This window comes from Paenibacillus sabuli (assembly GCF_014705605.1).
Lineage (GTDB): Bacteria > Bacillota > Bacilli > Paenibacillales > Paenibacillaceae > Paenibacillus_D > Paenibacillus_D sabuli.
This window is the reverse complement of sequence record NZ_JACXIZ010000014.1, coordinates 57672-171983: the sequence shown is the minus strand read 5'-3', so window position 1 is coordinate 171983 and position 114312 is coordinate 57672. Positions and strand designations below refer to the sequence as shown.

The following is a 114312-nucleotide window of genomic DNA, read 5'->3' as shown; positions in this document are numbered from 1 at the left end:
TCCGCCTGGAGCAGGACTTTGGGTTATATGCCGCCTGTTTGGCGTTTGGCTGCATCTGGGCGTCCGATATCGGCGCTTATTTCGTCGGCAAGCGCGTCGGCAAGCGTCCGCTATGGCCTGCGATCAGCCCCAACAAGACGGTCGAAGGAGCCTTGGGCGGAGTGGCGCTAGCTCTGGTGGTGAGCGTGCTGTTGGGGACCGCGCTGCCGCTGCCGCTGCCCTTCTGGCAGCTGCTGCTGATCGGTTTCGTATGCGCGGTGGCCGGGCAGTTCGGCGACTTGATTCAATCCGCCTACAAGCGTGTGCGCGGGGTTAAGGATACGGGTCGGCTCTTGCCGGGACACGGCGGCGTACTGGACCGCTGCGACAGTTGGCTGATTGTGTTTCCGCTGCTTCAGCTCACCGGATTGCTGCAACATTTTACATAATGCGGTTCCATACATAATGCCGCTCCGAGGGCGGCAATCAGGATCGAGGGATGATGCAACGTGAAAAAAATAGCAGTGCTAGGCTCAACGGGCTCGATCGGCACCCAGACTCTGGATGTGATCGAGCATGCGCCCGAGCACTATGCGGTCACCGCGCTGGCGGCCGGCGGCAACGTCGGTCTGCTCGTGGAACAAGCCATGCGCCATCGCCCTCGGCTCGTCTGTCTGGGCACGCGCGAGGCGGCGCAGGAAGCGGCCCGATTGCTGCCGGGTCACATCCGCGTCGTACACGGCGAAGAAGGCCTGATTGAAGCAGCCGCGGCGACGGAGGCGGACCTGGTCGTGACGGCGCTGGTCGGGAGTATCGGTCTGCGCTCCACGCTGGCGGCGATCGATGCAGGCAAGACGATCGGGCTGGCCAATAAGGAAACGCTGGTCACGGCCGGGCATCTCGTCATGGCACGCGCAAAAGCCCGCAATTGTACGATCTTGCCGATTGACAGCGAGCATTCGGCCATCTTCCAATGTTTGGCGGGCGCGCCCGCGCACGAGGTGAACAAGCTCGTGCTGACCGCATCGGGCGGGTCCTTCCGGGATCGCAGCCGCGAGCAGCTGCGTGACGTGACGGTCAAGGAGGCGCTCCAGCATCCGAACTGGGCAATGGGCGCCAAAATTACGATCGATTCGGCGACAATGGTCAATAAAGGGCTGGAGGTCATTGAGGCCCATTGGCTGTTCGACATGCCCTATGATCGGATCGAGGTGCTGATCCACCCGCAGAGCATCATTCATTCGATGGTCGAGTTCGTGGACTACAGCTGTGTGGCGCAGCTCGGCAATCCGGACATGCGCGTGCCGATCGGGTATGCGCTGGCCTATCCGGGCCGGAGGCCGACGCCGACCTCGCCGCTGCGGCTGGCGGAGCTCGGCACACTCGATTTTCGCGAGATGGATTACGAGCGGTACCGTTGCCTGGCGCTTGCCTTCGCCTGCGGCCGTCAGGGCGGCACGGCGACGACGGTGTTCAATGCGGCCAACGAGGTAGCGGTTGCGCGCTTTCTGGCCGGCGAGCTCGCCTTTCTGGATATCGAGCGGGTGTTGGAGACGGTGCTGGAGCGTCACGTTCCGGTGGCGACGCCGGATCTGGCGACCATCGAAGAGGCCGATGCCTGGGCGCGGAACGCGGCCGGAGGACTGTGATCGCACCTTGCGCCGTTGCGGCTTCGGGCAAGCCGGGGGTTCTCTTGTAACGGCAGGCGGAATAATGATAATCTAAAGTACAGGCCGTTACGAACAGGGGGCAGGTCGAGTTGGAGATGGTTCAGAACGTCTTGTTGACAGTTCTAGTCTTTTTTGTAATTGTGTCCATCCATGAATGGGGACATTTCTATTTTGCCAAGCGGGCGGGCATTTTGGTGCGCGAGTTCGCCATCGGCTTCGGGCCGAAGCTGTTTTCCGTCAAGAAGGGCGAGACCCGCTATACGCTGCGTCTCATTCCGGCCGGCGGCTTCGTGCGGATGGCCGGCGAGGATCCGGAGATTGTCGACGTGCAGAAGGGGCAGACTGTCGGCGTCCGGCTCGACGGCACGAAGGTGACGAGGCTCTACCTGGACCGGCTCGACGAGCGCAGCAATATCGTGCGCGGCGAGGTACAGACGATCGATCTGGAGCGCGACCTTGAGCTGACGCTGGAGATTGACGGCGAGGTCGAGCCTTATACAGTCGATCCGCAAGCGCTAATGATTGCCAAGGGCCGCGAGACCCAGATCGCCCCGCTCGACCGTCAATTCGGCAGCAAGTCCGTTGGCAAGCGGGCGATGGCGATTTTTGCCGGGCCGATGATGAATTTCATCTTGGCTTTTGTGCTATTCGCACTGTACATTCAATTGACGGGTGTGCCGGTGGACAATCCCGACAAGGTGATGATCGGCGACATCATCGAGGGGAGGCCTGCGGCCCAAGCCAATCTCGAGGTCGGCGACGAAATCAAATCCATCAACGGCATCGCCGTCGGCGGCGACGTGGACGGCATGATCGAATTGATCGGTAGCTCCGCCGACGAGCCGATGGATTGGGTCGTCGTGCGCGAGGGGCAGGAGATTCGGCTGCAGATTACGCCGGAGCTCGAGGAGGCGTCAGGCTTGGGAAAGGTAGGCATAGCACCGACCTATCAGCTGCGCTCCGCCGGTTTTTGGGAGACCTTCAAGTTTGCCGGCAACGCCATGAAAAATATGACGATTAACATATTCGAAGGCTTTAAAATGCTGATTTTGGGCCAATTCTCGCTCGACGATCTGGGAGGCCCGGTGCGAACGGCGGAGGTCACGAGTCAGATTGCAAGCGAGGGCATCGCCCAACTGATCTCGTGGACGGCGATCCTCAGCTTGTACTTGGGGATCTTCAATTTGCTGCCGATTCCGGCACTGGACGGAAGCCGGCTCGTTTTCCTCGGCGTAGAGGGGCTGCGCGGCCGTCCGATCGATCCGAATCGGGAGAGCATGGTGCATTTCATCGGGTTCGCAATGCTTATGCTATTGATGCTTGCGGTCACCTACAACGACATACTACGACTGGTTAGAGGGTAATCAAGGAGGGGCTCATGGCTAAAGACAAGCAGTTCGTATCGGAAATTACGCCGCAGGGCGAGGATTTCTCACGCTGGTATATCGATGTGATCAAAAAAGCGGAGCTGATGGATTATTCGCCGGTGCGCGGATGCATCGTCTTCCGTCCCGAGGGCTTCGAGCTGTGGGAAAACATTCAGGATGAGCTCGACCGCCGGTTCAAGGAAACCGGTCACCGCAATGCGTACTTTCCGCTCTTTATTCCCGAGAGCTTCTTCCAGAAGGAGAAGGACCACGTCGAAGGCTTCAACCCGGAGCTGCCCTGGGTGACGGAGGCCGCCGGCGAGCAGTTGGAGGAGCGGCTGGCCATTCGGCCGACCTCGGAGACGATGATCGGTCATATGTATGCCAAGTGGATCCAGTCGTATCGCGACCTGCCGGTCAAAATCAACCAGTGGGCCAATGTCGTGCGCTGGGAAAAGCGAACGCTGCCGTTCTTGCGGACGAGCGAGTTCCTCTGGCAGGAGGGGCATACCGCGCACGAGACGGAGGAAGAGGCGCGCGAGGAAACGATGCAGATGCTCGAAATTTATCGCGACTTCGTGGAGAATTTCCTGGCGATGCCGGTCATCGTCGGGCAAAAGACGCCGTCCGAAAAATTCGCGGGGGCGGTCGATACGTTCTCGATCGAGGCGATGATGAAGGACGGCCGCGCCGTGCAGGCGGGCACCTCGCATTATTTGGGGACGAATTTTGCAGTGGCCTTCGACATCAAATTCCTGGATCGCGAGAACAATTTGCAGCATGCGCATACGACCTCCTGGGGCGTCAGCACGCGCCTGATCGGCGCGCTCATCATGGTGCACGGCGACGATCGCGGCCTGGCGCTGCCGCCGAAGGTGGCGCCGACGCAGGTTGTCATGATTCCGATCGGGCCGCCCAAGACGCGCGAGCAGGTCATCGCCCGCGTCGACGAGCTGTACGCCGAGCTCAAAAAAGCCGGCATCCGCGTACGCGTGGACGATCGTGCCGACCTGAGCCCGGGCTGGAAATTCAACGAATACGAGATGCGCGGCGTGCCGATTCGGCTCGAGCTCGGCCCTCGCGACATGGAGAACGGCGCCGCCGTGCTCGTCTCGCGCAGCTCGGGCGAGAAGCGCGTCGTGCAGCAGAGCGGCATCGTGGATGAAGTGACGCGGCTGCTGGACGAAATTCAGCGCGAGATGTACGACAAGGCACTGCGGTTCCGTGAAGAGCATTCCAAGTCGGTCGACACGCTGGACGAGCTCAAGGCGCAACAAGAGGCGAGCCGCGGATTCGTCGAGGCGGGCTGGTGCGGCTCGGAGGCATGCGAGCGGCAGGTGAAGGAAGAGACCGGGGCGACGAGCCGCAACATTCCGTTCCAGCCGGAACACGAGAAGTCGACCTGTCTCGTCTGCGGCGCCGAGGCCAAGCACACCGTCGTGTTCGCACGGGCATACTGATTCGCGCCGCCGGCAGGCGGCAAGCCGAACCTGGGGAGGGGAAGCCACTGTGAACGAAGCAAACAACCGCGGCCGCTTCCGGCTTCTGCTGGAGCAGGCGCAGCTGCCGGAGGAATTTGGCGCCGCGTATTACGCCGATGCCGAGATCGAGCGGGTCATCGTTAGCGGCGGCAACCGGAGATGGACGTTTTGCATACGCAAAACGTCCTTGGCGCCTTTGGAGGCGCATGTGCGGTTAACGGGGACCGTGCGGGACCAATTCGCTCATATTGCCGACTGCGCGTTCGTATTCGTGCATGACGAGACCGTCGCGGCTGCGGAGCTGGTGCATGCCTACTGGCCGATGTTTGTTGAGTGGGCGCAGCGCGAGATGGCCTCGGTCAACGGCTGGCTCGGCAAGGCCGTGCTGGAGCGCGACGGGGCCGGCTTGACGCTGACGCTGAGCAGCAGCGCCGCTCTGGAAATGGCCAGGAAGAAGCGGATCGCCGAGGCGGCGTCCGACTATTTTGAGCGCCATTTCCGCGCCGGTTGCAGCATTCGGCTGTTGGCCGGGGAAACGCAGCCGGAGGAGCAGGAGGCGTTCAACCAGCGGCTCGTCCAGGAGGAGCGCGAGATCATCGAGCAGATGATGGCCAGTGCCGTCAGCGAGGCGCCGCCCGAGGAAGAGGGGCAGCAGCAGCTCGTGATCGGCTACGATATCCGCGAACAGCCGACCCCGCTCGAGCAGATCATCGAGGAAGAAAAGAAAATAACGGTGCAGGGCACCGTATTCGGACTCGAAGTGAAGGAGCTGCGCAACGGCAGCACGCTGTTCACCTTCTACGTGACGGACTTCACCGATTCGATGGCGATGAAGCTGTTCGCCAAGACGAAGGAGGACGTCAAGCTATACGGGCTGCTGGCCAATGGCAAGTGGATCAAGGCCCGCGGCCGCGTCGAATACGACCGCTTCATGCAAGAGCCCGAGCTGGTCATGATGCCAAACGATCTGCACGAGGTCCGCGCGCCGAAGGAGCGCACCGACGAAGCGGAGAACAAGCGCGTCGAATTCCATCTGCATACGACGATGAGCACGATGGACGCCGTGACGTCGATCGACGCCTACATAAAAACCGCGGCCAAATGGGGGCACACGGCACTGGCGGTCACCGATCACAGCAATGTGCAGTGCTACCCGGACGCGTACAAGCACGCCCAAAAAAACGGCATTAAGCTGCTGTACGGCGTCGAGGCCAATGTGATCAACGACGCTGTGCCGATGGTGCTGAACCCGCGCGAGCAAGCGCTGGCGGATGCCGAATACGTCGTGTTCGACATCGAGACGACCGGCCTCTCGGTCATCAACAACAAAATCATCGAGCTGGCCGGGGTCAAAATGGTGAACGGGCAGGAGACTGAGCGCTTCTCCACGCTGATCGATCCGCATGAAAAAATTCCGTACCACATTCAGCAGCTCACCAATATTACCGACGATATGGTCGCGGGCGCCCCCGAGCTCGGGCCGAAGCTGCAGGAATTCGTCGCATTCGTGGGCAACGCGGTACTGGTGGCGCATAATGCCCGCTTCGATATCGGATTCATCCAGGCGGCGTGCAAGGCGCACGACATGCCGGAGGTCGACAATCCGGTGCTCGACACGCTGGAGCTGGCGCGCTTCCTTCACCCGTCGATGAAAAATCACCGGCTCAACACGCTTGCCGACCGCTACAAAATCAGTCTTGACAATCATCACCGCGCTGTCGACGATTCGCTCGCGCTCGGCGGGGTGCTATACGGATTGATCAAGGATGCGGCGGAGCGCCACATTACCGGTCTCCATCAGCTCAACGACTACACCGGGCTTGATCTTTCCAATGCGCGACCGTTTCATTGCGGGGTCTATGCGCTTGACGCGACCGGTAAAAAAAATCTGTTCAAGCTCATTTCCCTCTCGCATACGGCCCATTTCAAGCGCGTCGCCCGTATGCCCAAGAGCAAGCTGACGGAAATGCGGGAAGGGCTGTTGATCGTCTCCGGCTGCGAGAAGGGCGAATTTTTTGAAACCGTGCTGAACAAGTCGGAGGAAGAGGCGGAAGAGGTGGCCCGGTTCTACGATGTGCTGGAGGTGCAGCCGCTGACCTTCTACATGCATCTGGTGGAGAAGGGGCTGGTCGGCAGCCGCGCCGAGCTGGAACAGGCGCTGCGGCGCGTCGTGCGTATCGGCGACAAGCTCGGCAAGCCGGTCATCGCCACCGGCAATGTCCATTATCTGAACGAGCGCGACAAAATCTATCGCGACATTACAATCCAGGGCATTACGGGGTTCAGCCCGCTGAAGGATATGACCAAGCCCGACGCCCACTTCCGCACGACCGAGGAAATGCTCAAGGAGATGGCGTTCCTCGGCGAGGACAAGGCCTACGAGATCGTCGTCACGAATACGAACGCGCTCGCCGAGCGGTTCGAGCCGTTCGAGATGTTCCCCGACAAGCTGTTCACGCCGAATATGGAGGGGGCGGACGAGGAGATTCGCGAGACCTGCTATGCGACGGCGCGCAGCATGTATGGCGAGCCGATTCCCGACGTCGTCGTGCAGCGGCTGGAGAAGGAGCTCGTGCCGATCATCAAGTTCGGCTTCTCGGCGAACTATCTGATCTCCGAGCGGCTCGTCAAAAAATCAAACGAGGACGGGTACCTCGTCGGCTCGCGGGGCTCGGTCGGCTCCTCGGTCGTGGCGACCTTCCTGGGCATCTCCGAGGTCAATCCGCTGCCGGCGCACTACTTGTGCAAGGATCCCGACTGCAAGTACAGCGAATGGTTCCTCGACGGCAGCGTCAAGAGCGGCTTCGACCTGCCTGACAAGGCATGCCCCGAGTGCGGGCGCATGATGAAAGGCGAGGGGCAGGACATTCCGTTCGAGACCTTCCTCGGCTTCAAGGGGGACAAAGTGCCGGATATCGACTTGAACTTCTCCGGCGAATACCAGCCCCACGCGCACAACTATACGAAGGTGCTGTTCGGCGAAAAAAGCGTGTTCCGTGCCGGCACGATCGGGACGGTAGCGGAGAAGACGGCCTACGGCTTCGCCAAAAAGTACGAGGAGCAGCAGGGCAAAAAGTGGCGCGGCGCCGAGCTGAACCGGCTGGCCAGCGGTTGCACCGGCGTCAAGCGAAGCACGGGACAGCATCCGGGCGGTATCGTCGTCGTGCCGGATTACATTGAGGTCGAGGATGTGACGCCGGTGCAATTTCCGGCCGACGATACGAGCGCGGAATGGAAAACGACGCATTTCGACTATCACGCCTTCGAGACCAATCTGCTCAAGCTCGACATTCTCGGACACGACGATCCGACGATGATGCGGATGCTGCAGGACCTGACCGGGGTCGATCCGACATCGATTCCGATGAACGATCCGAAGGTGATGAGCCTGTTCAATTCCACGGATGCGCTCGGCGTCACGCCGGAGCAGATTCGAACGCCTGTCGCCACTTACGGGGTGCCGGAGATGGGCACCAAGTTCGTGCGTCAAATGCTGGACGAAACGCAGCCTTCGACCTTTGCCGATCTGCTGCAGATCTCGGGGCTCTCGCACGGCACCGGCGTCTGGCTCGGCAATGCCCAGGAGCTCATCAAAAACAATACGTGCACGATCAAAACGGTCATCGGGTGCCGCGACGATATCATGCTGTACCTGATCTACAAGGCCGGCATGGATGCCGGACTCGCCTTCAAGATTACCGAGAGCGTGCGCAAGGGCAGGGGACTCACGCCGGAGTGGATCGAGGAGATGAAAGCTTGCAAGGTGCCGCAATGGTACATCGACTCCTGCCTGCGCATCGAGTACATGTTTCCGAAGGCGCATGCCGCGGCGTATGTCATCTCGGCGGTGCGGACGGCGTTTTTCAAGCTGTATTATCCGATCGCCTATTACGCCACGTACTTCACGGTGCGGGCGGAGGACTTCGATCTGGAGCTGCTCTGTCAGGGCTACGACGCGATCAAGCGCAAGCTGGTCGAGATCGAGGCCAAGGGCTTCCAGGCGCTGCCGAAGGAAAAGGCAATGGTGTCCATTCTGGAAATGGCGCTGGAGATGACCGCACGCGGCTTCTCCTTCAAACCGATCGATCTGTTCAAATCCGACGCGCTGCGCTTCACCATCGAAGGCGATTCGCTGATCCCGCCGTTCGCGGCAATCGGCGGCATCGGCGACAACGCCGCCCGCAACATTGCGGCGGCGAAGGAAGAGGGCGAATTCCTGTCGATCGAGGACTTCCAGCAAAAATCCAAGGCCAGCAAAACCGTCGTCGAGCTGCTGACGGAGATGGGCTGCTTCCGCGGTCTCCCTGAGACAAATCAGTTGTCGCTGTTCTAGGCAGAGCCCCGCCGTCTTGTCACTTTCGCAGGGTTATGGTATAATTTTTCTGGCAATCCTGATGATAAAGTATTCCGCAGAAGAGTGGGGCAACCCACTCTTTACCTTTTGCCCAAATATAAGCATAGAAATTGCAATCAACCACGTGGGAGGTCGCTAGTTTGAGTACAACGGCTATCAATAGCGCCGTCGAGCAACTGGTTCGTCCTTACCTCGACGACAACGGCTTCGAGCTGGTGGACATCGAGTTTGTCAAGGAGGGGAGCAACTGGTTCTTGCGGGTTTACGTCGACAAGGACGGCGGCATCGACATCGACGAATGCGGCAAAATCAGCGAGTTTTTGAGCGAAGCGCTCGATCGCAACGATCCGATCGACAAGGCTTACTTCCTCGAGGTGTCTTCTCCCGGCGCCGAACGCCCGCTCAAGAAAGCGGATGATCTGCGCAAGGCTGTGGGAAAGCATGTCTTCGTGACGACGTACGAGGCGCTTGACGGCTTGAAGGAGTTTGAGGGACAGTTGCAGACTTTCGACGGCGAGCAACTGGTTATCGCGATCGGCAAAAAACGCCACACCATTCCGTACGCCAAGGTTGCGAGCGCACGGCTGGCTATTGTTTTCTAATTGTCCAAAGGAGGAACTCATTTCAAATGAGCACGGATTTTATTGAAGCGTTGTCGGAAATCGAACGGGATAAAGGGATAGCCAAGGATGTGTTGATCGAAGCCATCGAAGCTGCGCTCATTTCCAGCTACAAGCGCAATTTCAACACCGCGCAAAACGTTCGCGTCGACATTAACCGGTTTACCGGCGTCATCAAGGTATATGCGCGCAAAACGGTCGTCGAGGAAGTACTGGATCCCCGGATGGAAATTTCCGTGGAGGCCTCGCGTGAAATCAATCCGCATTATCAGCTCGACGACATTGCCGAAATTGAAGTGACGCCCCGCGACTTCGGACGTATCGCGGCGCAGACCGCCAAGCAGGTGGTCACGCAGCGCATTCGCGAGGCGGAACGCGGGTTGATCTACAATGCCTTCATCGACAAGGAAGAGGACATTGTCAACGGCTTCGTGCAGCGTCAGGATACGCGCAATCTGTTTGTAGATTTGGGCAAAGTGGAAGCGGTGCTGCCTCTGACCGAGCTGATGCCGACCGACAAGTTCAAGCATCTGGACCGGGTGAAAAGCTTCATTACGAAGGTGGAGAACACGACCAAGGGTCCGCAAATCATCCTCTCGCGCACGCATCCCGGCTTGTTGAAGCGGCTCTTCGAGCTGGAGGTTCCGGAAATCTATGACGGCGTCGTCGAAATTCGCTCCGTAGCGCGCGAGGCGGGCTTCCGCTCCAAAATCGCGGTCCATTCGCGCAACGAGGAGGTCGATCCGGTCGGCTCCTGCGTCGGTCCCAAGGGCATGCGGGTGCAGACGATCGTGACCGAGCTCAAGGGTGAGAAAATCGATATCGTACGCTGGTCGGACAATGTCGAGGAGTACGTCGCCAATGCGCTCAGTCCGTCCAAGGTGCTCGAGGTCATCGTGTTCGAGCAGGAGAAGATGGCGCGCGTCATCGTGCCGGATTATCAGCTGTCGCTGGCCATCGGCATCAAGGGGCAGAATGCGCGGCTCGCGGCGAAGCTGACCGGCTGGAAAATCGACATCAAGAGCGAGACGCAGGCGGAGGAGGAATACGGCCGTCCGCGGACGCAATCCGATACGATGCCGCAGGATTCGGTCTCCATCGATTGATCTTGTCGGAACGCTTCAAAGGGGAGAACGAGTATGAGACCGAGAAAAATTCCGCTGCGCAAATGCGTAGCCTGCCAGGAAATGATGCCTAAAAAGGAACTGATTCGCATCGTGCGCACGCCGGAGGGCGAAACGTTGATCGATCTGACCGGAAAAAAGCCCGGCCGCGGCGCTTATCTGTGCGGCAAGGTGGAATGCTTCCGGCTCGCCCGCAAAGCTCGCGCGCTCGACCGGGCGCTCAAGGCGACGGTCGATGCGGACCTATACGACCGTTTGGAGCAGGATTTTGTAAAAGTGCAGGACCAATTTGAAGCCGCCAAGGAGCTGAACGCCCGTGAACCATAAAGTGCTGTCCAATCTCGGGATGGCCATGCGGGCCGGCAAGCTGGCGACCGGGGAGGAGATCGTACATCGCTGCATACGCGACGGCAAAGCCAAGCTGGTGCTGATCGCGACGGACACCGCGCCCGGCACGCGCAAGAAGGTGCTGGACAAATGCGCGACTTACGGCGTAGATTACGCCGTGGCGCTGGATCGCGTATCCATCGGCCAGGCGATCGGCAAAGCCGAACGCGTCTTGGTAGCCGTCACGGACCAAGGCTTCGCAGCGATGATCCAAAAGCAATTGAGTCAACTACCGGAGGTGGAGAATATTGACTAAACAGGACAACAAGGATAAACTGCGCGTCTATGAATATGCAAAATCGCTCAATATGAGCAGCAAAGAGATCATTACGATTCTGAAACGGCTGGATATTCCGGTCAACAACCATATGAGCGTCATGGAAAACGATATGGTCGGCCGTGTGGAAGGCTTCTTCCGCGACATCAAATCGAACGCGGCGGCCAAGCGGGCGCAAGAATCGGGCGCTACCGTATCGGCCGCGCAAGCGCCTGGCAAACCGAAGACGCAGGGCGGGCCGGGACTGAGCCGGACGCAGACAGGCACCAAACAAAATCAAAATGATCGGCAGGAGAATATGAACTCGACTCAAAACAGATCTAACCAACAGCGGCAATCGGGTCAGGGCGGCGACAGACAGCGCTCGGGCGGTCAAGGACAAGGACAAGGACAAGGACAGCAAGGCGGCGCGCGCGGTCAGCGTCCGGCAGGGCAAGGCGGCCAGGGCGGCCAGGGCGGCGGACGCCAGCAGCAAGGGCAAGGCGGCGGCGGAGGACGTACCGGCGCGCCGCGTCCGGCAGGCAATGCCGGCGGTTCGGGCGGCTCGGGCGGCGGTCAAGGCGGCGGCGCGCGCGGCGGCGGCCAGCGCTTCGACAATGCCAAGCCGGCGGGACAAAACCGAGGCGGGGCTACGTCGGGCGGCGGACGCGGCGGCCAAGGTGGTCAAGGCGGCCAAGGCGGACGCGGCAGCAATAATCGGCGCGGACCCGGCGGCCAAGGCGGCGGCAACCGGCGCTTCGATGACAACCGCGGCGGTCGCGGCGGTCGCGGCAAAAATAACCGCGGACGCGGCAACCAGCAGCAGGAGCGTCGGGAAAAAATCGACAATACGCCGAAGAAGATCATCGTACGCGGTACGATGACCGTCGGCGATCTGGCCAAGCTGCTCCACAAGGACGCCTCGGAGGTCATCAAAAAGCTGATGTTCCTCGGCGTCATGGCCACGATCAACCAGGAGCTTGATCTCGATGCGATCCAGCTCGTATCCTCGGACTACGGCGTAGAGGTGGAGCTCAAGATTCCGGTCGAGGAGGACGCCTTCGAAACGTTCGAGGAAACCGACGACGAAGCCGACCTCGAGCCGCGTCCGCCGGTCGTGACGATCATGGGTCACGTCGACCACGGCAAAACGACGCTGCTCGATGCGATCCGGCACACGGACGTCACCGGCGGCGAAGCCGGGGGCATCACGCAGCATATCGGCGCCTATCAGGTTGACGTAAACGGCAAAAAAATTACGTTCCTGGATACGCCGGGTCACGAGGCGTTCACGACGATGCGCGCGCGCGGCGCCCAGGTGACGGATATTACAATCCTGGTCGTGGCGGCCGACGACGGCGTCATGCCGCAGACGGTCGAAGCGATCAACCACGCCAAAGCGGCCGGCGTGCCGATCATCGTGGCCGTCAACAAAATCGACAAGCCCGGCGCCGACCCGGATAAGATTAAGCAGGCGCTCACCGAATACGAGCTCGTGCCCGAGGAATGGGGCGGCGATACGATCTTCGTCAACCTGTCGGCCAAGGAGCGCATCAATCTCGAGGGACTGCTGGAGATGGTGCTGCTCGTAGCCGAGGTGAACGACTACAAGGCCAACCCGAACAAGCGCGCTCGCGCGACGGTCATCGAGGCCGAGCTGGACAAAGGCAAAGGCCCGATCGCGCGCGTGCTCGTCCAGCATGGCACGCTCAAGGTCGGCGATGCGTTCGTCGCCGGCAACTGCTTCGGCCGCGTGCGGGCAATGGTCAACGACAAGGGACGCAGACTGAAGGAAGCCGGGCCGTCCACGCCGATCGAGATTACCGGTCTGGCCGAGGTGCCGCTCGCGGGCGATCCGTTCCTGGCGTTCGAAGACGAGCGCAAGGCGCGCGCCATTGCAGAGCGGCGCGCGATCAAGCACCGCCAGTCGGAGCTCGGCACGAACTCCCGTGTTACGCTGGACGATCTGTACCAGCACATCAAAGACGGCGAGATCAAGGATCTGTACGTCATTATCAAGGCCGACGTCCAAGGCTCCTTCGAGGCGCTCAAGGGATCGCTGGAAAAAATCGAAATCGAGGGCGTGCGCGTCAAGATCATTCATAGCGGCGTCGGCGCGATTACGGAATCGGACATCATCCTCGCCACGGCGTCGAATGCGATCGTGATCGGCTTCAACGTCCGTCCGGAGCCGCAGGCCAAGATCGCCGCCGATCAGGAGAATGTCGACATTCGACTGCATCGCGTCATCTACAACGTCATCGACGAGATCGAGCAGGCGATGAAAGGAATGCTCGACCCGGTATACAAAGAGAGCGTCGTCGGCCATGCCGAAGTGCGCAATCTGTTCAAGGTCAGCAAGGTCGGCACGATTGCTGGCTGCATGGTGACCTCGGGCAAAATGCTGCGTGCCGCCGAGGCGCGCGTCGTACGCGAAGGCATCGTCGTATACGAGGGCAAGCTCGATTCGCTCAAACGCTTCAAGGACGACGCGAAGGAAGTCGCGCAAGGCTACGAGTGCGGCATCACGCTTGAGCGCTTTAACGATTTGAAAGAAGGCGACGTCATCGAAGCCTTTGTGATGGAAAAGGTAGAGAGGTGAGCGCAGCATGGCAAAAATTCGGGTCGGACGCGTCGGGGAACAGATTAAAAAAGAGCTCAGTCTAATTATTCAGACCGAGCTCAAGGACCCGCGCATCGGCTTCATCACCGTGACCGGAGTGGACGTGACCAGCGATCTTTCGCAGGCCAAGGTCTATCTGAGCGTGCTCGGCAGCGATGAGCAGAAGGAAGAGACGCTCAAGGCGCTGGCGCGCGGCGCCGGCTTTATCCGCTCCGAACTGGGCAAGCGGATCCGGCTGCGCCATACGCCGGAGCTGCTGTTCAAATTCGACAGCAGCATCGAGTACGGCAGCCGCATCGAATCGCTGCTGGAGGAGATCAACAAGGGAGACGGCAGAGCATGAGCGGCGCCGTCGCGGGTTATCGCGAGCAACTGGACGCGGCACTGCGCTTCCTGCGGGAGGGAGACGACTATCTCGTCGTCTCCCATGTCCAGCCGGACGGCGATGCGATCAGCTCGACGGTCATTATCGGCTGGCTGCTCGGCAAGCTCGGCAAGCGCTACGTGCTGGCCAACGAGGACGAGGTGCCGGGAAGGCTTCGCTTCCTGCCGCTGACCGGCAGCATCGTACAACTTCCGGACACTGACCACGCACGCCGCTACGCGCGCGTGGTCAGTGTCGATTGTGCGGACTTTCGCCGCATCGGCACGGTCAGTCAGTCGTTCGCGGACGGCGTGCAGCTGCTCAATATCGATCACCATCCGACCAATGACCAGTTCGGCGCGGTCAATGTCGTGCGCACCAACGCCGCGGCGACCGCCGAAATCCTGTATGATCTGATTGCGCATGCCGGACTTGCACTCGATATGCAGGTGGCGGAGCCGCTCTATGTCGGGCTCTTGACCGACACCGGCGGCTTCCGGTATGCCAACACGAGCGCGCATGTGCTGCGCATTGCCGCGGAGCTGATCGGCCACGGAGTGAGCGGCAGCGCGATCGCCGAGCGGATGCTGGAGATGATGACGATGCCGCAGCTGCAGCTGCTGCAGCGCGGCTTGTCCCGCCTGCAATTCACGGCGGGCGGACGCATCGGCTGGCTCTATATCGAGCATTCGGACCTGGCGCAGACCGGCGCGGCCGGCGAGGATCTCGAAGGACTGGTCAACTATGCCCGCAACGTAGAGGGCGTGGAGGTCGGCATTTTGTTCAAGGGCGCGGCCGACGGCGGCATCAAGGTGAGCATGCGTTCCGCCGGGAAGGTGGATGTCGCCGCGATCGCACAGCGATTCGGCGGAGGCGGTCACACGCGCGCTGCCGGCTGCCGGCTCGAGTGTTCGTTGACGGAGGCCAGCGCCCGGGTCCTCGCAGCGATCAGCGAGGTGCTGCCCTCGTGATGGACGGAATCCTGGCCGTATGGAAGCCGGCAGGCTGGACCTCGCATGATGTGGTGGCCCGCGCCAGGCGACTGCTGGGCACGAAGCGCATCGGTCATGCCGGCACGCTCGATCCCGCAGTGACCGGGGTGCTGCCGCTTGGCGTGGGGCGCGCCACGAGACTGGTGGAATATATGCAATCGCTGCCCAAGACATATGAGGCCGAGCTGCAGTTTGGCGTGGCCACCGACACGGAGGATCTGACGGGCACTGTGCTGGAACAGCTCGACCGCGTGGAGCTGGACGAGCGTCAGATCCGGCAGACGCTCGTCCGCTTTGTCGGCGACATCCGCCAGACGCCGCCGATGTATTCCGCGGTGCGCGTCCAGGGCAAGCGGCTGTACGAGCTGGCGCGCGCGGGTCAGGAGGTTGAGCGCCCCGAGCGGACCGTGACGATCCATGCGCTCGAGCTGCTGCGTCTTGAGTTGTCCGGGGACAGTCCGCGCATCGCCTTCTCGGCCACCTGTTCGAAGGGCACCTACATCCGTACGCTGTGTGTGGACATCGGGCGCGCGCTCGGCGTGCCGGCGGCGATGGCCAAGCTGGTCCGGACGGTGTCTGCGGGGCTGACGCAGGCGGACTGCGTGACGCTGGAGGAGCTGGAGCGACGCGCGCAGGAGCAGACCGCCGCGGACTGCCTGCTGCCGCCGGACCGCGCGGTTGCCCATTTGCCCCGACTGACGGTGCCGGCCGACGAGGCACGAGCGGCTATGCAGGGCAAGAAATTGCCGCTGCGCATGGACGATCCAGATACCGCAGGAGAACAGCTTTTGCGGCTATATGGCCTTGGCGGCCGTTTTCTCGGCATTTTTCAGAGCAACCCGCAGGAGGGCATCATCCGGCCGGTGAAGGTATTTGCGCAGGCCGAGTCTTGACTAAAGAAATGCAGGTGTAGCAGCAGTGGAAATGATCACCTTACATTATCCGTTATCCGAATCGGAGCGGAGCGAAGTCGGACAAACGCTCGCGATCGGCCATTTTGACGGCGTGCACAAAGGCCATCGCACGGTCATCTCGCGTGCCGTGCGTTACGCGCGGGAGCATGATTTGCTGGGCTCGGTCATGACCTTTGATCCGCATCCCAAGGCAGTGCTCGGACAAGGCGACCAGTATGTCGCTTGCTTGACGCCGCTAGCGGACAAGCTGGAGCAATTTGCCGAGCTGGGCGTCGACCGTGCGTACGTGTTTCGCTTCGACCGCAGCTTCGCGCAGGTGTCGCCCGAGCAATTCGTCGACGATGCCCTGCGGCCGCTTGCTATCCGCAAGGCGTTCGTCGGCTTCGATTTTGCCTTTGGTCATCGCGGCCGCGGCACGCCCGAGCTGCTCCGGCAGCTCGGGGAGCCCTTCATGGAGGTGGAGGTGGCCGAGGCGTATCATCTCAACGGACAGAAGGTGAGCAGCACGCTCGTACGCGAAAACATCGCCAGCGGGGCAATGGAGCAAGCTACCTTACTGCTGGGACGGCCGTATCGGCTGCGCGGCATTGTCGCGCACGGCGCCGGTCGCGGACGGACGATTGGCTTTCCGACTGCCAATGTGGAACTCGGCGGACCGTATGCGCTGCCGCGTCACGGCGTGTATGCGGTGGTCGCCCATTACGAGGGCCTGCGGCTCCACGGTGTGATGAACGTCGGCGTCAAGCCGACATTCGAGGACGGCACCGTCAAGCCGACGCTGGAGGCGCATTTGTTTGATTTCAGCGGCGATTTGTACGGCCGCGAGCTGCAGCTGGATGTGATGCAGTTTTTGCGGCCGGAGCGCAAGTTCGATTCCGTCGATGCCTTGGTGGCGCAGATCCGGGCGGATGCCGAGCAGGCCCGCGAGCTGCTTGCAGCGGCGGAAACGCGCCGGGGCTGAGCCGGCGGGCGTACCCTGCGTTCAAATTATAGAAAGTATATGATCTCGTATATCCTTGTCTAAATTTCGCGGAACGAAACTGACTGGCGCCGGCAAATTACGGCGGCAGCCGTTTCGCCTTGGGCATTTACTTTGCAAGTGCAGATGTGCTATACTAAATCTCGTTGCGGCGACGCGTCGCAACATGGAACCGTGGCTTGGTTGCTCGCCCTCACCAGCGGCGACGAGGCTACCGGCGATTCAAGGACAGGAGGTGACAGAGGATGGCAGTAACACAAGAGCGCAAGAACGAGCTGATCGACCAGCACAAGACGCACGAGGGAGATACCGGCTCGCCGGAAGTGCAGGTGGCGATCCTGACGGAGAACATCATCAACTTGACGCAGCATTTGCGGGAGCACAAGAAGGACCACCATTCCCGCCGCGGTCTGCTCAAGATGGTAGGCCAGCGCCGCAAGCTGCTCGCTTACCTGAAGAACAAGGACGTAAAGCGCTACAGCGCATTGATCGAAAAACTCGGCCTGCGCCGATAACATGCGAGAGAGAAGCAACCTGGTTGTCCAGCCGTCCGGCGCGTCCGGACTCGACTGTGGCAGCGGGTTGTTTTTTGTAGCGGTGCCGGCCGCGGCAGGAGATCGGCCGCCCTCGTCGAATGAATTAAAGTCGAATGAATTAAAAAGAAAGACAGGAGGGATAACATGAACCATCAGGTAGAAATGGAGCTGGGGGGGCGCAAGCTGGTCCTGGAGACCGGCCGCTTGGCCAAGCAGGCCAACGGTGCGGTAACGGTGCGCTACGGCGAGACCGTCGTACTGTGTACTGTAACGGCGTCCAAGCAGCCGAAGGACCTCGACTTTTTCCCGTTGACGGTCAATTATGAGGAGCGCTTGTACGCGGTCGGCAAAATCCCGGGCGGCTTCATCAAGCGGGAAGGACGTCCGAGCGAAAAGGCGATCCTCGCCAGCCGTCTCACCGACCGTCCGATTCGCCCGCTGTTCCCGGAGGGCTTCCGCAACGATGTGCAAATCATGAACATCGTCATGAGCGTCGATCAGAACTGCACGCCTGAGATCGCGGCAATGATCGGAACCTCGGCGGCGCTCTCGATCTCGGATGTGCCCTTCGACGGCCCGATCGGCGGTGTCATCGTCGGCCGCATCGACGGCCAGTATGTCATCAATCCGACGGTCGACCAGGAAGCGAAAAGCGACATTCATGTCGTCGTTGCTGGCACGAAGGACGCGATCATGATGGTCGAGGCCGAGGCCAACGAAGTGTCGGAAGCGGTCATGCTCGAAGCGATCATGTTCGGACATGAGGAGATTCGCAAAATTGTCGCCACCCAGCAGGAACTGGTCGCGCAAGCCGGCAAACCGAAGATGGAGGTCAAGCTGCACGCGCTTCAGCCGGATGTCGTCACTGCGGTGAAGGATTATACGCTGACGCGAATGGTCGAGGCCATTCAAGTCCAGGAAAAGCATGCGCGTCAGCAAGCTATCGACGAGGCGGAGGCCGACGCGATTGCGCATTTCGAGGCACGCTATGCCGAGACGCCCGAGCTCATGGGCGAAGTCAAGGAAGCGCTGCACGACATCGTCAAAGACGAGGTGCGCCGCTTGATTACGGTGGACAAGGTGCGTCCGGACGGACGGGGGCTGAGCGAGATTCGCCCGATCGAATGCGACGTCGCGCTGCTGCCGCGTACGCATGGCTCGGGATTGTTCACGCGCGGTCAGACGCAGGCGCTCAGCATTTGCACCCTCGGCGCGCTTGGCGATGTGCAGATTCTGGACGGCATCGACTTGACGGAGACGAAGCGGTTCATGCATCACTATAATTTCCCGCCCTTCAGCGTCGGCGAGGCAAGACCGCTGCGTGCGCCGGGACGGCGCGAGATCGGGCACGGCGCGCTGGGCGAGCGTGCGCTCTCCAAGGTCATTCCGTCGGAGACGGACTTCCCGTACACGATCCGCCTCGTATCCGAGGTGCTCGAATCCAACGGCTCCTCGTCGCAGGCGAGCATCTGCGCCAGCACGCTGGCGATGATGGACGCGGGCGTGCCGATCAAGGCGCCGGTGGCAGGCGTGGCAATGGGTCTGATCAAGGAAGGCGAGCATTTCTCGATCCTCACCGATATCCAGGGGCTCGAAGATCATCTCGGCGACATGGACTTCAAGGTAGCCGGAACGGCGGAAGGCGTAACGGCGATCCAGATGGACATCAAAATTGCCGGCATCGACCGCGCGATTTTGACGCAGGCGCTGGAGCAGGCTCGCGAAGGACGAATGGTCATTCTCGGCAAAATGCTTGACGTGCTGCAGCAGCCACGCACGAGCCTGTCGCAATATGCGCCGAAAATTCTCATCATGCGCATCAATCCCGAAAAAATCCGCGACGTCATTGGCGCCGGCGGCAAGATTATCAACAAGATCATCGAGGAAACCGGAGTCAAAATCGACATTGAGCAGGACGGCAGCGTGTTCATCGCCTCCTCCAACGAAGAAATGAACCAGAAGGCAAAGCAGATTATCGAAGGCATCGTGAAGGAAGTGGTCGTCGGCGAAGTGTACGAGGGCAAGGTCAAGCGGGTTGAAAAGTTCGGCGCATTCGTCGAAATTCTGCCCGGCAAGGAAGGCCTCGTTCACATCTCGCAGCTCGCTGCCGAGCGCGTGGGCAAAACCGAGGACGTCGTCAAAATCGGCGATGTCATCACGGTCAAAGTCACGGAAATCGACGGACAGGGCCGCGTCAATCTGTCGCGCAAGGCCGTACTGGCCGCTCAGCTGTCCGGCAACTAAGACGTCTCTCCAATTGCATAGCTTCATCACAAAGAGCCAGATCCTGTCTGTCTCTTTTTGTTTGGGTACATAAACCCGCGCGTCCGCTCATAAGCTGTTACAAAAGCTTGCGGACAAGGGGGGGAGCGCGTGAACCGGAAAAAAGCGCTGGCGGCGCTGCTGGGAGCGGCGCTCGTACTGGCGGTGTACGAGCTGCACGACGGCACGGCGGCGCTCGTCGAGGCGCTCAAGCGCAAGGTTCCGCAAGAGCAGGCCATGCGCGCAGAAGCCTCGGCCGCTTCGCTGTACGAGCAAATCCAGGCGGAAGCCGGCAAACGAAGGGTCGCGCCGATCGACGCCCGGGTCGACCGTGTCTGGAAGGCAATTCCCGGCTACAACGGTCTGGAAGTCGATATCGAACGGACCTACCGGCTGGCCGCGCAGCGTCCGCCGCAGGAGCCGATTACTTATCTGTACCGCGAGATCCCGGCCAAAATCACGCTGGAGTCGCTCGGCGCCTACCCGGTCTACCGCGGCAATCCCGCCAAGCCGATGGTAGGCCTGATGATCAACGTGGCCTGGGGCAACGCCTACGTGGAGCCGATGCTTCAGGTGCTGCGAGACGAAGGGGTGCGGGCGACGTTTTTTTTCGACGGGTCGTGGCTTGCCAAAAATCCAGAGCTGGGCAAGCGTATTCAGGCGGGCGGACACGAGTTGTCCAATCACGCCTATACGCACCCGGCCATGAGCCGGCTGGACAGGAGTTCGGCGCGCAGCCAGATTACCCGCACCGAGGATGTGCTCAAGCAGACCTTCGGGGAAACGAACAATCGCTGGTTCGCGCCGCCCTCCGGCGATTACAATCAGCAGACGGTCGAGGTGGCGCGCGAGTCGGGCCTGCAGACGGTGCTGTGGACGCTGGATACCGTCGATTGGCAAAATCCGTCCGCTGTCTCCGTCGTCGAAAAAATTGAGCGCCGCGTCGAAGCGGGCACGCTCATCCTGATGCATCCGACGAAGGCATCCAGCGGCGCGCTGCGGGGCATGATCGCGGCGATTCGGGAAAAAGGCCTCGCGCCCGGCAGTGTCGGCGAGACGCTGTCGCCGGAACGAATCGATCCGGTTGAGGGGAAGCTCCAATTCTGATATAGTGGAAGCATTGATTTAAGGAGGGGACCCGGTGAAGAAGTACAACTTGGCAAACGGACTGCGCGTCGTGATCGAAAAAATACCGACCTGCAGATCGGTTTCCTTTGGAATATGGGTAAAGACCGGCTCGCGCAACGAGACGCCGGAAAACAACGGCATCTCGCATTTTATCGAGCATATGTTGTTCAAGGGCACGAAGCGGCGCAGCGCGCGCGACATTGCGGATCTGTTCGACGGCATCGGCGGCAATGTCAACGCGTTTACGTCCAAGGAGTATACCTGTTACTTTGCGAAGGTGCTCGACACGCATTTGCCGATTGCGGCCGAAGCGCTCGCCGATATGTTTTTTGAATCGCAGCTGGATGCGGAAGAGCTGGCCAAAGAAAAAAACGTCATCCTCGAGGAAATCGCGATGTACGACGATACGCCGGATGACAAGGTGCACGACGAAGCCTCGAAAGCGGCGTTCGGCGACCATTCGCTGGCATACTCGATCCTCGGCCTGGAGGAGCGGCTGGCCGAGATGGACAGCGAGCGGCTCCGCGCTTACATGCGCGAGCAGTACCGCATCGACAATACTGTGATCAGCGTAGCCGGCAACGTGGAGGATCAGGCGGTGCTGGAGCTGCTGGAGCGTCATTTCGGCGGCTTCGCCAACCAGGGAGCCTCGAGACCGCTCGTCGCGCCGACCTTCCGCGGCGATTATGTGTTCCATGCCAAAAAGACGGAACAAAACCATATCTGTCTGTCGTTCCCGGGCTATTCCATCTCCGATGCCAAGCTGTACGCCATGATTCTGCTGAACAATGCGCTCGGCGGGGGCATGAGCTCGCGCTTGTTCCAGGAGATTCGCGAGAAACGGGGCCTGGCGTATTCGGTCTATTCCTATCATACCTCCTATGCCGACACCGGGCTGTTCACCATCTATGCTGGCACGGCGCCGAAGCAGACGAAGGAAGTGATGGACCTGACGCTGGAGATGCTGACCGAGCTCTCGGGCGGCGGACTGTCCGAGGCCGAGCTCTCGCGCGGCAAGGAGCAGCTCAAGGGCAGCCTGATTCTCAGTCTGGAGAGCACGAGCAGTCGGATGAACCGGATCGGCAAAAACGAGCTCATGCTGGGCCGGCACTACACCCTCGACGAGATGCTGCAACGGATCGAGAACGTCACGATGCACGATATCGACGAGGTGATCGCGCATGTGCTCGGCGCGCCGTTCGCGATCTCCATGGTCGGATCGGATGACAAGGATGCCGCGATGGCAGGGAGGAATACCATTGAATCACGTACACATTAAACGGCTGCCCGGTAACGAGGACTTGCCGCTGCCGATGCGCATGTCGGAGGGCGCGAGCGGCTATGACGTGCATGCGGCGCTCGCGGAGGAGCTGACGCTGCAGCCCGGGGCGCGGGCGCTGGTGCCCGGCGGCTTCGCGCTGGCGATGCCGCAAGGCCTGGAGGCGCAGGTGCGGCCGCGTAGCGGACTCGCCTACAAGCACGGCGTCACCTGCCTGAATACCCCCGGCACGATCGATGCGGATTATCGGGGCGAGGTGAAGGTGCTGCTGATCAATCTCGGCCAGGAGCCGTTCGTCATCCGGCGCGGCGAACGGATCGCGCAGCTCGTCTTCCAGCATGTGCCATCGATTGCGCTGGAGGAGGTCGGCGAGCTGCCGGATACCGTCAGGGGCGCGGGCGGCTTCGGCCACACCGGCAAGTAACAGCCTGACATCAGTCAGCGAGCGATTTTATATGGAATTCGGGCCGAACCGGACGCTGCATGCAGCGTCCGGTTTTTTCTTGTCGACGTGTGAAGCCGCTCGCCTGGCCCTTCGCCCTGTCACCCCGGACTGGGCACGCGCATAAGATGCAGTATCACTCAAGTGTGCAGAAGGGAGAGTACCTTGATGCTCACAGGCATGCAAGTGCTGCTGCTCGGAGGGGACGCGCGCCAGCTCGAAGTTGCGCGCAAGCTTTCCGAGCTCGATGCGTCGGTTGAGATGGCAGGCTTTGACCAGCTGGACGAAGCGCCCGAGGGCGCTGTGCGGGTAGCGTTCGCAGACGCTCGTTTTGCCGAGGCGGACGCGCTCGTCCTGCCGGTCCCGGGCTGTGACGAGGAGGGCCGCGTGAGCGCGGCGTTCAGCGAGGCCGAGCTGACGTTTACGGAACGGGAGGCCGCCCTGCTGCCGCGGCATTGCGTCGTGTATGTCGGGATGGCGCGCTCTTATTTGCGCGAGCTGTGCAGCGCCCGGGGGCTGGGCCTGGTCGAGCTGCTGGAGCTTGACGATGTGGCAATCTACAATTCGATTCCGACAGCCGAAGGCGCGCTGATGATGGCGATTCAGAACACCGACACGACGATTCACGGCTCGCGCTGCGCCGTGCTCGGCATGGGGCGAACGGGGCTGACGCTGGCGCGGGTGCTGCAGGGACTCGGAGCGTCGGTCAGTGCCGGCGTACGCCGGGAAGCGCATTTTGCCAGAGCGGCGGAGATGGGGATCAGCCCTTTCTACATCAGGGATTTGGCGCAGCAGGCGGGGAACATTGACTTGCTTTTTAACACAATACCGACTATGATAGTCACAGCGCAAATTATAGCAAAATTGCCCGCGCACGCCGTCATTATCGACCTCGCCTCCAAGCCCGGTGGAACGGATTTCCGGTATGCGGAGAAGCGGGGAATGACGGCGCTGCTCGCTCCCGGTCTCCCCGGAATCGTCGCTCCCAAAACCGCTGGACGCATCATTGCGGACTGCTTGAGTCGGCTATTGCTGGAGCAAAGCTTGAAACGGGGGGATGGCAGGTGAAGCTGCAGGGCAAAACGGTCGGTTATGCTTTATCCGGATCACATTGCACGTTTGCGGAGGTCATGCCGCAAATCAAACGCTTTGTCGACGCAGGCGCGAAGGTCGTGCCGATCGTGACCCAGTCGATCATGACGACGGACACGAGATTCGGCACGTCGGAGCAATGGCAGCGTCAATTAAAAGACTTAACGGGAAACGAGCTCATATCCACGATCGTGCAGGCCGAGCCGCTAGGGCCCTCGAAGCTGATCGATGTGCTCGTCATTGCACCGTGCACCGGAAACACGACAAGCAAGCTGGCCAACGCAATGACCGACAGCGCTGTGCTGATGGCGGCGAAGGCGCAGATGCGCAACCGGCGGCCGGTTGTACTGGCGATTTCGACCAATGACGGACTAGGGCTGAACGCTTCCAATATCGCAAAGCTGCTCGTAACAAGGGACATTTTTTTTGTTCCGTTCGGTCAGGATAATCCGGCGGACAAACCGAATTCGCTCGTGGCCAGAATGGATTTGGCGCTGGAGACGTGCGAAGCCGCGCTCGAAGGGCGGCAATTGCAGCCGATGCTGATCGCACGTACGGACTAAAGGGCTACCCGCGTTAGGAGCGTTCGGTCGACTATCGGAAGAGGAGAGCGACAGATGACGAACCAAAAAATGTTTAACGTTGCCGTAGTAGGGGCGACAGGCGCAGTAGGGGAACAAATATTGAAGCTTCTCGAACAGCGGGATTTTCCGGTGGCTGAATTGAAGCTGCTGTCGTCCGCACGCTCGGCCGGCAAGACCCTTATGTTCAAGGGACGCGAAATTACGGTGCAGGAAGCGACGCCGGAAAGCTTCGCAGGGGTGGAAATTGCCTTGTTCAGCGCGGGCGGCGGCGTCAGCAAGGCGCTCGCACCGCAAGCTGCGGCGCAAGGCGTGATCTGTATCGACAATACGAACGCCTTCCGCATGGATCCGGAAACGCCGCTGATCGTGCCGGAGGTCAATCTCGACAAGCTGAGCGATCATAAAGGCATCATCGCCAATCCGAACTGCTCGACGATTCAAATGGTCGCGGCGCTGAAGCCGCTGCGGGATCGCTACGGTCTGGCGCGCGTGATCGTCTCGACCTATCAAGCGGTATCCGGCGCAGGCCAATCGGCGATCGAAGAGCTGCAGACGCAATCCCGTCAAGTGCTGGACGGCGAGCCGGCCGAGGCGAAGCTGCTGCCGGTCGGTTCGCTGCCGGTCAAGCATCAGATTGCCTTCAACGCCGTGCCGCAAATCGATGTGTTCCAGGACAACGGGTATACGCTGGAAGAGATGAAAATGATTCGCGAAACGAAAAAAATTCTGGACGACGAATCGATTGATGTTACCGCGACTTGCGTACGGATTCCTGTCGTCTACGGTCATTCGGAATCGGTCTATGTCGAGCTCAAGAGCGACTATGAGCTCGAGGAGGTCAAGCAGTTGCTCAGCGACGCTCCTGGCATCGTCGTGCAGGACGACCCGGAAGCCCAGCTGTATCCGCTCGCGACCGAAGCTGCAGGCAAGCCGGACGTATTCGTGGGCCGCATCCGCCGGGATCTCGGACATACGCGCGGCTTGAATCTGTGGATCGTCTCCGACAATCTGCTCAAAGGCGCGGCCTGGAATGCCGTGCAAATCGCCGAACACATCGCCCTCACGCAGGAGTAACGCGCAAGGCCGTCTTGTCAAGCGAAAACCGGGTTGTCGTCCTGTCGGAGGTCAGCCATGCGTATCTTGGTCCAAAAATTCGGAGGCACTTCATTATCGGGCCGCGAGGCGCGCGCGCATGTCGTCGGCCATATCGCGCGCGAGCGGCAGGCGGGAGCCCGACTGGCGGTCGTCGTCTCGGCGATGGGCCGGGGAGGCGATCCGTACGCGACCGACACGTTGCTCGGGTTGCCGGGTGACGCAGTCTCATTTTTGCCGCTGCGCGAGCGGGATCTGTTATTGGCCTGCGGCGAGGTGATTTCCGCGGCTGTGCTCTGCGCCGCCCTGCTCCAGCAGGGCGTGCCCGCGGTGGTGCTCAACGGCGGTCAGGCCGGAATTGCAACGGACGGGATGTTCGGCAACGCGCGCATTATGCGGGTCGATCCAGAGCCCGTCCTTCGCCATTTGGAGGAAGAACAGGTTGTGATCGTCACAGGCTTCCAAGGCGTCGACAAGCAAGGCGAGACGACGACCTTGGGACGCGGCGGGTCGGACACGACGGCTACGGCCCTTGGAGCCGCATTGCAGGCGCAGCGGGTCGATATTTATACGGACGTGGACGGGATTCTTACGGCGGACCCGCGCATTGTGCCGAATGCGCGCCCGCTCGTGTTGGTGAGCTATGGTGAAATTTGCAACATGGCGCGGCAAGGCGCCAAGGTCATTCATCCCCGGGCTGTCGAAATTGCGCAACAAGCGGGGATCCCGCTGCGCGTACGTTCGACCTTTTCGGACAATGAAGGGACGTTGGTGACCCATCGCGCCTCCGGAGTGCCGCTCGAGGGGGTCGTGGACCGGCCGGTTACCGGCATCGCACATGTGGCCGGAGTCACCCAGTTGTCGGTGCAAGCGCAGGACGGGAACAACGATGTGCAGTTGCAGGTGTTCCAGGCGATGGCCGGTGCCCAGATTAGCGTGGATTTCATCAACGTCACCCCGTCAGGCGTTGTCTATACGGTGTTCGACGCCGATGCGCCCAAGGCGCAGCAAATTCTGCGCGCACTGGGCTATGTGCCGCAGGCGGTCGGCGGCTGCGCGAAAGTATCGGTTATCGGGGGCGGCATGAACGGCGTGCCGGGCATTATGGCCCGTATCGTCGAAGCGCTAGCTGAGCAAGACATCACAATTTTGCAATCCGCCGATTCCAACAGCACCATTTGGGTACTGGTTCGCGAGCCCGATATGCAGGGCGCACTGCGTGCGCTGCATGCCAAGTTTCAGCTCGACAAAATATGAACGGGCGACAATATTTCTAGGAGGAGTCATAATGGATTTTGGAAGACTGGTGACCGCAATGGTAACCCCCTTTGATGCAGGCGGTAAGATTGACTGGGAGGCCGCCGAGCGGCTGATCGACTATTTAATTGAGGAGCAGCTAAGCGACAGCCTGGTTATTGCAGGCACGACCGGCGAATCGCCTACGCTCTCGGATGCCGAAAAGCTGGAGCTGTTCCGTTTTGCCGTGAAGCAAGCAAAGGGACGTTGCAAAATTATTGCGGGCACGGGCAGCAACAATACGGCCCATTCCATCCATTTGACACATGAAGCCGAGGGAACAGGCGTCGATGCCATTCTGCTCGTGGCTCCTTATTATAGTCGGCCCAGTCAAGAGGGGCTGTATCAGCACCTCAAGCTGACCGCGGAAGCGACCAAGCTGCCGATCATGCTCTATAATGTACCATCGCGAACGAGTGTGAATATCAGTTCGCAGACGACGCTGCGCCTGGCCGATCTGCCCAATGTCGTTGCGACAAAAGATTGCGGCTCGCTGGATCAATTGACGGAAATTATTCGCGACGCGCCGGAAGGCTTCGACGTGTACAGCGGCGACGATAGCGATACGCTCCCGATTATGTCAATCGGCGGCCGCGGCGTCGTCAGTGTGGCGAGTCACATCGTCGGCAAGCAAATGAAGCAAATGATCGAAGCATTCGTGTCCGGCCGCCTCCAGGAAGCAAGTCGCATGCATTGCGACCTGAGCGTGGTAATCAAGAGCCTGTTCGATTGCCCGCACCCGGTTCCGAATCCGGTCCCGGTCAAGCACGCGCTTGCCTTGTGCGGCGTCCCCGTCGGCGGCGTAAGGCTCCCTTTGGTCGGCTTGACGGACAGCGAAGCCGCCTATCTGGCATCGCGTCTGACCTCGCTGAACGGCTGAGCCCGGTGTATTCGTCGGCAGTGCATAAATGATAACGGAAACCCGGCGCTTCGCGCCGGGTTTTTAAAATATAAGAAATTATAAGTTCAGGCTTATAAACGGCCGCTATATTCTCGGAACGGATTTGCGCAGCCAAAGGACGGCGGTAGCCGGTTCGCCTTGTTTATTTTCTGCCAAAATACCAGGATTTGAAGTGTTTTTGTTCTACGTAGGTCTTTTCCGCAAAAAAGGTGTCATTAGACTGACTTGTGTTTTGATCTTTCGATCATGTATAATAATAGCAAGTGACTGGGTGCGGCAAGCAATTTGAAAATTGAATAACGTTAAGGATCGACGTTGTACAATAACTAGGAGGTATAGATTCACTTGTCAAAGAAGAACAACCAGGATAAGCTAACTGTCTTTGCATTGGGCGGACTAGGGGAAATTGGTAAGAACATGTATGTGGTCCAGCATGCAAACGACATCGTCGTCGTCGATTCGGGATTGAAATTTCCGGAAGAGGACATGCTCGGAATCGATATCGTCATTCCGGATATCTCGTATTTGACGGAAAATCGAGACAAGGTGAGAGGCATTCTCATCACGCACGGACACGAGGATCATATTGGCGGATTGCCGTATGTGCTGCGTCATCTGAACGTACCGGTATACGCAACCAAGCTGACCCTTGGTCTCATTGAGGGCAAGTTGAAGGAAGCCGGACTGCTGGGCGAGACGAAGCGCATATTGATTAACGCTGAATCCGAAGTGCAACTCGGTTCAATCAAAGCCAGCTTTTTCAAAACGAATCACAGTATTCCCGATTCGGTCGGGGTGTGCCTCGATACGCCGGAAGGCATTGTGGTGCATACCGGGGACTTCAAGTTCGACCATACGCCTGTTAACGATCAATACGCCGACCTGCAGCAGATCGCTCAGATTGGCAGCCGAGGCGTACTCGTGCTGCTGTCCGATAGCACGAACGCCGAACGTCCGGGATTTACCCCGTCCGAGAGCAATATCGGCGGCGAGTTTGAGGATATTTTCCGCAAAGCGACGCAACGCGTAATTGTCGCGACTTTTGCTTCCAACGTGCATCGCATTCAGCAAGTCATCAATGCTGCGATGACAACCCGTCGCAAAATCGCCGTCATCGGCCGCAGCATGGTCAATGTGGTCAATATCGCATCGGAACTGGGCTATCTGAACATTCCGGAAGGCATGCTCATCGAGCCCGATGAAGTGAACAAAATGGCCGCAGATCGCGTCGTGGTTCTGTCTACCGGCAGCCAGGGCGAGCCGATGTCCGCCTTGACGCGAATGGCGCGTTCTACGCATCGCAAGGTGGATATTTTACCGGGAGATACGGTGATTATTGCCGCGACGCCTATCCCCGGCAACGAAAAGTATGTCGGCCGCACCGTCGACGAATTGTTCCGTCTGGGCGCCAACGTGATTTACGGTCCGGGATCCGTATCCGGCGTTCACGTTTCCGGTCATGGCAGCCAAGAGGAACTCAAGCTGATGCTTAATTTGATTAAACCCAAATATTTCGTGCCGATTCACGGCGAGTATCGGATGCTGCGCCAGCATGGAAAGCTGGGCGAAGCGATTGGCGTCGAAAAGGAAAATATTTTCCTGATGGACAACGGCGATACGGTTGAATTCCAAGGCGGCAACGCTCGCAAAGGCAACAAGGTGCAGGCCGGCAACGTCCTCATCGACGGCCTTGGCGTCGGCGATGTCGGCAACATTGTCCTTCGTGACCGCAAGCTGCTTTCCCAAGACGGCATTTTGGTGGTCGTCGTGACGCTAGGCAAACAGGACGGCAAGATTTTGTCCGGACCTGACATTATTTCGCGCGGCTTTGTGTACGTGCGGGAGTCGGAAGGTCTGCTGGAAGAGGCCAACCGCATCGTCACTTCGACGCTGCACAAGCTGATGAACGACAAGGTCAACGAATGGGCGTCGTTGAAGACGAATGTAAAAGACGCGCTCGGCCGTTTCTTGTACGAGCAGACGCGCCGCCGTCCGATGATTTTGCCGATTATTATGGAAGTTTAAGCACCTTACCCTTTTAAGGACTCTGGAGACAGAGTCCTTTTTTGCGCATAATTTGCCGTGCAATAGCCGGATACTACGGTGAATGCGAAGAGAAGCAGGAAGGGGCTGTAGCGCATGACAGGCAATTTATTCAGCAACCAGGAGCAACCGATGCCGCAGGTCGAGGAACCCAAAAAAGCCGATGCCGTGGTGAACACGATTCAACAGCTGGGTCAAACGACGGCGCCGGTGCTGGAATCGAATTTGTTCTGTATGACCATCATTGGCCAAATCGAGGGACATATGGTGTTGCCGCCGCAAAACAAAACGACCAAATACGAGCATCTTATCCCGCAACTGGTTGCGGCGGAACAGAATTCGAAGATTGAGGGCGTATTAATTGTACTCAACACGGTCGGCGGGGATGTCGAAGCCGGCCTTGCGATTGCGGAAATGATCTCCTCCGTGTCCAAGCCTACGGTGACGCTTGTGCTTGGCGGAGGGCACTCCATCGGCGTGCCGATCGCGGTGGCAGGGGATCATTCCTTCATAGCCGAGACCGCGACCATGACGATTCATCCTGTCCGTCTGAACGGGCTGGTGATCAACGTGCCGCAATCGTTCGAATACCTGGACAAGATGCAGGAACGCGTCGTCCGTTTTGTCACTTCGCACTCTGGGATCAGCGAGCAAGTATTTAAAGCGCTTATGTTTAAGACGGGGGAACTGACTCGCGATATCGGCACTACCGTCATCGGACCGGATGCGGTGGCAAACGGGTTGATCGATGCCGTAGGAGGCATCGGGGACGCGATCGCGGAGTTGAATCGTCGCATCGACCAATACCGGCTCGGCCAAGCGGGGGGGCGCATTCAATAATGCTGTACACGACCATGCCGCTGGAACAGGTGCTTGACGGTCTGGAGAACCAGCAGGATCGATCCATTATGATTTCGCAAGGCGGGATCACGATGCAGGTGGAGCCGCTGGCCCCGGGAGTCGGACGAATCGTGCGCTTGATCGAAGCCGGATTGAACGATTATTTGCGCCCCGAATTGACGCCGGGCAGTCCGATTCTGTTTGCCGCGCCTTCAGAGGGCGGCTTGCGCTCTGTTTTGCCTTGAGCGCCTTGATTGATAGGAACATTTGTCCTTCTATGGTATAATGTTTTACCAAAGAGGTGACAGGATTGGCAAAGCGAAAACGAAAAAAGAAATCGGTCGCGACAAGCTTAAAATATGAAGTGTATGGTATTCTGCTGATTACCATTTCGGTCATCGCGCTCTCGGGCGAAGCGACGGTCGGACGTGCATTATCCAAGCTGTTCGGCTTAATACTGGGCAAGTTTTATTTTGTGCTGGCGCTGGTCGGAATTGCAGTCGGATTGGCGGTCATGGTCAAGCGAGCTTGGCCGCGCAACTGGTCCAACCGCAAGTCCGGCCTTGTGCTGCTCGTATGCGCGCTGACGTTGATGAGCGCGATTGCCGAGATCGATCTGAAGCTTGGGGCGATGGACGAGCTCGAGGTGTCATCCCGCACCATTCTACTGCAGCTGGGGACCGATATCCGCAGCGAGCTGCTCGGTACGGAATCGACGAGCTCGGGCATGATGGCCAAGGCGATCAGCGGTGGCTATTTGGGTGCGCTCCAATATTCTGTTTTGTATATGCTGTTCGGCCTTGTCGGTTCGAAATTTATTTTGATTGTCATGTTTGCAATTGCCCTTATGCTGATTACCGGCAAATCTTATGTCGAGCTCGGCAGAACGCTTCGAAAACGGGGCACCCGGATGCTGGTGCTGCTCCGTCATAAGCTGGCCAGCTCGCGCAAGCCGGTTGCCTCCGCCGTTAAATCGGCCTCTTCATCGGGTTCCGCCGGCAAGAGCGGGAACGCGCTCGACAAGGAGGATCATCAGGATTTCGATTACGACGACGTATCGGACCAGGATGCGGAGCCTGCCGCCGCACCCCAAAAGCCGCATTTTTTTGCTTGGCTGCAAGAAAAGACGAAACGCGCGAACGGTCGCGATCCTGCCGTCGCGCCCAATTCCGAGCAGGAAGCGCAGGACGAGCACCTGGAATCATCGGTCTATTACGGCGAGCCTGAGCCAAGCGGGGAAAATGCCCTTTACGATCGTCAAGATGAACCGGCAGATCCCTCGGCGGGGACGGCGTATAGCGAAGAGCTGTCCGCTTGGCCTGAGAACGGGGGCGCCAGCGGCCTGTCGGACGAGACGCCGGAGCAGGCGTACGACGAGCAAATGGGCGCAGGTGAACCGTCCTCGCTCGTACGCGAGGAGCCGCGCGATCCCGCGTCGGATTCGCCGGCGCTGGAGAGCGGCGAGCCGTCCGGACTTGATGACGTTCAAGCTGGGACGCCCGATCAAGCCCCTTTACCGAAGCCTTACCGCCTTCCTTCGCTGGCGCTGCTCGCCAAGCCGCAGGGAGGCGGCAGGAGCGGCGGGACCGACGCGGCGGACGCGCGCCGCAAGCTGGAGGCCACGCTTGAAAGCTTTGGCGTACGCGCCAAGGTGCTGGATGTGGTGCAGGGGCCTGCCGTCACCCGTTATGAGGTGCAGCCGGCTTCGGGCGTCAAAGTAAGCCGAATCGTCGGCCTGACCGACGATATTGCGCTTGCCTTGGCGGCCAAGGACATCCGGATGGAAGCGCCAATTCCCGGCAAGTCGGCCATCGGGATCGAGGTGCCCAATATCGAGGTGTCGATGGTGACGATGCGGGAGGTGATGGAGACGACGGCATTTCAGCATGCCCCCTCCAAGCTTTCGATTGCATTCGGACGCGACATTTCGGGTCAACCGATCGTAGGCAATCTTGCGCGGATGCCGCATTTATTGGTCGCCGGCGCTACCGGGTCGGGCAAGTCGGTGTGCATCAACGGCATCATTACGAGTGTGCTGTACAAAGCGACGCCGGAAGAGGTTCGTTTCCTGATGATCGATCCGAAAATGGTAGAGCTCAATGTGTACAACGGCATCCCGCATCTGCTGGCGCCAGTGGTGACGGATCCGCGCCGTGCATCGCTTGCGCTGAAAAAAATCGTCGTGGAAATGGAAAAACGCTACGAGCTTTTCTCTAAATCCGGCACGCGGAATATCGAAGGCTATAACGGCTTGATGAAGGATAACCCGGCCGCCGTTCTTCCCTACATCGTCGTCATTGTCGACGAGCTCGCCGACCTGATGATGGTCGCCGCCGGCGACGTCGAGGATGCGATTACGAGGCTGGCGCAGATGGCGCGGGCTGCCGGCATTCATCTGATCATTGCGACGCAGCGTCCTTCGGTCGACGTCATTACCGGCGTGATCAAAGCGAACATTCCGTCGCGGATTGCGTTTGGCGTATCCTCCCAAGTCGATTCGCGCACTATTCTGGACATGGTCGGAGCCGAGAAGCTGCTCGGGCGCGGGGACATGCTGTTCCTCCCGGTCGGCATGTCCAAGCCGATCCGTGTGCAGGGCGCATTTTTGTCCGATCAGGAAGTCGAATCGGTCGTGGAATTCACTCGCAGCCAAGCCGACGCCGACTACAAGGAAGATCTGGTGCCCGAGGTCGACGATATGGCCGCCGCGCCGCAGGACGACGTCGACGAGTTGTTCGATCAGGCGGTGCAGATCGTACTGGAGGCGAAGCAGGCGTCCGTGTCACTCTTGCAGCGGCGTATGCGTGTCGGTTATACGCGAGCGGCGAGGCTGATCGATCAGATGGAAGCCAGATCAATCGTCGGGCCGTACGAGGGCAGCAAGCCGCGTGAAGTGTTGACGACGCTGGAGCAGTATCAGGCCGGCAAGATTCCGTCTTGACGGTCGTATGGATCGCTCAGGAAGCGCAGGGCTTAAATGCATAGAAGCTTCGTTCGAATCTCATACTAGGTTCAGCACCATCCGCGAGGAGCGGGCGACTAAGCAAGAGAAGGGCTGAGACCACAGCATGAGAATTCGATTAGTCATCGTGACAGCGATCATCGTAAGTGTGCTGTTTGGCGGATTTTCGCTCAAGCAGACGTGGAACGACGCCGCTGAGCCAACGTTCAGCAAAGCAACCTTGACCGAGGGCGCTTCCGGTCAGGATGTATACGAGCTGCAAGGCCGACTGAAATTTTTGGGCTATTACGGCGGTGGCATCGACGGTCAATTCGGACGTCAGACGAAAAACGCCGTCACCTGGTTCCAGTGGAAGTTCGGACTGAAGTCCGACGGCATAGTGGGGGCCAAAACAAAGCTGAAGCTTTGGGAGGCGACGAAAAATTGGAAGCCTTCCGCAGGCGCAGGGTCCGGCGGCGCGGGCTCCGGCGGCAGCGCCGGCTCCGGCGGCGGCAACGGCAATCTGGCCAAGTCCAATCGGCTCGGATTGTCCGAAAACGATCTGAAGCTGATGGCCAACGCCGTATATGGAGAAGCGCGCGGCGAACCTTACGAGGGTCAGGTGGCCGTAGCGGCTGTTATTATCAACCGTGTGAAATCGGAAAGCTTCCCGAACACCGTGTCGGGCGTCATTTTCGAACCGCTTGCCTTTACCGCGGTTGCAGACGGCCAGATTTGGCTGGAGCCGAACGAAACGGCGCGCAAAGCGGTACAGGATGCGCTTGGCGGCTGGGACCCGTCCGGCGGCTGTCTCTATTATTTTAATCCGGAGACCGCCACCTCGAAATGGATCTGGACGCGCCCGCAGGTGAAAACGATCGGCAAGCACATTTTTTGCATGTGATGCATCCATCAAGCAACCCGGGCAGCTCGCTGTTTGTCGCGGGTTGCTTCTTCCTTTTCCGATGGGTTAGAATGGTATAGGAATGAATTAGCAGGAATAGAATGGCGATAAACGAAGCGACGGAAGGAGCTATCGCAAGTGACCTTTGAACGAGGCGAAGTGGGCAGAATCAGGCTTCACGTGTGGCCGACCAAACGCTTTAAAACGTTTGCCGTATCCCTATATGCCGGTATCCCGCTGGATGAAAATACGGTGACTGCCACCGCGCTGACACCGTTCGTTTTGCGCCGCGGCACCGCTCGCACGCCAGAAACGATCGCGTTTCGCGAACGTTTGGATGAGATGTACGGCGCGGGCTTCGGATTTGATGTATACAAGCGTGGAGACGCGCAAATCGTGCAATTTCGTCTTGATGTCATTCACGACCAGTTCGTTTCTTCGCAGGCGTCCTTGCTCTCGGCAGCGCTGGAGCTGTTGGGCGAAGTAACGACCGATCCCGCGCGCGACAAGCGCGGCTATTTTTTGGACAAATACGTCGATGCCGAAAAAAACACCCTCCAAAAAAAGCTGGAAGCGATCATCAACGACAAAATGCGCTATGCCGCCGAACGGTGCCTGGAGGAAATGTGCAAAGACGAGCCATACCGGCTTCATCCGTTAGGACAGCGAAAGGATTTGGACGCGCTGGATTCGGCGAGCCTGTATGCGGCTTATCGCAAGTGGCTCGGCGAAGCGTGCTTTGATTTGTATGTCGTGGGCGATACGACGCTGGAGCAAGTCCAAGCGCTTGCGGCAAAAGCTTTTGGCGCAGGAGAGGGTCAGCCCGGTCGCTATGCCTTTCCGCAGCTCGAGTCGGCCGGCAAAGCGCCTAAATCAATCGTGGAAGAAATGGATGTCGCGCAAGGCAAGTTGAACATGGGGCTGCGAACCCATACGCACTACGCCGACGATGATTATCCAGCGATGCTGATGTACAACGGCATCCTCGGCGGATATGCGCACTCCAAACTGTTTTTGAATGTCCGGGAAAAAGCATCGCTTGCGTACTATGCCGCTTCTCGCCTGGATGGACATAAGGGGCTGTGCACCATTCAATCCGGCATTGAATTTCAAAATTACGACCAAGCCTCGGCTATCATTCAGCAGCAGTTGGAAGCGATGCGCCAAGGCAATCTCTCCGAGCTGGAGGTCGCCCAGACCAAAGCGATGCTCACCGGACAATTGCGCGAATCCCAGGATTCCGCCTTTGAGACGATTGCATTTGACTTTAATACCGTGCTTTCCGGACGGAACCGAACCGCAGAGGCGCTCATCGCCGAGATCGAAGCGGTCAGTCCATCGGATATCGTGCAAGCGGCAAGCAAGGTAGAGCTCGATACGATATACTTCTTGCGAAACCGGAAGGAGGCGCAGGGCGGCCATGCAAAAGCTTGATTACCCGCGCATTAAGGAAACGCTCTACCATGAGACACTCCCGAACGGGCTGCAGGTCTATCTGCTGCCTAAGCCCGGCTTCCAAAAAACATACGCGACCTTCACGACCAAGTTCGGATCCGTGGACAATTGGTTCGTGGCAGACGGCAGTAAAGAGGTCAAAGCGCTCGACGGCATCGCGCATTTTTTGGAGCATAAAATGTTCGAAGAGCCCAGCGGCGATATTTTTGCGACGTTTGCCTCTCAGGGCGCGGCGGCTAATGCGTTTACGAGCTTTGACCGCACAGCCTACTTATTTTCGGCTACGGGCCAGCTTGAAGAGAATGTCACCACCTTGCTTGATTTTGTCCAGCATCCTTACTTTACCGATGCGAACGTGGACAAGGAAAAAGGCATTATCGAGCAGGAAATCAACATGTACAAGGACAATCCCGATTGGCGGGTCTATACCAATCTTATCGGCGCCATGTACCAAAAAAATTCGGTTCGCATTGATATTGCGGGATCGGTTGAATCGATTCGCGCCATTACAAAAGAAGACCTGTACACGTGCTACGAAACGTTTTACCATCCGTCCAACATGCTCTTGTTTGTAGTCGGCGGCTTCGACCACAAGCAGTTGGCCGAGCTGGTTCGGAGCAATCAGCAAAGCAAGACGTTTGCCCCGCAGACGACGCTCGAGCTGAAGCGCGAGGAAGAGCCTGCTGCGGTGGGTGAGGCGAAAGTGGAAGCAATCCTGCCCGTTTCGTTGCCCAAGTGCTTGTTTGGCTATAAAGACAAACAGGCAGTGAAAGACAGCATGCAATTGCAGCGCAGGGACGTGGTAACGAAGCTGCTGCTCGATACGCTGCTTGGTCCGAGCTCGCGCCTGTACCAGGAGCTTTACGATGAGCGCCTCATTTCAGACGGCTTCGGATACGAATTTAATTCCAGTTTGCACTATGGCTTTTCCATTATTGGCGGCGATACGCGCGACCCGGACGAACTGCTGCGGCGCGTCACCGCCGCTCTTGAACAGCATGCGCGTGACGGATTGGACCAACAGGCCTTTGAGCGCACGCGGCGCAAGCGTATCGGCAGTTATTTGCGGCTGCTCAACTCGCCCGAGGCCATTGCCAATGAGTTTACGCGGCATAAGTTTCGCGGCGGCGATTTGTTTGAACAGTTGCAGCTGCTGGAGCAGGTATCGATTGCGGAAGCCGAAGAGAGGGCGCGTCTTCATTTTGATCCGCAACAGCTCGCAATCTCGATTGTCAGCAAAGGAAGCGACGCATGAAGCCGCTGAACGAAATGAATGTGCTCGTCACCGGTGCGAGCCGCGGCATCGGTGCTGCAATCGCGATGCGGTTCGCTTCGGAAGGCATGAACATTGCCATTCATTATCTGGAGCAGCACGAAGCGGCGAACGAAACGGCTCGGCTGTGCTTGCGGGCCGGCTCGCCCACTGTTATCACCGTCAGTGCGGACCTTCGCTCGAGCGAGCAGCTTAAGCGAATGAAGGAGAAGCTTCAGCAATCGGGCATGCTGCCGGATATCGTGGTCAATAATGCCGGCATTGCCCATTTCGGACTGCTTTCGGACGTCACCGAAGCTGTTTGGGACGATGTAATGGCGGTTAATCTAAAGGGTATGTTTCTATGTTCGCAGCTTTTTTTGCCGGAAATGCTGGCTCGCAAATATGGCCGTATCATTAATGTCTCGTCCGTGTGGGGCCTCTCGGGCGCTTCATGCGAGGTGTTGTATTCCACTACAAAGGGCGGCATGAACGCTTTTACAAAGGCGCTGGCAAAAGAGCTGGCCCCCTCGGGCATTACGGTGAACGCGGTAGCGCCGGGAGCGGTGGATACGACAATGAACGCACAGCTCGCCGACGAGGAGGTAACGGCGTTGGCGGAATCCATCCCGGCCGGCCGGCTCGCGCATCCGGATGAAATTGCTTCGCTGGTTTATTTTTTGGCCTTGCCCGAGTCGAGCTATATCACGGGGCAGATCATCAGCCCCAACGGGGGTTGGCTGACCTGAGCTTTTTGAATAATCTCGCCCACTCGCGCGAACAATAAGGACTGTTGACCAATCCTTTTTCAAAAAACAAGGAGGCGAAAGGCCATGTCAACCGTCCTTACGAATTTTGATACGTGGAAGCATTTTTTGGCAGATCGCGTGAAGCAAGCGGAGAAAATCGGTCTGACCGAGGAGACGATCGCCAAGCTGGCCTACGAAATCGGTGGGTTTCTCGGGCAAAAAGTCGATCCGCAAAATGCGGAAGAGCGTGCGCTGAAAGAGCTGTGGGACGTAGCGGATGAAACGGAGCGCCAGACGCTCGCGCATCTGATGGTCAAGCTGGTCAAGCATTCGAACTAATCGGTGCAGAAAAGCCTCCCAGCTGGAGGCTTTTCTGCAAATCCATTTAAAAAGGTTTCTTAAATGTTTTCTGCTGCTTGTGCAGGAGAATGACGAAAATTGTAGAATTTAATTTATTGTGAAACAGTTACCGACATTTTAATGAGGTGTTGCATGGAACCCAAATATAAGCAATGGTACATGGAGTACAAAATACATAAGAATCGGCCAGGGCTGCTGGGCGATATCGCTTCCCTGCTTGGCATGCTTGAAGTCAATATTATTACCATCAACGGCGTAGAAGACCGCACGCGCGGCATGCTTTTGCAAACCAATGACGATGAACGTATCGAACTGCTCGGAAAAATGCTGCGCAAGGTAGACAACATTACATTAAATGCATTGCGTCCCCCAAAATTGGTGGATATTTTGGCTGTGCGTCATGGTCGGTATATCGAACGCGATTCAGATGATAAAAAGACATTTCGTTTCACGCGGGAAGAGCTCGGTTTGCTCGTCGATTTTTTGGGAGAGGTGTTCAAACGGGAAGGTAACCAAGTCGTCGGCCTGCGGGGCATGCCCCGCGTAGGCAAGACGGAGTCGATCATCGCCGGCAGCGTATGTTCCAACAAGCGATGGACCTTCGTATCCTCGACTCTTCTTCGGCAGACGGTGCGCAGTCAGCTTTCCGAGGAAGAGATGAGTCCCAATAACATCTTTATTATTGACGGCATTGTGAGCACCATCCGCTCCAACGAACGGCATCATCAGCTTCTTCAAAATATTATGGCCATGCCTTCGACAAAGGTCATCGAGCATCCGGATATTTTCATCAAAGAATCGCACTATGATTACAGCGCCTTTGATTGCATTATCGAGCTGCGCAATACGCCGGATGAAGAAATCTCGTATGAATCGTTTACCGGCTATCATGAATTTTAGCACGAGGGAGGTGAAACCATGTCCGATTTGGGTGAGTTGTTGAAAAAAGCGCGCGAGGAAAAAGGCTTGTCGCTCGAGGACATCCAGGACTTGACCAAAATACGCAAACGATATCTGGAAGCGATCGAAGAAGGCAATTACAAGGTTCTTCCGGGAACGTTCTATGTGCGGGCGTTCGTCAAAAATTACGCGGAGACGGTCGGCCTCGACTCCGAGGAAGTGCTCCGCTTGTACAATAAGGAAATTCCATCGCCGGCCGGCGAACCGGTGGTCGAACCGATGATGAAGCCGCGTACGAACGGCTCTTCGCGCATTTCCGACCGTTGGAGCAAGTGGGGCTTTACGCTGCTGATGTGGTGCTTCCTGATTTTAATCATTGTGATTATTTATATGTATGCCATTAATCGTCCCGACGACGGCTCGAACCTGGTCGACGACACGACGAACATCGTAGAGAACAATCAGCCACCGCTAGCGGACAATAACCCGCCCGACACACCCGACAACGCTGCGCCGGGCGATGGCGGCAACGAGGGCCCGGGGCAAGAACCGGAGCAGCAAGAGCCGGAGATGCCGGAGACGACGCTCACGCTCATCGAGAGCTCGGGCGCTACCGATCTCTACGAGCTCAGTCCGGGCGGGGTGCATACCTACGAGCTCAAAGTCACGGGCAGCGGCTCGTGGAACAACATCCGCAAAACGGACCGCAACGGCGAAAACGTGCACTCCAGCACCGACCCGGGCGGAACCGATTTTACGTATGAAATTGAAGGCAATGTGTACATCAATGTGGGGCGCGCCGACAACGTCGAGATTCGCGTGGACGGCATTTTGCTGGAGGACAGCAACGAGCCCAATTCGGATAAGTTTCAGATCAACGTCGTAGAGCCAACGGAAGGCGAAGCGGCTGACGCTCAATAAAGAAAGGAAACGTGCGTATGGCTTCGGAAAGCTCGTTTGATATTGTATCCAAGGTTGACATGCAGGAGCTTGGCAATGCGGTCGATCAAGCCGAACGCGAGATCGAGACGCGTTTTGATTTCAAAGGCAGCAAAAGCAAAATCGAGATCGACAAAGAAGATCTGCTTGTTGCTTCGGACGACGAGCACAAGCTGAAAAACGTCCTCGACATCCTGCAGTCCAAAATGGTGAAGCGCGGCGTTCCCATCAAAAATCTGGATTACGGCAAGGTCGAGCCCGCCTCCGGCGGTGCGGTGCGGCAGCGCATCAAGCTGAAGCAGGGCATCGACCAGGAGCATGCCCGCAAAATCAACATCCTGATTCGCGATGCCAAGCTTAAGGTCAAGAGTCAGGTGCAGGGCGACCAGCTGCGGGTCACCGGAAAAAACCGCGACGATTTGCAGGCGGTGATTCGCTTGCTGCGCGAGGCCGACTTGCCGATCGAGCTCCAATTTGTCAATTACCGCTAGATCCGACCCCTTGCGCAGCGCGGTTTTCCCCTGTGCGAGGGGTTTTTGACACGCTTGTGAAGGATAGTTTATACTTTGGTAAAATAGCAAGACTGGTTGAGAGGGCTGGAGGAAACTGGAATGACTGAACGGGTCAAGGTAGTTACGCTGGGGTGCGAGAAAAATCTCGTCGACTCCGAAATTATGTCCGGACTGATTCACGGCAGAGGCTACGCGCTCGTGGACGAGCCGGAGGACGCAACCGTTATCATTGTGAATACGTGCGGGTTCATCGATGCGGCGAAGGAAGAGTCGGTCAACACGATTTTGGAGCTTGCGGAGCTCAAGGAGTCGGCACGGCTGAAGGCATTGATCGTGTCAGGATGTCTGACGCAGCGGTACAAGGAGCAGCTCATGCAAGAGATGCCCGAGATTGACGGCATTGTCGGCACCGGCGATTTTCACCACATCAACGACATCGTCGACGAAGCGTTGCGCGGCAAAAAGCCGGTCAAGATCGGCAACCCTGTTTTTGACTACGAGCAGGCGATGCCGCGGCTAGTGACGACGCCTCGCCATACCGCATATATCAAGATTGCCGAAGGCTGCGACAATGCGTGCACGTTTTGTAGCATCCCGATTATGCGCGGCAAGTTCCGCAGCCGCTCCGTGGAATCGATCGTGGCCGAGGCGACGCAGCTCGCTGCGCAAGGTGTGCGCGAAGTCAGTCTGATCGCGCAGGACTCCACCAACTACGGAACTGATCGGTATGATCGCTTCATGCTGCCTGAGCTGCTGAACCAGGTGAGCGAGGTAGAAGGGATCGCCTGGGTAAGACTGCACTATGCGTATCCTGGCTTCTTCACGGATGAATTGCTGGAGACGATCGCCTCCAACCCGAAGGTGTGCAAGTACATTGATATGCCGCTGCAGCATAGCGAGGATGCCATCCTGAAGCGGATGCGCCGTCCGGGACGCCAGCGCGATGCCCGCGAGCTGATCGCCAAGATTCGCGCGCGTATTCCGGAGGCGGCGCTCCGGACGTCCATTATTGTCGGCTTTCCCGGAGAGACGGAGGAGGATTTCCAGCGGCTGTGCGACTTTGTGCGTGACATCCGATTTGACCGGCTCGGCGTGTTTGCCTACTCGACCGAAGAGGATACGCCGGCCTCCCGGCTGCCCGATCATGTGCCGGACGAGGTCCGGCAGTGGCGCGCCAATACGCTGATGGAGATTCAGCGCGAGGTGGCCAGGGACAACGGGGCCAAGTACGTCGGCCGTGAAATTGAAGTGCTGCTCGAGCGTTACGACGGCCGCAGCGACGTATATGTCGGCCGCTCGCAATACGATGCGCCGGAGATCGACGGGGAGGTGTACGTATCCAATTGCACTGCGCAGATCGGCGAAGTGCAGCGGGTGCGCGTCACGCATGCTTACGAGTTTGATCTGACCGGGGAGGGAATTGCATGAATTTGGCCAATCGCATCACGATGGCCCGAATTTTTCTGGTGCCGGTCATTATGTTTTTTCTTCTGGTCAATCTCGATTTGGGGTCGATCGAAGTGGAGAGCTTCTCCATCAGCTATACGCAGATCGTAGCGGCCCTGATTTTTATCGTGGCGGCCAGCACGGATGGACTGGACGGCTACATTGCGCGAAAAAACAAGCTGGTTACCAATCTCGGCAAGCTGCTTGATCCGCTGGCGGACAAGCTGCTTGTCGCCTCCGTGCTGATTTCGCTGGTTGAGATGGACAAGGTTCACGCGCTGATCGCAATCGTCATTATCAGCAGGGAATTCGCCGTGACGGGCTTGCGTCAGGTTGCTCTGCTGGAAGGGGCGGTACTGGCGGCGAGCAAATGGGGGAAATGGAAAACCGGGATTCAAATTACGATGATCATCGTTTTGCTGCTTAACAATTTTCCTTTCGCGTTCGTCGATATTCGGTTTGATCTGATCTGCAGCTGGGTAGCGGCGCTCATTACGGTCTATTCCGGCGTGGACTATTTTGTCAAAAATAAAAACCTGATTCCGCTGGCGGAATAGCGAAAAAGGAGAGCCCGCATGAAAGCCGAAATTATCGCCGTCGGCACGGAGCTGCTGCTCGGTCAAATTGTCAATACGAATGCGCAATTTTTGTCGCAGCGACTGGCCACGCTGGGCATCGACGTCTATTTTCAAACGGTGGTCGGCGATAATGCCGCACGCTTGCGGGAGGCGATCCGCGTGGCGAGCGGACGCGCCGATCTGGTGCTGTTCACCGGGGGGCTGGGGCCGACCCAGGACGATCTGACGAAGGAGACGCTCGCCGATCTGCTGGGCAGGAAGATCGACATTCACGGACCGTCCATGGCGAAGATCGAGGCGCTCTTCGCCTCGCGGGGCATGCCGATGGTCGAAAGCAACCGCAAGCAGGCGTTCATGCTGGAGGGCAGCGAGCCGCTGCCCAACGAGACCGGGCTGGCGATCGGCGACGCGCTGACGGTCGAGCATACGCACTACATGTTGCTGCCCGGGCCGCCGCGCGAGATGCGGCCGATGTTCGACGGGCCGGGCGTGCAGTGGCTGACGCCTCGGCTGGATGTGCGCAGGCCGATTTATTCGCGTCTGCTGCGCTTCGCCGGGATCGGCGAGTCCAATCTGGAGGCGGCGCTGCTGGAGCTGATCGACGGCCAGTCCGATCCGACGATTGCGCCGTATGCCAAGGAGGGCGAGGTCGCCTTGCGCATCTCCACCAAGGCGGACGACGAAGCTGAAGCGCTGGCGAGGATCGACCGCACGGTCGACGCCATTAAGGAGCGGGTCGGGGAGTTCATATACGCACAGGATGATATCGCCATCGAGGAGGCGGTCGTGCGGTTGCTGCGCAATTCGATGCGCACCATGGCCGCCGCCGAGAGCCTCAGCGGCGGCTTGCTGGCTGAGCTGACGACCAGCATACCGGGCAGCAGCAGCGAGTTCCTGGGCAGCGTCGTGGTCTATACCAACGCGATGAAGCACAAGCTGCTGGGCATCCCGATGGCGCAGCTGGAGGGGGCCGGCGCCCCCGGCGCGGTCAGCGAATCGACGGCGATCATGATGGCGGAGCGCATTCGCGATATCGCGGGCAGCGATTTTGGCGTCGCGCTGACCGGCGTGGCCGGCCCCTCCGAGAGCGAGGGCAAGCCGGTCGGGCTCGTCTATCTCGCGATCGCCCAATCCGGTCATCAGACCGAGGTCTTTACGCTCCATCTGGAGGGCGGCCGCGAGTCGATCCGCCTGCGCGCGGTCAAGGCGGCCTTTTATCGCCTCTGGCTGGCACTGAAGGGATAACCAGCCCGGCAAAGCAACGAGCGGAAACGGGAGCCGCTGAGCAGGTAGCGGGGCGTAAAGCAGCAAGCGAAGCGCCGAGCCGGTAATGGAGCGTGACGCAGCAAGCGGAGCCGCCGAGCAACAAGAGGAGCGTAAAGCAGCTAGCAAAGCCGCCGAGCAACAAGAGGAGCGTAGAGCAGCTAGCCGAGGGGAACGGGCTTGGCAGTAAGCCGATCCACCTGGAATGCCCGCGTTGCCCCGCGTTCCGCATCATGATGTAGGCGACACCCCCGCTGTAACGGACATGGGAGCCGCTTAGCGCTGTTTTTCGGCTCCCTTTCGCGTGTAACGGTCATGAGGAACGCTTAGCGGGAATTTTGGTTCCTTTTGCTGGTGCAAATGCCCGCTAAGGATCCTTCACGAAATAACCAAAGACAGCTCATCCATCAGGCGGGCAAACGGACGAACCTCAGCTAACGGTTGCCAGCGCGCTTATTTCGATCAATTTCAGGCGACTTCCAGGCTAGCGGTTGCCACAGCGCTTATTTGGCCAAAATCGCGTCTTTTCAATGGATTTCAAGAAAATAAGACCTGTGGCAACCGTTACAATTCGATCGGCGCTTTTTTGGGCGCAATAGCCGCTGTGGCAACCGTTAGGTTCGTTGGCGGATGGTGAAGGGATAATGACGGTTTCAATCCCACCAGGTTATTCTGTAATGGACACTAAGCGTCGCTAGTGTCCGTTAGAGCTGCCGCTCGCAGCCGGACGCGTCGTCCCGCAGTCGGAGGCATCGTCCCGAAAGCCTGAGCGCCAGGCCGCAGGCTGCTCTGCAACAGACGGGCCAGGCCGAGCCTCTCTAACTGCTTCGGCCTGGCCCGTCTGTAAATTTGCGCCACCATCTAAGTTGCGGAGAGGTCTTGGCCACAACGGGCGCGATTTTTTCTTTTAGGTGCTCTGACCGGGGGGCCAAGCGTTCCGCCGAGACCTCTCGCTTCTTAGTTCCAATTATAAGAAGAATCGTGGGCTCAGTTTAAAATGGCCCTTGCCGTTTCGCCTTGCCATAGGCTATAATATAAACCAGTTAACGGAAGAACCGTAGCGAAGATTACTTTGCTGCGGTTTTTTAAGTGCCTACGCTTCGCAGGTTTTACACCTTCGAGCAAGCTCTTTAGCTCCCGGGAACGAAAAAAACGAATGTATGTTCGAAAAAATGCTTGGCAAAGCGTCCGAAAAAAGGTATCATAACACTATAACTTATTGAAGGATGTGAGTCGATTGTCAGATCGTCGCGCAGCATTGGACATGGCCTTGCGCCAGATTGAGAAACAATTCGGAAAAGGCTCGGTAATGAAACTGGGTGAAAATGCGGGCATGCAGGTCGAAACCGTGCCGAGCGGTTCGCTTGCTTTAGATATCGCACTCGGAATTGGCGGCTTGCCGCGCGGCCGGGTAATCGAAGTGTACGGACCGGAATCCTCCGGTAAGACGACGGTGGCCCTCCATGCGATCGCAGAGGTGCAGCGCATCGGCGGACAAGCCGCCTTTATCGATGCGGAGCACGCGCTGGATCCGCTCTACGCCCGCAAGGTCGGGGTTAACATTGATGAGCTGCTGCTGTCGCAGCCGGATACGGGCGAGCAGGCGCTGGAGATTGCCGAGGCGCTCGTGCGCAGCGGCGCGGTCGATATCGTCGTCGTCGACTCTGTGGCCGCGCTGGTGCCGAAGGCGGAGATCGAGGGCGAGATGGGCGATTCCCACGTCGGCTTGCAGGCTCGCCTGATGTCGCAGGCGCTGCGCAAGCTCTCGGGTGCGATCAGCAAATCCAAAACGATCGCGGTCTTTATCAACCAGCTTCGCGAAAAGGTGGGCGTCATGTTCGGCAATCCGGAGACCACGCCCGGCGGACGTGCACTGAAATTTTACTCGAGCGTCAGGCTGGATGTGCGCCGCATCGAGACCATCAAGCAGGGCAACGATATGGTCGGCAACCGGACACGAATCAAAATCGTGAAAAACAAGGTCGCCCCGCCCTTCAAGCAAGCGGAGATCGACATCATGTACGGGGAGGGCATATCGAAGGAAGGCTCTCTGATCGACATCGGCACGGAGATGGACATTGTTCAGAAAAGCGGCGCCTGGTTCTCCTATCAAGGCGAGCGGCTGGGACAAGGCCGAGAAAATGCCAAACAGTTCCTTCGGGATCATCCCGAAATTGCGGATGTCATCGACAAGGAGATTCGCAAAAACAGCAATTTGTCGGCGACGGCTGTTCCATCGGAAACATTGGGCAAAGAGGAAGACGAGGACGAGTTGGAAGAATTGGTATAAGCGTATTGCCTAGCGGCGGCCCCTGCGAGCAAGATCTATAGGGGTTGCCGTTTTTTGAAATTCAGACAATAATAGGATGCTTGAAAGTGACACGCATCTGCCGACTGGGAGGGAGGAGATCGTTTGCGGGAATCTACGCGCGAAGCCCCGATCCGCATCGGTAAGGTGGAACGGGACCGCAAGCGGCGAGACCGCTATCATGTATACGACGAATGCGATGGCGACAAACCGCTTCTGAACGTACACGAGAATATTCTGATTCGTTATAATCTGTTCAAAGGCGAATTGCTGACGCTCGAAGCGATTCAGGATATACGGGAAGCCGAAGACGGTCAGCATGCTTACAGCTTGGCGCTGACCTATCTGACGGCCAAGCCGCGCACGCGGGCCGAGCTGACGTCATACTTGCTTCGCAAGGACATTTCCACGGAAAAGGCGGAGCAAGTGTGCGAGCGGCTGGAGCAGGAACGCGCGATCGACGATGCCGACTACGCCCGGCGCTTCGCCGAACAGCGGCTGCGGCTGCGAGCGAAGGGTAGGCTGGCGATTCGGGAAGAACTCCGCAGACGGGGCATTGACCGGGAGCAGACGGCTGACGCGCTCTCCGAGCTTGATCCGGAGCAAGAGCTGGAAGCGGCGGTTCGAGCCGGCGGCAAAAAGTGGCTTCATTTAAAAGGGGAGCGCTTGGAGCGCCGCCGCAAGCTGATGATGTTTCTGGCTCGACGTGGATTTCCCGGAGATATCGTGCGCTCGGCCTCAGCCCGAATCGAGGACGAGCAAGCGGGCAGCGGAGATGAGGAAGAGATGGACTGAGACTGGCGCTTGACAATTGATTTTCTCAAAAGCTAAAATGTACATGTATTCCTTCCTCTTTTCGAATCGATTTTTCTTCCAAAAATGGATTCGAATCGATAAGTTTCGTCAATATTTGTATCGATGAACGGTATGGAAACCGGCTTGAAAACCCAATATCATCCCAAGCGTTTGCCTTGGTGAATGCAACGAGGAGGTGAGAAAGATGGACACTTTGCTCACGATCCTGCTCGTTGTTGGCGGTATATTCTTAGGGATTGTGTTTGGTTATTTTATTCGAAAGTCGATTGCCGAAGCCAAAATTTCCAGTGCTGAGCAAGCAGCCGTTCAAATCGTTGAAAATGCGAGAAAAGATGCGGAAGCGCTCAAAAAGGAAACCGTGGTCGAAGCGAAAGACGAAGTCCACAAACTCCGTTCCGAAGCAGAAAAAGACATTCGCGAGCGCCGTAATGAAGTCCAGCGCTTGGAGAGAAGACTGCTGCAAAAAGAGGAGTCGTTGGATAAAAAGATAGAGCAGCTGGAACGCAAAGAAGAAAATGTAGCCAACAAAGAGAAACGGATCGAAGAAACAAAAGAGCAGATCGAAGGGCTGCACCAGAAGCAGGTCAGCGAATTGGAACGAATCTCCAGCTTGACGATGGAGGACGCCAAGCAACTGATCTTGACGACGGTCGAGCAGGAAGTGCGTCATGAGACCGCGCAAATGATTAAAGACGTGGAACAGCAGGCCAAGGATGAAGCGGACAAGCGTGCCCGCAACATCATTTCCCTTGCGATCCAGCGCTGCGCAGCGGATCATGTTGCGGAGACGACGGTATCCGTCGTTTCTCTGCCGAATGAAGAAATGAAGGGCCGAATTATCGGCCGTGAAGGCCGGAATATTCGGGCACTGGAGACGTTGACCGGTATCGACCTGATTATCGACGATACACCGGAAGCGGTCATCTTATCCGGATTCGACCCGATCCGGCGTGAGATCGCCCGTACTGCCCTAGAGAAGCTGGTCGCCGACGGACGTATCCATCCTGCTCGCATTGAGGAAATGGTGGAGAAATCCCGCAAGGAAGTGGACGATCGCGTCCGCGAATACGGCGAGCAAGCGACCTTCGAGGTGGGCGTGCACGGCCTCCACCCGGATCTGATCAAAATTCTCGGTCGTTTGAAGTACCGCACCAGCTATGGACAGAATGTCCTCAAGCATTCCATGGAGGTCGCGTATCTGACCGGTCTGATGGCGGCGGAGCTGGGCGAGGATATTACACTGGCGAAGCGTGCCGGTCTGCTGCATGATATCGGCAAAGCGCTCGATCATGAGGTAGAGGGCTCGCATGTCGAAATCGGTGTGGAGCTCGGCAAGAAATACAAGGAGCACCCCGTGGTCGTCAACAGCATCGCCTCGCATCACGGCGATTGCGAAGCGGAGTCGGTCATTGCCATGCTCGTCGGGGCGGCCGACGCCCTGTCTGCTGCACGGCCCGGCGCGCGGCGCGAGACGCTGGAGACGTACATCAAGCGTCTGGAAAAGCTCGAAGCGATCTCCGAATCGTTCGATGGCGTGGAGAAGTCCTACGCGATTCAAGCGGGGCGCGAGGTTCGGGTCATGGTGCAGCCGGAACGAATCGACGATGCCGAAGCCTTCCGGCTGGCGCGCGACATTACGAAAAAAATCGAAGGCGAATTGGACTACCCCGGTCATATCAAAGTCACCGTTATTCGGGAAACCCGGGCTGTCGAATACGCCAAATAAGCAAAATCAGTTGCAAAGCTCCCGTGGCCGTCTCATTGCCACGGGTGTTTTGTTTCAAAGCATAACGAAAGCATCGTCTTGCCACCGGTCCGCTACAGCCCGGCGAGCAGGTCGGACGGCGGTTTGAAGGAAACAGAAAGAGGGTAACTATGAAGGTATTGTTTATTGGAGATATTGTTGGCCGGGTCGGCCGCGAGGCGCTCAAGAAAGTGCTGCCGGCTTTGCAGTCCAAGCATCAGCCGCATCTTGTCATCGTCAACGGGGAGAATGCCGCCTCCGGACGCGGCATTACAAAAGCGATTGCCAGACAATTTTTCGAGCTCGGCGTGCACGGAATCACAATGGGAAATCACACTTGGGACAACAAGGATATTTTTGACTGGATCGACGATGAGCCGAGGCTGGTCCGCCCGGCCAACTATGCCCCTGAGGCGCCGGGTGTCGGGAGCGCGCTCGTGCGCGGGAATGGCAAGGAGCTTGGCATCGTCAGCGTGCAAGGCCGTGCCTTCCTGCCGCCAATTAATTGTCCGTTTCGCGAAGCGGAGCGGTTGCTGGACGAGCTGCGCAGACGCACCCCGTTCACCCTTGTCGACTTCCATGCAGAAGCGACCTCCGAAAAAATCGCCATGGGCTGGTATTTGGACGGCAAAGCGTCGCTCGTCGTCGGTACCCATACCCATGTTCAGACCAATGACGATACGATCCTGCCTCAGGGCACGGCTTATCTGACAGATGTCGGGATGGTCGGCTCCAAAGAAGGCGTACTCGGGATGCAGCGCGATGCGGTGCTGCATCGTTTTTTGACGCAACTGCCGGCGCGCTTCGTCGTGGATGAGGGGAAATGGCAATTCCACGCCGTATTGGCCGAGCTTGACGATGCCACGGGCAAGGCCAGCCGGCTGACGAAAATTCGCTGGACCGAGGAGGAGTGGCTGCTCATCTAAAGCCCGGCGCTGCCGCGGGGCCACCGGAAAAGAAGGAATTTTTTCACCTCTCGCGAATACCTATTAAATAGTGGAATTCAATCATCACTCCCGAGGAGGAACTTTACATGGAAGTATTAAAAGTTTCAGCAAAGTCCAATCCAAACTCTGTTGCTGGGGCGCTGGCCGGTGTTCTTCGTGAACGGGGCGGAGCCGAATTGCAGGCGATCGGGGCCGGTGCATTGAATCAAGCCATTAAAGCAGTAGCGATTGCGCGGGGGTTTGTAGCGCCGAGCGGGGTCGACCTGATCTGTATTCCGGCGTTTACGGATATTGTCATCGACGGGGAGGATCGCACGGCCATCAAGTTGATCGTGGAACCTAGATAGATGGCGTGCCGGCCGGCGCGACGGATACAGTTGAATCTACCACTACGATAACGAACCTGTTTGCTTATACGTAAGCAGGTTTTTTTGTCGATTACGCACATCGAAAGCGAAAGGGGCGCGATGCAAATCGAAACGGTAGATTTCCATTGTGATGTGCTCGCCAAAATGCTGCTCGACAAGCAAGCCGACTTTGGCGGACAAAAGGGCGATGGTCGACTTGATGTGAGCTACGCGCGTCTGAAGGAGGCGAAGGCGTGTCTGCAAGTGTTTGCGATCTACTTGCCGGAGCGTCTGGAGCCGAGCACCGCGCATTTGCTCCAAGCCACCGAGCTGTTCTTGCGCAGCATTGCAGCGCTGCCGGGTATGCGCTTCGTCCGCACCGCAAAAGACTTGCGAGAGTGTCAGGCCAGCGGCAAGATCGGGGCGTTGCTCTCGCTGGAAGGGGCGGCCGCGCTGCAGGGTCGACTTTATATGGTGCGCATCATGCAAGAGCTCGGATTGCGAGCGCTCGGGCTGACTTGGAATGATGCCAACTGGGCCGCGGACGGCGTAATGGAGCCGCGTCAGGGCGGTCTTACGCGAGCGGGGCGGGCGCTGGTGGAGGAATGCGGGAGACATCGCCTCGTGCTGGATGTGTCGCATTTGACCGAGCGCGGATTTTGGGAGGTGGCGGAGTGCAGCGCTTCGCCGCTGATCGCCTCGCACTCCAATGCTTACGCTTGCTGCAAGCATCCGCGCAACCTCACCGATGCGCAAATTCGTGCGCTTGCCGGTATGGACGGCCGGATCGGCATCACCTATGTGCCCCAATTTTTGAACGACTCCGGCGCGGCCGCAATCGACGACGTGCTGCGTCACATCGAACATATATGCACGCTCGGCGGAGCCAAGCAGCTCGTGCTCGGCTCGGACTTTGACGGCATCGACCGCCACGTGCGAGGACTGGCGCATCCGGGGCACGTCCCGCGTCTGCTTGAGGCGTTGCTAAAGCGATACGACGAGCCGTTCGTTCGGGGCATCGCCGCGGAGCATGCGCTTCGCTTCTTGTCGACGCACCTACCGCCCGAATAGCGGGCCAAAGGCTTGTTTCATCTTTTTTTGTTATGGATTCAATCGAAAAGAATTATATTTGAATTCACTGAAATCCCTTGCAATTTACAGCAAGGAAACATAGAATTTATATGATCATGTAAATTCGCCTGACAAGCTGACAGCATAACGGATACGTTTACTAAAAAGAGGAGTTGGACATTTTGATCAGTCAATTGTCTTGGAAGATCGGGGGACAACAAGGAGAAGGCGTAGAAAGCACCGACCGTATCTTCTCAACGGCGTTGAACCGGCTAGGCTATTATTTATACGGCTACCGTCATTTTTCGTCCCGCATCAAAGGCGGGCACACCAATAACAAAATTCGGATCAGCACCACGCCGATGCGGGCCATTTCCGATGATCTCGACATCTTGGTTGCATTCGATCAGGAAAGCATCGACCTCAATGCCCACGAGCTGCGCAGCGGCGGGGTAGTCGTCGCAGACGCCAAATTCAACCCGACCCTCCCCGAAGGCATTGACGCCAGACTGTTCGCGGTACCGATCACTTCGATCGCGGAAGAGCTCGGCACCTCCTTGATGAAAAATATGGTCGCATCCGGCGCTTCGTGGGCGCTGCTCGGACTGCCGCTCGAAGTGTTCAACAAGGCGGTGGAAGAGGAATTTGGCCGCAAGGGCGCGGCCATCGTGGAGAAAAACGTCGAAGCGGTCAAGCGCGGCTCGGAGTACGTGCTGGAGCTCGCAGGGGGCCCGCTTGAAGATTTCCGGCTGGAGGAGGCCGACGGCAAGCAAAAGCTGTTTGCCATCGGCAATGAGAATATCGGCCTCGGCTGTATTGCGGCGGGCTGCCGCCTCATGTCAGCTTACCCGATTACGCCGGCCTCGGAAATTATGGAATATCTGATCAAAAAGCTGCCGAAATTCGGCGGTACGGTCGTCCAGACGGAGGATGAAATTGCCGCGGCCACGATGGCAATCGGCGCCAACTATGCCGGCGTGCGCACCATGACGGCTTCGGCCGGTCCGGGGCTGTCGCTCATGATGGAGGCGATCGGGCTGGCCGGGATGACCGAGACGCCGCTGGTCATCGTCGATACGCAGCGCGGCGGACCTTCCACGGGACTGCCGACCAAGCAGGAGCAATCGGACCTCAATGCGATGGTATACGGCACCCACGGCGAGATTCCCAAGATTGTCATCGCGCCGGCCTCGATCGAGGATTGCTTCTACGATACGGTCGAAGCGTTCAACCTGTCCGAGCAGTATCAAGTGCCGGTCATCATCATGACCGATCTGCAGCTGTCGCTGGGCAAGCAATCATGCGAGGAGCTCGACTACGATCAGATCCGCATCGAGCGCGGCAAGCTCGTGAAGGAAGCGCCTGAGATCGAGGAGAAGGCGCTCTTCCAGCGTTACGAATTGACGGCGGACGGCGTATCGCCGCGGGTGCTGCCTGGGGTCAAGCACGGCATTCACCATGTGACGGGCGTCGAGCACGATGAGACCGGACGGCCCTCGGAGAATGCGCGCAACCGTCAGCTCATGATGGATAAGCGGCTCGGCAAATTGGCAAAGCTCGAAATTCGTGACGCGCTGCGCGTCGACGCTCCGCATGAGGCGCCCGAGCTGCTCATTATCGGCATGGGCTCGACCGGCGGCACCATCGACGAGGCCAGAGCGCGTCTGGAGAAGGGCGGACGCAAGACGAATCACATCACGATTCGTCAGATCCATCCGTTCCCGACGGACTTGCTGACCCCTTATCTGGAGCGGGCCGAGCGGGTGCTCGTCATTGAGAACAACGCGACTGCCCAGCTCGCCAACCAAATTAAAATGCATGCCGGCCACGGTGAAAAAATACGCAATCTGCTGAAATACGACGGTACCCCGTTCCTGCCATCGGAAGTCTATCAAGCTTGCAAGGAGCTGAACTAATCATGGCTACATTCAAGGAATTCCGTAATAATGTGAAGCCGAACTGGTGCCCCGGCTGTGGCGATTTCTCGATTCAGGCTGCGATTCAGCGCGCTGCGGCCAACGTCGGACTCGAGCCCGAGAACCTGGCGGTCGTATCCGGCATCGGCTGTTCGGGACGGATCTCCGGCTACATTCACGCATATGGCTTGCACGGCATTCATGGACGGGCCTTGCCGATCGCCCAGGGCGTGAAGCTCGCCAATCGCGAGCTGACGGTCGTTGCCTCGGGCGGCGACGGCGACGGCTTCGCGATCGGCATGGGGCATACCGTACATGCCATTCGGCGCAATATGGACATCACGTACATCGTCATGGACAATCAGATCTACGGCCTGACCAAGGGCCAGACTTCGCCCCGCAGCGCAGAGGGCTTCAAGACCAAGTCGACGCCGGAAGGCTCGATTGAGTCGGTCCTGTCGCCGCTCGAGATTGCCATGTCGGCCGGAGCGACCTTCGTCGCGCAGTCGTTCTCCAGCGATCTCAAGCAACTGACCGCGCTCATCGAGGCCGGCATCAATCACAAAGGCTTCTCCCTGATCAACGTATTCAGTCCGTGCGTGACGTTCAACAAAGTCAACACCTACGACTGGTTCAAGGAGAACATTGTAAAGCTGGAGGAATTCCCGGATTACGATCCGACCAACCGGATCGCGGCCATGACGAAAATTATGGAAACGGGCGGCCTGCTCACCGGCCTCATCTATCATAACCAAACCCGCAAGCCTTACGAGGAGCTCGTCTCGGGTTTCCGTCCGGAAGGTTTGGCGAAGCAAGAGCTGCAGCTATCACGCGATGAATTCGAACAACTGACGGCAGAATTCAAATAAAGGCAGCTCTGGAAGGCATACGGCCGATACCGGCCGTATGCCTTCTGCCATGCCGGCAGCTTCGACAACTAAGCATATAGGAGATGAGCAAGTCATGAAAACTGTACCTGTGGGCGTCTCGGCCCGTCACATTCACCTGTCGCAATCCCACGTAGAGGCGCTGTTCGGCGAAGGCTATCAATTGACTTCGATGAAGCCGCTCTCCCAGCCCGGGCAGTATGCCGCACACGAAACGGTCGAGGTGCGCGGACCGAAGGGCGGCTTTCCGAAGGTGCGCATCCTCGGCCCGGCCCGCTCCCGCTCGCAGCTGGAGCTGTCGCGCACCGATGCCTTTGCAGTCGGCCTGCAGCCGCCCGTTCGGGAATCCGGCGACATTGCGGGTACGCCGGGCATCCGGGTGATCGGTCCGGCCGGGGAGCTGGATCTGGAAGAAGGGGTGATCGTGGCGGCGCGCCACATTCATTTCCATACGTCGGATGCGCAGGCTTGGGGCATTGCGGACAAGCAGCGGTTGACGGTGAAGCTGGAGGGCGAACGCGGCTTGATCCTGGAGCAGGTCATCGCTCGCGTATCGGACAGCTATGCGCTGGATATGCACATCGACACGGACGAGGCCAATGCGGCAGGCGCCAAAACGGGCGACCGGGCGACCATTTTGGACTGAGACGGCCTTCGTCCTTCCCGGTAGCACCTCTAGTCGAAACGTGATATAATCGGAAAGATATGACTAGAGGGAAGTGGTTGCACATGGCGCAAGAACCGAAGGATTACAGCAAATATTTCGATTTCTCCGGAGCCAAGCTCATTTCCGAGGACGAACAAGGCAAACGCATACGACTCGGCGGACGGGAGATCCATCTGATGTCCGAGCCGAATACCCGTCGGGAAAAGCAGCGCGGCAAAGAGCAGGTGCAAGTGCTGTACGATGCGGCCATTCCGGAGGAGCTCCGATCGCTTGGAGCTAATCGACACTATATGATAACGACGTACGGCTGTCAGATGAACGAGCACGACACCGAAGTCATGAAGGGCATGTTCGAGCAGATGGGCTACACCGCGACGGAAGACCGCCGTGAAGCGGATGTCATCTTGCTTAACACCTGCGCCATTCGCGAGAATGCGGAGGACAAGGTATTCGGTGAGCTGGGCCACCTGAAGACGTTAAAAACCGAAAGGCCGGAGCTATTGCTCGGCGTATGCGGCTGCATGTCGCAGGAGGAGTCGGTAGTCGGCCGAATTCTGCAAAAGCACGCGCATGTCGACCTCATCTTCGGCACCCACAACATTCACCGTCTCCCGCACCTGCTCCAGGACGCTTTGATGAACAAGGAAATGGTCGTCGAGGTGTGGTCCAAGGAAGGCGACATCATCGAAAACCTTCCCAAAAAGCGCGAGGGCATGCGGGCCTGGGTCAACATCATGTATGGCTGCGACAAGTTCTGCACGTATTGCATCGTGCCTTATACGCGGGGCAAGGAACGCAGCCGTCGGCCGGCGGATGTCATTGCCGAGGTGCGCGAGCTGGCGCGTCAGGGCTACAAGGAAATTACGCTGCTGGGGCAGAACGTCAATGCGTACGGCAAGGATTTCGAGGACCTGGACTATCGGTTCGGGGACTTGATGCGCGATATGACCGCGATCGATATTCCGCGCGTTCGATTCACGACGTCGCATCCGCGCGATTTTGACGATCACCTGATCGAGGTATTGGCCGGACAGGGCAATCTGGTCGAGCATATCCATCTGCCGGTGCAGTCGGGCAGCACGGAAATTCTGAAGCGGATGAGCCGCAAGTATACCCGGGATTCCTATCTGGAGCTTGTCGGCAAGATCAAGCGCGCCATTCCGAACGCGGTTCTTACGACGGATATCATCGTCGGCTTTCCCGGCGAGACGGAGGCGCAGTTCGAGGAGACGATGACGCTTGTCCGCGAGGTCGGCTTCGAGTCGGCGTTTACCTTTATCTATTCGCCGCGCGAAGGCACGCCCGCTGCCGGCATGACCGACGATGTGCCGACCGAGGTGAAGAAGGCAAGGCTCCAGCGCCTGAACGCGCTCATGACCGAACTGGCCAGGGAGAGCAACGACCGATTGCAAGGCGCCGTTGTCGAACTGCTCGTCGAAGGCGAGAGCAAAAACAACCCGGACATTTTGTCAGGCCGCACGCGCACCAACAAGCTGGTTCACTTTGCCGGACCGAAGTCGCTTATCGGTTCGTTCGTGCACGTCAAGGTGACCGAGCCGATGACCTGGTACATCAAGGCGGAATTGGTCGGCAGCGAGTCGGCGGCGGTATTGTAACGCAAGGAGGAGACCGAAGCGATGGCAAACAAAGAAACAGTGCAGGACGCGCATGATCAGGTGCAGCTGCACGGCAAAGCATGCGACATTCCGCATTTCGAATCGCGTGATCTCGTCGTGGGAGAGGCAATCAAAGCGAAAGCCGAGGAGCTGGCCAAGCTGATTGCCGGATCCCGCGAGGTGCAATTTTATCAGCGGGCCGAAGCGCAGATCAAGGGCAATGACCGCATCCAAGGCTTGATTGCACAGATGAAAAAAAAGCAAAAGGAAATTGTCGCGTTTGAATCGTTTAACAATGCGTCAATGGTGGCGAAGATCGAAGCCGAGATTGAGGCGCTGCAGAACGAGCTGGACGGGATTCCGATCGTCGGGGATTTTCAGCAGAGCCAATCCGACATTAACTATTTGCTTCAGCTCGTCATGTCGATCATCCGGGACACCGTTTCCGAAAAGATCAATGTCGAGTCCGATTCGGGCAGCGAGCCTGACGAATGTATCGATTAGATTGGCGAAAAAACGTGCCTGCGGTTGCTCGCGGCACGTTTTTTTAAAATGAATTGGCGGCAAGACTTATGCACTGCACGTATTAATTGTCTAACTTTTGGAAGCGAATTCGCCCGCATACCCGCTCCCGCGGCGCCGGGTCGCTGTCTGGAGCTGAGGCGCGTAGGCCCGCAGGGCAAGTACGAGAATCGTCGCGACGACGGCCTTGATCACATCGCCCGGAAGGAAGGGGTACATGGCCGCTACCATCGCCTTGGACAAAGAGATGTCCGCAACATGGGTATACCAGGGTACGCCCGCCAAATAGGACAAGGAGCCGCAAAAAAAGATGGTCACAAACAGTGCGCCCGCGCGCAGTGTTTTTTGCCGCGCCAGCCCCCGGCTGCGCAGCAGACGACCGGTAGCCAGGCCGACGGCCCAGGCGCAGACCGGGAACATCCACAAAAAGCCGCCCGTGAACCCCAGCATCAGCGATAGACCGCCGTTGCCCTGAATGAGCGGGAGCCCGACTGCGGCCAGCGCAATGACCGAAAAAATGCTCAAAAAGCCGTACACGGGACCTAAAAAAGCGCCGGCCAGCATGACCGCCAAAGGCTGAAGCGATAGCGGAACGGCCGTGAAGCCCAGCGGGATTTTTATGTAGCTCATGACAATAAAGAGGGCGGCGAAAAGTGCGGTGTAGACAAGGCTGCGCAAGGAATGGGACATCGTGACAATCGACTCCTTCGTTGTATTGTTAACCTTTTTGTATTATGATGGTTAACAAATAGGATTTTACCACAATGCAATCGGAAGTGGAAGAGGGCGAAGAAAAAATGAATTGCACATCGCCATTCAGCTTGGACAATGTGACGGTACAGGCGAGCCGCCCAACAGCCGAGCTGGAAGGGGAAGAGCCGAGCACCTTGCTTACAGTGGAAGCACTACAGGTGCAGCCGGGCGAATGGGTCCAATTGATCGGACCGAACGGCAGCGGAAAAACGACGCTCGTACGGCTCCTGACCGGTCATCTGGGCACGGGGCTGCACGTCCAAGGTCAGCTCTCGCGCGGGTTCGCAGGGGAAGAAGAAATCGCATACGTGATGCAGCATCCGGACGCGGCGCTGGTCGGATCCACGCCGCGCGAGGACATCCTGATGGGACTCGAGCTGCGTGGCTTACCCGCCGCTCGCATGCCGCAGCTGCTCGAGCTGGCGCTGGCGTCGACCGGTCTCGAAGCGTTGGCGGATCGTCCGATCGAGCAGCTCTCAGGCGGGCAAAAACAACTGACCGCACTGGCCGGCTGTATCGCGGGCGGGGCGCAGGTGCTGGTGCTGGACGAAGCGACCTCTATGCTCGATGCCGAGTCGGCGCGACTCGTACTGTATACTGTACGCGAGCTCCACGGCGCCGGAACTGCCGTCGTTTGGGTCACACACCGCCAAGAGGAGTGGGCGAGAGGGGATCGGCTAATCGCTTTGCAAAAGGGCCGCATTGCCTTTGACGGGGCAATCGACGACTTTTACGGCGGAACGGATGGCTGCGGCGCCCAGAGCGTCTGCGGGGCAATGGGCCTGCCGGTGCCGGAGATCGTACAGGTCGGCCTCCATTTGCGTGCGCGCGGTTATCCGCTGCAAGTGCTGCCCTTAACCGCATTGGAGCTGGCAGAGGAGGTCGGACCGTGGCGCTGACGGGCAGCTGGGTCATCGACGAGCTGCAGATCGCATCTCCAGGCTCCGCCGCGCCGCGCGTGCTCCTGCAGATCGAGCGCTTGCAGCTCGACCCGGGGCGGCTCTATCTCGTGACAGGCAGGAGCGGTGCCGGAAAAACGACCTTGCTTGAGAGCCTTGCGGGATTGCGCGAGCCGGCTTCGGGACGAATCGAACTGGGCGGGCGCTCGCTTTGGTCCAAGCGCCGTCCTGTGCGCGAGCTGCTTTTGCAACTGGGGGTGAGTCTGCAGCATAGCGAATCGCAATGGTTCGCGTCGACGGTTCGAGAAGAACTGAACTACTCGCTGCGCCCGTATCGCACTCGTTCGAGAGCCGCCGAGCTCGAGCAAGGGGGATGGATCGAAGCACTGGGCCGCTCCGGTCTGGCTGCGGACGTGCTGGATCGCGATCCCTGGTCGCTGAGCGGCGGCGAGCAGCGCCGCCTGGCGCTGGCCTGCGTCATGGCCTGCCAGCCGGACTGGCTGCTGCTGGACGAGCCGACAGCCGGGCTCGACCGGGCGGGCGCCGCCCAATTGCGTGCGAGCCTGGCGCGCCATGTCCGGGCCGGAGGCGGGGCGATCGTCGTCACGCATGAGCCGTGGCTCTTGGCGGGACAATGTCCGCATGTGATTCTCTCGATGGCGGACGGACGTCTGAGCGGACAAGGGCAAGCCATGGCGGCGCATCCGCAATCGCTGGCAGCCGCAGCGCAAGCGCTCCGGGAGGCCGGCTTCAGGCTGCCTGCCGAGCCGCCTACTCCGACGCAGCTGGCTCGGCAGATTGCGGAGCAGCTGAGGCCGCCGGACAACCCGACAATTGAGGAAGCCCTTGCTGCCGAAGCGCCTCGGAGCGCACGCAAGGAGGCGGACGAAGCAGAGAACGCGCCTTTGGTGCGCGAGCATACTGCAGATGTCCTTTCCAGGCAGATGCCGCAGCCCGATGCCTCTCCGCAGCCGAATGTCTCGATGACGCGAGTCGCTGCCGCCGAGCCTGACCCTGCAGAGCGCCATAGCTGGTCCCGTTTCGATCCGCGCGCATTGTGGGGAGGCTACGTGTTGCTTACAGCGGGGATTTTGCAGCAGCAGACTTGGCTCGGGTTAGGAGCGGCAGCCGCCGCATGCGCCTATCCGCTCTGGCGGCTGCGCAGCTGTCTGCTGCCGTGGCAAGGTTTGATACGCGGCTACAGCGTGATGCTGCTGCTAGTGGCGCTGTTGGCCGGCCTGCAGCTCCAGCCGCTGCAGCTCGAGCTCGAGTCCTCGCTCGTCACCGCACAGCGGCTGACGCGTCTGCTGCTCGTCATGCTGCTGGGGATTCCGCTGACGCAGCTGGTCTCTCCGCTGCGTTTGAAGCGGGCGCTGGAGCAAGTGCTGCGGCCGCTGGGCCGGCTCGGCTTGCGCCTGGAGACGTTCACGCTACTGATCGCGCTGATCTTCCGGTTCGTGCCGCTGCAACTGGCGCAATGGGAGCGCTTCGCCCGCATCGCCCAGGCGCGCGGCAAATCGGGCGCCAAGCCCGGACGCATTCCGCTGCGCGAGCTGCATCGCGTGCTGATTCCGTTCATGATGTCGCTGCTGCGGCTGGCCGATCAGATGACGACCGCGCTGCAGGTGAGAGGCTTCGGCTCCGGTCGCTCGAAGACGCAGGGGTGGCGGCTGCGCATGGGGAGCGGGGATGGGCTGCTGCTCGGAGCGGCAGCCGGGATAGCTTCGTTGTTGTGGCTGCTGCAGCAATGGCTTTCCGCTTCTTGATACGTGCCGGGTTCGGTATCGTAATTTAATAAAGAAAAGAGGGCTCGCGACTTGTGCGAGCCCTCTTTTCTTTCCAGACATGATGTTTAGTATTTAGTACAGATCGATTTCTTTGGCGGTGTTGATATCCGGGAGCTTCATGAGCTCGTCGAGCACTTCCTTGGCGGCTGCTTTGTCCACAGCCAGCACCATGATGGCGGCGCCGCCGACCAGCTTGCGTCCGACCTGCATCGTCGCGATATTGACATCGTTGGTGCCGAGCAGCGTGCCGACGCGTCCGATGATGCCCGGCTTGTCCTGATGCGAGATGAGGATCAGGTTGCCTTCCGGGGCCACGTCGACCGGGAACTTGTCAATCTGCACGATCCGCGCCCCGTAGCCGTTCAGCAGCGTGCCGGCGACGAGATGCTCTTCCTGCTTGGTCCGCAGCGAGACTGCGATATGGTTGGTGAAGCCTTTGGTGGCGCGCGATTTTTGTGTAACGATGTTGATTCCGCGTCCGTCCGCGAGGTGCATCGAATTGACGAGGTTCACCTGCTCCGAGCCGAGATGATGCGCGAGCACGCCCTTCACCACATGCCGCGTCAGCGGCTGAGTGTCGACATCGGCGAGATCGCCGGAATACGTGACGGTAATTTCCTCGACCGCTCCGTCAATTTGCTGGACGGCAAAGCCGCCGAGCTTTTCGCCAAGCTCGAAATACGGCTGGAGCTTGCTGCGCAGCTCTGCCGCAATCGGCGGCATGTTGACCGCGTTGACAAACGGCTCGTTGCGCAAAATATGCAGCACCTGCTTGGATACGTCGATGGCCACATTCTCTTGCGCCTCTACCGTCGAGGCGCCGAGATGCGGGGTGACGATGATTTTGGGGTGCTTGAGAAAAGGATGATCCGCGGCAGGCGGCTCCGACTCGAACACGTCGAAGCCGGCTCCGGCTACGATCCCCTGGTCGATCGCTTCGACCAGCGCCTGCTCGTCGATGATGCCGCCGCGCGCGCAATTGACGATGCGCATGCCGGGCTTCATGACTTCGAATTGCGCCTTGCCGATCATATGGCGCGTCTCCGGCGTCAGCGGCGTATGCACCGTCATAAAATCGGCGTTGCGCACAATTTCGTCGACTGTCGACAATTGCACGCCCATTTTTTCCGCCCGCTCCTCGGTCAGGAACGGGTCGTATCCCATGATGCTCATGCCGAAAGCCTTTGCCCGGCGCGCGACCTCGCTGCCGATCCGGCCCATGCCCATTACGCCGAGAACCTTGTTGCGCAGCTCGACGCCGACGAACGATTTGCGATCCCATTCGCCGCCGACGGTTTTCATGTAGGCTTGCGGAATATGGCGCGCCAGCGCCATCATCATGGCGAAGGTATGCTCGCAGGTCGTGATCGTGTTGCCGTCCGGTGCATTGATGACGATGATGCCGCGCTGCGTGGCTGCTTTTAGATCAATGTTGTCGACCCCTACGCCGGCCCGGCCGACAACCTTGAGCTGCTTACCGGCTTCCATGACGCGCGCGTTGACCTTGGTCTGGCTGCGCACGAGCAGCGCGTCGTATTCCCCGATGATGGAGACGAGCTCGTCCTCGCTGAGACCGGGTTTTTTATCGACTGCAATGTCGCTGGCCGCGGTCAACTGTTCAATGCCTAGATCGCTGATCGGATCCGATACCAATACTTTAAACATGTAAACTGTGCCTCCTATTCCGTATCCATGCCATAGCCTTTACTATTTTATAGCAACCGGCCGTGCAATTGCAATGCTCAAACTTGCCCATTTCGGAAATTTTCGTTATAGTTCAACCTAATATGACGGCAGCGTGCGACAAGGAGGAGCTTGCGATGGAAGCTTGGGGTTCGATAGAGGCACGGCAATTGCTAGAGGGCATCGAGCAAGGCACAATTTCGGGTTCTCAAATCATTGACGTGCGCGAGTTCGAGGAGTGGGACTATTATCATCTTCCGGGCACCACGCATGTGCCGATGCGGCAGGTGCCCGGCGAACAACGCATATGGGAGGGCGACGCGCCGATCTATTTGCTGTGCGCCCATGGGGTGCGCAGCGAGGCGGTGTGCCGCTATTTGGCGGAGCAGGGCGTGCGTGCGCCGCTATGGAATGTAGAAGGCGGCATGGCCGCCGTTGCAGCTTGCCGCGGGTTTGCCTACGATTAAGCGTCAGCCTGCGGAAGATGGAAAGAAGAACGGCAGCTGCGGAAGCAGCTCGTCGACATAAAAAGCCGATTTGCTGGCCGCAAAATCGCCGCTGCGTACGGCGCCCGTGCCGACCAGCAGCTCGACGGCAGCCGAGACGGTAGTTAGTTTTATGTTGGCCGCTTCGCCGCTGGCGATCAATTGGTCGGTCTGGGCGGCCAGGTCCTGCGGATAGTATGAGGTCAGCCGGCCGCGATTGGCCAGTTGGTCGGCCATGATTTTATTTTTGACGATCAGCGGCTGCTTGGACCAGTCTGCAAGCGGCAGCATGGACGGCATTTCAAATGCGTCCGGCAGATCCGGATCGACGGATGCCCCCCATTTCAACATGGCTGCATAGTAGCGTTGCTGGCCTTGAACGGCCTGCTGCACCGCTTCGGTGTAAAGGGCTTGCTTTTCGACGGCGGTCAGCGCCGCTCCGCGCTCTGCGTCGCCTGCTTGCTTGGCCGCGAGGTCAGCGACCTGCCCGAACAATCGGAGGCTCTCCAGCCAGCTGACCCGGGACTGCTCCAGGAGCGGCGTGTTGGGCGGCAGCGTCGCTTCGGCAAGGGTCTGTTGCTGTTGCTTGGCGAGCTTGCCGGCCGCTTTGAGCGCCGACACAGGATCGGCCGAGCTTTCGCCGCGCAGCTTGTCCATCGTCGTCAGCCATTCGTTCTGAAATTCACGAAACGGCAAAAATACAGTATGATAATAGGAGACCAGATCCTGTTGCTGATAGGCGATCGAAGGCCCGGTGTCGGCTTCGCTGTTCAATTGCTTCATGGCTTCGTACTTGGACTCCGTGCGATCGTATCCGACCTGGACCCCGTACAAGAATGCCGCTACGGTGACAATGAGCATAAATATAAACCCGAGACTGAAGAGAAGCTCCGAACGCAGGTGTCTTTTTTTCATTTCGTGTCTCCTTTGAGTTCCTATGACCCGTTTCTTACGTTTTAATATATCTTTAGCGACAGGCGGTAAGCAATGAAAAAATTCAAGTTGCGCAAAATCAGAATTCGCAAAGTTACCGTGGACCAGTTGGACGACCGGGCATTGCTTGCCAATGTCTACGCTACGCAGGCCATTACTTTAGTTATCGGTATCGTGTGGATGATTTTTCAGAGCCGCAGCCCATTTGGTTTGCTGGGGTGGCCGGCTCAGTGGCTGCAGGCGATGTATTGGGGAGCCGGTTTCGCGGTGGCGGTCATTGCCGTCGATCTGTTGATCACGCGCTGGGTGCCCGAGGAGGCAACCGACGACGGCGGCGTAAACGAACGCATTTTCCGCAATCGTCCGCTATGGCATATTGTACTGCTTTCGCTGGCAGTCTCCGTCTGCGAGGAGATGTTGTTTCGGGGTGCGGTGCAGTTTGCGATCGGGCCATACTGGACCAGCATTTTGTTTGCGGCCATTCATGTCCGTTATTTGAAGCATTGGATTCCGACGGGACTTGTCTTTTCAATCAGCTACGGCCTGGGCTGGATTTATGAGCAGACCGGCACGTTGTGGGCGCCGATCGCGGCCCATTTCCTCATTGACTTGGCCATGGGGCTCATCATTCGGTATCGCAAGCAGCCGTAACACGCTGCCGGGGAGGCAAAAGACAATGCTGTGGAGTGTACTGACGCTCGGCGCTGCGGCAGCGGCTGTAGCTGTAGGCATGATGCATGCGCAGGCGCGTGAATACGGCGTGATTACGGAAGAAGCAACGGTAAGGTTACTCCCGCGCGCATTTGACGGGACACGAATCTTTTTCATTACCGATCTGCATCGGCGCGCCATTCCCGACGGCTTGATCGCCCAGTGCCTGGAGGCGGGCGGCGCCGATCTCGTCATCATCGGCGGCGATCTGGCGGAGAAGGGCGTACCGCTGGCCCGCACACGCGCCAATATTCACAAGCTTCGACGCATCGCGCCGATCTACGCCATCTATGGCAACCACGACACGGTATGCGATCAGCGGGCGCTGGAGGTGATGCTGCGGGAGGAAGGCGTGCATGTGCTGGTCAACAGCAACGTGCTGCTGGAGCAGGGCGGCGAGCGTGTCTTGTTGTGCGGCATCGACGATTCCATTCATGATCGCGATCGTCTCGATCTGGCGCTGGACGGCACACTGGCGGGCATCGCCGAAAGCGAGGAGGGCCGGCGCAGCGTGTGCAAGATTCTGTTGGCGCATGATCCGTTGATTGCCGCGCAGCTGAGCGGCATGGAGGCGGATCTGATCCTGTCCGGGCACACCCACGGTGGGCAAATGCGGCTGCCGTTGTACGGGCCGCTGCTGCGCACTCGGTCGGTGCGGCTGTATCGCAGCGGCTGGTTCGAGATCGGCGCACGTCAAAAAGCAGCCGGGGAGGCTGCGGCCCGGCTGCTGGTGAGCAATGGCTTCGGTACGTCCAAAGTGCCGCTGCGGTTGTTCGTCCCGCCGCAGACACACTTGCTTACGCTTCGCTGTCCGACTCCAGATCGCTCAGGTCAATCGTAGCCGGGTCAATGAAGCCGTAGCCTTCGGCTTCCAGCTTGGTGAGGAGCTCGTCCAGCGCATCGGCGGTCCAAGGCAGCTCATGCATCAAAATGTTTGCGCCCGAGTGCAGCTGCTCGAGCACATTTTTGATCACCTCGTCCGGCTTGTCCTTGGCGCTGCTGTCCCAGTCAAGCGAGCCGTTGGACCAGGTCATATACAGCATGCCTTGATCCTTGACGTGCGCCTTGACCTGGTCGTTGCCCGCGCCGAACGGCGGCCGGAAAAAGCGGGGCGTCTCGCCGATAATCGCGCTCACCTGCTCTTGCACGCGATCAATTTGGGCTTCGGCGTCGGATGCCGACTGTTCCTTCAGATTCACGTGGTCCCAGGAATGGTTGCCGATGGTCTGACCGCGCTCGTGAATGAGCTCCAGTAGCTCGGGATTGGCCTCGACGCGATAGCCGTTCACAAAAAAGATGGCTTTGGCATCATGCTTGTCGAGCGCATCAATAATTTGATCGATGAGCGCCTGCTCCTTGGGACCGTCATCAAAGGTCAGCAGCACCTTCTTGTCCGTGATCTGGTCGCCTACGGGTTCGAAGCGGTATACGCTGTTCATCTTGTATTGCGGCTCGGCCGGCTGTTCCTCGACTGCGGGCGTATCGGAATTGTTCGAGTCGGCCTCATCTCCCTCAGCATCCGCTTCCTGAGACGGCGCAGCGTCGTCCGGCGCAGCGTTCGAGCCGTTTTCACCGTCTGCATCGTTCGTCGGATCCGAGCCTCCATCTTCCGAGTCGGGGCCGTCCGCCTCGGCGGGCGGGTCGCTTGCTCCGTTGCCATCCGGCTGCTGGAGGGCGCTCTCTTCGTTGTTGTTCGTTCCGTTGACAGGGGAGGACGCATTGGAGCATCCTGATGCGAGCGCGAGCGCGAGACATAGCGCGAGTGTTGGAACGATCGATTTCATGTTGTCCTCCTTCATTGCTTTACCATTCATATCCCTTTACCCAGCCCAATGACAATTGTATCACAGCTCGCACGTTTTTAAGAATGACGGCCTGCCCCTGCGGAAACACTACAACGGTACTACCTGCTTTAATTTTGCAAAGGAGGCGTAAAACCAATGAAGTGGAGCGCGTTTATTGCGGGCGGAATCGCGGGAGTAGCGGCAGCTGCCCTGCTGCATGCGCGCCGGCCGGAATCAATGCAGCGATTGTCGCAAGGCGCAGGCCGTGTGTGGCGTCAGGCCAAGAGCAGGGGCGTGGAGCGGGCAGTCCGCGCCGGACTTGCAACGATCGAGCATAGCGCCAAGGATGTGCGCAAGATGGCCGGCGAAGAATCCGCCAAGGCTTGGCAGCGGATCGGCGAGCTTGTACGCAGCGATCCGCATATTATGCGCGAGGCCGACAAAATTTTGAACGAAAACGGAATTTCTCGGCCGCACTGACATGTTTTGCTGCATCATGCATGCCAAAAGGGCGCCGAAATCGGACCGGAAGAGCCGGTGGATTCGGCGTTTCTTTTTTTAGTGTCGACCTAGTGCAATCCGCGAGCAAAAATGATAACATGGTTACATAGCGTGTTTTAATCACATATTATATGAAATTTCATACGCTGTTATAACTGATGCTTCAAAGGAGGATCCTGTCATGAAGATCGAGCGATTGAGTCAGGACAAGATCAGGATTTTCCTGACATTCGACGACCTGCTGGAACGGGGGATCCAGAAGGACGACATGTGGCGCGAAATTCCCAAGGTGCATGAGCTGTTCAGCGAAATGATGGATCAAGCCTATACCGAGCTGGGCTTTGATGCAAGCGGTCCGCTGGCTGTCGAGGTATTTGCCCTGCCGGCCCAGGGCATGGTCGTGATTGTCACGCGGGGCAGGTCGGAAGCGCAGAGAAATGATCAGGATGCTGAGGAAGAAGCCGACGAGGATATTTATGAAATGGAAGTCACGCTGGAACACAGCGATACCGTGATGTATGCGTTTCGGGATTTCGAAGACGTCATCGCCGCCTTCCATCAGCTGCAATCGGCCGGCTTGAGCGATGACGGGCGGTTGTATTCGTACAAGGACAACTGGATTGCGGCATTCGACCCCTTGCCTTCCGATCCGCCGCGCACGCTGGCCTTGATCGCCGTGCTTGCGGAATACGGCGAAGCCACCTCGGTTACAGTGCCTGTACTGGAGGAATACGGCAAGCTCGTTATTGGCGCCGGAGCCGTCCAGGAAATCTGCTCTCATTTTAAAGCCTGAACGACCACATAGTGTTGCATCGGCTGCGGAATCCGCGAGGCGATGCTTTTTTTTGAACATGTTGGAAAAAAACCTCAAAAAGGTGGCGTGCGATCGATGGTGCTTTTGTTGTCTTTGTTTACGGCGGCAGTTGCGCCAGGCGTCTCGCTGCTGTCTTATTTGTATCTGAAAGACCGATACGATTCGGAGCCGTTTCACATGGTGCTGCGCATGTTCGTGCTCGGCATGGTGGTCGTTATTCCGATTTTGGTTGTACAGCGCGGTTTAATGCTCTGGCTTGGCGAGTCGCCCTTCGTATTTTCTTACATTATCTCCTCTGCCGTGGAAGAAGGTTTTAAATGGTTTGTGCTCTATCACATCATATTCAATCACACGGAATTTGACGAGCCGTACGACGGCATATTGTATGCGGCGGCCATCTCGCTCGGATTCGCAACGCTTGAAAACGTCATGTATGCTTTTTTGCAGCCCGTTTCGTTCGGCTCGTTGCTCATGCGCGCCTTGCTGCCCGTATCCGGACACGCATTATTCGGCATTGTCATGGGCTATTATTTTGGCAAAGCCAAGTTTACGCGCAACAAAAGCAGAAGGCGCATGTATATCTGGATGTCGCTCGCCCTCCCGCTCGGCTGGCATGGCACATACGATTGGATCATGCTCGAATTCGAATCGATCTGGCTATGGATCATGATTCCGTTTATGGTGCTGCTCTGGATCAGAGGCATGCAAAAAATTCAGCGCGCCAGCGCCAGATCTCCCTTCCGGCTCGTACGCGAGGAGGAGGTTAAAATGTAGCTTATCCGTCCATAATGCTTGTATCGCGTGCCGGAAAGGCACTACTTCGACATGGGTCTGGAGGGACAAGCAGTGGACAATGCAAGGGTGAAAGTCACGATTCGTTGCCGCATTTGCGGTGAAAAATTTGTGCTGCGCGGCAGAAGGGACAACGATCGAATCGAAACCGGATTCAAGCAGTGCCTATGTGACAACATCGACCAATTCGAAATTGAAGAGCAGAACTGGTAGACCATGCATAAAGCTCCTTCTCGGGAACCAAACTAACACCAGGTTTGGCATAAGAAAGGAGCTTATGTGCGATGTACCAACGGTTAAGCGCGGTATTGTTTCCTCTGATTGCATTGCTGCTGGTAGGCTCGGTCTATTGGGGCTACCAGGAGCATCAGGAAAAAAACAGCATTTTGATCAAAGCCGAAAATCAGTACCAGCGGGCCTTTCACGAGCTCAGTCACGATATGGACGTGCTGCACGATCAACTGGGAAACACGCTGGCAGTCAATTCGAGCTCGCAGGCTTATCATCGCAAAGGACTGGTGAATGTGTGGCGTATCACCAGTCAAGCGCAGAGCGAAATCAACCAGCTTCCGCTGACGTTGCTGCCGCTCAACAAAACGGAGGATTTCCTGGCTCATATCGCCAGCTTTTCCTATAAGGCCGCGGTGCGCGATCTTGCCAAAGAGCCGCTCACCGGGGACGAGCAGCAAACGTTAAAAACCTTGTACGCGCGCTCGGCGGAAATTTCGCGCGATTTGCAGGATATGCAAAACAATGTCATCGCCAACAATTTACGCTGGATGGATGTCGAAGTAGCGCTGGCGGCAGAGCAATCGGCTCAGGACAATACGATTCTCGACGGCTTCAAGACGGTGGACAAAAAGGTCGAGGAATATCCGGAAATCAACTGGGGACCGTCGGTCTCGGCGATGTTCGAGCGGCGTACGATTCGCATGCTGGAAGGCGGCAACGCAAAACCTGAGGATGTCCAGCGCGCCGCCGCAAAATTCCTGGAGTTGAAGGATTCTTCCCAGATCGCGGTGAGTGAAAACGGCAAAGGAACGGAATACGAGTCCTACTCGGCGAGCGTAGCCGGTCCCGAAGGCCAAAGCCCGATTCAGCTGGAGTATACGAAAAAAGGACCGGAGCTGATCTGGTTCATGAACGCGCGCGACATTGACGTCAAAGCGGTCAGCGCCGACGAAGCGGAGCGCAAGGCGCAAGCCTTCCTCAAAGCGCGCGGGTATCCGGATATGAAGGCAATAAGCTACGATCCGCACGGCAATGTCGGCAATTTCACATTTGTCGCCAAGCAAGGCGACGTGCTGATCTATCCTGAAAAGCTCGTCGTCAAAAGTGCGCTGGACAATGGCGAGCCGGTCGGGCTTCAGGCTGGGGATTACGTGTACGAGCATCGTCAGCGCAAGCTCGACAAGCCGAAGCTGAGCGTGGCGGAAGCCCGAAAAACCCTCAATCCCGACTTCAAAGTGAAGGATACCGAGCAAGCGCTCATTAAAAATGAGTTGTCCAAGGAAGTGCTTTGCTACGAATTTACGGGAAAAATCAACGACAGCCACTATCGGATCTACGTCAATGCCAGCGACGGCAACGAAGAAATGATTGAACGTTTGCCCGGAATGAACGGCGATGGCGGGCAATGACAACCGGCAGTCGGCCGCGCGTATTGACGGCTGGACGCGCATCCTGATCCGGATTCTCGTCTGCTTGCTCGTCTCCATGACAGTGGCGCAATACGCCCTGCAATTTCCAGCCGTTCGGAATTGGCTGACCGGTGTGGATCGATTGGAAGGCATCCCTTATTCGGATGCCTTATTTTTTTGCAAATTTGCGCGGATTGTGGTATAATTTTCACGTTCGCAGGCAGGGCCAGAGCCTGCTTTTTTATTGAAGGGGTCGGATGCGAGGAACCCGACCTGCCTGGCCTTCAAGCTTAGGGGGAATCCAGCGTTGACCATGCAGCATGAATCCGGAAACGAACGCATCAATATCGCCATCGACGGCCCGGCCGGTGCCGGCAAGAGCACCGTGGCCAAAAAAGTGGCCGAGTTGCTGGGCTATGTATATATCGATACCGGAGCCATGTACCGTGCCGTAGCGCTTGCTGCCTATCGCAGCGGCGTCGATGCGGCAGACGGCGATCGGATTGCCAGGCTGCTCGAGACGTTGAAGATCGCGCTCTATCCCGGTCCAGACGGGCAGAGGGTATGCATCGACGGCGAAGATGCCACAGCCGCGATTCGCTCGCGCGAGGTCACGCTTCGCGTCTCTCAGGTCGCTTCGCACGAGAGGGTGAGGCTTCGTCTGGTGGAGATGCAGCGTGCACTCGCCGCCTCCAAAGGCGCCGTCATGGATGGCCGGGACATCGGCTCGCACGTATTGCCGCATGCCGAGTTGAAGGTCTTTTTGACCGCCAGCGTGAAGGTTCGCGCGGCGCGGCGCTTCAGCGAGTCGGGTGCGGAGCAGGGCGTGAGCCTGGAGCAGCTCGAGCGCGAGATTGTCGAGCGCGATCGCGCCGATGCGCAGCGCGTGCACTCGCCGCTCGTGAGGGCGTCCGATGCCAAGCTGCTCGACAGCACCGACCTGAGCATTGAGCAGGTCGTGGAGCAAATTGTCGCATGGAGTCGAACCAAATTGGCGGAGGCGAAGTAAACTATGTTATATCGTTTCTGCCGCGGACTGCTTAAACTTATCTTTGCAACTTTGTTCCCGCTGCGGACCGTCGGACTGGACAATATTCCTGCTACGGGGCCTGCGCTGCTCTGCTCGAATCACATCAGCAACATAGACCCGACCACGGTAGGGGTCAAGGTGAGGCGCAAGGTGCATTACATGGCCAAGTCCGAGCTCTTCTCCTTTAAGCCGGCCGGCAAGTTCCTTCGTTCGCTCGGCGCGTTTCCGGTGAACCGCGGCGGCGTCAGCAAGGAGTCGATTCGAACAGCGCTCAAGCTGCTAAAGGATGGGCATGTCATGGGCATTTTCCCGGAAGGAACGCGCGGCAGCGGCGGCGCGGCCAAAAAAGGGGCCGCAATGATTGCGCTGCGCAGCGGCGCGCCTGTCATTCCCGTTCGCATTATCGGTTCTTATCGTCCGTTTCGCAGATTGACCATTGTCTACGGCAAGCCGATCGATTTGACCGAGGTTGCGGCTTCGGCTGCGCCCGATATGCTCGAGCAGGCCACCGAAGTCATCATGAAGGAGATCCATTCGCTTTCCGCTTAAGTGTTAGAATGTTTTAAATGCTGTGCGTCGTATCGTACGAAGCGGTCACGTGGCAGATTTAAATAAAGTTGGGGTATGAATCGAGGAGGTTATTTCAAATGTCAGAAGAAACAAAAGCACAAGCAACCGAGGTAGAAGAAGCGGTCGAGCAAACGACCGAATCCCAAGCCGAGGAGCAGCAACCCGCAGAAGTAGCGGCAGAGCAAGACGCCGAAGCGGAGGAGGAAGTAAGCCAAGATGCGCTCGATAATCTGGTATCGCTGAAAAAAGGCGACACAGTAAAAGGCACGGTGGTCAAGGTCGAAGACAACCAAGTCACCGTCAGCCTGGGATATAAATACGACGGCGTCATTCCGCTTCGCGAGCTTTCTCCTGTACAACTGGACAGCACCGAGAACGTAGTCGAGCTCGGTCAAGAGCTTGAGCTGAAGGTGGTCACGATTGACGACGACAAAGAGAAGCTGATTCTCTCCAAGCGTCAAATCGTCAGCGAGCAAGCGTGGGATGAGCTGCAAGAGCGCTTTGACAACGGCGAAGCCTTCGAAATTACCGTTGCCGACGTTGTAAAAGGCGGCCTCGTCGCCGACGTTGGCGTTCGCGGCTTCATTCCGGCTTCCATGGTCGAGCGTCACTATGTGGAAGATTTCAAGGATTACAAAGGCCGTACGCTGAAAGTAAAAGTGAAGGAAATCGACCGCGAGAACAACAAGGTCATTCTTTCGGCGAAAGAAGTGCTTGAAGAAGAATTCGAAGCCAACAAGCTGCGCGTGATGGCCGAGCTGGAAGTCGGTCAAGTCATCGAAGGCACGGTTCAACGTCTGACGCCGTTCGGCGCATTCGTAGATATCGGCGGCGTAGACGGCCTGGTCCACGTATCCGAGCTGTCCTACCAGCATGTGGCGCATCCGCGCGACGCCGTCTCCGAGGGCGATCAGCTGAAGGTGAAGGTTCTGAAAATCGTACCTTCCGAGGGCAAAATCAGCTTGAGCGTAAAAGCGGCGCAGCCAGGTCCGTGGGAATCGGCGATCGGCCAATTCAATACGGGCGACATCGTAACCGGAACGGTTCGCCGACTCGTTAACTTCGGCGCTTTTGTCGAAATCGCGCCTGGCGTCGAAGGCCTTGTGCACATTTCGCAAATTGCGCATCGCCATATCGCCACACCGCAGGAAGTGCTGGAGGAAGGCCAGGAAGTGCAAGCCAAGATTCTGGACTTCAACCCGGGCGAGAAGCGCGTGAGCCTGAGCATCAAAGAAACCGAAGAAGCGCCTGAGGCGCCGATTCGTTCCGAGCGTCCCGAACGCTCCCGCGCGCCGCGCGAAGATCTGAACAATCCGAATGTCAGCCTCAGCAATCAAGGCATGAGCTTTACGCTGGCCGAGCGCTTTGGCGACAAACTGAGCAAATTCAAGTGATTTAACGGCTTGAGCCAATACGAAACACCCTCGCGACTAAGCGAGGGTGTTTTTGTCGTACATGGTTAAACGCCGCCGCCTGCCGCTTTCCGATTATGCGTAAGCGAGTCTGCGCATAATAGAGACAACGGAGGGATGGAATATGAATGCGGGCTTTTTTACCTTCTGGCTGCTTGGCCTCGCAGGCATCCTTGTGCTCACAGGCTGGAGACGCGAGCTGCTGGGAACGGTTCGGCTGCGAGCATTGCTCGTATTCGGGGTGGTTTGGGCAGTCTTGCTGCCTGTGAATTGGGCGCTGACGAGTACTTTATCCATTCGCTTGTCCTTGGTCTGGCAGATGGGCTGGGCAATCGGCTGTCTGCTTCTGGCTAAGCTGCGGAGTCAGGCCTTGTATCACCTGTTCGCGACGGCCATTGTAGGCGCGCTCGTCTACTGGATTCGCGTGCTTTATTTATACGATCCTGTGTTTGTCGTGATTCACCCGTTCTGGGACACGGCCCTGGCTGCCGGCTTGCTGGCCGGCATTTTGTCACCGCTGTTCGCGGTACAGTTCTCAATTCTGACATTGGCGCTCGCACTTGCGCAGCTGCTGCTTCACCGCTCTGCCATGCTCCATATTCCGCTAGGCAGCGCTTCATGGCAGGATGGATTTTTCGCGGCGCTGGCGATTGCGCGCACAGTCAGCGGCATGGCGGCTATCGCGGCCCACCTGCGCACGCGGCTGGCACCGTATTGGCTGGGCGAAGACGGAGGGGGATCCTCATGACGGCGTTGCTGGCGGGTTATACCTATACGATCGGCATTATAGGAGGCGTTGTCTTCGGACTTGTCGCCAGATTGCTCATGCTGCGGACCGATTATCGTCAATACCCGACGTATCCGCACGGACGAATTATTCACATCTCGCTCGGTGTGATTGCCGCCGCCCTTGGCGCGGTAGCTGTGCCGGCTTTATTTAACAAAGACTACACCGCCATTACTTTTTTGACGCTGGCTGCGCAGCAGTTTCGGGATGTCCGCAAAATGGAGCGCGAAACGCTCACCAAAATCGATGAAATGGAGCTGGTCAGCCGCGGCTCGACGTATATCGAAGGGATCGCAATGGTGTTTGAAGGTCGCAACTATTTGGTTATTCTGACTGCTTTCTTAACCAGTCTGTTTACGATTTCGTTCGCCTGGTATTATGGCTTGGTGGCCGGCTGCTTCTCGCTGCTGATTGTGCGCATTCTCCGTTCCGGTAAATTGATCGCGCATATTGCCGAGGCGCGCGTGGCGCCAGTGCGAATCGAGGGAGCGGATCTGTATGTCGGAGATATTTATATCATGAATGTCGGGTTGCGGGACAATCAGGAGCTGATTGCCCGGCGGGGCATGGGGCTTATCTTGCAGCCGCGCGATGCGAACGCCAAAGCGACGCTGAGCAACCTCGGGCAGCGGCAGGCGATACTGTACGATCTGTCGACCATTCTTGGGGTCTACCGCGACAGCTCGGAGCCGGCGCTGGTGCCGATGGCCAAGCTGGACATGCACGACGGCAGACTGGCCGTGTTCATCCTGCCGCAAGAGCTTAGTCCGGCCAAAGCGCGAGAGGTGGCGCTGCGGGTGCCGGTATTGGAATCGGCAGTGCGCATGCCGACGCAAGCGAAAGTCAATCGCGAGGAGGAGGGGGCGCATGGCTCGAATTGAAGCGGTCGTCACGCGCCATCGGAACAACGCCGGCGGCAGTGTCGCCGTTTTTTACGTCGAGACGGCGGAGGAGCTGCAGCAAACCTCGTTTCTGCTTGAAAAAATTTTGGATGCATCCGCCCATGATCTCAAAAACGGGACGATGATTCTCGTCAATCACCAGGCAGAATGAAAAGGTTAGCCAAGCTCCCGCTTTTTTGCTATGATGAATGTCGTGAGTATGGGTGAAGGAGTGGAGGCATGGCAAGACCGGTTATTGCGATTGTCGGACGGCCGAACGTCGGGAAGTCCACCATATTTAACCGAATTATCGGCGACCGGCTGGCAATTGTCGAGGATAAGCCTGGCGTAACCCGCGATCGGCTCTACGGAACCGGAGAATGGAACGGCAAGGCATTCAGTATTATAGATACTGGCGGTATCGAGCTCGAGGGCGAGGACGCCATCATGAAATCGGTCCGGATGCAGGCGGAGCTGGCGATCGAAGAGGCAGATGTTATTGTATTCATGGTGGATGCCAAGGCGGGACTGACGCATGCCGACGACGAAGTGGCGCAGCTGTTGTTCCGCTCGCGCAAGCCTGTCGTACTGGCGGTCAACAAGGTCGACAACGACAATCGAATGGACGATGTGTACGAATTTTATGGTCTTGGCTTCGGTGCGCCAGTACCGATCTCGGGCTCGCACGGGCTGGGAATCGGCGATCTGCTCGATGCCGCGGTGGAGCGGCTACCTGATCCGATGGAGCCGGAATACGACGACGACGTCATCCGGGTGGCCTTGATTGGTCGACCCAATGTCGGCAAGTCCTCGCTTGTCAATTCGTTGCTCGGCGAGGAACGGGTCATCGTGAGCGAGGTTGCCGGCACGACCCGCGACGCGATCGATACACCGTTCGAACGCGACGGCCAGCGCTACGTGTTGATTGACACGGCAGGCATGCGCAAGCGCGGCAAAGTATACGAAACGACCGAAAAATACAGCGTCATGCGTGCGATGAAGGCGATAGAGCGCGCGGACGTGGCGCTGGTGCTTATCAATGGGCAAGAAGGCATTATCGAACAAGACAAGCATATTGCCGGCTATGCGCACGAAGCCGGAAAGGCCGCCATTTTCGTCGTCAACAAATGGGATGTTGTCGAAAAAGGCGATAAAACGATGCAGCAGTTCGAACGCAACATACGCGAGCATTTTCTGTTCATGACGTATGCGCCGGTCGTCTTTTTGTCCGCGCTTACCAAGCAGCGCCTGCACAAGCTGCTGCCGGTCGTGAACCACGTATCGAATCAGCATGCGATGCGGATTCAGACACATCTGCTCAATGATGTCGTGGCCGATGCGGTGGCGATTAATCCGCCGCCTACGGACAAAGGCAAACGGCTGAAAATCAATTATGTGACGCAGGTGGCGGTCAAGCCCCCGACCGTCGTGGTTTTCGTCAACGACCCGGAGCTGATGCATTTCTCTTATCAGCGGTATTTGGAAAACAAAATTCGCGCCGCGTTCGATTTTGAAGGAACGCCGATTCGAATCTATACCCGGCGCAAGTCTGAAGAAGATTAGGGGAGAGACTTGTTGGTTGATGTCATTTTAATTGGAGTCAGCTATTTGCTCGGTTCGTTATCGTTTAGCATTCTCATCGCCAAATGGGTGAAGGGCATCGACATCCGCGACCACGGCAGCGGCAATGCCGGCGCCACCAATACGTTGCGGGTATTGGGCAAGGGTCCGGCCATCGTAGTATTGGTACTCGACGCGGCCAAAGGAGTCGCAGCCGTGCTGCTCGCCGGCTGGCTTGCGGACGGCGAGCAATGGACGATGGCGGCTTGCGGTCTGGCAGCGATTGCAGGACATAATTGGCCGGTCTGGTTCCGCTTCAAGGGTGGCAAAGGGATCGCCACCACGGTGGGCGCACTGGCGGCATTGGCCTTTTTTCCGGCCTTGTATGCGGGACTGTTAGCCATCGCGGTCATTGCACTCACCCGGTACGTTTCGCTCGGCTCGCTCGTTTTTGCCGCCGCCGCGCCGCTGTTGATTTTTGTGATGCGCCTGCCGGTGCCGTTTTTGGCGGCTGCGCTGGTGCTGTGTCTGCTTGCTTTCATTCGGCACCGCACCAATATCGCCAAGCTGCTCAGCGGCCAAGAGAATCGGTTGGGCGGCAAGAAAGGAGTCACGCATGGCAAATCGTAGCGCTGCCGTCCTGGTGGCCGGTAGCTGGGGGACGGCCCTGGCGGCCGTATTGGCGCGCAACGGCTGCCGCGTCCGACTATGGACGCGCAACCTGGCACAAGCCGAGGAAATCAACGTCAAGCGAACGAACAGCCGCTTTTTGGGCGATGTGACGCTTCCGCAGGGACTGCTGGCGACGGCGTCGATGGAAGAGGCGTTAACGGGCGCAGAGGCGGTTGTTTTTGTGGCGCCTTCCGCAGCGATGCGAGAGGTGGCCAGGGCGGCGGCCCCGTACTTGAGCTCCAGCGCGCTGTGCCTGCATGCGACCAAGGGCTTTGAGACGGGCACGCTCAAGCGTATGACGACCGTGCTCGCCGAGGAGCTTGGCCGGCCGGAGTCGGAGCTTGCGGTGCTGTCGGGACCCAGCCATGCCGAGGAGGTCGTGCGCAAGCTCCCCACCACGGTAGTGGTTGCCTCCCGCTCGCTGACCGTTGCGCAACAAGCGCAGGATTGGTTCATGAATACGAATTTTCGCGTCTATACCAATGACGACGTGACCGGCGTGGAAGTAGCCGGCGCGATCAAAAATATCATTGCCCTGGGCGCCGGGCTCTCGGACGGCCTGGGCTTTGGCGACAATGCCAAGGCGGCGTTGATCACACGCGGTCTGGCCGAGATCTCCCGGCTCGGCGAAGCGATGGGCGCCGGGCCGTTGACATTCGCGGGCCTGGCCGGGGTCGGCGACCTCATCGTCACCTGCACCAGCAAGCACAGCCGCAACTGGCGCGCCGGGTCGCTGCTTGCCACCGGTCTTGCGCTGGGGGAGGTGCTCGAGCGCATGGGCATGGTCGTCGAGGGCGTGCGCACGACCCAGGCCGCTAATCAGCTGGCGCAGGATTATGGCGTGCCTATGCCGATTACGGAGCAGCTCTACCGCGTGCTGTTCGAGGGCAAGTCGCCCCAGCAAGCGGTCGAAGCGTTGATGGGGCGCGATCGCACCCACGAGCGTCGAGAGGCCTGACAAGCTCCCGGAGGGCCTACACCAATCCCGTCCCCTCGTCATATGATGCTAGGAGCGACCGGCGGCAAGCCGGTGGCGTTAGGAGGGGAGCAATGAGCGGGAAGCAGCAGATTCCAAGAGACGTATTGAAGGCGGTCAACAAAAAAACCGGCAAGCCCGTTACGGAAAACGCGGTGAAAAAGTTGGCCAGCAACGTGACGCCCAACACGCTGAAAAGCGACGCCGAATTGCGGCGGCTGATCAAGCAAGTGTCCCTCATGGCCAAGGTGCCGGTCTCCGAAGAGACGGTCACGGAGATCGTCGGCGTTGTCAAAAAAAGCGGAATGAACATGAATAATATGGAAGCTCTGATGAAAATGATGATGAAAAAACAGTAGTCGGAGCCGGCAAAAGCGCAGGACACCGGGCAAAGGTCCGGCAACGTCACGCTTTTGCCGTTTTTTTTTCTTGTCTTGAAATGCTATAATGATAGCCAAACCAATCATGCTACAGGTAGGAGTCGAGGGCAAGAATGGATGCCATGACAAAAATGTGGGTTTCGTTTATCGGAATCGGATTGATGGCGCTCGCCGCAATTGTCATTACCGTGGCGCGAACAAAGACGCGGGGGATCGTGCGTGTAGTGCTTTCCATAGTCGCTTTTGTGCTGTTGCTGTTCGGATTTTTATACGGATTCATTTCGATTACATAACAATATCGGTCAAGGAAGGATGGGAATATGCAAGTCGAACTGAAGGGAAAACGCGCGACGGCGGAGGTAGAGGGCGAGCCGGGGCTGTCGGTGCTCGACCTCGCCTTGAAACACAACGTGGAGTGGGGGTTTTCTTGCACGCGCGGCACTTGTGCGCGCTGTCGCTGCCTCGTGAGCGAAGGCATGGAGCTGCTGGAGGAAGCGACCGACGCGGAATGGGATCGCCTTGGCGACGAGGAGCTGGAGCAGGGCTACCGCTTGGGCTGCCAAGCGGTGCTGCGCATCGGCGAAGGCCGCGTTTCGGCCGAGAACAAGACGTATTTTTAGCACATTCGATTCGATCCGGGAGGTGACGACGATGGAAATGGAGGCCGGACGGCTGGAGACGGCCTTGGCCAGCATCCTCCGCCTAGCTCCGCCGCGTCGCTTGCCGTGGGTCGTGGGGGGCAGCGCTGGCCTGTTGCTGCGCGGGCTTGAGCTCGCGGTGCCGCCGCGTGATCTGGATATTTACAGCGACGACAAGCATGCGCCCGAGTTGCACGAAGCGCTGCGGCGGTTCCGGCAGGACGAGCAGATAGAGAGCCGCACCGCGATTTATCGTTCGCTCCTCAGCCATTATTCGGTCGAGGGAGTCGAGGTCGAATTGGTCGGAGGCTTCGAGATCCGCACGGCGCAGTGTCTTTATCGCGCGGAGGTCGAGCGCCGGCTTTGGCCAGGCGGGTCCAGCCGACACGGCTATGTGCTGGTGCCGCTGGCGCACGAGCTGATCTTTAATCTGCTGCGCCAGCGCGAGGATCGGGCGAGCTTGATCCTGCGCGCGATGGCCGGCGACAGCGGCGAAGCGCGCATGCTGCGCGAGCTGTTGATGGCGAACCGCGTGCGAGGGCCGATTCGAGAGCGTCTGGAGGCCTGGCTGTCGGCCCGGGAAGCCGGTGAGCGGACATGAGCGTCTGGATTCAATTTTTGCCCGGCGGTCAAAAAACGGCGGTGCGCCCCGGCACGACAGTGCTGGAAGCGGCCCGCAGGGCGCGCATTGCGTTGCCTACACGCTGCGGAGGCAAGGCCGGCTGTCTCATGTGCAAGGTCTATGATCGAGGCAACAGCGGGCTTTCTGCGCCGTCTGACAAGGAGCGCGCCAAGCTAGCGGGAGCAGCGGCCGATCTGCGGCTGGGGTGTCAGGCCAAAATTATCGGTCCGTCGACCGTCGAGGTGCCGGAGGACCCGCTCAAGGCTGCGGTGCGGCGTCAGCTGGAGCGGCAGCGTGAGGAATGGCCGTAGGGCAAGATCGGAGGAATGCGAATGATGGGCTATGCCAATAAAAAGATGGCCGCCTTGCTGGCGATGAGCGCGGTTGCGATCATGCTGCTGGGGGGCTGTCTCTATCCGGACGAGCAGCGTCAGGCCAATGGCGTGTCTGTGCGCGAAGCCGTGCGCAACATGCAAATGGTCGTCGATCAATATCAGAAGGACACGGGCATGCTGCCGATTCAGAACAGCACACCGCAAACGCCGAAATACGAGAAATACGTGATCGATCTTGGCAAGCTGCAGCGCATGCAATACATCAGCGATTTACCGGCTGTGTCGTTCGAAAAAGGCGGCAGCTACTATTTCCTGATCCTGGACGAGGAGACGGATCCGACCGTTAAGCTCATGGATCTGGTACCGTATCAGAAAATCAACGATCTGCAAAGCAAAGTCGATGCTTATGTCGCGGGCAGCGGCGAGCTCCCGGCAGGCGAAGAGGCTTATCCGGGCTTTTCCTGGATCGATTACGAGCGTCTTGGAGGCAAGGCGCCCGAACTTCGCAGTCCCTACTCGGGCCTTTCGCTATCGGCGATGCTGGATGTGCAGGGTCGCGTTTACATCGATTATGGGGTGGATCTTGCGCGGGCGGCCGAGCGGTCCGGCGAGGAGCCGTCTTCGCAGCGGGATCTGCGCGAGCTGCTCGTCGAAGGTGCGGACTACGTGCCGGTCAAGGCGCCGGTCTACCGCTGGGTGCAAGGCGAGCCGCGCGCTGTGGCGGCGGACGGCACGGATGCGGCCGGCTAATTGTGCACGGATGGTGCGTTTGAAGGATAATCTCCTTCAAGCGCGCTTTTTTTGTGCCTGTATGCGCATACCCGTGAAACGCATGGCATATATCAAGTGGTGGAAGACGTCGCCATTTGATCGCGGCCGCAAAAAAACAATTTGCGTATTCGTCATAAATGCGGCCGAAAAACAATATGCTGTTACTAGTCCAAACGGTTGTACGAGTTGCATCGCTCGCCCGCGTCGTCGGCTCCGCGAAAGCGGCGCATGTTGAAAACGCGGGGCCGGTGTTGAAATTTGATTGGGAGGGGATACGCAGTGGAGAAAGTGGACATTTTCAAGGACATCGCGCAACGGACCGGCGGGGACATCTACCTCGGCGTCGTCGGCGCTGTTCGGACCGGCAAATCAACCTTTATCAAACGGTTCATGGAGACGGTCGTGCTGCCCAGCATAGCCAGCGAGGCCGACCGGGCCAGGGCGATCGACGAGCTGCCGCAAAGCGCGGCGGGCAAAACCATCATGACGACCGAGCCAAAATTCGTGCCCAATCAAGCGGTGCAGATCAATGTGACCGAGGGACTGGAGGTCAATGTGCGCCTCGTCGATTGTGTCGGCTATGCGGTGGAAGGCGCCAAGGGCTACGAGGACGAGAACGGACCGCGGATGATTACCACGCCGTGGTTCGAGGATCCGATTCCGTTTCAGGAAGCGGCGGAGATCGGCACGCGTAAGGTCATTCAGGAGCACTCCACGCTCGGCGTCGTCGTCACGACGGACGGCACAATCGCGGAGATCGAGCGCTCGTCGTACGTCGACTCCGAGGAGCGGGTCATCGCGGAGCTCAAGGAAGTCGGCAAGCCGTTTGTGCTGATCGTCAACTCGACGCGGCCCAAGAGCGAGGAAGCGCTCCAGCTGCGCAGCGAGCTGCAGGAGAAGTACGATATTCCGGTCATGACGATGAGCGTGGCCACGATGGGCGAGGACGAGGTCATGTCTGTGCTCCGCGAGGTATTGTACGAGTTCCCGGTGCACGAAGTTAACGTCAATCTGCCAAGCTGGGTCATGGTGCTCAGCGAAAATCACTGGGTGCGCAGCAATTACGAAAGCTCCGTGCGGGACACGGTGAAAGATATTCGCAGGCTGCGCGACGTCGATCGCGTCGTCTCCCAATTCATGGAGTACGACTTTATCGCCCGCGCCGGTCTCAGCGGCATGAATATGGGGCAGGGCGTCGCGGAGATCGACCTTTACGCGCCGGATGAACTGTACGACCAGATTTTGATGGAGGTCGTCGGCGTCGAGATTCGCGGCAAGGATCATCTGCTGCAGCTGATGCAGGAATTTGCCCACGCCAAGCGGGAATATGACCGCTTCGCCGAATCGCTGGAAATGGTCAAGACGACCGGCTACGGCATCGCGGCGCCGACGCTGGCGGAAATGGCGCTCGACGATCCGGAGCTCATTCGCCAAGGCTCCCGCTTCGGGGTCAGGCTGAAGGCGACCGCGCCGTCGATTCACATGATCCGGGTGGACGTGGAATCGGAGTTCGCGCCGATTATCGGCACGGAGAAGCAGAGCGAAGAGTTGGTGCGGTATTTGATGCAGGACTTCGAGAACGATCCGATCAAGATTTGGGAGTCCGATATTTTCGGTCGCTCGCTGCACTCCATCGTGCGCGAAGGCATTCAGGGCAAAATCGCGATGATGCCGGACAACGCGCGCTACAAGCTGCAAGAAACGCTCGGTCGCATCATCAACGAGGGCTCGGGCGGACTGATCGCGATTATCCTGTAGGGGGATTGGGGCATCCAGGTAGCTCCGGGCCTTCGAAAGGCACGTTCCGCCACCATGCGGAGCGTGCTTTTTTGGGATGCGGCGGCGGCACAATCACACGGTCAACCGTGAAAACTTCTTAATCTACTTGAAATTCCGGAACTGCTGTATTACTATGAATTTGTTCGGCCTGAGGTATAATTTTATACGGAACGGTTAAACAGGATGATAATGAACCGACATTAGTTGCCGTCAGGGGAGGTGAAAGACATGAACAAAACGGATTTGATCGCAAAAGTAGCCGAAACGACAGAGCTGTCCAAGAAAGACGCCACCAAAGCGGTTGATGCCGTATTTGAAGCGATCTCCGACGCCTTGCAAAACGGTGACAAAGTACAACTGGTTGGCTTTGGCAATTTCGAAGTGCGCGAGCGTTCGGCACGTAAAGGCCGCAACCCGCAAACGGGTCAAGAGATTGAAATTGCAGCCAGCAAAATGCCTGCTTTCAAGCCCGGCAAATCGCTTAAGGATCTCGTATCCAACTAAGCTTATGCCCAGTGTACGCCCGGATCGAGGATCCGGGCGTTTAATTTTGAATGCGCAGCCGCTCGTTCACTTTTCCGTTCTTGACAAAAGTGCCGTATTCCGATAGACTCATTTTTGCAACATAACACAGTCGCCGCAGATTGGCAATGTCGGGGTATGGCGCAGCCTGGTAGCGCGCACCCTTGGGGTGGGTGAGGTCGCAGGTTCAAATCCTGTTACTCCGACCATTTGATCTTCGGCGCACCACATGCAGCTTTCTCAGCCATCGATGCGCGGGAGGGCCTTTTTTTGAATATCGGCCCGACTGCCACGCCGGCAAGGGGCGCGATGCGATAGGGAGCGTGAGCGAATTCAATGGAACCTTCCAACGGAGATTATATCGTTGTCAAAGCTAAGGATCAAGGCGTCCACGTCATCGGGCTGACGCGCGGGCAGGACACCAAGTTCCATCATACCGAAAAGCTGGACCGCGGTGAAATCTTGATTGCCCAATTCACCGACCATACTTCCGCAATCAAAATCCGCGGCCGGGCCACCGTACTAACCAAGTACGGCACGCTGGAAACCGATAGCTGAGCAGGCATAGCCTGCTCCTTTTGTTTGTAAACTGTTGTATAGGACGTTTACAACGGAGGGATCGGCTTATGCGCCTCAAAAACGCGCTGCTTCTCGGCGCCGCCTTGGCGGCATCGGGGATGCTGGCGCTCACGGCGATTCAGGAGGGCTGGAAGGGGAAGGACGGGGGCAGGGTGCAAACGGCCTTGGCTCAGGGTCATCCTGCGCGCATCACCCCCGACAATCTTGTGGACCGGCTAGCCGTGCTGCCCTTGTCGCAGCGCCTGCAGCGGGTGCAATGGCAGCAGGCGGTGCTGGCGATCGATCTTGAGGCCGCTGCGGATGCAACGCAGCTGCAGCTGGCCTCGGACCTGCTGCGTCTGCTGCAGCTCGGCTTCGTCTATCCGGACAATGTGGATCGCATGCTGGTCCGCGTGCTCGCCGCTTCGCCATCCGCTGCGGACGAGGCGCCCGTTCTGCTGCTGGCGGCGGATGTGCGCAAGGGCGACGAGACGCTTCATTTTTTGCCGGTGCTGCAGGCGCGCGACGTGCTCGGCGGAGGCTGGGACGAGCGTCTGCGCCTGACGCGGACCGCTGCCTGGCGTATGCGTTTTGACCGATAGCGGGCGGCCTCCGCGGCAGCTTGTCGCCCGCCTGCCGTCGGCCCGGACAAAAATAGGCTTCTGCCCGAACATGTGCTATAATAGGCTAGATATAAAGCGCAGCGCGCGACCGACTGCAATGTACGGAGGCTTGACCTATGAACCCTTACCGCATCCCGGAGATGGCCCGCAAGTATATGGACTATGACATGATACGCAAGCATACCGAGCTTCCCGGCTTCCCGGATTCCATTGTGAGGCTGTTATTTGTTTTTCTGCGAGGCGGTCGAAAAACGGCCGAGCACAGCGAATTGTATGCGCTCGTCGTATCGCTCGTGCAGGTCGGCATGGACACGCACGACATGATCGATACCGATTCGGGCTCGGCGTCCGAATCGTCGATGCGCGCCCGCCAGCTCAAGGTGCTGGCAGGCGACTATTTCAGCGGACGATTTTATCACTTGCTCGCGCAAGCGGGCCAGCTCGATATGATACGCCGACTCAGCGAGGCTGTGAGCGAGGTCAATCGACTCAAGGTGAATCTTTACGTCAAAATGAAGCAGCTGCGCGTCAGCGCGGACGATTACATGCAAGCCCGAATCGCGCTTCGTTCAGGACTGCCAAGGGTCTTCGGCGACTTGGTCGACGAGCGCCACGCACAGGCTTGGCCGGAGCTGCTGCAGCGCGTGTCCGAGTGCGACGTCCTGTCGGGCGAAATGGCTCGTACCGGCTGTACGGCGCAATTTTCCGAAAGCTGGGGCTATTGGCAACTGCTGCAGGAAGGCACGGAAGAGGAGGTCGAACTGCTGACCGGGGACGCCGAGCCGTCCCTGGTCGGGGAACTGATCGACAAATACGATCTGCGCGGACGATTGGCCGCCCGGCTGCGCCATGCGGTCGATCATCTGCTATCGCTCGCCGAACGGATCGAATCGGACAAGCTCGTGCAAGAACTGCGCGTGATCGGCGAGTCGTTTTTGCGGCCGCTTGCGGCTCCTGCTCCGGCATTCAACGAGACGAGGTGAGCGAGACGATGGACTCGAAGTCCAAGGAGCAGTTTGTGCATTCGGTATTCGAAAGCATAGCGCCCAAATATGATAGAATGAACGACCTGCTCAGTTTTCGCCGACACAAAGCTTGGCGGCGTTATACGATGCGCAAGATGGGTGTCCAGGAAGGCGCAAGCGCAATCGACTTGTGCTGCGGTACCTGCGACTGGACCATCGCGCTCGGCGAGGCGAGCAAGCACGGGCGCGTCGTCGGCCTTGATTTCAGCGCGGGTATGCTGGACATCGGGCGCAAAAAAATTGAGCGGCTGGAAATGGATCGGCAGATTGAGCTGGTGCAGGGCAATGCGATGCAGTTGCCCTTCCCCGACGACAGCTTTGATTATGCGACGATCGGCTTTGGTCTTCGCAACGTGCCGGACCTCGTGCAGGTGCTGCGCGAGATGCGGCGCGTCGTCAAGCCGGGCGGCCAAGTCGTTTGCCTAGAGCTCTCCAAGCCGACGTGGCAGCCGTTCAAGGGCCTTTATTATTTTTATTTTCAGCGTGTGCTCCCGATGCTCGGCAAGCTGTTTGCCAAGCGCTACGAGCAATACAAATGGTTGCCCGATTCGCTGGCAGCTTTCCCCGATTTGAACCGGCTGGCCGATATTTATCGGGAAGTCGGACTTCGCCAGGTGCGCGCGTACCCGCTCACCGGGGGAATTGCGGCCTTGCATATCGGGATGAAAGGATCAGAAGGGGCATGATACGCAAAATAGCCGTTTTTTTGGAAATGATCAAGTTCGAGCATACGCTTTTTGCATTGCCGTTCGCCTTTGTCGGGGCGCTGCTCGGCGCAGTCGCAGTGGAGCTGAGGCTGCCGGGGTGGGGGGAGATCGGGTGGATCCTGCTTGCTATGGTCGGCGCGAGAACCGCGGCGATGGGCTTGAATCGGCTGATCGACAAGGCAATCGATGCCCGCAATCCGCGTACAGCGCCGCGAGCGCTTCCTTCGGGGCTCATCGGCACCAAGGAAGTGGTCCTTTTTATCGTTATTTCGCTCGTGCTGCTGATGGTCTCGGCGTTCCAGCTCGAACCGCTGGCTGCCCGGTTGCTGCCGCTGGCAGTGTTTATGCTCGTTTTTTATTCGTATACCAAGCGCTTCACATGGTTGTGTCACATCGTCCTCGGCCTGACGATCGGGCTGGCGCCGCTAGGTGCCTGGGTGGCGGTGACGGGCAGGATTGACGGCACCGCATTGCTGCTGTATGTTGCAGTGTCGTTGTGGACGGCGGGCTTCGATATCGTCTACGCTTGTCAAGACCTCGAATTCGACCGCAAGGAGGGGCTGCATTCGATTCCGGCGCGATTCGGGATTGCCGGCGCGCTGTGGATTGCAAGAGCCTTGCATGCCGTCACGGCGATCGGGCTGCTGGCATTGTTCTGGCTGACCGATCTTAGCTGGGTCTATCTGGCTGGGACCGTGATCGCCATTGCCATACTGCTCTACGAGCATCGCCTTGTGCGCCCGCACGATATCCGACGTCTCAATACGGCCTTTTTTACGATGAACGGCACGTTAAGCATGGTGGTCTTTTTGTTTACCCTTATAGATTTGGTGGTGGTGCACCGGTGGTAATGGATAAGCGAGTGCATGGCGCGCGCTGGACAGTCGGCTTTACCGGCGCCAGCGGCGCGATCTACGGCGTGCGTCTGTGCCAGGCGCTGCTGGATGCGGGGGTATCCTTGCACCTGGTCGTGACCGAAGCGGGCTGGCGCGTGCTGAAGGAGGAGCTTGGCTGGGAGGTTTCGCGTCGCCAGGCGGCGCTCGAAAAGCATTTTGGAGAGGCGCTGCGCAGCGGCGCAATGACATTCCACCTGAACGCGGATATCGGGGCGAGCATCGCCAGCGGCTCGTTCCGCATTTCCGGCATGGTGGTGGTTCCTTGCTCCATGGGGACGTTGTCCTCCATAGCGAACGGCACCTCCAACAATTTGCTGACGCGGGCCGCCGACGTGACCTTGAAGGAAGGGCGTCCGCTCGTTCTCGTTCCGCGCGAGACGCCGCTTCACGCGATTCATCTGGAGAATATGCTCAAGCTCGCCCGCCTCGGCGTGCGGTTGATTCCGGCGATGCCGGCGTTCTATTACCGACCGCAGTCCATGGACGAGATGGTCGATTTTATGGTGGGCAAGGTACTCGACAACATGGGCCTGGATCACGATCTGTACAGAAGATGGGGAGATGAGCAAGATGAACAGCGCGGATCGGGCGAAAATCGGCAGAATTGACTACGCCAACGTGTGGCCGATTTTTCACACCTTCGATCCTCGACTGTTGCAGCCGGAGGCCGAGGTACGCTACGCCGTTCCAAGCAGGCTGAACCGCCTGCTGCTAGCGGGCGACATCGACATGGCCGCAATTTCCTCTTTTGCCTATGCGATGCACGCCGACGACTATTTCCTGCTTCCGGACCTGTCTGTCAGCGCGCAAGGGCGCGTTCGATCGATTTTGCTCTTTTTGAAGCGGCCGCTCGAGGAGGCGCTGCGCGGCACGATTGCGCTGACGAGCACTTCGGCGACCTCCGTGAACCTGCTGAAAATCATCGCGCAGCTCCGATACGGGGCGCAGCCGGCGTATGCGGTGATGGAGCCGGAGCTGGAGACGATGCTGGAGCAGGCCGACGCCGCGCTCCTGATCGGCGATTCGGCGATCAGAGCCTCATGGCGCGATACGGGCTACGAGGTCGTCGACCTGGGCGAATTGTGGCGCGAATGGACCGGGCACGGCATGACATTTGCGCTGCTGGCCTTGCGCCGCGATGCCGCTGCGCGCCTCGGCCATGCCCGCATTGCTGCCATGCACGAGGCGCTGCTGGCGAGCAAGCAGCGCAGCCTGTCCGATCCGGAGCCGCTCATATCCAAAGCATGCGCGACGCTTGGCGGTGAGCCGGACTATTGGCGGCGTTATTTTGCCGGATTGACGTACGATTTCGGGGCGTCGCAGCGAAGCGGTCTGGAGCTGTACTGTCGTTATGCCGTCGAGCTGGGGCTGCTCGAGCGGGTTCCGGACATGCAGGAATGGTCCTAATAATGTGACATAGGTGAACGAATGAAACTAATGGATCTGTATGCAAAAATGAAAAGCGATCTGAATACGATTGAGCGCGAGCTCGAGCGGCGCGTCACCTCTGACCATGCGCTGCTTAGCGAGGCGTCCGTGCATTTGCTCAAGGCGGGAGGCAAGCGGATACGTCCTGTATTTGTGCTGCTGGCGGGCAAGTACGGCGATTATCGGCTCGATGTGCTGCAGCGCGTAGCGGTCACGCTTGAGCTCATTCACATGGCTTCGCTCGTCCATGACGATGTGATCGACGACGCGGATATGCGCAGGGGCCAGCCGACAGTCAAGGCGAAGTGGGACAACCGCATTGCGATGTACACCGGGGATTATATCTATGCCAACGCACTTGCGATTGTCACCGAGCTGAACAATCCGGAAATCCATCAGACGCTCTCCAAAGCGATTTTGGAGATGTGCATCGGCGAGATGGAGCAGGTGCGCGATTTTTTCAATACGACGCAGACCGTACGCAACTATTTGCTGCGGATTCGCCGCAAGACGGCGCTGTTGATCGCCGTGAGCTGTCAGCTCGGCGCGTTGGCCTCCGGCAGCAAGCGCAGCCACGCTTTTGCGCTCTACCGCTTTGGCTACAACGTCGGCATGGCCTTTCAGATTCGCGACGATCTGCTCGATCTGTGCGGCACCGAAAAACAGCTCGGCAAGCCGCCGGGCTCCGATATCCGGCAAGGCAATATTACATTGCCTGTACTGCTCGCGCTGCGCGACCCGCTGCTGCGAGGCGAACTGCAGCGGGAGATTGACGGTATCCGCGAAGCCGGGGCGCAAGCGGATTGCTCGCGGGCGCTTGCCTTGATCCGCAGCAGCCGCGGCATTCCGGATTCGGAGCAAATGGCTGCGCGCTACATCGCCAAGGCCATCGATGCCCTGGTCAAGCTACCGGACATTCCGGCCAAAAAAAATCTGCGCGACATCGCGAATTTTGTCGCCAAACGCAACTATTGAGTACGAGAGAGGAGCATCGCTAGTGGAAAGCACGTTTTTGATGATCAAGCCAGACGGTGTTCAGCGCGGACTGATCGGTGAAATCGTCGGACGCCTGGAGCGCAAGGGGCTGCAATTGACCGCGGCCAAATTCATGGTGCTCGATGACAAGCTGGCCGCCAAGCACTACGAGGAGCATGAGGGCAAGCCCTTCTATCCGCCGCTCATTGCCTTTATTACGTCCGGACCGGTTTTTGCAATGGTGTGGATCGGAGACCGCGCAATCGAGCTGACGCGTGCGATGATCGGCAAAACCGACGCCCTGGCGGCAGCGCCTGGCACCATTCGTTCCGATTTTGCCGTACATACCAATTTCAATCTGATTCATGGCTCGGACACGCCGGAAAATGCGGCGCGCGAAATCGCGCTCTATTTCAAGCCCGAGGAGCTTATCGATTACGACCGCTCCATTCAGCATTGGATCTAGCCGTTACGCAGATGGCAAGGGGGAGCAGATGTGGAGGACCAGGACTTCGCATGGTTTGTCAAACGCATAAAAGAAAAAACAGCAATCGACTTGGCTTTATACAAAGAGGCGCAAATGAAGCGCAGGCTGACGACGCTGCGCAGCAAGCACGGGTATCCAACCTTTAAAGCTTATATGGAGGCCTTGCAGGGCGACGCCAAGCTGATGCATGAGTTTTTGGATCGCATGACGATCAATGTATCCGAATTTTGGCGCAATCCCAGCCGCTGGGTCACGCTGGAGCAGCGCTTCATGCCGGAGCTGCTGCGCGACAACGCCCGGCCCAGCATTTGGAGCGCGGCCTGCTCGACCGGCGAGGAACCGTATACGCTGGCGATGATTCTGGACAAGCTCGGCGTCCTCGGACGTTCGACGCTGCTCGCTACCGACCTGGACAGCAACGTACTGACGCGGGCTCAACACGGTGAATACCCCGAGCGCTCCGTGCGCGATGTTCCACCGCCCTACATGGACGCTTATTTCAAGCCGTGCGAGCTTGGCTTTCGCGTGGACGACAAGCTCAAGCGGAGCGTGCGTTTTCAACAGCACAATCTGCTCCACGACCGATTCGGCGGCCCGTTCGATCTCATCGTGTGCCGCAATGTGATGATCTATTTTACCGAAGAGGCGAAGCATACGCTGTATCGCAACTTTGCACGCGCGCTCAGACCCGGCGGATTGCTGTTCGTCGGCAGCACGGAGCAAATTTTTTCGCCCGCGCAATACGAACTGGAATCGGTCGAGACGTTTTTCTACCGACGCAAGCTCTTGTAATTCTCGTATAGGTTCTCCGCAATTCTCCAATACTGTTGAGAAGCAGCAACGCCACAAGAGTTGGAGGATGAAGCATGGATAAGCAAAAGGTCATCGCAGCTTACCGCCACGGCACGATTACGCTTCAGGAGTGCGCACAAATTCTGGGCATCGACAGCGCCCGGCTGGCAAAGCTGATCGACGATCTGTATACTGGTGCGGATGCCCAGGCGCATGCGCGCAGCCGATCGGTTGGCAGCTGACAGCGAGCCACCGTACCAAACGAATCGCTCCGTGCCCCACGGCCGCTCGGGAAACAGTCTCAGGACTGCGTTCCGAGCGGCCTTTTAAAAAGGGAGGAGCCCTTGCGGGCCGGGGTTCTCCGCCATATGCACGGGCCTTGCATTCCTTGTCAAACCGTCAGGGCTGTACTATAATGAGCAAAGATATTTAGGCCGTTTTCATTCTGGAGGAGGAACATCGATTGAGCTTACGCTACTTGACCGCGGGGGAGACGCACGGCCCGCAGCTGACTGCTATTATTGAAGGATTGCCGAGCAATCTGACTCTTGATTTTGAGGAATTGAATTTTCAAATGCATCGGCGCCAGAAGGGCCACGGCCGCGGCCGCCGCATGCAGATCGAGAAGGACACGGCGAGCATTGTCGGCGGCGTGCGGCATGGCCGTACGACCGGAGCGCCGGTCGCGCTGATCGTCGAGAACAAAGACTGGACGCACTGGACCTCGGTCATGAACATCGAGCCGATCGAGGGCGGAGACGAAGCCAAGCGGCGCGTCCATCGGCCGCGTCCCGGACACGCCGATCTGAATGGCGGGCTCAAGTACAACCTGAAGGATCTGCGCAACGTGCTGGAGCGCTCCAGCGCGCGCGAGACCGCGGCCCGCGTCGCGTGCGGCGCGATGGCGCGACAGCTGCTGGCGGCTTTCGGCATCAAGGTAGCCGGCCAGGTGATCCGGATCGGGGAGATCGAAGCCCCGCCGAACCAGCTGCCGGTTGACGAACTGATCCGCGCGACCGAGGAATCGCCGGTCCGCGTCGTCGACAAGGAGACCGAGGCCAAAATGACCGCGCATATCGATCAGGTCAAGGCCGAGGGCGATTCGATCGGCGGGATCGTCGAATGCATTGTCGAGGGCGTGCCGATCGGACTCGGCAGCCATGTGCAATGGGATCGCAAGCTGGACGGTCGCATCGCGCAGGCGGTCGTCTCGATCAATGCCTTTAAGGGCTGCGAGATCGGCATCGGCTTCGAGGCGGCGCGACTGCGCGGCTCGCAGGTGCATGACGAGATCGCCTACGACGAGGCGAAGGGCTATCATCGGCTGAGCAATCGGCTGGGCGGCTTCGAAGGCGGCATGACCAACGGCGAACAGATCGTCGTGCGCGGCGTCATGAAGCCGATCCCGACGCTGTACAAGCCGCTGCGCAGCGTCGATATCGACACCAAGGAGCCGTTCACCGCGCAGGTCGAGCGCTCCGACAGCTGCGCCGTGCCGGCGGCGAGCGTCGTCATGGAGAACGTCGTCGCCTGGGAGGTCGCCCGTGCCTTCCTGGAGAAGTTCGGCGGCGACTCGGTCGAGGAAATTCAGGCCAATCTCGAGCATTATCTGGCTCAGACGAGGGAGTATTAGCATGCGGGAGTTGAACGTAGAGCTCGGGGAGCGCTCTTATCCGATCTACATCGGCGAAGGCCTGCTGACGGACATCGCCGAGATCTTCGCCCGGCATCAGATCGCCCAAAAATCCCCGCTGCTGCTCGTCTCCGACGAACAGGTGGCGTCCCGCTATATGGCACCGCTCGTCGAAACGCTGCGTACGGCGGGGTACACCGTCGTGCCGGCGGTCGTACCGCCGGGCGAGAGCTCGAAGTCGCTGGCGGTGTTCGAGCAGTTGATCACGACAGCGCTGGAGGCCGGACTTGACCGGCATTCGACGGTCGTCGCCCTGGGCGGCGGCGTGGTCGGCGATCTGGCCGGGTATGTGGCGGCCGCTTATATGCGAGGAATCCGCTTTGTCCAGATCCCGACGACGATCCTGGCGCATGACAGCAGCGTCGGCGGCAAGGTCGCGGTCAATCACCCGTCGGCCAAAAACATCATCGGCGCCTTTCACCAGCCGGAGCTGGTGCTGTACGATCTGGGCACGCTGCAGAGTCTGCCGCCCCGCGAGGTAAGCGCAGGTCTGGCCGAGGTCGTCAAGCACGGGCTCATCTGGGACGAGGCGTTCGTGCGCTGGATTGAGGACAATAGCGCGGATCTCCTGGCTCTGCGCCCGGAGGCGCTCGGCTATGCGCTGTACAAGGGCTGCGGGGTCAAGGCGGAGGTGGTGTCGCGCGACGAGCGCGAGCACAGCCTGCGAGCCATCCTTAACCTCGGCCACACGATCGGACACGCGCTGGAGGCCGTGGCCGAATATGATGAACTGCTCCATGGGGAGGCCATCTCCATCGGCATGGTCGGCGCGGCGCGCATCGGCGTGGCGCTGGGCGCGGACGAGGAAGTCTATACCGTGACGAAGCGCGTGCTGCAGGCGTGCGGTCTGCCGGTGCGCCTCCCGGCTCATCTGGATACGGATGCGATCATGAAGGCAATGCAGCATGACAAAAAATTCAAAGAAGGCCGAATGGTGTTCATCGTGCCAACGGCGATCGGACGGGTGGAGATTCGTCAGGATTTGTCGGCGGCGCTCGTGCGCGAGACGGTCGATCGATTGAAAGAGGAGGCTTGAGCAGCATGAGCGTGCGGGGGATTCGAGGGGCAATCACGGTTGACCGTAACGAGGAGCAGACGATTCTGCAAGCGACGCGAGAATTGCTGGACGGCATCATCGCCGACAATGCGATCGTGCCGGACGACATTTGCAGCGTTTTTGTCACCGTAACCGGCGATCTGGACGAGACGTTTCCGGCTGCGGCGATCCGCCAGATGCCCGGCTGGGAGCTGGTGCCGCTGATGTGCGCGTTGGAGGTGCCGGTCAAGGGCAGTCTGGAACGGTGCATCCGGTTGATGGTGCTGTTCAATACGGACAAGAAGCAATCCGAGGTGCGTCATGTCTATCTCGGGGAAGCGATTCGACTGCGGCCCGATCTTGCGGCAGGTCCGCGCTAAGCTCGGCGGACGCGCAGCCGCGCTTGACGTGACTGCGGCGCTGGTGTATAGTCAGAGCAAGCATAGATGATTTAGCCAGTAGCAAGAGCCGAGCAGAGCAGAGGATTGAGCAAGAGCCGAGACGAGTGCAGCAGAGATGTTCGACCACGGGGCGAGAGCAGCCTGGCCGTTTGCCGACAGGGCAGAGGCAGGCACCCAATCGCAGCCTGTGTTTGGCATTTCCTTTCGACATGGCCAACTTGATCTCATCCATTCATGCCCCTGCCCTGCGGCAGGGGCTTTTTATTCGTCCTGGAGCGTATGCGACCTGCTCGGCTATACGACATTACCCGTAAACGGAGAAGGAAGGGATCAGGGATGGCAAGTGCAGACGAATTGCAGCGCGTCATCGGCATGGCGGACCGCTACAATCTAATTCCGATTGTCCGGCATGTGATGGCCGACACCGAGACGCCAATTCGGTTGTTTCAGCATTTTTACCGCGAACCGCGTGCGTTTTTACTGGAAAGCGTGGAGGGCGGGGTCAAGTGGGCCCGCTATTCCTTCATCGGCACCAATCCGTTCATGATGGTGTACGGCAAAAACGGCGAAATGATCATCGAGCAGGGCGGTCAGCGCACAGTGGCCAAGGAGCGTCCGCTGGAGCTGCTCAAAGCGAAGCTGCGCGGCTACCGCAGTCCGGCATTGGAGGATCTGCCGTCGTTTACGGGAGGCGCGGTCGGTTTTTTCGGATACGACCTGCTGCAATATTACGAAAAGCTGCCGCCGCATCGCATTGACGATTTGCAGATGAACGATCTGCAATTCATGTTTTGCGACCAGGTTATTGTGTTCGACCACTTCAAGCAGCAGGTGCAGGTGGTCGGCAACGTACACATCGCCGACGGCGCGACCGACGAACAAATTACCGCCGCCTACGACCGCACGACCGCGGCCATCGCCGCGACGATCGAGCGGCTGCAGCAGCCCGCCGCCGTGCCGGTCATGGCCGGGGGCGCGGCGCCCGCGAATCCGGAACTCGGCGACGTGCAGTCCAATATGACGAAGGCCGAGTATATCGCCAATGTCGAGCAAGCGAAAGATTACATTCGTGCAGGCGACATCTTCCAGGTCGTGCTGTCGCAGCGCTTCAACATCGAGACATCGGTGGATCCGCTCCATGTATACCGGGTGCTGCGAACGATGAATCCGTCGCCGTACATGTACTACCTGAAGATGGACGATGAAGTGATCGTCGGCACCTCGCCCGAGGCGCTGGTCAAGGTGGACGGCGAGCGGGTGGAGACGCGTCCGATCGCCGGCACGCGCCCGCGCGGCCGCACGCCCGAGGAGGATGCGGCTTACGAAGCGGAGCTGCTGGCCGACGAGAAGGAGCGGGCCGAGCATCTGATGCTGGTCGATCTGGGCCGCAACGACATCGGACGCGTGAGCGAATTCGGCTCGGTCAATTGCGACACGTACATGGAGATCGAACGCTACTCGCATGTGATGCACATCGTCTCCAACGTAACGGGAAGGCTGCGCAAGGACAAGGATTTTTTTGACGCCTTCATCTCTTGCTTGCCCGCGGGAACCGTGTCCGGCGCGCCGAAGCTGCGCGCCATGGAGATCATCGCCGAGCTGGAGAACGAAGCCCGCGGCGCTTACGCCGGCGCGATCGGCTATCTCGGTTTTGGCGGCGCGCTCAACACCTGCATTACGATACGGACGATCATATTCAAGCACGGCCGCGCCTATGTGCAGGCCGGAGCAGGCATCGTGTGGGACTCGATACCGGAAAACGAATACGAGGAAACGCGCAACAAGGCGATGGCGCTGCTCAAGGCGATCCGCGCGGCGGAGGCCATCTTCCCCGTCAAAAAAGGCGAGCCGGACGCCGTCACGAACATGGATTATTACTTGCGAAGCTAATGTGCATCACAGCTATAAGGAGGAGAGTCGGATGACGGTAGAGACGATCGCAATCCCGCAGCTGCTGAATCGCCTGGTGCAGGGCGAGCACCTGTCCCGCGAGCAAGCGGCGGCGGTTATGACGCAAATCATGGACGGCGCGGCGACGCCCGCGCAGATCGGCGCGCTCGCGGCCGCGCTGCGGATGAAGGGCGAAACGGCCGATGAAATCGCCGGCTTCGCAGAGGTAATGCGCGCCAAGTCCAATCGGGTGCAAACGGAGCAGCGCGGGCTGCTCGATACATGCGGCACAGGCGGCTCCGGCATTCACAAGTTCAACGTGTCGACCGCTTCGGCCATCATCGCCGCCTCCGGCGGCATCCGGGTGGCCAAGCACGGCAACCGGGCGATGTCCGGACGCGCCGGCAGCGCGGATGTGCTGGAGGCGCTCGGCGTGGACATTACGCTGACGGCCGAGCAGGCCGGCCGCTGCCTGGAGGAGATCGGCATCTGCTTCATGTTCGCGCAGTTGTACCATCCCTCGCTGCGCCATGCGGCGGGCCCGCGCAAGGAGCTGGGCATCCGGACGATCTTCAACATGCTGGGCCCGCTGACGAATCCGGCCGGCGCCGATCGCCAGCTGCTCGGCATCTACGACCGCTCGCGTACGGAGACGGTGGCGCGCGTGCTGCAGCAGCTCGGACTGGCGCAGGCGATGATCGTGAGCAGTCATGACGGGCTCGACGAGATCAGCGTGTCGGCGCCGACGCAGATCTCCGAGCTGCGAGGCGGCGCGATCCGCACGTACGATATCGAGCCCGAGGCGCTCGGCGTGGACCGTCATGCGCTGAGCGAGGTGGCCGGCGGCGACGCGCAGCTCAATGCGCGGCTGATTCGCGCCGTGCTGGAGGGGACAGAGCGCGGCGGCTACCGCGATATCGTGGCTCTGAACGCGGGAGCGTGTCTCTATGTAGGTGAGCGCTCGGGCACGCTCAAGGAAGGCGTCGCCCAGGCGCTTGCACTGATTGACAACGGAAAAGCTGCGCAAAAGCTGGAGCAGCTAATTCGCACGACAGGAGAGCTGACCCATGTTTCTAGATAAAATTATCGCGGCCAAACGCAAGGAAGTGGATGATCTGGCCGCCCGCTTCGAGCGTCCGGTTTTTGAAAAAATCATTGCCGCCAAGCCGGACTGCCTTGGATTCGAGACGGCGCTCACCGCACGCCGCAAGCGCGGGATGGGCCTCATTGCCGAGGTGAAGAAAGCCTCGCCCTCCAAGGGCTTGATTCGCGCCGATTTTGACCCGGCGCAGCTCGCGGCCGCGTATGAAGCGGCCGGGGCGGACTGCATCTCGGTGCTGACCGACCGCGATTTTTTCCAAGGCTCCAATAATGATCTGGCGTATGTGCGCGAGCAGGTGAAGCTGCCGCTGCTGCGCAAGGACTTCATCATCGATTATCGCCAGGTCTACGAAGCGCGTGTCATCGGCGCCGATGCCGTGCTGCTGATTGCCGCGATTCTCACCTCGGCGCAATTGAATGAATATTACGACCTGGCCAAGTCGCTTGGCATGGACGTGCTGGTCGAGGTCCACGACCGCGAAGAGCTGGAAGCGGTGCTGGAGCTGAACAAAGCAACGCTGATCGGCATCAATAACCGCGATCTGCGCAGCTTCGTCACCGATCTGCGGACCACCGAAGAGCTGATCGGACTCGTGCCGGGAGGCACGACGGTCATCAGCGAGAGCGGCATCGCCGGCCCGGACGATATCGCTTATCTGGCTCAGACCGGCGCGCGCGGCGTGCTGATTGGCGAGCACTTCATGCGTCAGCCCGATGTCGGGGCGGCGGTCGAGGCGCTGATGGGTCCGGTCGAATCGCGATGAGCGCCCGTATCAAAGTATGCGGCATGCGCGACGAGCGGACCATCGCGGCAATGAAGGGGCTGCCGATCGATGTGATCGGCCTCATCTTCGCGCAGAGCCGCCGCCAGGTCGATCCGGCGACGGCGGCTCGGCTCGCGACAGCGGTGCGGCAGCTCGCAGACGGCGCGGAGGGGGCGGCGCCGCTCGTGGCGGGCGTGTTCGTGAATCCCGAGTTCGAGCAGCTCGCCGACATCGCGGCGCGCGTGCCGCTGGATATCGTGCAGCTGCACGGCGACGAGACGCCGGCCTTGTGCGCTCTGGTGCGCGAGCGGCTGGGCCGGCAGGTATGGAAGGTCTTCCACGTGCGGGAGGGCGAGCGCGAGCCGAACGCGTCTAGCGCGAGGGCCGGCGCACAGCGCCTGGCCGATTATCGCGGCGTCATCGACGCGGCGCTGGTCGACACGGCGGGCGGCGGCACGGGCCGCACGTTCGACTGGGCGGCGCTGGGGCCTTACCGCGAGGCGGCGGCGCGGCTGGGCGTGCCGCTTTTTGCCGCGGGCGGTCTTCATGCGGGCAATGTCGGACGATTGCTGGCAGAGCATCGTCCCGACGGTGTGGACGTCTCCGGCGGCGTCGAGACGGACGGCATCAAGGATATCGACAAGATCAGGGAGTTTGTGGAAAGGGTGAAGCAGGCATGAGCACTATACCGGACGCGAGCGGACGATTCGGCAAATTCGGCGGCAAATATGTGCCGGAAACGCTGATGAACGCTTTGATCGAACTGGAGGAAGCGTACACGCATTATGCCAAGGATCCGGAGTTTCAGTCCGAGGTCAATGAATTGCTGCAGCAATATTCGGGACGTCCCACTCCGTTGTATTATGCAGAACGGCTAACCAAGCATCTGGGCGGCGCCCGGATCTATCTCAAGCGCGAGGATCTCAATCATACCGGCGCGCACAAAATCAACAACACCATCGGACAAGGCGTACTGGCCAAGCGGATGGGCAAAACGAAAATCATCGCCGAGACCGGCGCCGGTCAGCACGGCGTCGCTTCGGCGACGGTGGCCGCGCTGCTCGGACTGGAGTGCAAGGTGTTCATGGGCGAGGAGGACACGAAGCGCCAGCAGCTCAACGTATTCCGGATGCAGCTGCTCGGGGCGGAGGTCGTGCCGGTGCTCTCCGGCACGCGCACGCTGAAGGATGCATGCAACGAGACGCTGCGCTACTGGGTCAGTCACGTCGAGGACACGTACTATATTCTCGGCTCCGTCACCGGCCCGCATCCGTATCCGATGATGGTGCGCAACTTCCAGCGCATCATCGGCGACGAATCGCGCCGCCAGATGCTGGAGCAGGTGGGCAAGCTGCCGGATTACGTGGTGGCGGCCGTGGGCGGCGGCAGCAATGCGATCGGCATCTTCCACCCGTTCGTCGACGATGCATCCGTGCGGCTGGTCGGCGTCGAGGCTGCGGGACGCGGCGTGGAGACGGAGGAGCATGCGGCCACAATGACCAAGGGCCGGCACGGCGTATTCCAGGGCTCGATGAGCTATGTGCTGCAGGACGAATTCGGCCAAGTGCTGCCCGCGCATTCGATCTCGGCCGGCCTGGACTACCCGGGCGTCGGACCGGAGCACGCGTATCTGAAGGATTCGGGTCGCGCGGACTACTTGCCGATTACCGATGCGGAGGCGCTGGAGGCGCTGCAGCTGCTCTCGCGCAAGGAAGGCATCATTCCCGCCCTGGAATCCGCGCATGCGATCGCGCAGACGATGAAGCTGGCGCCGACGCTCGGCAGCGACCAGACGATTGTGGTCAGCCTGTCCGGCCGCGGCGACAAGGACGTAGAGTCGATTATGAGCTATCTCGGGGGTGATGCGGATGAATCGCATTGACGCGGCTTTTGCGCAGCTGCGCGAGCGCGGCGAGACGGCGCTGATTCCGTTCCTGACAGTCGGCGATCCCGATCGCGAGACGACGATTGGCTTGATTCGTGAATTAGAGGCGGCCGGGGCAAGCATGATCGAGCTGGGCGTGCCGTATTCCGATCCGCTGGCCGACGGGCCGGTGATCCAGCGCGCCTCTGCGCGCGCGCTGGAGCATCGCATCACGGTCGAGGATTGCATCCGGGTCGCCTCCGAGGCGCGGGTGGCCGGGGCAGAGCTGCCTTTCATTCTGTTCTCGTATTTTAATCCGATCTTGCAGCTCGGCCTGGATCGCTTCTTCGAGCTCGTCAAGGCGCACGACATCAGCGGACTCATTATCCCCGATCTGCCGATCGAGGAGGACGGCGAGGTGCGCGAGCTTGCGGAGGCCGCAGACATCCATCTGATTCCGCTGGTGGCGCCGACCTCGAGCGCGCGCGTGGCGCACATTGCTTCGCGTGCGCGCGGGTTCGTCTATTGCGTTTCCTCGCTGGGCGTCACGGGCGTGCGTTCCGACTTTCACGCCGGACTGGACGAATTTCTGCTCGGGGTGCGCGAGGCGACGACGCTTCCGATCGCGATCGGATTCGGCATCTCCACGCCGGAGCAAGTGCGCCGCTTCGGCGAGCAATGCGACGGCGTTGTCGTCGGCAGCGCGATTGTGCGCCGGATCGAGGAGACGCTGCCGCTGCTGACCAAGCAAGAGACGCGCGCCGAGGGATTGGCACAGGTCGGTGATTTTGTGAGGCAGCTGAGAAGCTGATGCGTCAGGCGAATTGGAGGCCGTCCCGATAGGGGCGGCCTTTTCGCTGCTTCCATAGCTTGTCCGGTTTCAAGTCGTGTGCTTGGCGCAGGCGAACGGCAGGCGAGAGAAAAGCTTTTCATCAGCGGTTCGATATGAGACAATAGGCGGGTATGAAGTGGAATCGAATTAACCGATGAGGTGAACGTACATGCAGCCAAAACCAAACATTGTACATCTGCCGGTCTATCAGCCGGGACGCCCGGTCGAGGACGTCAAGCGCGAGCTCGGCCTGACCGAGGTCATCAAGCTGGCTTCCAACGAAAATCCGTTCGGATGCTCCGAAAAGGCCAAGGCGGCGATTGTCGACGAGCTCGGGAGCACGAGCATTTATCCAGACGGCGCCAGCGTGGCGCTGACTGCGGATATTGCCGCCCGGCATGGTGTGGAGCCGGAGCAGCTTATTTTTGGCGCGGGCTCCGACGAGGTCATTCTCATGCTGACGCGGGCTTACCTCGTGCCGGACGACGAGACGATCATGGCCGACGAGACCTTCCCGCAATACAAGCACAACGCCGAGATCGAGAACGCCAAGGTGATCGAAGTGCCGTTGAAGGACGGCAAGCATGATCTCCCCGCAATGCTGGCGCGTGTGACGGACAAGACCAAGATCGTCTGGATCTGCAATCCGAACAATCCGACCGGCACGATCGTGACGCACGCGGAGGTCGAAGCCTTCATGGAACAAGTGCCGGGCGATGTTCTGGTCGTATTGGACGAGGCCTATTGCGAGTATATCGACGATAGCGCCTATCCCGACGGTTTCGGCCTGATGCGCCGCTTCCGCAATCTCGTGCTGCTCCGCACCTTCTCCAAAATATACGGCCTGGCTTCGCTGCGCATCGGCTACGGCATCGGCGACGCGCAGGTGATTCGCAGCATCAATCAGGTGCGCGAGCCGTTTAACACGACCCGCTTTGCCCAGGCGGCGGCGCGGGCCGCGCTGGCCGACGAGGCATTTGTGGATGCTTGCCGCACGCGCAATGCCGAAGGGCTGCGCTACTTGACCGCGGCATTCGACCGTCTCGGGCTGTCCTATTTCCCGCCGTACGGCAATTTCGTCATGTTCGATGCCGGCCATCCGTCCGCCGAGGTGTTCGACGGCTTGCTGCGGCACGGCATTATTTCGCGTTCGCGCTGGAACCTGTACCCGACCCATATCCGCATCACGGTCGGCAGTCAGCAGCAGAACGAAGCGTTCATCGGCGCGCTGGAGCAGGTACTCGACGAATTGGCGGTGCGCGTCCAGGGATGACGACGATCGCAATTGTCGGTGTCGGTCTGATCGGCGGTTCGCTGGCGCTGTGCTTCAAGGGACAGCCGGGCATGCGGGTCGTCGGCTACTCACCGCGCGCGTCCTCCGTGCGCAAGTATATGGAGCGCGGCGTCGTCGATCATGCGACGACCTCGCTGAAGGAAGCGGCGGAGGCGGCGGATATCCTGTTTTTGTGCGTGCCGGTCGGGCGTCTGGAGGCTTACCTGCTGGAACTGGGACAATTGCAGCTGCGGCCGGGCTGCATCATTACCGATGTAGGCAGCACCAAGGCGTCCGTCAGCGCCTGCGCGGCGCGGCTGGAGCTGGGCGAGGCGTGCTTCATTGGCGGACATCCGATGGCCGGCTCCGAGCGATCGGGTGTCGAGGCGGCGAGCGCGCATCTGTTTGAGAACGCTTATTATGTATTGACGCCACAGCCCGATGCGCCTGAATCCGCGGTGGAACGGCTGACGGCGCTGCTTCGCCTGACCAAGGCCCATATCGTACGGATGGACGCGGGCGTACATGACGAAGTGGTCGGCGCGATCAGTCATTTGCCGCATATGATAGCCGCCGCGCTAGTCAATCAGGTGCGGGGCTATCATGCGCAGGACCCGATCTACGGCTCGCTCGCGGCCGGCGGCTTTCGCGACATTACCCGGATCGCCTCCGCCGATCCGGTCGTATGGCGGGATATTTTGCTCAATAACAAGCAGGTGCTGCTTCGGTTGCTTGGCGATTGGAATCATGAGGTTGCCTCGTTCGCGCGCATGCTGGAGCAAGACGATGCCGAAGCGATCGAGGCATCGTTTCGAAGCGCGGGCGAATTTCGCGGTCAGTTGCCCGAGCGCCGCAAAGGCATGATTCATTCGCTGTACGAATGCTACGTCGACGTGCCCGATCATCCGGGCATCATCGGCAGCATTACGACAGAGCTGGGCAAGCACCGCGTCAATCTGAGCAACATCCAGATTATCGAGAGCCGGGAGGATGTGCCGGGCGTGCTGCGGCTGTCGTTTCGCGAGCAGCAAGACCTCGACGCGGCGACACAGCTGCTGGAGTCATCGGGTTACGCCGTGCATTTTTAGCCGGTTGGCCAAGCATCAGGGGCTATGCATCTAGTGGCAGTCATAAGGACCGCCTTCTTCCAGAAGTTGAACGCTCTTTTTCATGGGAGGGTTCATGGAGGGAGGCGGTCGATTTTTTAAAAAATGCAATAGAAAAAAATTCAATAAAAATGAAAACGCTTATTGACAAGTTGAAAACGGATACATATAATAAAAGTACAGTATGGTTTCTCTCCACTCCTATCCAAATCCTTTGCACTTGTCGTGCAGCCGCCCTTTCGAGGGCGGTTTTTTTTTGTCCAACTAATTACGCATCTTGCTGGCTGGCTGTCAAAAGACAGCCAGGTCCGGTCAGTCAGGCTAAACAACGGGCGAGTGTAGCTAACAGGGGCAAACAGACAAGTGCACGGCAGCGCGGAGCGGGGTGGATGGGCGGAGGCCGCAGCTGTAACGGACACCAGCGACGCTTAGCAGACATTTTCCGCCACCTCCACGGCCCATTACCCCCGCTAAGCTTCGCTCATGACCGCTACAAATGGAAGGAAGCCAAAAAACGGCGTTAAGCGTCTCTCATGTCCATTACAGCCGGCCTGCGCCTGTATGATCTCGGGTTGCGCCTGTACGATGAATAAGTGCTGGGGTTCGCGCCCGCGATGTCTCAGGCTGCGCAGGCGTAATCCATGCCGTCCTTGCTGCCGCCAACCGCGTCAGGATGATGTGCTGACGACTTTTCGATTGTTTGTGCATATTTGCGGAATTGCCAGACGTGCCAAAAATCAAAAAAATTTAATCCTATCCTGTCGATGAGTGTGCTAAAATGAAATGAGTTTGTAAAATTATGGGGTGTTTACCTCGCATGCGTTCCGATTTTAGCAGCCTACCGCAACTTTTCCGGCCCTCGTCAGTACAATAGTGTATAGGCAGGGCTGGAAGGTCGACTCCGCGGATTGAGGAGGGTCGAATTCCATGACCGATTCCCAATTGATACGGGAAATCAAGGATGGCAATGTTCAGCTGTACTCGGAATTGATGCGGCGTTACCAGCGAAAAATTTTGGCCTTCATTTATCATATGCTCAAAAGCGCGCATCGCGAAATGCTGGCGGAAGACCTGTGCTCGGAGACGTTCTACAAGGCGTATCGGAGCCTGCATTCCTTCCGGGAGATCGATGCTTCATTCTCGACCTGGTTGTATACGATTGCGCGCAACACCGTGCTCAGCGAGCTGCGCAAGCAAAAGGCGGCGAACCTGTCGCTCGATGAATCGAGCTACGTCCCGGTCGCGCCCGAGGAGGCGGCGCCGGAGCAACAGGCGCTCCGCAAGGAGCGAATGTCGATGGTGCGCGAAGCGATCAACCAGCTGCCGGAGAAGCAGCGTTCGGCCCTGATCCTGCGGGAGTACGACCAGCTGGATTACCAAGAAATCGCCAGTATCCTTGGCCAGACGGTCAGCTCTGTGAAATCGTTGCTTTTTCGGGCGCGCACGAGCGTCAAGGCGCAATTGGAGCCTTACTTTGGCGCACGGCCGCTCGATGAATACGAAGGGATGAATCCATGATGAACTGTGTGCAGGTTCAGGAGAAGCTTGGCGTATACTGGGATCTCCCGGCAGATGACCCCGAGCGGCAAGCCATGGATCGGCATTTTGACGCATGCGAGCTCTGCGCCGAGCAGTTTCAAATGTGGGAAGAGAGCGAGGCCATGATTCGCAACCTCTCCGACGAGACGGTGGAGATCGGACCGGTAGACCGTCTGAATCGCAGCGTGATGGACCGCATTTATGCCGAGCAATCCTGGGCCAAGCCCGTAACGGAGCGCAAGTACAACATTACGGCGGCTTTTCGCAGCAAGGTCGCGGCTTTGATCGCGGCATGCCTGGCCTTGTGCGTATCCGGGCTGATTTTCGTGGTGGTCCATTACGCCGAGCCGGCACCGGAGCTGGCGGCGGTCAACGGCTTGTTCGATACCGTCAACGCCAATGACGGATTAGCCATTGTGAGCGCCAAGATGTACGACGAGATCCCGATTGCCAGTATTAGCGATCCGCTCATGCTCAGCATGATGCCGACCGTGCCCGAATATTGGGTGGCGCTGTCGCTGCTCGGTATCGTCACGATGCTGCTGATGCTGAACTGGCTGTCCCGCACGAGAACATGACCAACGTCTCCAGCGTATTGTGCTGGAGGCGTTTGTTTGTCAATTCAGCATTACTTAGGAGGAGATAGCCATGCAATTGGGCTGGGTCCGCCATGGGCGGACAAATTGGAACGCGCTCGGGAAAATTCAGGGACAGACGGACATCCCGCTCACCAAGGAGGGGCTGCAGCAGGCTGACTTGTTGGCAAAGCGGCTGCAGCGCGACGATTATCGGTGGGACGCCGTCGTGTCGAGTCCGCTGCAGCGCGCCGCTCAGACCGCTGCCGTGCTGGCGGAGGCGCTGGACGTGCCGCTGCTGGCGCCGGACGACCGGTTGAAGGAGCGCGCCTTCGGCGAGATCGAGGGGACGACCGAGGAGGCGCGCATTGCGCGCTGGGGCGCACAGTGGCGCCTCACGTACGAGGGCCAGGAGAGCGATGAAGCGGTTCGTGCGCGCGGACTTGCGTTTGTGCGCGAGCGCCTCGAACGGAAAACGCCCGAGCGGTTGCTGGTCGTCTCGCACGGCAGTTTTTTGACGTGCTTGCTGCATACCCTGTGCGAAGGGCTGGACGAAAGCTATATTGGCAATATGTCCTATTCGGTAATGGACGATCACGAGCGTCAGTGGCGCATCTTGCTTCACAACTGTACGGCGCATTTGCAATTCGGCGAAGCGGACGTTTAATTTCCCGGCATCTTCCCATACTGGTACTAAATACTCGATCAGCGGGAGGATGCGCGGATGAACCTGGCAGATATGCTCGGCTATGCCGACATCGGGCAGCTGAGCCGAATCGCGGAAACCTATGCATGCAGCTGCAACAGCCGTTCCAAAAACGAGCTGATTCAATCGATTTTGCGCGCAGCGGGCAGCCGTGACAGCTTCGGCAAGCAGATCGACGCGATGTCTATGGAGGAATTGCGATTTTTGAATGGCCTGCTTTTTGATGGACAGCGTGCGTACAGCGTGGAAGAGCTGGTCGCGCGCGTCAAGCAAGGGCGCTTTGACGAGCAGGAAAAACCGGCCGTAACGGCGGTCGCGCCTCCGCCCTCCGGGCGGAAGCGGGCTGGAAAAAGCAAAAAACCGGCACTCCAATCACTGCCCAGCCCGCGCGAGACGATCGCCAAATTCAAGGCGTCGGGCTGGCTGTTCAACGGTTTTGCCGGAACGGACCGCTATTTGTTTCACATGCCCGAGGACTTGAAGACTCGCTTGCAGCGGGAGCTGCAGCGCCGGCTGACGTCGCAGCTGCAGGTGGCCCGGGACGAGCCGGAGGCCTTTCGCGACGAACAGACGCTCATGGCGGAGGATGTGCGCACGCTGCTGCATTTCGTAGGCCAACAGACGCCTGCGCTCTCGGCGGAAGGCGCGATGTACAGGCGCTCGATCCAACTGCTCGCCGATCAGCTGCATGTCCGCGAGGAGCCGCCTGCCAAAGGAGCATGGCGATTCGGCTACGGCCGACGGTTCAAGGATTATCCGAACCGCATGTCGTATTTGTACGATTATTGCTATTACAACGGCTTGGTGGAGGAGCGCGGGGACGCGTTGGTGCTGACGGAGGCGGGCGCGGCGCGGCTGGCAGAGGGCAAGCGAGAGGAACCGGCGCTGCTGTATCGATTCTGGCTGCGGCTGTACCGCAAGGCAATACCGGCTCTGCCGGCGCTGGCCGGCTGGATCGATCGTCTGGCTACGGACTGGGTCACGCTCGAATCGCTGGAGTCGGCTCTGCTGCCTTACGTCAAGCCCTATTATTACGATACGGCCTCTGACGTCCTGGAGAAGCGAATCCTGTCCATGCTGCTGCATCTGGGCATGCTGCGCATCGGCGAACATAGCGCGAGCGGACGCGTCGTGCGGATGACGCCGATCGGAAGAGCGGCGGCGAGCGGGGTCGTCGTCACCGACGGGGAAGCGATCGCGCTGGATTGACAGACTGGCCCCGGCTTGGTAGAATCGCTCCACACGATTTCGATCATAGGGAGGCGATGTCCATGATTCCATTCCAAGGCCACTACCCGAAGCTGCTTGACGATAGCGTCTACATAGCCGAAGGCGCTCGCATCATCGGCGACGTCACAATCGACGCGTCGAGCACAGTGTGGTTCAACGCGGTGCTGCGCGGCGATCTCGCGCCGATCGTCATCGGAAAGCGCTGCAATATTCAAGACAATGCAGTCGGTCATGTCAATGCCGGCCAACCGCTCATCCTGGCCGACGAATGCTCGGTCGGCCACACGGCGATTGTGCATGGCTGCACGGTGGGCAGAGGCACATTAATCGGCATGGGGGCCATCGTAATGAGCGGCGCCGAGATCGGTGAATATGCTTTAATAGGAGCAGGTTCCGTCGTGACGGAAAATAAGCGCATCCCGCCCTACACCTTGGCAGTCGGATCGCCTGCGCGTGTCGTGCGGGAGCTGACCGAGCAAGACCTGCTTCGGATGAAACAAACGACGGAAAACTATGTGACCAAGGGGCGCGAGTACAAAGGCTGATCATCCTGAACGGGATGGCCGTGAACACGCGCTTGAAGCGCTATGCAGGAGGTGGACCAATGGATAAGATGAAACCGACGTATGAGGCGATGCTGCGCCTTGCTGCCGAGATGGTGCTGGACGAGGCCGTTCGAACGTTTCGTATCGAGCGCATCTACCGGGGAATCGATGCCGCATTGGCCGCAGGGGACGAAGAAACCTTCCGGAGCCTGGCTGCCGAGCTGAGAGCGATTCAGCCGCCCGCACCGACGGAGCAGCTTTGAAGCAGTGACACCCGTGCCAGGCGCGGCTCGCTGCGGCGGCTTGTCATCCATACGGCGCGCATCCAGCGCGCATCTCTATTTTCGCCGCTGCCCTTTGCCGGGCACGGCTTTTTTCTTTGCTGCAACGCCGCTTCACGCTGTTGTCAGGCGCGACGGTGTGGTACGATGAAGGCGAACAAGAGCGAAGGAGAGACATGCGCATGAAATTTAATGAAGTAGAGGCGTCAACGTGGCTGGAGATGCGCCGTTACTTTGACACGTGCCTGCTGCCGGTCACCGCGATGAGCGGCGGCGAATCCCCGGCCGAGGCTACGGCTGAGCTGGAGCGCTTGCGCGATTTGATGGACAAGATCGAGCTGCCGTTCAAGGGCAGAACCGTGACGTATCCGGCGCTGCATTACTGCGAGAAGGACGAGTCGGCTTTTTTGAATACGCTGTGCCGCCGATTCAAGGCGTCGGGCTATCGCTATGTCGTGCTGTTGACGGCGCGCGCCGCAGTCCGGCTGCAAGCGGGCGAAGCGGACCTGATTATTGCCGCGAGCGAGGACGAGCTGCCTAGCGATCTCGAAGTCAGACAAGCCGTGCAGGCGATGTGGCAAGCCGGCGCATAATTTGCAAACGGTATATTCCGGCGCTGAAGAGGCAAGCTAGAGCAAGTCAAGCAATTGTGACAAAATGCCAACAAATTAAAGAACGAAATTTGATCATCGTTGGAAAAGCGGCAGCGGATTCTTGACGCTCTTGGGAGCCTAGGCTATTATAAGTTATGTCCTAGTTCGAATCATAGAAAGTATAAGTTTCACACCTATACTTATCTAGATGATTGCCGCGCCCGGCGTCGTTTGCCAAGCCGCTTCGAGACTTGCGGACACGCCGCTGTCGCATGGCCGATTGCCGCATCGCTTGAGGGCAAGGTCTGTCAGGTAGCCGTGTGCATAATGCCGCATGGGATGCGCGAGATACGGTTGGTAAAGGGGGTAGAACAGAAGATGAGCAACCAAAACAACTCAAATGAAGCCGCACATCAACCCGTCAAGCGCAAGGAAATGTCCCGGCGCCAATTTTTGGCGTACACGCTGGGTGGTGCGTCCGCTTTCATGGCGATGGGCCCGGTTCTGCCGATGATTCGCTTTGCCGTTGATCCACTGCTGACGAAGGAGAGCCAGACCAGCTTTGTCAAGGTGGTCGAGGAAAGCCAGGTCACCGCGGAGCCGCAGGAATTCGACTTTCAGATTCATCAGGTCGACGGCTGGTATGAAAGTGACCCCAAGCTGACCGCCTGGATTTCACGGGACGAACAAGGCAACGTGTTCGCGCTCTCTCCGGTGTGCAAGCATCTGGGATGCACGATCAACTGGAATACACAAAACGACAACGAATATCATTGCCCCTGCCACGACGCCAAGTACACGAAGGAAGGCAAGAACCTTGCGGTCGCGCCGAACCCGCTTGACGAGTACGAGGTCGAGATCAGGGACGGCTTTGTGTATCTCGGCCCGGTCGTTCCGAATCAGCACGTATAAGGAGGCGTAAAATCAGATGTTTAAAGGGATATACAACTGGATCGACGAACGTCTCGATATTACGCCGATGTGGAGGGATGTCGCGGATCACGAGGTGCCTGAGCACGTCAATCCGGCGCATCACTTCTCCGCATTCGTGTACTGTTTCGGCGGCTTGACGTTTTTCATTACCGTCATCCAAATTTTGTCCGGCATGTTTTTGACCATGTATTATGTGCCGGATATCATCAATGCTTATGCAAGCGTCGATTACCTGCAGCACAAGGTAGCGTTCGGCGCCATCGTGCGGGGCATGCACCATTGGGGAGCGAGCCTCGTTATTGTCATGATGTTCTTGCATACGCTGCGGGTTTTCTTCACTGGTTCCTACAAGGCGCCTCGCGAGATGAACTGGGTCGTGGGCATGCTGATTTTCTTCGTCATGCTCGGACTGGGTCTGACCGGCTATTTGCTGCCATGGGACAACAAAGCTTACTTCGCGACGAAGGTCACGCTGTCGATTGCCGAATCGGTGCCTTACCTCGGGCCGTACATCAAGACGCTGATCAACGGCGGGGATATCGTCGGCGCTCAGACGCTGACGCGATTCTTTGCCATTCACGTCTTCTTCCTGCCCGGCGCGCTGCTGGCGCTGCTCGGTGCGCACTTTTTCATGATTCGGAGACAGGGGATTTCCGGTCCACTATAAGCGAAGGGAGGGCTTAGCATGGCGCTTGGCCATCACAATGACGAAAAAATCGTATATGTCGGCGATTCGCGTGTACCAAAGCGCAACCTAGAAAACGTACCGCCCGATTATTCGGCTTTTCCGGGCAGATCGGAAGCGTTCATTCCGAACTTCCTGCTCAAGGAATGGATGGTCGGCTGCGTGGCGCTGGTCGGCTTTCTGGTGCTGACCATTGCGCATCCGGCGCCGCTCGGTTATCAGGCGGATCCGACCAATGCGGCATTTATTCCGATGCCCGATTGGTACTTCCTGTTCATGTACCAGTTGCTCAAGTACCCGTATGTATCCGGCGATTATGTCGTGCTCGGCACGCTGGGCATCCCGGGCGTCGCGTTTACGGCGCTGCTGATTGCTCCGTTCCTGGACACCGGCAAGGAGCGCCGCTTCTATCGCCGTCCGATCGCATCGGCGCTGATGCTGCTGTCGATCATTGCCTGTATTTACCTCACCAAGATCTCGTGGGATCACTACCAGCATCAGCTGGAGCTGACCGGCACGACGCCCGAGCATATCTTGCGCGAGGAGAAGGCCCGAGAGGCGGCGGAGAAGGCTGCGCAAGCCGGGCAAAACGGCGGTTCGGCGCCGGTCGATCCGGCAGACCTCCCGCTCGTGCAAGCGGACGATCCGGCGATGTCGCTGATGGAAGGCGCGGGCTGTCTCCAATGCCACGCCGCCGACCTGAAGGGGCAAGGCTCCGTACCGGCTCTGCGCGGAACGGGCGACCTTCATTCCAAGGAAGAGCTGGTCGACATTATTACGAACGGCCAAAATGGCATGCCAGCCTTTGAAGGCAATTTGTCAACCGAAGAGATCGATCAGATCGCGACCTGGCTGGCGCTGCAAAAAGCACCGACGGAATAAACAAAGCAAGGCCCAAACTCTGGCTGCCACATTGGCGGTCAGAGTTTTTTCGAAACGCCGAAAGGAGGCGAAGCGATGCCGTTGTCGCTGTTGCGATTTTGGAGCGCGCCACTGCTGATGAACCGGAATTTTTTATGGCTGTTGTTTATCGTGAATGCGCTCGGTACTGTATACGGGTATGTCTGGTATGGCAACCAACTGGCGGATACCTGGGCCAATCATCCCATGTGGCGGATCGTGTTTGTGCCGGACAGCCCGACCGGCAGTCTGTTTTTTACGGCTGCCCTGCTTTTTTTGCTCTTCCCGGCCCGCCGTCAGGGAGGGCTTTATGTGGCGCTGCGCAGCGTCATCGAAGCGTTGGCCGTGGCGACCTCGCTCAAGTACGGCATCTGGGCAGTTGCGATGATTTTTGCGGGGGCGGCCCAGGGCGATCAGCTCGTCTGGCAGGACTGGATGCTGGTCGTGTCGCATCTGGGTATGGCGCTGGAGGGCTTGCTCTACGTCCGGTTCATGGCATTTGGCCGATCGGCTCTCTTGGTCGCGACGGGCTGGATGCTGCTCAACGACGCGGTGGATTACCGGTATGAAGTATACCCCTGGCTGCCTTCGGTGCTGACGGACGACATTGCGGCCATTGCGCGTTTTACGATCGGCTTGTCGGTCTGCAGCGCATTGATCGTGGCGCTGGCCTTGATCCAGCGAAAGCACAGGCGAGAGACATAATGCGGACATCCCCCCCATATGATGAAGTGGGGGGGATGTCCGCATGAAAAGATGGGTGCTGGCAGGCGTAACGATAATCATGGCATGGATCAGTCCCGGCCCGGTCCTGGGCACCGCAGCGGGAACGGACAAGCCGCAGCAAGATGCGGCGCTTCTGGCCGCGGCGGCGGCGGGGATGTACCAGGCTGTAACCGAAGGTAACAAGCAGCAGGCGTATTCGCGCCTGAACGATATGCGCAACTTGACGCAAAAGCCCGGCATTCGGCATAAGGGCACCGAGCGGGGCTGGCGCCAGACGTCAGCCGCGCTCCAAGTTCTCGAAGAAGGACTGCGCCATGGGCAGCGCTTGTCCGCCGCCGAGATGCGTCAGTCGGCGGCGCAATTGATGCTGGCCTACGACGCCCTGGCAGCCGAAGAAGGCGAGGCGCTTTGGGTGAGCTACGCCAAGCTGCTGGACGACGATGCGAAGCGGCTGCGGCTGGCTTGGGCGCAGCAGACTGATACGCATGCGCAGGCTGCCACCGCCGCGCTACACATGCTGGAGGCCCGCATTGAGCGGATCGCGCCGGCCGCGTATATGCAGCGCGACGAGCAGGCCGTCGACGCCTTGAGAGAGACGTTGCGCTATTGCCGAGCGCTATTGGCTGCGGCAGAGCGAGGCGAGCTGGACGAGTCGTTGATGAACCCCCTCATGCCGGCGCTTGAGCAGGCGGTCATGCGTGTCGTGTCCGGTCCGCAGGAAGCATCGGCGCCGCTCGTATTGACACCGGCCCAGGCGCCGCTCCCGGCGCGCTGGGCGACGCTGCTGGCCGCCATTATTTTGTCGGTGCTGGCTTATGCCGCTTGGCGGAGGTACGCGGCGGCCAGTGCCGTTCGTCGTCCGCCTCCCGATCGTCCGGCGGAGTGAAGCCCTCGCCGAGCACATCATGCACCTCGCTAATGACGATAAAAGCCGTCTTGTCGCACATGCGCACGACGGCTTTCATTTTGCGAATATCCTGCCTCGCGACGACGCAGTAGACCAGTCGGCGAGATGTGCCGGAGTAGGCGCCGATAGCAGGCAGTAAGGTGACGCCGCGCTCGAGCTCGCGCAGGATCGTCTCCGCAATCAGGTCCGCCTCGGCGCTGATAATGGAGAAGGCTTTGGCGGAATTGCCGCCGTCCTGCAGCAGATCGATGATTCGCGAAGCGATGAATACGGCGACGAGCGTGTACAGCACCTTCTCCTGCGGAATATAGAGCAGGGCGAGTCCAATGATCGCGCCGTCGAGCACGAGGATGATGCGGCCCATGCTCCACCCTCGCCGCCGGGAGGCGATGCGCGCGACGATGTCCGCGCCGCCTGTCGTGCCGCCGAAGCGAAAGACGAGCCCGAGCCCGCTGCCGAGCGTGACGCCGGCATACAGCGCGGCAAGCATGTCGTCGCCCCGGCTGCGGAACGGCACGACCCACCCCAGCGCAATGAGCTGCTCGACTCCCGCCAGACTGAGCGTCAACGCCGCCGTGCCGAGCAGCGTGAGGATCATTTGGCGCCAGCCGAGCAGCGGCCATCCTGCCGCAAACAACGGAATATTCAAAAGCAGCGTCGATACCGAAAGCGGCCAATCGGCGGCATAATGCAGCAGCACGGCGATTCCGGTAACGCCGCCCTCCATGAGTTGATTGGGCAGCACAAAATAATGCAGCCCAAAGGCGTAAATGGCGGCGCCGAGCAGAATCGGAAGCACGGCCCGGCGGGAAGATTGCGACAATAACTCGCGCATGGCACTCACTCCTTACGTAGGTTTAGTATGCTTGATTTGACGTCGCTTAACCGGATCGGCCCGTGGCCGGAGCAAGGAATGACCATTGTGTTCCCGGTAGCTTTGCGATAACATATGGAGTGAATGCGACTCGAACAAAAAGAAGGGTAGGGACGATGGCAGAAAAATCGTTGGCGGAAGTTCAGCGGGAGGTTGACCGCTATATCGGCCAGTTCAAGGAAGGCTACTTCAGCCCCTTGGCGCTGCTTGCGCGCATGAGCGAAGAGGTCGGCGAGCTGGCGCGCGAGGTCAATCACACGTATGGAGAAAAGCCGAAAAAACGCGACGAAGCAGATAATTCCATCGAGCTGGAGCTTGGGGATATTTTGTTCATCCTGGCCTGCTTTGCCAATTCGCTCGGTATCGATCTGACCGAAGCTCACGACAAGGTGATGCAAAAATTCGAAACCCGCGACGCGAATCGCTGGACGCGTAAAAATTCAGAACCGTAAGCCGCGCTCCCACATATGCTGTACCATGATCAATGGTACAAGGAGGATGGGCGGATGGAGCACGAAGCATTTGTACAGCAGGCGTATACGTCCATCCTGAGCGGCGATTACGAGCAGGCGATCCGGTGGTTCGAGCAGGCCATTACGGCGCAACCGGACAATGCGGAGGTTCATTATAAATGCTCGATCACTTGCGCGCGCAGCGGGAAGTGGGATAAAGCGCTCCAGCATGCGCAAGAAGCACTGCGGCTGCGCGGCAGCAAGGATGACGGAGATTATGCTTTTCATGTGCGCATGATCGAGGCGAAGCTGCTGGCCGCTCAAGCGGTCAGCGGGTTGACCGGGGCCGACCCGCAGCTGGAATGGGCAAAGGAGCTGCTGCAGCGGGCGATCGGTCTGGACCCGCTCTATACGGAAGCGTATATGCTGCTGGGCGAAGTGCATGCCGAATTGGGGCAATATGCGCTGGCGAAGCAGCAAATGCAGGACGTTTTGGAGCTGGACCCGCTCCATGAGACGGCAAAGCGCAAGCTCCAGCAATATGGCCGATACGCAGCCAGAAGACAGAAAAAAAGGAAAAGGTGACGCATGACGGAACGTATCAAAGTAGCGGTAACGGGCCCGGCCGGCCGCATGGGACGCGAGGTCGTCAAAATGGTGCTGGAGGATGAGGCACTCGAATTGGTGGCGGCCGTAGGTCGGTCCGCGTTGGGGATGGATGCCGCTCTGCTGGTCGGCAAACCGGCCTGCGGCGTGCCTGTATCCGACGATCTGGCGGCGGCGCTGCGCGCGGCTGCCCCCGACGTGCTGGTCGACTTCACCGTGCCGCAGGCGGGCTACGAAATTGCGAGTACGGCGATTGCATACGGCACTCGTCCGGTTATCGGCACGACGGGCTTTACGCCGGAGCAAATCGACGAGTTGGACAAGCTTTGCCAGGATCGGAATATTGGCGGCCTGATCGCGCCAAACTTCTCGGTCGGCGCGCTGCTGATGATGAAATTTGCGGCCGAGGCGTCAAAATATATGCCTCATGTGGAGATTATTGAATATCACGGCGAGCAAAAACTGGATGCGCCCTCGGGCACGTCGGTCAAGACGGCCGAGCTGATCGCTCAAGTGCGCGAGGAGATGCGCCAGGGACATCCGCACGAAGAGGAACGGATCGAAGGCGCGCGGGGCGGCTATTACGACGGCTTCCGCATTCATAGCGTGCGGCTGCCCGGCGTGTTTGCCCAGCAAGAGGTTATATTCGGCGGCTACGGGCAGACCTTGAAGATTCGCCACGACTCGTACGAGCGGGCAGGTTACATGCCGGGCGTCAATCAGGCGATCAAAAAAATCATGGCCCGCACCGGCATGATCTACGGCTTCGAGCATTTGATGGACTAGCAAGGCCAGGGTGAGGGAGAGGAGATTGGACAGGATGCAAATGCATATTGCATTCATCGCA

Annotated in this window: 121 protein-coding genes and 1 tRNA gene (2 of these 122 running past the window's edge); 117 read left to right on the top strand and 5 right to left on the bottom strand. The window is 58.9% G+C overall.

All coding sequences use genetic code 11. The features are described from left to right. From IDH44_RS08620 to IDH44_RS08370, 50 genes are all read left to right on the top strand, one after another. Positions 1–428 carry the 3' portion of a phosphatidate cytidylyltransferase gene (locus IDH44_RS08620; protein ID WP_190916662.1) on the top strand. The gene continues 373 nt to the left of window position 1, outside the view, so 428 of the gene's 801 nt are visible here — the last part of the coding sequence; the start codon falls outside the window, past its left edge; its stop codon occupies positions 426–428. Between the two features lie 60 nt (positions 429–488). Then, positions 489–1628: a 1-deoxy-D-xylulose-5-phosphate reductoisomerase gene (locus IDH44_RS08615; RefSeq protein ID WP_190916660.1), complete on the top strand. Its 1140-nt coding sequence runs from the start codon at positions 489–491 to the stop codon at positions 1626–1628. A gap of 110 nt (positions 1629–1738) precedes the next feature. Then, entirely contained in the window at positions 1739–3013 is a 1275-nt protein-coding gene (gene rseP / locus IDH44_RS08610) for an RIP metalloprotease RseP (RefSeq protein ID WP_190916659.1), read from the top strand. 14 nt (positions 3014–3027) lie between these two features. Next, a complete protein-coding gene (proS, locus tag IDH44_RS08605; RefSeq protein WP_190916657.1) occupies positions 3028–4476 on the top strand; it encodes a proline--tRNA ligase in 1449 nt (482 codons plus the stop codon). 49 nt (positions 4477–4525) lie between these two features. Further along, the gene (locus IDH44_RS08600; protein ID WP_190916655.1) at positions 4526–8830 is read left to right on the top strand and encodes a PolC-type DNA polymerase III; all 4305 of its coding nucleotides are present in this window, start codon (positions 4526–4528) and stop codon (positions 8828–8830) included. A gap of 161 nt (positions 8831–8991) precedes the next feature. Further along, a complete protein-coding gene (gene rimP / locus IDH44_RS08595) occupies positions 8992–9453 on the top strand; it encodes a ribosome maturation factor RimP (protein ID WP_190916653.1) in 462 nt (153 codons plus the stop codon). Between the two features lie 26 nt (positions 9454–9479). Then, complete coding sequence (gene nusA / locus IDH44_RS08590; protein WP_190916651.1) at positions 9480–10577, top strand: transcription termination factor NusA; 1098 nt, start codon at positions 9480–9482, stop codon at positions 10575–10577. A gap of 33 nt (positions 10578–10610) precedes the next feature. Next, positions 10611–10922 (top strand): RNase P modulator RnpM, encoded by a 312-nt coding sequence (rnpM, locus tag IDH44_RS08585; protein WP_190916649.1) that lies wholly within the window; start codon positions 10611–10613, stop codon positions 10920–10922. Next, positions 10912–11238 carry a L7Ae/L30e/S12e/Gadd45 family ribosomal protein gene (locus IDH44_RS08580; protein ID WP_190916647.1) on the top strand — a complete coding sequence of 109 codons (327 nt, stop codon included), beginning with the start codon at positions 10912–10914 and terminating at the stop codon, positions 11236–11238. The genes rnpM and IDH44_RS08580 overlap by 11 nt, the downstream gene beginning before the upstream one ends. Next, on the top strand, positions 11231–13840 hold the full coding sequence (gene infB / locus IDH44_RS08570; RefSeq protein WP_223869486.1) for a translation initiation factor IF-2: 2610 nt from the start codon (positions 11231–11233) through the stop codon (positions 13838–13840). Before IDH44_RS08580 ends, infB begins: the two co-directional genes overlap by 8 nt. Before the next feature lie 7 nt (positions 13841–13847). Then, complete coding sequence (rbfA, locus tag IDH44_RS08565; RefSeq protein ID WP_190916645.1) at positions 13848–14204, top strand: 30S ribosome-binding factor RbfA; 357 nt, start codon at positions 13848–13850, stop codon at positions 14202–14204. Next, a complete protein-coding gene (locus IDH44_RS08560) occupies positions 14201–15196 on the top strand; it encodes a DHH family phosphoesterase (protein WP_190916643.1) in 996 nt (331 codons plus the stop codon). The genes rbfA and IDH44_RS08560 overlap by 4 nt, the downstream gene beginning before the upstream one ends. Next, positions 15196–16110, top strand: coding sequence for a tRNA pseudouridine(55) synthase TruB (truB, locus tag IDH44_RS08555; protein WP_190916796.1), 915 nt, complete (start codon positions 15196–15198; stop codon positions 16108–16110). The genes IDH44_RS08560 and truB overlap by 1 nt, the downstream gene beginning before the upstream one ends. A gap of 31 nt (positions 16111–16141) precedes the next feature. Further along, positions 16142–17092, top strand: coding sequence for a bifunctional riboflavin kinase/FAD synthetase (locus IDH44_RS08550; protein ID WP_223869485.1), 951 nt, complete (start codon positions 16142–16144; stop codon positions 17090–17092). 263 nt (positions 17093–17355) lie between these two features. Then, positions 17356–17625, top strand: a complete 270-nt coding sequence (gene rpsO / locus IDH44_RS08545; RefSeq protein WP_190916638.1) for a 30S ribosomal protein S15 — start codon at positions 17356–17358, stop codon at positions 17623–17625. A 165-nt stretch (positions 17626–17790) separates the two neighbouring features. Then, on the top strand, positions 17791–19890 hold the full coding sequence (pnp, locus tag IDH44_RS08540; protein ID WP_190916636.1) for a polyribonucleotide nucleotidyltransferase: 2100 nt from the start codon (positions 17791–17793) through the stop codon (positions 19888–19890). A gap of 129 nt (positions 19891–20019) precedes the next feature. Next, positions 20020–21015 carry a polysaccharide deacetylase family protein gene (locus IDH44_RS08535; protein WP_317890136.1) on the top strand — a complete coding sequence of 332 codons (996 nt, stop codon included), beginning with the start codon at positions 20020–20022 and terminating at the stop codon, positions 21013–21015. A 34-nt stretch (positions 21016–21049) separates the two neighbouring features. Beyond that, a complete protein-coding gene (locus IDH44_RS08530) occupies positions 21050–22315 on the top strand; it encodes a M16 family metallopeptidase (protein ID WP_190916634.1) in 1266 nt (421 codons plus the stop codon). Next, positions 22296–22739: a dUTP diphosphatase gene (gene dut / locus IDH44_RS08525; protein ID WP_397326753.1), complete on the top strand. Its 444-nt coding sequence runs from the start codon at positions 22296–22298 to the stop codon at positions 22737–22739. The genes IDH44_RS08530 and dut overlap by 20 nt, the downstream gene beginning before the upstream one ends. Positions 22740–22925: 186 nt before the next feature. Continuing rightward, positions 22926–23825: a dipicolinate synthase subunit DpsA gene (dpsA, locus tag IDH44_RS08520; protein ID WP_190916630.1), complete on the top strand. Its 900-nt coding sequence runs from the start codon at positions 22926–22928 to the stop codon at positions 23823–23825. Further along, positions 23822–24412: a dipicolinate synthase subunit B gene (locus IDH44_RS08515; protein ID WP_190916628.1), complete on the top strand. Its 591-nt coding sequence runs from the start codon at positions 23822–23824 to the stop codon at positions 24410–24412. Before dpsA ends, IDH44_RS08515 begins: the two co-directional genes overlap by 4 nt. A 54-nt stretch (positions 24413–24466) precedes the next feature. Beyond that, complete coding sequence (locus IDH44_RS08510) at positions 24467–25507, top strand: aspartate-semialdehyde dehydrogenase (protein ID WP_190916626.1); 1041 nt, start codon at positions 24467–24469, stop codon at positions 25505–25507. Between the two features lie 57 nt (positions 25508–25564). After that, positions 25565–26782 carry an aspartate kinase gene (gene dapG / locus IDH44_RS08505; RefSeq protein ID WP_190916624.1) on the top strand — a complete coding sequence of 406 codons (1218 nt, stop codon included), beginning with the start codon at positions 25565–25567 and terminating at the stop codon, positions 26780–26782. A gap of 31 nt (positions 26783–26813) precedes the next feature. After that, complete coding sequence (gene dapA, locus IDH44_RS08500; protein ID WP_190916622.1) at positions 26814–27701, top strand: 4-hydroxy-tetrahydrodipicolinate synthase; 888 nt, start codon at positions 26814–26816, stop codon at positions 27699–27701. 366 nt (positions 27702–28067) lie between these two features. Then, the gene (locus IDH44_RS08495; RefSeq protein WP_190916620.1) at positions 28068–29747 is read left to right on the top strand and encodes a ribonuclease J; all 1680 of its coding nucleotides are present in this window, start codon (positions 28068–28070) and stop codon (positions 29745–29747) included. 150 nt (positions 29748–29897) lie between these two features. Next, positions 29898–30605: a ClpP family protease gene (locus tag IDH44_RS08490; RefSeq protein ID WP_223869484.1), complete on the top strand. Its 708-nt coding sequence runs from the start codon at positions 29898–29900 to the stop codon at positions 30603–30605. Further along, positions 30605–30850 carry a YlzJ-like family protein gene (locus IDH44_RS08485; protein WP_223869483.1) on the top strand — a complete coding sequence of 82 codons (246 nt, stop codon included), beginning with the start codon at positions 30605–30607 and terminating at the stop codon, positions 30848–30850. The genes IDH44_RS08490 and IDH44_RS08485 overlap by 1 nt, the downstream gene beginning before the upstream one ends. A gap of 65 nt (positions 30851–30915) precedes the next feature. After that, positions 30916–33546, top strand: a complete 2631-nt coding sequence (locus tag IDH44_RS08480) for a DNA translocase FtsK (protein WP_190916616.1) — start codon at positions 30916–30918, stop codon at positions 33544–33546. A 127-nt stretch (positions 33547–33673) separates the two neighbouring features. Next, positions 33674–34450, top strand: a complete 777-nt coding sequence (gene sleB, locus IDH44_RS08475; protein ID WP_190916614.1) for a spore cortex-lytic enzyme — start codon at positions 33674–33676, stop codon at positions 34448–34450. Between the two features lie 138 nt (positions 34451–34588). Beyond that, positions 34589–35884 carry an EF-P 5-aminopentanol modification-associated protein YfmF gene (gene yfmF / locus IDH44_RS08470; protein WP_190916612.1) on the top strand — a complete coding sequence of 432 codons (1296 nt, stop codon included), beginning with the start codon at positions 34589–34591 and terminating at the stop codon, positions 35882–35884. Then, the gene (gene yfmH / locus IDH44_RS08465; RefSeq protein ID WP_190916610.1) at positions 35871–37160 is read left to right on the top strand and encodes an EF-P 5-aminopentanol modification-associated protein YfmH; all 1290 of its coding nucleotides are present in this window, start codon (positions 35871–35873) and stop codon (positions 37158–37160) included. The genes yfmF and yfmH overlap by 14 nt, the downstream gene beginning before the upstream one ends. Further along, on the top strand, positions 37157–37906 hold the full coding sequence (ymfI, locus tag IDH44_RS08460; RefSeq protein WP_190916608.1) for an elongation factor P 5-aminopentanone reductase: 750 nt from the start codon (positions 37157–37159) through the stop codon (positions 37904–37906). The genes yfmH and ymfI overlap by 4 nt, the downstream gene beginning before the upstream one ends. An 84-nt stretch (positions 37907–37990) precedes the next feature. Beyond that, a complete protein-coding gene (locus tag IDH44_RS08455) occupies positions 37991–38245 on the top strand; it encodes a DUF3243 domain-containing protein (protein WP_190916606.1) in 255 nt (84 codons plus the stop codon). A gap of 153 nt (positions 38246–38398) precedes the next feature. Continuing rightward, entirely contained in the window at positions 38399–39166 is a 768-nt protein-coding gene (locus IDH44_RS08450) for a DUF3388 domain-containing protein (protein WP_190916604.1), read from the top strand. Positions 39167–39184: 18 nt separating this feature from the next. Further along, complete coding sequence (locus tag IDH44_RS08445; RefSeq protein ID WP_190916602.1) at positions 39185–40087, top strand: helix-turn-helix domain-containing protein; 903 nt, start codon at positions 39185–39187, stop codon at positions 40085–40087. A 17-nt stretch (positions 40088–40104) separates the two neighbouring features. Continuing rightward, on the top strand, positions 40105–40596 hold the full coding sequence (locus tag IDH44_RS08440) for a YajQ family cyclic di-GMP-binding protein (protein ID WP_190916601.1): 492 nt from the start codon (positions 40105–40107) through the stop codon (positions 40594–40596). A gap of 120 nt (positions 40597–40716) precedes the next feature. Beyond that, on the top strand, positions 40717–42045 hold the full coding sequence (gene rimO, locus IDH44_RS08435; RefSeq protein ID WP_190916599.1) for a 30S ribosomal protein S12 methylthiotransferase RimO: 1329 nt from the start codon (positions 40717–40719) through the stop codon (positions 42043–42045). Further along, complete coding sequence (gene pgsA, locus IDH44_RS08430) at positions 42042–42620, top strand: CDP-diacylglycerol--glycerol-3-phosphate 3-phosphatidyltransferase (protein WP_190916597.1); 579 nt, start codon at positions 42042–42044, stop codon at positions 42618–42620. Before rimO ends, pgsA begins: the two co-directional genes overlap by 4 nt. An 18-nt stretch (positions 42621–42638) precedes the next feature. Further along, positions 42639–43886 carry a competence/damage-inducible protein A gene (locus tag IDH44_RS08425; RefSeq protein ID WP_190916595.1) on the top strand — a complete coding sequence of 416 codons (1248 nt, stop codon included), beginning with the start codon at positions 42639–42641 and terminating at the stop codon, positions 43884–43886. Positions 43887–45141: 1255 nt separating this feature from the next. Continuing rightward, positions 45142–46194: a recombinase RecA gene (gene recA / locus IDH44_RS08420; protein ID WP_190916593.1), complete on the top strand. Its 1053-nt coding sequence runs from the start codon at positions 45142–45144 to the stop codon at positions 46192–46194. 123 nt (positions 46195–46317) lie between these two features. After that, positions 46318–47007 (top strand): regulatory protein RecX, encoded by a 690-nt coding sequence (locus IDH44_RS08415; RefSeq protein ID WP_190916591.1) that lies wholly within the window; start codon positions 46318–46320, stop codon positions 47005–47007. A 205-nt stretch (positions 47008–47212) separates the two neighbouring features. Next, on the top strand, positions 47213–48754 hold the full coding sequence (gene rny, locus IDH44_RS08410; RefSeq protein WP_190916589.1) for a ribonuclease Y: 1542 nt from the start codon (positions 47213–47215) through the stop codon (positions 48752–48754). Positions 48755–48903: 149 nt separating this feature from the next. Continuing rightward, a complete protein-coding gene (locus tag IDH44_RS08405) occupies positions 48904–49698 on the top strand; it encodes a TIGR00282 family metallophosphoesterase (protein WP_190916587.1) in 795 nt (264 codons plus the stop codon). Positions 49699–49805: 107 nt separating this feature from the next. Continuing rightward, positions 49806–50066 (top strand): stage V sporulation protein S, encoded by a 261-nt coding sequence (locus IDH44_RS08400; RefSeq protein ID WP_006211249.1) that lies wholly within the window; start codon positions 49806–49808, stop codon positions 50064–50066. Positions 50067–50186: 120 nt separating this feature from the next. Next, positions 50187–51137: a dipeptidase gene (locus IDH44_RS08395; protein WP_190916586.1), complete on the top strand. Its 951-nt coding sequence runs from the start codon at positions 50187–50189 to the stop codon at positions 51135–51137. A gap of 182 nt (positions 51138–51319) precedes the next feature. Further along, positions 51320–53053 carry a 2-oxoacid:acceptor oxidoreductase subunit alpha gene (locus IDH44_RS08390; RefSeq protein WP_190916584.1) on the top strand — a complete coding sequence of 578 codons (1734 nt, stop codon included), beginning with the start codon at positions 51320–51322 and terminating at the stop codon, positions 53051–53053. A gap of 2 nt (positions 53054–53055) precedes the next feature. Beyond that, the gene (locus tag IDH44_RS08385) at positions 53056–53922 is read left to right on the top strand and encodes a 2-oxoacid:ferredoxin oxidoreductase subunit beta (protein ID WP_190916582.1); all 867 of its coding nucleotides are present in this window, start codon (positions 53056–53058) and stop codon (positions 53920–53922) included. Positions 53923–54016: 94 nt separating this feature from the next. Next, on the top strand, positions 54017–54586 hold the full coding sequence (gene pduL, locus IDH44_RS08380) for a phosphate propanoyltransferase (protein ID WP_190916581.1): 570 nt from the start codon (positions 54017–54019) through the stop codon (positions 54584–54586). Positions 54587–54669: 83 nt separating this feature from the next. Continuing rightward, complete coding sequence (gene miaB / locus IDH44_RS08375; protein ID WP_190916579.1) at positions 54670–56223, top strand: tRNA (N6-isopentenyl adenosine(37)-C2)-methylthiotransferase MiaB; 1554 nt, start codon at positions 54670–54672, stop codon at positions 56221–56223. A 21-nt stretch (positions 56224–56244) separates the two neighbouring features. Then, entirely contained in the window at positions 56245–56727 is a 483-nt protein-coding gene (locus IDH44_RS08370) for a RicAFT regulatory complex protein RicA family protein (protein WP_190916577.1), read from the top strand. Between the two features lie 90 nt (positions 56728–56817). On the opposite strand, the gene IDH44_RS08365 is transcribed toward IDH44_RS08370, so the two are convergent. Continuing rightward, entirely contained in the window at positions 56818–57435 is a 618-nt protein-coding gene (locus IDH44_RS08365; protein ID WP_190916575.1) for a biotin transporter BioY, read from the bottom strand. A 74-nt stretch (positions 57436–57509) separates the two neighbouring features. Here IDH44_RS08365 and IDH44_RS08360 point away from each other — a divergent pair, with 74 nt between their 5' ends. Both IDH44_RS08360 and IDH44_RS08355 read left to right on the top strand, forming a co-directional pair. Then, positions 57510–58397, top strand: a complete 888-nt coding sequence (locus IDH44_RS08360) for an ABC transporter ATP-binding protein (protein WP_190916573.1) — start codon at positions 57510–57512, stop codon at positions 58395–58397. Then, positions 58388–60163 (top strand): ATP-binding cassette domain-containing protein, encoded by a 1776-nt coding sequence (locus IDH44_RS08355; protein WP_190916571.1) that lies wholly within the window; start codon positions 58388–58390, stop codon positions 60161–60163. The genes IDH44_RS08360 and IDH44_RS08355 overlap by 10 nt, the downstream gene beginning before the upstream one ends. 93 nt (positions 60164–60256) lie before the next feature. On the opposite strand, the gene serA is transcribed toward IDH44_RS08355, so the two are convergent. Then, complete coding sequence (gene serA, locus IDH44_RS08350) at positions 60257–61849, bottom strand: phosphoglycerate dehydrogenase (protein WP_190916570.1); 1593 nt, start codon at positions 61847–61849, stop codon at positions 60257–60259. A 155-nt stretch (positions 61850–62004) separates the two neighbouring features. On the opposite strand from serA, the gene IDH44_RS08345 reads away from it, so the two are divergent. Further along, a complete protein-coding gene (locus tag IDH44_RS08345; RefSeq protein ID WP_190916568.1) occupies positions 62005–62334 on the top strand; it encodes a rhodanese-like domain-containing protein in 330 nt (109 codons plus the stop codon). Between the two features lie 3 nt (positions 62335–62337). Here the strand turns inward: IDH44_RS08345 and IDH44_RS08340 are convergent, their stop codons facing one another. Further along, complete coding sequence (locus tag IDH44_RS08340; RefSeq protein ID WP_190916566.1) at positions 62338–63267, bottom strand: hypothetical protein; 930 nt, start codon at positions 63265–63267, stop codon at positions 62338–62340. Positions 63268–63339: 72 nt separating this feature from the next. On the opposite strand from IDH44_RS08340, the gene IDH44_RS08335 reads away from it, so the two are divergent. Both IDH44_RS08335 and IDH44_RS08330 read left to right on the top strand, forming a co-directional pair. Next, entirely contained in the window at positions 63340–63936 is a 597-nt protein-coding gene (locus tag IDH44_RS08335; protein WP_190916565.1) for a CPBP family intramembrane glutamic endopeptidase, read from the top strand. A 25-nt stretch (positions 63937–63961) separates the two neighbouring features. Beyond that, positions 63962–64837, top strand: a complete 876-nt coding sequence (locus IDH44_RS08330) for a metallophosphoesterase (protein WP_223869482.1) — start codon at positions 63962–63964, stop codon at positions 64835–64837. On the opposite strand, the gene IDH44_RS08325 is transcribed toward IDH44_RS08330, so the two are convergent. Next, positions 64794–65780, bottom strand: coding sequence for a polysaccharide deacetylase family protein (locus IDH44_RS08325; RefSeq protein WP_190916563.1), 987 nt, complete (start codon positions 65778–65780; stop codon positions 64794–64796). The two genes, IDH44_RS08330 and IDH44_RS08325, sit on opposite strands and share 44 nt — an antisense overlap. 156 nt (positions 65781–65936) lie before the next feature. Here IDH44_RS08325 and IDH44_RS08320 point away from each other — a divergent pair, with 156 nt between their 5' ends. The 58 genes from IDH44_RS08320 to IDH44_RS08035 all read left to right on the top strand — a co-directional run bounded on the left by IDH44_RS08320 (position 65937) and on the right by IDH44_RS08035 (position 111512). After that, the gene (locus IDH44_RS08320) at positions 65937–66260 is read left to right on the top strand and encodes a hypothetical protein (protein ID WP_190916561.1); all 324 of its coding nucleotides are present in this window, start codon (positions 65937–65939) and stop codon (positions 66258–66260) included. Between the two features lie 202 nt (positions 66261–66462). Further along, a complete protein-coding gene (locus IDH44_RS08315; RefSeq protein WP_190916559.1) occupies positions 66463–67074 on the top strand; it encodes a genetic competence negative regulator in 612 nt (203 codons plus the stop codon). Positions 67075–67170: 96 nt separating this feature from the next. Then, positions 67171–67869, top strand: coding sequence for a glutamic-type intramembrane protease PrsW (gene prsW, locus IDH44_RS08310; RefSeq protein ID WP_223869481.1), 699 nt, complete (start codon positions 67171–67173; stop codon positions 67867–67869). Between the two features lie 72 nt (positions 67870–67941). Beyond that, positions 67942–68100 (top strand): hypothetical protein, encoded by a 159-nt coding sequence (locus IDH44_RS08305; protein WP_223869505.1) that lies wholly within the window; start codon positions 67942–67944, stop codon positions 68098–68100. Between the two features lie 71 nt (positions 68101–68171). Next, a complete protein-coding gene (gene ypeB, locus IDH44_RS08300; RefSeq protein WP_190916556.1) occupies positions 68172–69527 on the top strand; it encodes a germination protein YpeB in 1356 nt (451 codons plus the stop codon). Next, on the top strand, positions 69514–69732 hold the full coding sequence (locus tag IDH44_RS08295; RefSeq protein ID WP_190916555.1) for a hypothetical protein: 219 nt from the start codon (positions 69514–69516) through the stop codon (positions 69730–69732). The genes ypeB and IDH44_RS08295 overlap by 14 nt, the downstream gene beginning before the upstream one ends. 108 nt (positions 69733–69840) lie before the next feature. Next, positions 69841–70536: a (d)CMP kinase gene (gene cmk, locus IDH44_RS08290; RefSeq protein ID WP_190916787.1), complete on the top strand. Its 696-nt coding sequence runs from the start codon at positions 69841–69843 to the stop codon at positions 70534–70536. 3 nt (positions 70537–70539) lie between these two features. Further along, complete coding sequence (locus IDH44_RS08285; RefSeq protein ID WP_190916553.1) at positions 70540–71106, top strand: lysophospholipid acyltransferase family protein; 567 nt, start codon at positions 70540–70542, stop codon at positions 71104–71106. Between the two features lie 98 nt (positions 71107–71204). Continuing rightward, on the top strand, positions 71205–72521 hold the full coding sequence (gene rpsA, locus IDH44_RS08280) for a 30S ribosomal protein S1 (protein ID WP_190916551.1): 1317 nt from the start codon (positions 71205–71207) through the stop codon (positions 72519–72521). A gap of 142 nt (positions 72522–72663) precedes the next feature. Next, positions 72664–73287 carry a YphA family membrane protein gene (locus tag IDH44_RS08275; protein ID WP_190916549.1) on the top strand — a complete coding sequence of 208 codons (624 nt, stop codon included), beginning with the start codon at positions 72664–72666 and terminating at the stop codon, positions 73285–73287. Further along, positions 73284–74207 (top strand): YIEGIA family protein, encoded by a 924-nt coding sequence (locus tag IDH44_RS08270; RefSeq protein WP_190916547.1) that lies wholly within the window; start codon positions 73284–73286, stop codon positions 74205–74207. The genes IDH44_RS08275 and IDH44_RS08270 overlap by 4 nt, the downstream gene beginning before the upstream one ends. After that, complete coding sequence (locus tag IDH44_RS08265; protein ID WP_190916545.1) at positions 74194–74379, top strand: capping complex subunit for YIEGIA; 186 nt, start codon at positions 74194–74196, stop codon at positions 74377–74379. The genes IDH44_RS08270 and IDH44_RS08265 overlap by 14 nt, the downstream gene beginning before the upstream one ends. Before the next feature lie 68 nt (positions 74380–74447). After that, positions 74448–75770 carry a ribosome biogenesis GTPase Der gene (gene der, locus IDH44_RS08260; RefSeq protein ID WP_190916543.1) on the top strand — a complete coding sequence of 441 codons (1323 nt, stop codon included), beginning with the start codon at positions 74448–74450 and terminating at the stop codon, positions 75768–75770. Between the two features lie 9 nt (positions 75771–75779). Further along, on the top strand, positions 75780–76397 hold the full coding sequence (plsY, locus tag IDH44_RS08255; RefSeq protein WP_190916541.1) for a glycerol-3-phosphate 1-O-acyltransferase PlsY: 618 nt from the start codon (positions 75780–75782) through the stop codon (positions 76395–76397). Next, positions 76384–77397, top strand: coding sequence for an NAD(P)H-dependent glycerol-3-phosphate dehydrogenase (locus IDH44_RS08250; RefSeq protein ID WP_190916539.1), 1014 nt, complete (start codon positions 76384–76386; stop codon positions 77395–77397). The genes plsY and IDH44_RS08250 overlap by 14 nt, the downstream gene beginning before the upstream one ends. 92 nt (positions 77398–77489) lie before the next feature. Beyond that, a complete protein-coding gene (locus IDH44_RS08245) occupies positions 77490–77774 on the top strand; it encodes a stage VI sporulation protein F (RefSeq protein WP_190916538.1) in 285 nt (94 codons plus the stop codon). 134 nt (positions 77775–77908) lie between these two features. Beyond that, positions 77909–78088, top strand: coding sequence for a DUF2768 family protein (locus IDH44_RS08240; RefSeq protein ID WP_190916536.1), 180 nt, complete (start codon positions 77909–77911; stop codon positions 78086–78088). 27 nt (positions 78089–78115) lie between these two features. After that, positions 78116–78415: a 2Fe-2S iron-sulfur cluster-binding protein gene (locus tag IDH44_RS08235; protein ID WP_190916534.1), complete on the top strand. Its 300-nt coding sequence runs from the start codon at positions 78116–78118 to the stop codon at positions 78413–78415. 31 nt (positions 78416–78446) lie between these two features. Further along, positions 78447–79034 (top strand): nucleotidyltransferase family protein, encoded by a 588-nt coding sequence (locus tag IDH44_RS08230; protein WP_190916532.1) that lies wholly within the window; start codon positions 78447–78449, stop codon positions 79032–79034. Further along, on the top strand, positions 79031–79366 hold the full coding sequence (locus IDH44_RS08225) for a 2Fe-2S iron-sulfur cluster-binding protein (protein ID WP_190916530.1): 336 nt from the start codon (positions 79031–79033) through the stop codon (positions 79364–79366). The genes IDH44_RS08230 and IDH44_RS08225 overlap by 4 nt, the downstream gene beginning before the upstream one ends. A 21-nt stretch (positions 79367–79387) precedes the next feature. Continuing rightward, positions 79388–80140, top strand: a complete 753-nt coding sequence (locus tag IDH44_RS08220) for a hypothetical protein (RefSeq protein WP_190916528.1) — start codon at positions 79388–79390, stop codon at positions 80138–80140. A 300-nt stretch (positions 80141–80440) separates the two neighbouring features. Further along, positions 80441–81919 (top strand): stage IV sporulation protein A, encoded by a 1479-nt coding sequence (spoIVA, locus tag IDH44_RS08215; protein WP_190916526.1) that lies wholly within the window; start codon positions 80441–80443, stop codon positions 81917–81919. 249 nt (positions 81920–82168) lie between these two features. Beyond that, positions 82169–82444: an HU family DNA-binding protein gene (locus tag IDH44_RS08210; protein ID WP_190916524.1), complete on the top strand. Its 276-nt coding sequence runs from the start codon at positions 82169–82171 to the stop codon at positions 82442–82444. A 150-nt stretch (positions 82445–82594) separates the two neighbouring features. Next, positions 82595–82671: transfer RNA gene (locus IDH44_RS08205), tRNA-Pro, on the top strand. A 127-nt stretch (positions 82672–82798) separates the two neighbouring features. After that, positions 82799–83020, top strand: a complete 222-nt coding sequence (mtrB, locus tag IDH44_RS08200; RefSeq protein WP_190916522.1) for a trp RNA-binding attenuation protein MtrB — start codon at positions 82799–82801, stop codon at positions 83018–83020. A gap of 68 nt (positions 83021–83088) precedes the next feature. Next, positions 83089–83622 carry a hypothetical protein gene (locus IDH44_RS08195; protein ID WP_190916520.1) on the top strand — a complete coding sequence of 178 codons (534 nt, stop codon included), beginning with the start codon at positions 83089–83091 and terminating at the stop codon, positions 83620–83622. 137 nt (positions 83623–83759) lie between these two features. Then, on the top strand, positions 83760–84626 hold the full coding sequence (locus IDH44_RS08190) for a heptaprenyl diphosphate synthase component 1 (RefSeq protein WP_190916518.1): 867 nt from the start codon (positions 83760–83762) through the stop codon (positions 84624–84626). Between the two features lie 8 nt (positions 84627–84634). Continuing rightward, complete coding sequence (locus IDH44_RS08185) at positions 84635–85354, top strand: demethylmenaquinone methyltransferase (RefSeq protein WP_190916516.1); 720 nt, start codon at positions 84635–84637, stop codon at positions 85352–85354. Further along, complete coding sequence (locus IDH44_RS08180) at positions 85351–86226, top strand: UbiA-like polyprenyltransferase (RefSeq protein WP_190916515.1); 876 nt, start codon at positions 85351–85353, stop codon at positions 86224–86226. The genes IDH44_RS08185 and IDH44_RS08180 overlap by 4 nt, the downstream gene beginning before the upstream one ends. After that, positions 86226–86879, top strand: a complete 654-nt coding sequence (locus IDH44_RS08175) for a UbiX family flavin prenyltransferase (protein WP_190916513.1) — start codon at positions 86226–86228, stop codon at positions 86877–86879. The genes IDH44_RS08180 and IDH44_RS08175 overlap by 1 nt, the downstream gene beginning before the upstream one ends. After that, positions 86842–87678: a menaquinone biosynthesis protein gene (locus tag IDH44_RS08170; RefSeq protein WP_190916784.1), complete on the top strand. Its 837-nt coding sequence runs from the start codon at positions 86842–86844 to the stop codon at positions 87676–87678. The genes IDH44_RS08175 and IDH44_RS08170 overlap by 38 nt, the downstream gene beginning before the upstream one ends. Before the next feature lie 21 nt (positions 87679–87699). Continuing rightward, positions 87700–88674: a polyprenyl synthetase family protein gene (locus tag IDH44_RS08165; protein ID WP_190916511.1), complete on the top strand. Its 975-nt coding sequence runs from the start codon at positions 87700–87702 to the stop codon at positions 88672–88674. 22 nt (positions 88675–88696) lie between these two features. After that, positions 88697–89140 carry a nucleoside-diphosphate kinase gene (gene ndk / locus IDH44_RS08160; protein ID WP_190916509.1) on the top strand — a complete coding sequence of 148 codons (444 nt, stop codon included), beginning with the start codon at positions 88697–88699 and terminating at the stop codon, positions 89138–89140. Between the two features lie 30 nt (positions 89141–89170). Next, complete coding sequence (locus IDH44_RS08155) at positions 89171–89953, top strand: CheR family methyltransferase (protein ID WP_190916507.1); 783 nt, start codon at positions 89171–89173, stop codon at positions 89951–89953. Positions 89954–90027: 74 nt separating this feature from the next. Continuing rightward, positions 90028–90195 (top strand): hypothetical protein, encoded by a 168-nt coding sequence (locus IDH44_RS08150; RefSeq protein ID WP_190916505.1) that lies wholly within the window; start codon positions 90028–90030, stop codon positions 90193–90195. A 221-nt stretch (positions 90196–90416) separates the two neighbouring features. Then, positions 90417–91586, top strand: a complete 1170-nt coding sequence (gene aroC / locus IDH44_RS08145; protein WP_190916503.1) for a chorismate synthase — start codon at positions 90417–90419, stop codon at positions 91584–91586. Position 91587: 1 nt separating this feature from the next. After that, positions 91588–92682, top strand: a complete 1095-nt coding sequence (gene aroB, locus IDH44_RS08140) for a 3-dehydroquinate synthase (protein WP_190916501.1) — start codon at positions 91588–91590, stop codon at positions 92680–92682. A 5-nt stretch (positions 92683–92687) separates the two neighbouring features. Beyond that, complete coding sequence (gene aroH / locus IDH44_RS08135; RefSeq protein WP_190916499.1) at positions 92688–93062, top strand: chorismate mutase; 375 nt, start codon at positions 92688–92690, stop codon at positions 93060–93062. A 357-nt stretch (positions 93063–93419) separates the two neighbouring features. Beyond that, positions 93420–94973 carry an anthranilate synthase component I gene (gene trpE, locus IDH44_RS08130; RefSeq protein WP_190916498.1) on the top strand — a complete coding sequence of 518 codons (1554 nt, stop codon included), beginning with the start codon at positions 93420–93422 and terminating at the stop codon, positions 94971–94973. Positions 94974–95004: 31 nt separating this feature from the next. After that, a complete protein-coding gene (trpD, locus tag IDH44_RS08125; protein WP_190916496.1) occupies positions 95005–96054 on the top strand; it encodes an anthranilate phosphoribosyltransferase in 1050 nt (349 codons plus the stop codon). Then, positions 96041–96838, top strand: a complete 798-nt coding sequence (gene trpC / locus IDH44_RS08120; protein WP_190916494.1) for an indole-3-glycerol phosphate synthase TrpC — start codon at positions 96041–96043, stop codon at positions 96836–96838. The genes trpD and trpC overlap by 14 nt, the downstream gene beginning before the upstream one ends. Next, the gene (locus tag IDH44_RS08115; RefSeq protein WP_190916492.1) at positions 96835–97518 is read left to right on the top strand and encodes a phosphoribosylanthranilate isomerase; all 684 of its coding nucleotides are present in this window, start codon (positions 96835–96837) and stop codon (positions 97516–97518) included. The genes trpC and IDH44_RS08115 overlap by 4 nt, the downstream gene beginning before the upstream one ends. After that, positions 97515–98720: a tryptophan synthase subunit beta gene (gene trpB / locus IDH44_RS08110; protein WP_190916490.1), complete on the top strand. Its 1206-nt coding sequence runs from the start codon at positions 97515–97517 to the stop codon at positions 98718–98720. The genes IDH44_RS08115 and trpB overlap by 4 nt, the downstream gene beginning before the upstream one ends. Continuing rightward, complete coding sequence (gene trpA / locus IDH44_RS08105; protein ID WP_190916488.1) at positions 98707–99513, top strand: tryptophan synthase subunit alpha; 807 nt, start codon at positions 98707–98709, stop codon at positions 99511–99513. Before trpB ends, trpA begins: the two co-directional genes overlap by 14 nt. Before the next feature lie 190 nt (positions 99514–99703). After that, the gene (hisC, locus tag IDH44_RS08100) at positions 99704–100807 is read left to right on the top strand and encodes a histidinol-phosphate transaminase (protein WP_190916487.1); all 1104 of its coding nucleotides are present in this window, start codon (positions 99704–99706) and stop codon (positions 100805–100807) included. Beyond that, a complete protein-coding gene (locus IDH44_RS08095; RefSeq protein WP_223869477.1) occupies positions 100804–101895 on the top strand; it encodes a prephenate dehydrogenase in 1092 nt (363 codons plus the stop codon). Before hisC ends, IDH44_RS08095 begins: the two co-directional genes overlap by 4 nt. Positions 101896–102840: 945 nt before the next feature. Further along, positions 102841–103431, top strand: coding sequence for an RNA polymerase sigma factor (locus IDH44_RS08090; protein WP_190916485.1), 591 nt, complete (start codon positions 102841–102843; stop codon positions 103429–103431). Further along, positions 103428–104030 (top strand): anti-sigma factor family protein, encoded by a 603-nt coding sequence (locus IDH44_RS08085; RefSeq protein ID WP_190916483.1) that lies wholly within the window; start codon positions 103428–103430, stop codon positions 104028–104030. Before IDH44_RS08090 ends, IDH44_RS08085 begins: the two co-directional genes overlap by 4 nt. A gap of 70 nt (positions 104031–104100) precedes the next feature. Then, positions 104101–104694 carry a histidine phosphatase family protein gene (locus IDH44_RS08080; RefSeq protein ID WP_190916481.1) on the top strand — a complete coding sequence of 198 codons (594 nt, stop codon included), beginning with the start codon at positions 104101–104103 and terminating at the stop codon, positions 104692–104694. Between the two features lie 57 nt (positions 104695–104751). Further along, positions 104752–105942 (top strand): hypothetical protein, encoded by a 1191-nt coding sequence (locus IDH44_RS08075; protein ID WP_190916479.1) that lies wholly within the window; start codon positions 104752–104754, stop codon positions 105940–105942. Positions 105943–106004: 62 nt separating this feature from the next. Further along, complete coding sequence (locus tag IDH44_RS08070) at positions 106005–106508, top strand: gamma carbonic anhydrase family protein (RefSeq protein WP_397326752.1); 504 nt, start codon at positions 106005–106007, stop codon at positions 106506–106508. Between the two features lie 59 nt (positions 106509–106567). After that, positions 106568–106771, top strand: a complete 204-nt coding sequence (locus IDH44_RS08065) for an IDEAL domain-containing protein (protein WP_190916475.1) — start codon at positions 106568–106570, stop codon at positions 106769–106771. Between the two features lie 200 nt (positions 106772–106971). Then, complete coding sequence (locus IDH44_RS08060) at positions 106972–107382, top strand: DUF2487 family protein (protein WP_190916473.1); 411 nt, start codon at positions 106972–106974, stop codon at positions 107380–107382. Between the two features lie 378 nt (positions 107383–107760). Next, positions 107761–108294 (top strand): ubiquinol-cytochrome c reductase iron-sulfur subunit, encoded by a 534-nt coding sequence (locus tag IDH44_RS08055; RefSeq protein WP_190916472.1) that lies wholly within the window; start codon positions 107761–107763, stop codon positions 108292–108294. Between the two features lie 16 nt (positions 108295–108310). Beyond that, positions 108311–108982: a menaquinol-cytochrome c reductase cytochrome b subunit gene (gene qcrB, locus IDH44_RS08050; RefSeq protein WP_190916469.1), complete on the top strand. Its 672-nt coding sequence runs from the start codon at positions 108311–108313 to the stop codon at positions 108980–108982. A gap of 18 nt (positions 108983–109000) precedes the next feature. Continuing rightward, entirely contained in the window at positions 109001–109882 is an 882-nt protein-coding gene (locus IDH44_RS08045) for a menaquinol-cytochrome c reductase cytochrome b/c subunit (protein ID WP_190916468.1), read from the top strand. A gap of 75 nt (positions 109883–109957) precedes the next feature. Next, positions 109958–110605, top strand: coding sequence for a DUF1405 domain-containing protein (locus IDH44_RS08040; protein ID WP_190916466.1), 648 nt, complete (start codon positions 109958–109960; stop codon positions 110603–110605). A gap of 43 nt (positions 110606–110648) precedes the next feature. Beyond that, positions 110649–111512, top strand: a complete 864-nt coding sequence (locus IDH44_RS08035; protein ID WP_190916464.1) for a sporulation protein YpjB — start codon at positions 110649–110651, stop codon at positions 111510–111512. Here the strand turns inward: IDH44_RS08035 and IDH44_RS08030 are convergent. After that, entirely contained in the window at positions 111421–112368 is a 948-nt protein-coding gene (locus IDH44_RS08030) for a YitT family protein (protein ID WP_190916462.1), read from the bottom strand. The genes IDH44_RS08035 and IDH44_RS08030 overlap by 92 nt on opposite strands. 155 nt (positions 112369–112523) lie before the next feature. Between IDH44_RS08030 and IDH44_RS08025 the strand changes: the two genes are divergently transcribed. The 4 genes in view from IDH44_RS08025 to IDH44_RS08010 are tightly spaced (at most 54 nt apart) and all read left to right on the top strand, a layout consistent with a single transcriptional unit that may run on beyond the window. After that, positions 112524–112859 (top strand): nucleotide pyrophosphohydrolase, encoded by a 336-nt coding sequence (locus IDH44_RS08025; protein WP_190916460.1) that lies wholly within the window; start codon positions 112524–112526, stop codon positions 112857–112859. A gap of 54 nt (positions 112860–112913) precedes the next feature. Further along, positions 112914–113444 (top strand): tetratricopeptide repeat protein, encoded by a 531-nt coding sequence (locus tag IDH44_RS08020; RefSeq protein WP_190916458.1) that lies wholly within the window; start codon positions 112914–112916, stop codon positions 113442–113444. Positions 113445–113447: 3 nt separating this feature from the next. Beyond that, the gene (gene dapB, locus IDH44_RS08015; RefSeq protein ID WP_190916456.1) at positions 113448–114251 is read left to right on the top strand and encodes a 4-hydroxy-tetrahydrodipicolinate reductase; all 804 of its coding nucleotides are present in this window, start codon (positions 113448–113450) and stop codon (positions 114249–114251) included. 40 nt (positions 114252–114291) lie between these two features. Beyond that, positions 114292–114312, top strand: the 5' end (the start) of a protein-coding gene (locus tag IDH44_RS08010) for a methylglyoxal synthase (RefSeq protein WP_190916781.1). 396 nt of this gene lie beyond the right edge of the window; 21 of the gene's 417 nt are visible here — the first part of the coding sequence; the start codon lies at positions 114292–114294; its stop codon lies off the right edge, out of view.

Coding starts and splice junctions, on each gene's coding strand:
- rny (WP_190916589.1), top strand. CDS start 47,213: ATGGACACTTTGCTCACGATCCTGCTCGTTGTTGGCGGTATATTCTTA.
- IDH44_RS08450 (WP_190916604.1), top strand. CDS start 38,399: ATGGAACCCAAATATAAGCAATGGTACATGGAGTACAAAATACATAAG.
- cmk (WP_190916787.1), top strand. CDS start 69,841: ATGCAGCATGAATCCGGAAACGAACGCATCAATATCGCCATCGACGGC.
- IDH44_RS08560 (WP_190916643.1), top strand. CDS start 14,201: ATGAGCGGCGCCGTCGCGGGTTATCGCGAGCAACTGGACGCGGCACTG.
- miaB (WP_190916579.1), top strand. CDS start 54,670: ATGGCGCAAGAACCGAAGGATTACAGCAAATATTTCGATTTCTCCGGA.
- sleB (WP_190916614.1), top strand. CDS start 33,674: ATGAGAATTCGATTAGTCATCGTGACAGCGATCATCGTAAGTGTGCTG.
- serA (WP_190916570.1), bottom strand. CDS start 61,849: ATGTTTAAAGTATTGGTATCGGATCCGATCAGCGATCTAGGCATTGAA.
- IDH44_RS08020 (WP_190916458.1), top strand. CDS start 112,914: ATGGAGCACGAAGCATTTGTACAGCAGGCGTATACGTCCATCCTGAGC.
- IDH44_RS08075 (WP_190916479.1), top strand. CDS start 104,752: ATGAACCTGGCAGATATGCTCGGCTATGCCGACATCGGGCAGCTGAGC.
- IDH44_RS08510 (WP_190916626.1), top strand. CDS start 24,467: ATGACGAACCAAAAAATGTTTAACGTTGCCGTAGTAGGGGCGACAGGC.
- trpE (WP_190916498.1), top strand. CDS start 93,420: ATGGCAAGTGCAGACGAATTGCAGCGCGTCATCGGCATGGCGGACCGC.
- truB (WP_190916796.1), top strand. CDS start 15,196: ATGGACGGAATCCTGGCCGTATGGAAGCCGGCAGGCTGGACCTCGCAT.
- IDH44_RS08360 (WP_190916573.1), top strand. CDS start 57,510: ATGCAATCGGAAGTGGAAGAGGGCGAAGAAAAAATGAATTGCACATCG.
- trpA (WP_190916488.1), top strand. CDS start 98,707: ATGAATCGCATTGACGCGGCTTTTGCGCAGCTGCGCGAGCGCGGCGAG.
- IDH44_RS08440 (WP_190916601.1), top strand. CDS start 40,105: ATGGCTTCGGAAAGCTCGTTTGATATTGTATCCAAGGTTGACATGCAG.
- aroH (WP_190916499.1), top strand. CDS start 92,688: ATGAGCGTGCGGGGGATTCGAGGGGCAATCACGGTTGACCGTAACGAG.
- IDH44_RS08455 (WP_190916606.1), top strand. CDS start 37,991: ATGTCAACCGTCCTTACGAATTTTGATACGTGGAAGCATTTTTTGGCA.
- pgsA (WP_190916597.1), top strand. CDS start 42,042: ATGAATTTGGCCAATCGCATCACGATGGCCCGAATTTTTCTGGTGCCG.
- qcrB (WP_190916469.1), top strand. CDS start 108,311: ATGTTTAAAGGGATATACAACTGGATCGACGAACGTCTCGATATTACG.
- IDH44_RS08210 (WP_190916524.1), top strand. CDS start 82,169: ATGAACAAAACGGATTTGATCGCAAAAGTAGCCGAAACGACAGAGCTG.
- IDH44_RS08235 (WP_190916534.1), top strand. CDS start 78,116: ATGCAAGTCGAACTGAAGGGAAAACGCGCGACGGCGGAGGTAGAGGGC.
- IDH44_RS08270 (WP_190916547.1), top strand. CDS start 73,284: ATGACGGCGTTGCTGGCGGGTTATACCTATACGATCGGCATTATAGGA.
- IDH44_RS08065 (WP_190916475.1), top strand. CDS start 106,568: ATGGATAAGATGAAACCGACGTATGAGGCGATGCTGCGCCTTGCTGCC.
- IDH44_RS08025 (WP_190916460.1), top strand. CDS start 112,524: ATGGCAGAAAAATCGTTGGCGGAAGTTCAGCGGGAGGTTGACCGCTAT.
- IDH44_RS08250 (WP_190916539.1), top strand. CDS start 76,384: ATGGCAAATCGTAGCGCTGCCGTCCTGGTGGCCGGTAGCTGGGGGACG.
- yfmH (WP_190916610.1), top strand. CDS start 35,871: ATGCAAAAGCTTGATTACCCGCGCATTAAGGAAACGCTCTACCATGAG.
- dapG (WP_190916624.1), top strand. CDS start 25,565: ATGCGTATCTTGGTCCAAAAATTCGGAGGCACTTCATTATCGGGCCGC.
- IDH44_RS08330 (WP_223869482.1), top strand. CDS start 63,962: ATGCTGTGGAGTGTACTGACGCTCGGCGCTGCGGCAGCGGCTGTAGCT.
- IDH44_RS08365 (WP_190916575.1), bottom strand. CDS start 57,435: ATGTCCCATTCCTTGCGCAGCCTTGTCTACACCGCACTTTTCGCCGCC.
- ymfI (WP_190916608.1), top strand. CDS start 37,157: ATGAAGCCGCTGAACGAAATGAATGTGCTCGTCACCGGTGCGAGCCGC.
- IDH44_RS08335 (WP_190916565.1), top strand. CDS start 63,340: ATGAAAAAATTCAAGTTGCGCAAAATCAGAATTCGCAAAGTTACCGTG.
- IDH44_RS08185 (WP_190916516.1), top strand. CDS start 84,635: ATGGACTCGAAGTCCAAGGAGCAGTTTGTGCATTCGGTATTCGAAAGC.
- IDH44_RS08225 (WP_190916530.1), top strand. CDS start 79,031: ATGAGCGTCTGGATTCAATTTTTGCCCGGCGGTCAAAAAACGGCGGTG.
- rpsO (WP_190916638.1), top strand. CDS start 17,356: ATGGCAGTAACACAAGAGCGCAAGAACGAGCTGATCGACCAGCACAAG.
- IDH44_RS08550 (WP_223869485.1), top strand. CDS start 16,142: ATGATCACCTTACATTATCCGTTATCCGAATCGGAGCGGAGCGAAGTC.
- dapB (WP_190916456.1), top strand. CDS start 113,448: ATGACGGAACGTATCAAAGTAGCGGTAACGGGCCCGGCCGGCCGCATG.
- mtrB (WP_190916522.1), top strand. CDS start 82,799: ATGGAACCTTCCAACGGAGATTATATCGTTGTCAAAGCTAAGGATCAA.
- IDH44_RS08400 (WP_006211249.1), top strand. CDS start 49,806: ATGGAAGTATTAAAAGTTTCAGCAAAGTCCAATCCAAACTCTGTTGCT.
- IDH44_RS08040 (WP_190916466.1), top strand. CDS start 109,958: ATGCCGTTGTCGCTGTTGCGATTTTGGAGCGCGCCACTGCTGATGAAC.
- IDH44_RS08405 (WP_190916587.1), top strand. CDS start 48,904: ATGAAGGTATTGTTTATTGGAGATATTGTTGGCCGGGTCGGCCGCGAG.
- IDH44_RS08230 (WP_190916532.1), top strand. CDS start 78,447: ATGGAAATGGAGGCCGGACGGCTGGAGACGGCCTTGGCCAGCATCCTC.
- IDH44_RS08325 (WP_190916563.1), bottom strand. CDS start 65,780: ATGAAATCGATCGTTCCAACACTCGCGCTATGTCTCGCGCTCGCGCTC.
- IDH44_RS08315 (WP_190916559.1), top strand. CDS start 66,463: ATGAAGATCGAGCGATTGAGTCAGGACAAGATCAGGATTTTCCTGACA.
- IDH44_RS08245 (WP_190916538.1), top strand. CDS start 77,490: ATGAGCGGGAAGCAGCAGATTCCAAGAGACGTATTGAAGGCGGTCAAC.
- IDH44_RS08275 (WP_190916549.1), top strand. CDS start 72,664: ATGAATGCGGGCTTTTTTACCTTCTGGCTGCTTGGCCTCGCAGGCATC.
- IDH44_RS08320 (WP_190916561.1), top strand. CDS start 65,937: ATGAAGTGGAGCGCGTTTATTGCGGGCGGAATCGCGGGAGTAGCGGCA.
- IDH44_RS08150 (WP_190916505.1), top strand. CDS start 90,028: ATGGATAAGCAAAAGGTCATCGCAGCTTACCGCCACGGCACGATTACG.
- rpsA (WP_190916551.1), top strand. CDS start 71,205: ATGTCAGAAGAAACAAAAGCACAAGCAACCGAGGTAGAAGAAGCGGTC.
- IDH44_RS08370 (WP_190916577.1), top strand. CDS start 56,245: ATGGCAAACAAAGAAACAGTGCAGGACGCGCATGATCAGGTGCAGCTG.
- rbfA (WP_190916645.1), top strand. CDS start 13,848: ATGGCAAAAATTCGGGTCGGACGCGTCGGGGAACAGATTAAAAAAGAG.
- IDH44_RS08490 (WP_223869484.1), top strand. CDS start 29,898: ATGCCGCAGGTCGAGGAACCCAAAAAAGCCGATGCCGTGGTGAACACG.
- IDH44_RS08090 (WP_190916485.1), top strand. CDS start 102,841: ATGACCGATTCCCAATTGATACGGGAAATCAAGGATGGCAATGTTCAG.
- ypeB (WP_190916556.1), top strand. CDS start 68,172: ATGTACCAACGGTTAAGCGCGGTATTGTTTCCTCTGATTGCATTGCTG.
- IDH44_RS08030 (WP_190916462.1), bottom strand. CDS start 112,368: ATGCGCGAGTTATTGTCGCAATCTTCCCGCCGGGCCGTGCTTCCGATT.
- rnpM (WP_190916649.1), top strand. CDS start 10,611: ATGAGACCGAGAAAAATTCCGCTGCGCAAATGCGTAGCCTGCCAGGAA.
- IDH44_RS08295 (WP_190916555.1), top strand. CDS start 69,514: ATGGCGGGCAATGACAACCGGCAGTCGGCCGCGCGTATTGACGGCTGG.
- IDH44_RS08035 (WP_190916464.1), top strand. CDS start 110,649: ATGAAAAGATGGGTGCTGGCAGGCGTAACGATAATCATGGCATGGATC.
- pnp (WP_190916636.1), top strand. CDS start 17,791: ATGAACCATCAGGTAGAAATGGAGCTGGGGGGGCGCAAGCTGGTCCTG.
- IDH44_RS08345 (WP_190916568.1), top strand. CDS start 62,005: ATGGAAGCTTGGGGTTCGATAGAGGCACGGCAATTGCTAGAGGGCATC.
- trpD (WP_190916496.1), top strand. CDS start 95,005: ATGACGGTAGAGACGATCGCAATCCCGCAGCTGCTGAATCGCCTGGTG.
- IDH44_RS08045 (WP_190916468.1), top strand. CDS start 109,001: ATGGCGCTTGGCCATCACAATGACGAAAAAATCGTATATGTCGGCGAT.
- dpsA (WP_190916630.1), top strand. CDS start 22,926: ATGCTCACAGGCATGCAAGTGCTGCTGCTCGGAGGGGACGCGCGCCAG.
- IDH44_RS08080 (WP_190916481.1), top strand. CDS start 104,101: ATGCAATTGGGCTGGGTCCGCCATGGGCGGACAAATTGGAACGCGCTC.
- proS (WP_190916657.1), top strand. CDS start 3,028: ATGGCTAAAGACAAGCAGTTCGTATCGGAAATTACGCCGCAGGGCGAG.
- IDH44_RS08085 (WP_190916483.1), top strand. CDS start 103,428: ATGATGAACTGTGTGCAGGTTCAGGAGAAGCTTGGCGTATACTGGGAT.
- IDH44_RS08445 (WP_190916602.1), top strand. CDS start 39,185: ATGTCCGATTTGGGTGAGTTGTTGAAAAAAGCGCGCGAGGAAAAAGGC.
- IDH44_RS08070 (WP_397326752.1), top strand. CDS start 106,005: ATGATTCCATTCCAAGGCCACTACCCGAAGCTGCTTGACGATAGCGTC.
- IDH44_RS08395 (WP_190916586.1), top strand. CDS start 50,187: ATGCAAATCGAAACGGTAGATTTCCATTGTGATGTGCTCGCCAAAATG.
- IDH44_RS08055 (WP_190916472.1), top strand. CDS start 107,761: ATGAGCAACCAAAACAACTCAAATGAAGCCGCACATCAACCCGTCAAG.
- IDH44_RS08180 (WP_190916515.1), top strand. CDS start 85,351: ATGATACGCAAAATAGCCGTTTTTTTGGAAATGATCAAGTTCGAGCAT.
- IDH44_RS08265 (WP_190916545.1), top strand. CDS start 74,194: ATGGCTCGAATTGAAGCGGTCGTCACGCGCCATCGGAACAACGCCGGC.
- pduL (WP_190916581.1), top strand. CDS start 54,017: ATGAAAACTGTACCTGTGGGCGTCTCGGCCCGTCACATTCACCTGTCG.
- IDH44_RS08195 (WP_190916520.1), top strand. CDS start 83,089: ATGCGCCTCAAAAACGCGCTGCTTCTCGGCGCCGCCTTGGCGGCATCG.
- IDH44_RS08170 (WP_190916784.1), top strand. CDS start 86,842: ATGAACAGCGCGGATCGGGCGAAAATCGGCAGAATTGACTACGCCAAC.
- IDH44_RS08165 (WP_190916511.1), top strand. CDS start 87,700: ATGAAACTAATGGATCTGTATGCAAAAATGAAAAGCGATCTGAATACG.
- der (WP_190916543.1), top strand. CDS start 74,448: ATGGCAAGACCGGTTATTGCGATTGTCGGACGGCCGAACGTCGGGAAG.
- IDH44_RS08175 (WP_190916513.1), top strand. CDS start 86,226: ATGGATAAGCGAGTGCATGGCGCGCGCTGGACAGTCGGCTTTACCGGC.
- IDH44_RS08115 (WP_190916492.1), top strand. CDS start 96,835: ATGAGCGCCCGTATCAAAGTATGCGGCATGCGCGACGAGCGGACCATC.
- IDH44_RS08190 (WP_190916518.1), top strand. CDS start 83,760: ATGAACCCTTACCGCATCCCGGAGATGGCCCGCAAGTATATGGACTAT.
- IDH44_RS08220 (WP_190916528.1), top strand. CDS start 79,388: ATGATGGGCTATGCCAATAAAAAGATGGCCGCCTTGCTGGCGATGAGC.
- IDH44_RS08060 (WP_190916473.1), top strand. CDS start 106,972: ATGAAATTTAATGAAGTAGAGGCGTCAACGTGGCTGGAGATGCGCCGT.
- hisC (WP_190916487.1), top strand. CDS start 99,704: ATGCAGCCAAAACCAAACATTGTACATCTGCCGGTCTATCAGCCGGGA.
- IDH44_RS08485 (WP_223869483.1), top strand. CDS start 30,605: ATGCTGTACACGACCATGCCGCTGGAACAGGTGCTTGACGGTCTGGAG.
- IDH44_RS08285 (WP_190916553.1), top strand. CDS start 70,540: ATGTTATATCGTTTCTGCCGCGGACTGCTTAAACTTATCTTTGCAACT.
- prsW (WP_223869481.1), top strand. CDS start 67,171: ATGGTGCTTTTGTTGTCTTTGTTTACGGCGGCAGTTGCGCCAGGCGTC.
- aroB (WP_190916501.1), top strand. CDS start 91,588: ATGCGGGAGTTGAACGTAGAGCTCGGGGAGCGCTCTTATCCGATCTAC.
- IDH44_RS08340 (WP_190916566.1), bottom strand. CDS start 63,267: ATGAAAAAAAGACACCTGCGTTCGGAGCTTCTCTTCAGTCTCGGGTTT.
- IDH44_RS08385 (WP_190916582.1), top strand. CDS start 53,056: ATGGCTACATTCAAGGAATTCCGTAATAATGTGAAGCCGAACTGGTGC.
- trpB (WP_190916490.1), top strand. CDS start 97,515: ATGAGCACTATACCGGACGCGAGCGGACGATTCGGCAAATTCGGCGGC.
- nusA (WP_190916651.1), top strand. CDS start 9,480: ATGAGCACGGATTTTATTGAAGCGTTGTCGGAAATCGAACGGGATAAA.
- trpC (WP_190916494.1), top strand. CDS start 96,041: ATGTTTCTAGATAAAATTATCGCGGCCAAACGCAAGGAAGTGGATGAT.
- IDH44_RS08240 (WP_190916536.1), top strand. CDS start 77,909: ATGGATGCCATGACAAAAATGTGGGTTTCGTTTATCGGAATCGGATTG.
- dapA (WP_190916622.1), top strand. CDS start 26,814: ATGGATTTTGGAAGACTGGTGACCGCAATGGTAACCCCCTTTGATGCA.
- IDH44_RS08425 (WP_190916595.1), top strand. CDS start 42,639: ATGAAAGCCGAAATTATCGCCGTCGGCACGGAGCTGCTGCTCGGTCAA.
- IDH44_RS08095 (WP_223869477.1), top strand. CDS start 100,804: ATGACGACGATCGCAATTGTCGGTGTCGGTCTGATCGGCGGTTCGCTG.
- rimO (WP_190916599.1), top strand. CDS start 40,717: ATGACTGAACGGGTCAAGGTAGTTACGCTGGGGTGCGAGAAAAATCTC.